The organism is Flavonifractor hominis (genome assembly GCF_040095835.1).
Taxonomy (GTDB): domain Bacteria; phylum Bacillota; class Clostridia; order Oscillospirales; family Oscillospiraceae; genus Flavonifractor; species Flavonifractor hominis.
In genome coordinates this window covers 1-112510 of sequence record NZ_JBBMFT010000005.1, presented here as the reverse complement: position 1 = coordinate 112510, position 112510 = coordinate 1, and the positions used below count along the sequence as shown (strand labels likewise).

Below are 112510 nucleotides of genomic sequence, written 5' to 3'. Positions count from 1 at the left end.
CCTTGTCCAGCAGGGCCATGCCCTGTACGCCGTACTTGCCGGTCTCCAGGGTCAGGGCCACCAGGTCGTCTGCCGTCAGGCTGTCATCCAGGGTGGCGGCCAGGGCCCGCTGCAGGAAGGCGTCCACCTCCCCGTCGCTGCACAGCAGGGCGTTGGCGTGCTTGCTGTAAGCGGACAGGCCCTTGAGCCCGTAGGTGATGAGCTCCCGCAGGGAGCGGATGTCCTCATCCCGGGTGGCCAGCACGCCCACCTGGGCGGCCTTGGCCGGCCAGTCCCCCGCGCCGTCCCAAAGGGCGGCCTCGGGCAGGGTCCCGGCCCCCTGCACCTGCTCCAGCAGGGCCCGCTTCACCTCCAGGGTCTCCCGGATGCGCTCCTCAATAGCCTGCTGGTCAAAGTTGGCGTTGGTGATGGTGGTAAAGAGGTTTTCGGTGACCAGGCGGTCCACCTGTGCCTCCACCGCCGCGCCCTGCTCCCGCAGGGCGGTGGTCACGGCGCACAGCCCCCGGGTCACATAGACCAGCAGATCCTGCATGGCGGCCACTTCCGGCCCCTTGCCGCACACCCCCATGCGGGTGCAGCCGGTGCACCCGGCGGTCTCCTGGCACTGATAGCAAAACATGTTGTGTTCCATTGTATCGGTCCTCCTGCGCAAATCTGCTTGACATTGTGGGCATAGTATAATAGATTTATTCCAACAAGTATGTTGTTTTAACAACGTTACCAGGAGGATTTCTATGGATATGACCGAACTGTGCGGCACCGCCTTATTCCGCGGGGTCACGCCGGAGGAGGCCCAGGCCATGCTCTCCTGCCTGGCCAGCCGGCGGCAGAGTTTTGCCAAAGGACAGGCCATCTACCGCACGGGGGACACGGTCACCGCCCTGGGGGTGGTGCTCTCGGGGCGGGTGCTCATTGAGAGCTGCGACCTCTGGGGCAACGTCACGGTGCTGGACAGCGTGGGTCCGGGACAGATCTTTGCCGAGACCTACGCCTGCACCCCGACCGAACCGCTGATGGTGGACGTGGTGGCGGCCGAGCCGTCCGAGGCGCTGTTTCTGGAGGTGGAGCGGGTGCTGCACGCCTGCCCCAACACCTGCGCCCACCACAGCCGTCTGGTGCGCAACCTGCTGACCCTGTCGGCCCAGAAAAATCTGAACCTGTCCCGGAAGATCTTCCACACCTCCCCCAAGACCATCCGGGGCCGGCTGCTCTCCTATCTGTCCGAGCAGGCCGTGCGCAGCGGTGGGCGCAGCTTCACCATTCCCTTTGACCGCCAGCAGCTGGCCGACTACCTGAACGTAGAGCGCAGCGCCCTGTCCGGGGAGCTGGGCCGGATGCAGCGGGAGGGGCTGCTGCGCACCCGGCGCAATCACTTTGAATTGCTGGCCGATCACCTAGAACTGTAGAGAGAAGGGATGGCACTATGATCACAATCTCGGAACGCACCATACAGGAATCCGCAAAAGACTATGCGCTGCGGGTACTGATGGACAATATCATTCACCTCCGGCTGATCCCGGGGGAAAAACTGCCCGAGCAGGAGCTATGCCAGCGCCTGGGCATCAGCCGCACCCCTTTCCGGGAAGCCGAGCTGGAGCTGGCACAGCGCAAACTCATCGACATCCGCCCCAAAATCGGCACCTATGTCTCTTACATCGACACCGAACTGGTGGAGGAGGTGCGCCACTTGCGCAGCGTGCTGGAGGGGGAGATCGCCGTCATGGCCTGCCGCATGCTGACAAAACGGGACGTGGACCGGCTGTGGACGACCCTGGCGCTCTGGAAAGTGTACATCAACCGCCAGCAGGAGGACGGGATCTTGCGGCTGGACAAGGCTTTTCACGGCATGCTCTACCAGCTGTGCGGCCGCCGGCACTGGCTGGAGCTGGTGGAGCACATCGCCCCCAGCTTTGACCGGGCTACCATTCTCAGTTTCCGCTGCTGTCCTCCCCAGAGCACTCTGCAGGACCATGAACAGCTGGTCCAGGCCATCCAGGATCGGGATGAGGACCGGGCCCGGCAGATCGCCCGGCGGCATCTGTACCGCTATACGGAGTACATCTCCTCCATCCAGGCGGCCTTTCCCGACTATTTTAAGGACCCGGCCCAGTTTTTTGAGCCGCCGCAACGGCGGCTGTGACCACAATTGCGAGGTGAACACAATGCAGGAGCATTACGACGTGATCGTCATCGGCGCCGGGGTGGTGGGCAGCGCCATCGCCCGGGAGCTGTCCCGCTACCGCCTGCGCACGGCGGTGCTGGAGCAAAATCTGGACGTGTGCAGCGAGACCAGCGGGCGCAATTCCGCCGTGGTCCACGGCGGCTTTGCCAATCCGCCGGGCAGTCTGAAGGCCCGCTTCTGCGTGGCAGGCAACAAGATGATGGACCAGCTGGCCCGGGAGCTGGACTTCCCCTTCCGCCGCTGCGGCAAGGTGCTGGTGGGCAACACGCCGGAGGATCTGGAGCAGCTGCGGCGCACCATGGAGCAGGGTGCGGTCAACGGCATGGACGGCCTGGAGCTGGTGGACGAGGCCAAGCTCCACCAGCTGGTGCCCGCCGTGGTGGGGAAATTCGCCCTGTGGTCCCGCAACAGTGGCATCCTGGACCCCTTTTTGTACACGGTGGCCCTGGCGGAGAACGCCCACGCCAACGGTGTGCGCTACTGCTTTGACCGGAAGGTCACCGGCATCCGCCGGGAGGGGGAGGACTACCTGCTCCAGACCCCCCACGGCAGCTACCGCACCCGCTGGGTGGTGAACGCCGCGGGGCTGGGCTGCCAGACCATCTCCGAGCTGCTGGGCATCCCCGGCTACCGGGTGGTGGGCTCCCGCAGCAACTACATCGTGCTCCACAAGCGCATGGGCAAGCTGCTGCCCATGCCGGTCTACCCCGTGCCCAGCAATGTGTACATGGGCATCCACGTGACCCCCACCGTGGACGGCAACGTCACCGTGGGTCCCGACGCGGAGAACACCGACGTGCTGGACGACTACTCGGTGCCCGCCGGGAAGATCGAGGCCCTGGCCGCCAGCGGCGCGCTGCTGTGGCCCCACATCCACAAGAAGGACCAGATCCGCACCTTCGCCGGCATCCAGCCCAAGTGGGTGGACGAGCACGGCGCCATCCAGGACTATAAGATCGAGATCCGGGACGAGCTGGCTCCCCGGGCGGTCAACCTCATCGGCATCGAGTCCCCCGGCATCACTGGCGCGGTGCCCATCGCCCAGTACGTGGTGGAGCTGATGCGCAAGCGGGAACCCTTTGCGGAAAACCCGGACTTCAACCCCTGCCGCAAGGGCATCGTGCGCTTTGCCGGCCGCACCCGGGAGGAGCAGGCCGCCCTCATCGCCCGGGACCCGGACTACGGCCGGCTGGTGTGCAGCTGCGAGGAGGTGACCCGGGCCGAGATCCGCTCCGCCATCCACAATCCCCTGGGAGTGCACACCCTGACAGGGATCAAATACCGCACCCGGGCCATGATGGGCGGCTGCCAGGGCGGCTTCTGCCAGACCAAGCTGGAGCAGATGATCGAGCAGGAGCTGGGCTGCGCCCCCCAGGACGTGCGCTATGACCGCCAGGGCGCGTGGCTGCTGGCCGGCGCGCTGCGGGAGGAGGAATGAGCGTGGAATACAAACAGGCCGTCATCATCGGCGGCGGCCCGGCGGGGCTGGCCGCGGCGGTGGAGCTGCACCGGCTGGGGATCGAGGATCTGGTGGTGCTGGAGCGGGAGGAATCTCTGGGCGGCATCCTGCGCCAGTGCATCCACGACGGTTTCGGGCTGGAGCGCTTCGGCGAGAGCCTGTCCGGCCCGGAGTACGCCCAGCGCTTTCTGGACCAGGTCCAGGCCCGGTCCATCCCCTGTGAGACCGGGGCCGCCGTGGTGGAGCTGACCCCTCAGCGGGTGGTCACCGCCGTCACCCCCACCGGCCTGCGGCAGTACCAGGCCGGCGTGGTGGTGCTGGCCATGGGCTGCAAGGAGCGCAGCCGGGGGGCTCTGGGCATCCCCGGCACCCGGCCCGCCGGCGTCTTTACCGCCGGCACCGCCCAGGCCTATCTGAACCTCTACAACCGCATGCCCGGCCGGGAGGCCGTCATTCTGGGCTCGGGGGACATCGGCATGATCATGGCCCGCCGCCTGACCCTGGAGGGGGCCCGGGTCAAGGCGGTGTTCGAGCTTATGCCCTACCCCAGCGGCCTGCCCCGCAACCGGGTGCAGTGCCTGGAGGACTACGGCATCCCCCTCTTCCTCAGCCACACCGTCACCGCCATCCACGGCCGGGAGCGGCTGAGCGGCGTCACCGTCTCCCAGGTGGACGCCTCCCTGCGCCCCATCCCGGGGACCGAGCGGGAGTACCCCTGCGACACCCTCATCCTCTCGGTGGGGCTGATCCCGGAAAACCAGCTGCTGGAGGGGGCGGGCATCGCCATGGACCCCCGCACCGGCGGCGCGGTGGTGGACGAGCGCCTGCAGACCAGTCTGCCCGGCGTCTTTTCCGCCGGCAACGTGCTGCATGTGCACGATCTGGTGGACTTTGTCTCTCAGGAGGCCGAGGCGCTGGCCCGCCACGCCGCGGATTTCCTGACCGGCCGGCCGGCTCCGGCCTGCCCGCTGGAGATCCGCCCCGGCCCCGGCGTGGGCCACACCGTGCCCCAGCGGTGCAGCGGCCGGGCGGACCTCTCCCTCTCCCTGCGGGTCAACGCCCCCTTCCGGGACTGCCGCATCGTGGTGCGGCAGAACGGCGCGGAGGTGGCCGTGCGGCGGATGCGCCAGGCCATCCCCGCGGAGATGATCCAGCTGAACGTTCCGGCCAGGCGGCTGGGGACAGACGGCGCACTGGAGGTGTCGGTGGAATGAAACGCTCCTATACCTGTATCCTCTGCCCCAACGGCTGCACCCTGGAGGCCCTGGTGGAGGAGGGCCGGGTGCAGTCGGTCACCGGGCAGCTGTGCCCCCGGGGGGAGGCCTATGTCCGCCAGGAGGTGACCGACCCCCGGCGGACCATCGCCAGCTCGGTGCTGGTGCGGGGCGGCACGCTCCCCCTGGCCAGCGTGCGCCTCACCGCCCCCATCCCCAAGGGGATGATCTTCCCGGTGATGCAGGCCATCCGCCAGGTGGAGCTGCAGGCCCCCGTCCAGGCGGGGACCGTGGTGCTCCGCCGGGTGTGCGGCCTGGACAGCGACGTGGTGGTCACCCGTACTGTCCCGGCCCGCTGAACCTCTGCAAACAGGGCGTGGAAGCCGGATGGCTCCCACGCCCCTTTTTTGCCTCCCGTTTTGGTACACAGCCGCCATCTTGGACTATACCAAAAAATAATTATGGTACTTTCGACCCGCCTCACATGCTGATATAATTTTCACAAATTCGAATTGCCTAACTTTTTCGTATCCGTATCTTTTTCACAAAAGCACACCTGTGCCCCGGAGAAAGAGAGCTGTATGAATATCAAGATCAACCGCGTCAGCCAGACCCCCCTCTACCTCCAGGTCAAATGCGCCATTCAGAATCTCATCCTCTCCGGCGAGATCAGCCACGGCTACAAAATGCCCTCGGAGCGCCGGCTGGCCGAAGAGCTGCAGATTCACCGCAACACGGTCATCAAGGCCTATGGCGAGCTGGTGGACGAGGGGTATCTCATCGTCTCCTCCAAAAGCCCTCGGGGCTATTTTGTCAAGGAGATCGCGGACGACGGCGTGCCGTTCAACCGCTTTTTCCCGCTGGAGAAGATGATCCGCTATCACTTCAACGAGAAGGAAAAGTTGTTTTTGGACCTGTTCTGCCGCTCGGAGAGCGAGCAGCACATCTCCATGGCCGGGATGATCATGGACGAGACGGCCTATCCCTCCCATGGGATGGAAGAGATCGTCCGGGACATGGTCCGGGCGCCCCGGCCCCAGGAGGAGCGGACCAAGCGGAACATCTGCGCGCTGCTCTTCCACGAGAACATGTATCTCAGCCCACGGAACATCCAGCTGGTATCCGAGACCAACCAGGCCCTGCACCACATCATGACCCTCTACCTGAAGGAGGGGGACTGCATCATCGCCGAGGAGCCGGTGGTGCCCGACAACGCCAGCATTTTCCGCAACAAGGGCATCCATCTGGTGACGGTCCCCATGCAGCCCGACGGCATGGATCTGGCCCAGCTGGAGGCCGCCATCAAAAAATACGCCCCCAAGTTCATCTACACCATGCCCAATTACCACAATCCCACCGGCATCGTCATGTCGCTGGAGAAGCGGAAGAAGCTGCTGGAGCTGGCGGGGCGCTACTGCATCCCCATCATTGAGGAGGACTCCCAGCGGGACTTCCGGTACGAGGGCAGCCGGATCCCCAGCCTGTACTCTCTGGACCGGTACCGGTCGGTGATCTATCTGGACTCCTTTACCCTGACCTTTCCCATGGGGATCAAGACCGGGTATATCGTAGGCCCCACCGACCTCATCGAGACTCTGGGCCGGCTGATCATGGTGGACGAGACCTTTGTGAGCAGCCTGGGCCAGTTCCTGCTCAACGAATACATCGAGCGCGGCTACTACCAGGCCCATCTGGAGCGGCTGGCCGCGCATTACGCCGGTAAACTGGACCGGCTGTGCCGGGGGCTGGACTCCATTGCCCATCTGGGCATCCGGTACACCCGCCCCAAGGGTGGACTGCTTCTGTGGTGCTCGCTGGACGAGCGCATCAATGAGCGCACCCTCTATCAGGAGGCGGAAAAGCGCGGGCTGCTGATCATGCCCGGCTTTCTCTTCTATCCCAACGGTTATAAGGGCGGCGGCCATGTCCGCCTTTGCTTTTCCAACATCAGGGACGAGGACATCGACACCGGCGTGCAGATTCTGGCGCAGGCGCTGGAATGCAGCACGGAATAAAGAGCGGAGGGATCAAATTGAATCAACTGACAGCGTACCGCAGGGAATTCCACCACTATCCCGAAAACGGCTGGCGGGAATTCCGCACCAGCGCCCGGGTAGCCGAGCTGCTGACCGAAATGGGCTACACCGTGGCTATGGGGCCGGACGTGATCGAGCCGTCCAGCGTGGGCGAGCCCGAACGGCTGACCCCGGAGCAGGTACAGGCCGAGATGGACCGGGCGGTCCGCCAGGGCGCCAACGAGCGTTTTGTGGCCATGACCCAGGGCTGGCCCGGCGTGATGGCGGTGCTGGACACCGGGCGGGAGGGCCCGGTCTCGGCCATGCGCTTTGAGATGGACTGCCTGCCCTATGACGAGCCCGAAAAGCCGGGCTACCGCCCCTACGACGAGGGATACCTCTCCTGCAACCCCAAGTCGGTGCACGCCTGCGGCCACGACGGCCACACAGCCATCGGCCTGGGCATCGCCCAGGCGCTGATGGAGCGCCGGGACCAGCTGCGCGGGAAGATCAAGCTCTTCTTCCAGCCGGCGGAGGAGACCTTCTACGGCGCCCAGTCCATCGTGGACAAGGGCCACCTGGACGACGTGATGAACTTCATCGCCGTCCACATCGCCCTGAGCGCGGAGAACAAGCCCCTGCCCTCCCACACCATCGCCTGCGGCTGCCGGGATTTTCTCAGCGACCGGCAGCTGGACGTCTATCTGGAAGGCCGGGCGGCCCACCCCTGCGGCGCCTCTCAGGAGGGGAAAAACGCCCTGCTGGCAGCCTGTTCGGCGGCGCTGAACATCCACAGCATCGCCCCCCACGAGGCGGGTCTGTGCCGGGTGAACGTGGGTGAGATCCACGCCGGGGTGTGCGCCAACACCATCGCCCCCAACGCCATGATGCGCATCGAATACCGGGGCCAGTTCCCCGAGATCTCGGCCTACGCGGGCAAGCGGATCTTTGACATTCTGGACGGCACGGCCAAGGCCTACGACCTCACCTACCACTATGTGGACTACGGCGAGGTGCCCGCCGGCGCCAGCGACTACGCCATGATGGAGATCATCCAGCGGGCCGCCAACAAGGTGCCCTGGTTCGAGAAGGTATACTTCGAGGGCAATGTGGGCGGCACCGACGACGCGGCCGTGATGATCACCAAGGTCCAGCAGAACGGCGGTATCGGCACCTACGTGGGCATCGGCGCCGACGCCACCAACACGGTGCATGACCCGGAGTTCGACTTTGACGAGGACTGCCTGCAGGCCGCCGTGGATATGTGTGTGTTCGCTCTGGAAGAGCTTCACGGGAACTGAGAGAAACAGGCATGTGTGTCAAGAACAGAGGAGGTAATTGAAATCATGGCAGAAAAAGTAGCGTCCAAACTGAAAGGGAACATGTGGAGGCTGGTGATCCTGGCCATCGCCGGATCGCTCATCTACGGCCTGCCCTACTTCCGCACCTATTACTACGACGCCTATCTGGAGGCCTACAACCTGACCAACACCCAGATGGGCACCCTGGGCGCCATGTTCGGCGTGTTCGGCATGGTATCCTACCTGTTCGGCGGCGTGGTGGCCGACTTCATCTCCCCCAAGAAGCTGATCTCGGTCTCCCTGATCCTGACGGGTATCGCCGGGTTCTGCCACCTGTTCGCCACCAGCTACTCCATGCTGCTGGTCATCTATCTGGTATGGGGCTTCACCGCGCTGTTCGCCTTCTGGCCCGCTCTGGTCAAGGGCATCCGCGGCCTGGCCGCCGCCAATGAGCAGGGCAAGGCCTACGGCTTCATGGAGGCCGGCCGCGGCGTCACCAACGCGGTGCACCTTGCCATCGCCCTGGCCATCATCAACGCGGTGAGCAGAAGCACCGGCGGCGGCTCCGACATCAACGCCGCCGGCCTCAAGGGCGGCATCGTCTTCTACTCCGTGGTGGTCATCGTCCTGGGCGTGCTGGTCTTGCTGTTCTTCAAGGACGACAAGGGCGGCGACAAGTCCGAGCGCTTCAACTTCAAGCAGATCCTCACCGTGGTCAAGCTGCCCCAGGTGTGGATTCTCTGCCTGATCCTGTGCTGCACCTACGTGATGAACATGTCCTACGCCTACTTCAACCCCTACGCCACCTCCGCCTTCGGCATGGCCATGATCGGCGGCACCATCGTGACCATCATGGCCGACTACATCCGTCCCTTCGCCTCCGTGGGCGGCGGCGTACTGGCTGACCGCATCGGCCGGCCCAGGATCATGGTCATCTGCTTCCTCATCATGGCCATCGGTACCTTCGCCATCGCCCTCTTCCCCACCATGAGCGTGCCCGTGTTCGTCATCGTGTGCGCCATCATCTATGTGGGCATGTACTGCAACTACGGCATCGTCTTCTCCCTGATGGAGGACGGCGGCATCCCCATGGAGGTCTCCGGCACCGCCATCGGCCTCATCAGCACCATCGGCTACCTGCCCGAGGTCATCTGCCCCCTGACCGCCGGCGCCATTCTGGATACTTACTCCGCCACCGGCTACAAGTACTACTTCATCGCCGTGGGCATCATGATGCTCATCGGCATCCTGGGTATGTTTATCTGGAACCGCAGCCTGAAGCGCAAGGCCAAGGTCTGATTCCAGCGGATCAAAAAGAGCCGCCCCGGCACCTGCCGGGGCGGCTCTTTTTCGGTTTTCTTACGGCTGCTCCGCCTGGGCCGCCAGCTCCGCCCGGCGGGCGTCCCGCAGGCGCAGGCACTCCTCCAGGCTCCGCTCCGGCCGGGCGGCGATCTTCTCCTGCCAGTCCAGCAGGAAGGCCCGCAGCGCCTGCAGCCCCTCCTCGCTCATAGGGAAGCGGGTCTGCTCCTCCACCCGGCTGTCCCGGCGGCACCAGGGTCCCTCCCACACCTCCACCGTGAGCTGGGGAGGCTCGGCCTCGGTGTCGGGCAGGACCTGGTAGCGCATCCGCCCGCCGCTGGCCGTCCAGAAATTCCCGTTCTCAAAGTGGGAGAGCACGGGTAAAAATAGCTCCTGTTCCATCTTGTCAGCTCCTTGCCTGCAAAAAAACGCGCGTGGTATTTATCATACCACGCGCGCGCCGTGTTTTCAATTCTCCGCGTAGCGGGAAAGAAACTGCCTGGTCCGCTCCTCCCGGGGGTGCTCGATGACCTGCCGGGCCGCGCCCTGCTCCACGATGACGCCGCCGTCCATGAAGATCACCTGGTCGGCCACGTCCCGGGCGAAGGCCATCTCGTGGGTGACGATGAGCATGGTGGTCTTCTGCTCAGCCAGAGAGCGGATGACCTTCAGCACCTCGCCGGTGAGCTCCGGGTCCAGGGCGGAGGTGGGCTCGTCAAAGCAGAGGATGTCCGGCTTGAGGGCCAGGGCCCGGGCGATGGCCACCCGCTGCTGCTGGCCGCCGGAGAGCTGGTGGGGATAGTGCCCCGCCCGGTCGGCCAGGCCCATGCGCTCCAGCAGCACCCGGCCCTGGGCGTCGATCTGGGCAAACAGCTCCTTCCGGCGGGCCTTGAAATCGGGCCGCTCCCCGGCCAGCAGCCGGGGGGCCAGGGTCACATTTTCCAAAGCGGTATACTGGGGGAACAGGTGGAAGGACTGGAACACCAGGCCGAAGTGGAGCCGCTTTTTCCGCACCTCGCTCTCCCGCTGGGTGGCGGGGTCGTCCGCGTCGAACAGGGTCTCCCCGTTCACCTGGATGCGCCCCCGGTCCGGGGTCTCCAGGAAGTTGAGGCAGCGCAGCAGGGTGGTCTTTCCGCTGCCGGAGGAGCCGATGATGGCTATGGCCTGTCCCTGCTCCAGGGAGAAATTGATGCCCCGGAGGACCTGGGTGCGGCCAAAGTCCTTGTAGATGTCACTGACCTGTAAGATCGCCATGTTGTCCTCCCTCACACGCGGAAATAGTCCAGCTTTTTCTCGATCCGGCTCAGGGCCAGGGTCACCACGCCGTTGAACACCAGGAAGAAGGCCCCGGCGTAGAACAGCGGCCAGATCATGCCCTTGTTGCCGAAGTCCTTGGCCAGCTTGATGATCTCGCCCACCATGATGAAGTTGGACAGGGAGGTATCCTTGACCAGGGTGATGACCTCGTTGCCCATGGGGGGCACGATGCGCTTGATCACCTGCAGCAGCGTGATGCGCAGGAAGATCTGCCGCCGGGTCATGCCCAGCACCTGTCCGGCCTCCCGCTGCCCGGCGGGCACGCCCTGGATACCGCCGCGGAAGATCTCGGAGAAATAAGCGGCGTAGTTGAGCACGAAGGCCAGACAGGCCGCCGTCATCCGGGGCAGGATGTGCCCCGGATTCAGGATGCCGGGCAGATAGTACACCACCGCCAGCTGGAGCATCAGGGGGGTGGAGCGCATGATGTACACATACAGGCGCATCAGCCAGCTCAGCGGCCGGAACCGGCTCATGGTCCCGAAGGACACCACCAGCCCCAGAGGCAGCGCCAGCACCAGCGTGACCACAAAGAGCTGGATGTTGAGCAAAAAGCCGTCCAGCATGGTCAGGGTTACCGTTTGAAATGACATACTCTCTCTCCTTGCCCGGAGCAGACAAGGGGCAGGGGCTGCCCCCTGCCTCCTGCCGCGTCTGTGTAAAGGCTTACTGCTGGTTGGCCAGCAGCAGCTCGCTCAGGCCGTACTCGTCGGCCAGGCTGGCCAGCGTCCCATCGTCGATGAGCTCCTGCATGGCCTGATCCACCTGGGCGGTGATGTCCGAACCCTTGCGGAAACCGATGCCGTACTCCTCCACCGACAGCTCCAGGTCGGGGATGACCATCAGGTCGGAGTAGTCGCCGGTGCCAGCCAGGGTGTTGGCCAGCACGAAGTCCATCACCGCCGCGTCGGCGGCGCCGGCCTTGACCTCCAGCAGCGCGTCGGTCTGCTTCACCACGGAGGTGTACTGGGCCTGGCTCAGGTACTCATCGGCCTGGACCGCCGCCTCGCCGGCGGAACCGGCCTCGGCGTCCACCTTGGCGCCCGCCAGGGACTCAGTGGAGGTGTATTTCTCCGCGTCGGCCGCCCGGATCACCACTACCTGATAATTCTTGATGTAGGGCTGGGAGATGCTCAGGGCCTCCTCCAGCTCGGGGGTGATGGTCATACCGTTCCAGATGCAGTCAATGTTCTTGCTCTCCAGCTCCAGCAGCTTGGAGTCCCAGTTGATCTCCACAAACTCCGGCTCCAGCCCCAGCTTCTCGCACACGGCGGTGGCAAAGTCGGTCTCAAAGCCGGTGAGCTCGCCGTTCTCATCCAGGTAATTCATGGGCTCAAACAGGGTGTAGCCGATCTTCAGCGTGCCGTTGTCCTGCACATAGGCCAGATCGCTCTCGACAGCCGGAGCATTGCTCTCCCCGGCAGGGGTCTGGGCCGCGCCGGACGAGTCTCCGGAGCCGCAGGCAGTCAGGGTCAGGGTCAGGCCCAGCGCCAGGGCCAGGGCGGTCAGTCTCTGTCTCATATACAGTCCCTCCACAAATGTACTCTCTGTTGCTTTTGTATATTACCACGCTAAAGCGAACTTGTAAAGGGCTTTTTTAAAAAAAGACGGGCCCGTTCCAGGTCCTCCGGCCGGTTGACGTTGAGCAGCTGCCGCTCCAGGTCGAAGCCGGGCAGTTCCGCCTCCTCCAGCACGCGCAGGTTCACCCGTTCCAGCAGGGCCGCCATGGCCCGCCGCCCCTCGTCCAGGCAGGCCGACGCCGCCGGCAGGCACCGGTGGCGGTAGGCGGCAAACAGGGGCTCCAGCCGGCCCGAGCGCCGCCGGATGCAGCAGGCGTCGGCCCCCTCCAGCCCATCCAGCAGGCGCAGGGCCAGCTCCGGCGTGCCGAAGGGCAGGTCCACCGCCGTGAGAAAGACCTGTCCCGCCCCGGCGGACACCAGCGCGGCCTCCAGACCGGCCAGAGGCCCCTGGGCCCCCGGGCGCAGGTCGGGCACCTCCTCCACGCCGGGCAGGACATACCGCCCCGGCCGGTCGGTGGACAGGTACACCCTGTCGAACCAGGGGGCGTACCGCGTCGCCAGCCGCTCCAGAAAGCGCTCCCCTTCCAGCGTCAGCCCGGCTTTGTCCCGGCCCATCCGGCGGGAGCCGCCCCCGCTGAGGATCACCGCCGCCCGCTTCATCCGTCCGCCCCCTCTGCGCGTTTTGACCCAGTGTACCAGAAAAATTTCCCCGCGTCAAAAAAACGGTTCCGCCGCATAGAATTCCCCCCGGTTCCATATCCTGTCCAACAGAACACACCAAAGAAACAGGAGGCGTGGAACGCTATGAAAAAACTGGCCGCGGCCCTGATGGCCGCCGCGCTGCTCCTCCTCCCTGCCCAGGCCGCCGCCCAGCCGGCGCCGGTGGAGGCCGCCGCGGCGGTGCTCATGGAGCAGGAGACGGGGACCATCCTCTATGAACAAAACGCCCACGACAAGCTGGAACCGGCCAGCGTGACCAAGGTGATGACCCTGCTGCTGGTGCTGGAGGCGGTGGACGAGGGACGGCTGAGCCTGGACGATATGGTCACGGTCTCGGCCCATGCCGCCTCCATGGGCGGCTCCCAGGTCTATTTAAAAGAAGGGGAGCAGATGTCGGTCAACGATCTGCTCAAGTCGGTGGCGGTGGTCTCGGGCAACGACGCCGCCGTGGCCCTGGCCGAGCACCTGGCGGGCAGTGAGGAGGCCTTTGTGGAGCTCATGAACCGCCGGGCGGCCGAGCTGGGCATGGCGGACACCTGTTTTTGCAACTGCACCGGTCTGCCCGCCGCCGGCCACCTGACCAGCGCCTATGACATCGCCGTCATGAGCCGGGCGCTGATGAGCCACCCCAAGATTCTGGATTACACCACCATCTGGATGGACTCCATCCGGGACGGGCAGTTCCAGCTGTCCAACACCAACAAGCTCATCCGGTTTTATGAGGGAGCCACCGGCCTCAAGACCGGCTCCACCGACTCGGCGGGCTACTGCCTGTCGGCCACCGCCCAGCGGGACGGCATGGGCCTGATCGCCGTGGTGCTCAAAGCCAGCACCTCCGAGCAGCGCTTTGAGGCGGCCAAAAGCCTGCTCAATTACGGCTTTGCCAACTACACCCTCACCGATGTCTGCCCCGGACAGGCCCTGCCGCCGGTGAATGTGCTGCTGGGAGAGCAGGAGACGGTGCAGCCCGTCCTCTCCGGCTCCAGACGCATTCTGGTGGACAAGGCCCAGCTCAACGCCCTGACCAGCGAAGTGCGCCTGTGCTCCGACGTGGAGGCCCCTGTGGAGGCCGGCCAGAAGCTGGGCGAGCTGGTGATCTCGGCGGAGGGCGAGACCCTCCAGACCATTCCCATCGTGGCCGACCAGGCCGTGGCACGGCTGTCGGTGCCCGGACTCTTCGCCCGTCTGCTGCGGACGCTGTTTATGGCCGGATGATCCGGTTCCAGGGGGAGCGGTGCAAACCGCTCCCCCTGCGTGTACGTTCTCCCCAAAGGGAGGGGGTTCAAAACACGGAATTTTTACGTCTCCTTTTCCATCCATATCTTGACTCTTGATACGACTCGTTGTATACTTTATACAAATAAGTTTCTCTGCTTTTGGAGCTTATTTATTACCAATGACAAGAAACGCCCTTCCCGCGATTCTCTTTTTTGGGTGTTTTTACCAATAAAGGAGTGGATACCTATGCCTCATACCAAGCTCTCTCCCGCCGTTGATGCCTTTGTCAACGGCCAGGCCGTCCGGGCGCAGGAGTTCCTGGGCTCCCATCCCGCCGTGCGGGACGGACAGGCCGGTTGGCTGTTCCGGGTCTGGGCGCCTCACGCCGCATCCGTGTCGGTGATGGGGGATTTCAACGGCTGGGACGCCGACTCCCACCCCATGACCGCTCTGGAGGGCGGCGTGTGGGAGGCGTTCATCCCCGGCCTGCAGGTCTATGACAGCTACAAATATGCCATCCACACCACCGAGGGCGAGGTACTGGCCAAGGCCGATCCCTATGCCTTCCACGCCGAGACCCGCCCGGGCACCGCCTCCAAGCTCTATGATCTCTCCGGCTACCAGTGGGGGGATCAGAGCTGGATGGACTACCGCAAGGCCAACCCCATTTACCAGAAGCCCCTGAACATCTATGAGGTCCACCTGGGCTCCTGGCGGCGCACCGGGGATGACGAGATGCTCTCCTACCGGGACATCGGCAAGTATCTGGTGCCCTACGTGAAGGAGATGGGCTTCACCCATGTGGAGCTGCTGCCCGTGACGGAGCACCCCCTGGACGCCTCCTGGGGCTATCAGTGCACCGGCTACTTCGCGGCCACCAGCCGCTTCGGCACGCCCCACGACTTCATGTGGCTGGTGGACCAGCTGCACCAGGCCGGCATCGGCGTCATCCTGGACTGGGTCCCCGCCCACTTCCCCAAGGACGCCTTCGGCCTGTACGAGTTTGACGGCCAGCCCTGCTATGAGTACGCCGACCCCCGCAAGGGGGAGCACGCCGACTGGGGCACCCGGGTGTTCGACTACGGCCGCAACGAGGTCCGCTCCTTCCTGTACTCCTCGGCGCTGTTCTGGCTGGAGCAGTACCACATCGACGGGCTGCGGGTAGACGCGGTGGCCTCCATGCTCTACCTGGATTACGGCCGTCAGGACGGGGAGTGGGTCCCCAACGTGTTCGGCGGACATGAGAATCTGGAGGCGGTGGAGTTCCTCCAGAAGCTCAACACCCATATCTTCACCGCCCATCCCGACGTGATGATGATCGCCGAGGAGTCCACCGCCTGGCCCCGGGTCTCCCACCCGGTAGGCAAGGGCGGCCTGGACGGCGGTCTGGGCTTCAATATGAAGTGGAACATGGGCTGGATGAACGACATCCTCCATTACATCAAGCTGGACCCCTACTTCCGCCAGTTCAACCACCACGACATCACCTTCTCGCTGATGTACGCCTTCTCGGAAAACTTTGTGCTCCCCCTGTCCCACGACGAGGTGGTGCACATGAAGGGCTCCCTGCTCAACAAGATGCCGGGCACCGACGAGGAAAAGTACGCCGGTGTGCGCGCCTTCTATACCTACATGCTGACCCACCCGGGCAAGAAGCTGCTGATGATGGGCAGCGAGTTCGGCCAGTGGAACGAGTGGCACTATGAACACTCTCTGGACTGGCACCTGCTGGAGATGGACAACGAGGACGGGGAGCGCCACCGCAAGCTGCACGCCTTCTTCAAGGCCATCAACGCCTTCTATCTGGCCCACAAGGAGCTGTGGGAGCTGGACTTCTCCTGGGAGGGCTTCGAGTGGATCGAGGCCGACGATCACCAGGCCAACACCATCGCCTTCCTGCGCAAGGACAGCAAGGGAGACACGCTGGTAACGGTGTGCAACTTCTCCCCGGTGGACCGGACGGGCTACACCATCGGCGTGCCCGTGGCCGGCGCCTACTCCTGCGTGTTCAGCACGGACGATCCCGCCTTTGGCGGCGAGGGCCGTGGCGACACCGAGCCGGTGAAGAGCCAGTACAACCCCTGCCACGGCCGGGAGCAGTCCATTACCCTGCGTCTGCCGCCCATGAGTGCCGCCATCTATAAATGCACCCGCAAGTTCCCGCCCCGGCGGAAGAAGGCAGCCGCTCCGGTCAAAGCGGCCAAGCCTGCCAAACCCGCCACCAAGCGCACCAAAAAAGCCTGAGCCTTTCCAGTTTGAACACTGAGGTGATAGAATGAAAAAGGAATGCGTCGCCATGCTGCTGGCCGGTGGACAGGGCAGCCGGCTGCACGCCCTGACTAGCCATGTGGCAAAGCCCGCGGTACCCTTCGGGGGCAAATACCGCATCATCGACTTCCCCCTGTCCAACTGCATCAACTCCGGTATCGATACGGTAGGTGTGCTGACCCAGTACCGCCCCATGGAGCTCAACGCCTACATCGGCAACGGCGAACCCTGGGATCTGGACCGCTCCTACGGCGGTGTGCACATCCTGCCCCCCTACATGCGCGAAGGGGAGAAGGGCACCTGGTACAAGGGCACGGCCAACGCCATTTATCAAAACATCAACTTCCTGGAAACCTATGATCCGGAGTACGTGCTCATCCTCTCGGGCGACCACGTGTACAAGATGGACTACGCCCAGATGCTCCGCCGCCACAAGGAGGCGGGCGCCGCCTGCACCATCGCCGTGCTGGAGGTCCCCATGGCCGAGGCGCCCCGTTTCGGCATCATGAATGTGGACGAGAACGACGACATCTATGAGTTCGAGGAGAAGCCCAAGAAGCCCAAGAGCAACCTGGCCTCCATGGGCATCTACATCTTCACCTGGAGCAAGCTGCGGGAGTACCTGATGGCGGACGAGGCCGATGAGAAGAGCGCCAACGACTTCGGCAAGAACATCATCCCCGCCATGCTGAACAACGGGGAGAAGATGACGGCCTACCGCTTCCAGGGCTACTGGAAGGACGTGGGCACCATCGACTCCCTGTGGGACGCCAACATGGACATGCTCTCTCCGGAAAACGGCATCGACCTGTACGATACCGAGTGGCCCATCTATGCCCGCACCCCCACCAAGCCCCCTCATTTTATGGGTAAGGACGCCAAGGTGGAGCACTCCATGGTCACCGGCGGCTGCGAGGTATACGGCACGGTGGAGAACTCGGTGCTCTTCCACTCGGTCATCGTGGAGGAGGGCGCGGTGGTGCGCTACTCCATCCTGATGCCCGGCACCGTGGTCAAGAAGGGCGCGGTGGTGGAGTATGCCATCGTGGCCGAGCAGGCCACCATCGGCGAGAACGCCCGGGTGGGCGCCTCTCCCGACGGCAGCGAAGACTGGGGCGTGGCCGTCATCGCCCAGCACCTGACGGTGGGCGACAACGCGGTGGTCTCCCCCAAGGCCATGATCACTCGTAACGTGAAAGGAGGTGGGGTAAAATGATGCACAAACTGCACGGCATCATCTTTTCCTACCTTTCCAACCCCGATCTTCGGGAACTGACCCAGCACCGCAACACCTGCTCCATCCCCTACGGCGGGCGCTACCGGGTCATCGACTTCATGCTCTCCAATATGGTCAATGCCGGCGTGTCCGACGTAGGCATCATCGTACACGCCAACTATCAGTCCCTGCTGGACCACATGGGCTCGGGCAAGGACTGGGACCTCTCCCGCAAGCACGGCGGCCTGCGCATCCTGCCTCCCTTCGGCTACGCCAGCCGGCAGGAGGGGGTCTACCGGGGCCGTATGGACGCTCTGGCGGGCGTACGCTCCTACCTGCAGAACATCCGGCAGGACTATGTGGTCCTGGCCGGCGGCGACCTGGCGGTGAACCTGCCTCTGGCCGACATCTATGAGGCCCACATCCGCAACGACGCCGACATCACCGCCGTCTGCACCAGCCATCCCAAGGGCGACCCCCGGGGCTGTGACTACTTCACGGTTGGGGCCGGCGGACGCATCACCGACGTATCCGTCCACCCGGCCATCGCTCAGGGCTGCGAGTCCCTGGAGGTCTACATCCTCTCCAAGGAGCTGCTGCTCTCCCTGGTGGACCACTGCGCGGCCCACAACATCCCCTCCTTCAGCACCGGCGTGCTCCAGGGCATGGTGGGCCAGCTGAAGATCTGCCCGTATATCTTTGACGGCTACGCCGCCCGGCTGCAGTCGGTGGCCGGCTATTTCGCCCGCAGCATGGAGCTGCTGGACCCGGACGTGCGCGCCCAGCTCTTTGTGCCTGAGCGTCCGGTGCGCACCAAGGACCGCTCCGACCCGTCCACCTATTACGGCCCTGACGCCCGCTCGGTCAACTCCCTGGTGGCCGACGGCTGCATCATCGAAGGCGAGGTGGAAAACTCCATCCTCTTCCGTGGCGTCCGGGTGGAGAAGGGAGCCAAGGTCTCCGGCTGCGTGCTGATGCAGGGCACCACCATTCAGGCCGGCGCCATGCTCAAGTATGCCATCACCGATAAAAACGTTCGGGTCAACCCCGGCCGGATGCTGATGGGGCACAACACCTATCCTCTGGCCATCGCCAAAAACGAGATCGTCTGAGCCCGTCCGGACCCGGAACCAATTTCCGATCTGTTTCATAGAAGGAGTAACATATGAACATTTTGTTCGTCACCTCGGAGTGCGCCCCCTTTATCAAGACCGGCGGTCTGGCCGACGTGGCCGGTTCCCTGCCCAAGGCGCTGGCGAAAAAAGGCCACGATGTGCGGGTCATCCTGCCCCTGTACGAGGGCATCGGTCAGGAGTGGCGCAGTCAGATGACCTTCCTGCAGTGCTTCCATATCACCCTGGCCTGGCGCACGCCCTACTGCGGCCTTTTTGAACTGAAGCGGGACGGGGTCACCTACTGGTTTGTGGACAATGAGTACTACTTCAAGCGCTCCAACATCTACGGCCACTATGACGACGGTGAGCGCTTCGCCTACTTCTCCCGGGCCGTGGTGGAGAGCGTGGGATACCTCAACTGGCATCCCGACGTACTCCACTGCAACGACTGGCAGACGGCGCTGGTGCCCATCTACCTGCTGGAAGAGCGCCACCGCATCCCCCAGCTGTACGACACCAAGAGCGTGTTCACCATCCACAACATCGAGTATCAGGGCCGCTACGGCCGCCAGACCCTCAAGGATCTGTTCGGCCTGAACGAGGGGTACTTCAACGAGCATATGCTGGCCTATCACGGTGACGTGAACCTGATGAAGGGCGCCATCTACGCCGCCGATTACGTCACCACCGTCTCCCCCACCTACGCTGAGGAGCTGCAGTACAGTTTCTACGCCCACGGGCTGGAGGGGGTCATCACCGACAACCGGCACAAGATGCGCGGCATCCTCAACGGCATCGATACCGAGCTCTACGATCCCTGGCGGGACAAGGGCCTGGCCAAATTCTTCTCCGCCCGGCAGCTCCAGGGCAAAAAGACCTGTAAGGCGGCCCTGCAGCAGGCCTCCGGCCTGCGGGAGAGTCCCGACACCCCCATCATCGCCTGCGTCTCCCGGCTGGTGCGGCACAAGGGCTTTGACCTGGTGACCGCCGCCATCCACGACATCATGGGCATGGACGTACAGATGGTGGTGCTGGGCACCGGCGACTGGAACTTTGAGGAGGCCTTCCGTCAGGCCCAGAACCAGTATCCCGGCCGGTTCGCCGCCCATATTATGTATTCAGCCAGCCTCTCCACCGCCATCTACGGCGGCGCGGACCTGTTCCTCATGCCCTCCATTTCCGAGCCCTGCGGCCTGAGCCAGATGATCGCCATGCGCTACGGCACCATTCCCGTGGTGCGGGAGACCGGCGGCCTGCGGGATTCGGTGATCCCCTACAACCAGTACACCGGCGAGGGCACCGGTTTCTCCTTCGCCAACATCAACGCCCACGAGATGGTGGGTGTGCTGGCCGGTGCCATCGACCTCTATCACAACGACAAGAAGGCCTGGAAATCCCTCCAGAAGCAGGCCATGACCGCCGATTTCTCCTGGGATCAGTCGGCCGGTGCCTATGAGGAGATCTACGGCTGGGTCACGGGAAAATAAGCTTGACAGACCGGATTTTTCCGTGATAGAATCCGCTCCGCGGGAGGATGCCGCCCGTCGGCCCCTTCTCCCGCGGAGTTTTCTTGTGTTCATGCCAACCGAAACAGGAGATGTTTGCATTGCATAACTATACCAAAAAAGAACTGATGACCCTCATCACCGGCAAGCTGCGCCGCAACTTCGGCCGCGATGTGGAGGAAGCCACCGCCAAGCACATGTTCAAGGCCTGTGCCCTGGTGCTGCGGGACATCATGTCCGAACGGCAGATGAAGACGGCCGATCAGGTGGTGGAAAAGCACCAGCGCCAGGTCCACTATCTGTCTCTGGAGTTCCTCATGGGCCGCTCCCTGATGAAGAACGCCTATAACCTGGGCGTGCTGGAGCCCCTGAAGCAGGCCATCGAGGCTCTGGGCTTCTCGGCTCCCGACCTCTTCGAGGCCGAGCCCGACGCCGGCCTGGGCAACGGCGGTCTGGGCCGCCTGGCCGCCTGCTATCTGGACTCCATGACCACGCTGGACATCCCGGCCACCGGCTATTCCATCTGCTATGAGCTGGGCATCTTCAAGCAGAAGATCGTGGACGGCCAGCAGGTGGAGCTGCCCGACAACTGGCTGGACCTGGGCGACGCCTGGCTCATTCCCAAGATGGATGAAGTGGAGGAGGTCCACTTCGGCGGCAAGGTGGAGGACGTGTGGGACGACCAGGGCCACCACCACATCAAGCACACCGGGTACGACACGGTGCTGGCTGTGCCCCGGGACATGGAAATTGCCGGCTACCAGACCGAGCACGGCAACGTGCTGCGCCTGTGGGACGCCAAGAGCCCCACGCCGGTGGACATGAACCTGTTCTCCTCCGGCCAGTATCTGAAGGCGGTAGAGCAGCGGGCCATGGCCGAGTCCATCTCCAAGGTGCTCTACCCGGAGGACAATCACTATGAGGGCAAGTCCCTGCGCCTCAAGCAGCAGTATTTCTTCGTGTCCGCCACCATCCAGTCCATCGTGCGCAAGCACCGGGCCGAGTACGGCACGCTGCGCAACTTCCACCTCAAGCATGTCATCCAGATCAACGACACCCACCCCACCCTGGCCATTCCGGAGCTGATGCGCATCCTGCTGGACGAGGAGGGGTACGGCTGGGACGAGGCCTGGTATATCGTCACCCACACCGTGGCCTACACCAACCACACCGTCCTGGCCGAGGCGCTGGAGCGCTGGCCCCAGCAGCTCATTGAGCGCTGGCTGCCCCGGATCTGGCAGATCCTCATCGAGATCAGCAAGCGCTACCAGGAGGCCCTGACCACCTATTTCCACGGCGATTTGTCCAAGGTGGCCCCCATGGCCATCATCTGGGGCGGCGAGGTACGTATGGCCAACCTGTGCGTGTGCGCCTGCTTCAAGATCAACGGCGTATCCGCCCTCCACTCGGACATCCTGAAGAAGGACGTCTTCCACGATGCCTACGTGCGCACCCCCGACAAGTTTACCAACGTGACCAACGGCATTGACCACCGCCGCTGGCTGAGTGAGTGCAACCCCAAGCTGGACGCCCTCATCCGGGACTGCTGCGGCAAGGACAAATACCTGCTCCACCCCGAGGCCCTCACCGGCCTGGAGAAATACCAGGACGACGCGGGCGTGCTCTCCCGCCTGGGCCAGATCAAGGCCGAGAACAAGAACGCCTTCGCCGCCTGGGTGACCCGGGAGACCGGCGTCATCCTCAACACCGACGCCATGTTCGACGTGCAGGTCAAGCGCCTGCACGAGTATAAGCGCCAGCTGCTGAACGTGCTGCACATCCTCTATCTCTACCAGCGGATGAAGGCCGATCCCCACTTCGACTTCACCCCCCGCACCTACCTCTTCGGCGCCAAGGCGGCTCCCGGCTACGCCGTGGCCAAGCGCATCATCCGGCTGATCAACTCGGTGGCCGACATGATCGCCCGCGACCCGGCCTGCAAGGACCGGCTGCAGGTGGTGTTCCTGGAGAACTACCGGGTGAGCCTGGCCGAGCGGCTGATGCCCGCCAGCGAACTCAGCGAGCAGATCTCCACCGCCGGCAAGGAGGCCAGCGGCACCGGCAACATGAAGTTCATGATGAACGGCGCGCTCACCATCGGCACGCTGGACGGCGCCAATGTGGAGATGCACCAGGTGCTGGGCGACGAGAACATCTTCCTCTTCGGCCTGAAGGCCAACGAGGTGGCCGAGATGAAGCACAAGGGCTACAACTCCTATGAATACTATGTCCACAATCCGGAGCTGCGCGCCGTCATCGACCAGCTCAACGTGGGCTTCGGCGACGGCATCGCCTACGGGGACATTGCCCGCCGTCTGCTCTTCGGTGACGGCGGCCCCGCCGACGAGTACCTGCTGCTGGCCGATTTTGAGAGCTATCGGGACGCCCATGCCCGCGCCGGGCAGGTCTACCGCGACCCCAAGGCCTGGAACAAGATGTCCCTGCTCAACATCGCCCGCTCCGGCATCTTTGCCGCCGACCGCTCCATCCGGGACTACGCTAAGGACATCTGGAACGTACCCGTACGGGAGATCAAGTAAACACCACACCCTGTTTTGCGGGCGGCGCACATGCCGCCCGCTTTTTTTACCGTCTTGTGCAATCATTCCCCCGGCTGGGGCGCTTTCCTGACAGAAGGGAGTGAACGGTATGCCCAGTCTCAACGGAGTCCCCCTCTCCTGCGAGGAGATCCTGGACCGCTATGGCCCGCTGATCTACCGCATGGCCATCCAGGGCACCGGCAGCGCATCCGACGGTGAGGACGTGGCCCAGGAGGTCTTTGTCAGCCTCATCCGGTGCGACCCCGCCTTTGCCGACGAGTCCCACCTGCGCGCCTGGCTCATCCGGGCCACCGCCAACCGCTGCAAAAGCTGGGGCCGCTCCGCCTGGCGGCGGCGCACCGTCTCTCTGGAGTCCGCCCCGGACCTGTCCGCTCCCGAACCGGACGGCGGCGGCGTGTTGGAGGCGGTAGCCGCCCTGCCCCCTAAATACCGCTGGCCGGTCTATCTCCACTATGTGGAGGGGTACACCGCCGGCGAGATCGGCCAGCTGCTGGGCTGTCCCCGGAACACAGTGCTCTCCCGGCTGAGCCGGGCCAGAGCCAAGCTGAAGGACGCGCTGAAGGAGGAATGGTCATGAACAGCGAGCAGCGCTATCGCAGTACCCTGATGGGGATGACCCCCTCCCCCGTCTGGCGGAGGGACACCCTGGCGGCCATGGAGGCGGCCCAGGAGAAACGGCCCCGCCTCCGCCGCCGTCCCATGGCCTTCGCCGCTACGGCGGCGGCCCTGGCCCTGGCGGTGACGGGCAGCATCTGGTGGTCCGGCCGGACGGAGGCCGACCCCGCTGACCCCGGCGTGGCCCTCACGCCCGAACCGGCCTTCACCGCCACCCCCGCCCCCGCGGAGGCCTGCAACGACAGCTTCGACGTGGTCACCAACCTGGGCCAGCTGGCGGCGATCAACCCCAGCGACGGGCATCTGGAGGAGCTGACCCAGCTGAACGTGTACTATAACCCCATCCCCACCGAGGACGAGCAGCGGGCCCTGCTGGGGCAGCTGGCCCAGGCGCTGGGGCTCACCGTCACCGAGAGCCAGTGGACCGCCAGCTTCGGGGAGAACACCATGGGCCGCTCCCCCACCCTGGAGGCCCGGTGCGCCGACGGCACCCAGCTGCGGCTGAACGGGCTCTACGCCCTGGATGTCTGGGACGCTCCCGATCTGGACGCCGTGCATGAGGCGGCCCAGCAGGCGCTGCTCCAGGACGCCTTTTCCGGGGCGGAGGGGGAGACCGCCGCCCCGGCGGTGTACGAGAGCACGCTGGACGCCTATGATTTCGACGGCCGCCTGCGCACCACCCGGATCACCGTGGTCCGGGACCCGGACGCCCCCCTGGAGGAACAGCTCCTGGCCACCGCGTTCCGGCGCATCGAGTCCACGGACAGCGCCCTGACTCTCTACCTCCCCCCCACTGGTGAGGTTCTTACCTGTCCGCTCCGCCCGGAGGCGGAGGCCCTGGCCGCCTTCCGCTCCGGGGACTACTGGGGCGCTCACTATACCGCCAACCCCCAGCAGGCACGGGTCCTCCAGGTGGTGCTGGAGTACGACACCGGCCCCGGCCAGCCCTATTTCCAGCCGGTGTACCGCATCCTCTACACCCAGGACTACTGGGATGCGGTCATCGCCGACCGGATGTTCGACGGGGTGGACCCTAGCCCCTACCTGGGTGCGGGCATCGCCTATGTCCCCGCTCTGGAGACCGACCTTCAGCCGCTCATTCCCTACCGGCGGTACTTCAACGACGGTCTGGCCCATCACTTCCCCGACTGACGGCAAAAAAACGGAGGCCGCGCACCTGAGTGCGCGGCCTCCGCCGCATGTTGGGAAGAACGAATCAATCCGCCTGCTTGAACATGCCCTTGTCCACGCCGCACAGGGGGCAGGACCAGCTGGCAGGCAGGTCGGCAAAGGCGGTGCCGGGGGCGATGCCGTGGGCGGGGTCGCCCTCCGCCGGGTCATAGATGTAGCCGCACAGGGCGCACACCCACTTGCCGCCGGCGGCCGGAGCCGCTGCCGGGGGCTCGTCCACCTTGGAGGTGCACAGGGCGGCCACGCTGCGGGCATAGTCAGCCATGGCGGCCAGATCGGCCTCGGTGGGCCGGAAGAGCACCCGGAAGGGAGCCTCGGGGGCGGCATAGCGCAGGCCCTTCAGGAAGGTGTGGAGCATGGGGGCAGCCTCGCCGCTCCAGCCGTAGGCGCCGAAAGCGCCGGCGGCGCAGCCCTTCAGGTGGATGGGGTCGATGGAGGTCAGCACATCCCACACCGGCTTGGGCGCGGCCCGGTTGATGGTGGGAGCGCCCACCAGCAGCACGTCGGCCCGGTTGGCCTGCTCGGCGCAGAAGGACAGGGGCTGCTCGGTCACGTCGGCGGTGACCACCTCATACCCCTCTTCCTCCAGGGCACGGGCGGCCGCGTCGGCCAGCATTCCGGTGTAGCCGTAGGCCGAGGCGTAGACCACGAAGGCCCGGCGGCGGGGCTTGGGCTCGGGGGTGCTCCACTGCCGGTACAGGTCCTTGGCCCACTGGATGGTGTCGCTCAGGCAGGGGCCGTGGCTGGTGCACACCAGCTCGGTCTCCGCCGGCATTTTGTCCAGCCCGGCCAGCACATTGGGCTTGAAGGGGCCCATGATGCACTCATAATAGTGGCGGAACTCCTCCTCATAGGCCTTGCGGGCGTGGATGTGCCGGTCCAGCATGGTGGGCTCGCAGTAGTGGGCGCCCAAAAAGTCACAGGTGAAAAGGGTCTTGCCCGTCTTGTCCCAGGTGAACATGGTGTCCGCCCAGTGGAGCAGCGGTGCGGGGATGAACTCCAGCACCCGGCCGCCGCCCAGGTCCAGGGTATCCCCGGCGCCCACGGCCCGGCAGGGCAGGTCCAGATTGGTGATGTCCTGCAGGTGCTTCTTGCCCGCCTTGGTGGCAATGACCTCCAGCTTGGGGCACAGCTCCACCAGTCTGGCCACGCTGCCCGAGTGGTCGGGCTCATTGTGATTCATAATAAGGTAATCCACCTGCTCCACCGGGAGGACCTGGCGGATGTTGTCCAGATACTCGTCAAAGTAATCCAGGTGCACCGTCTCGATGAGGACGTTCTTCTCACCGGTCAGCAGATAGGCGTTATAAGAGGTGCCGTATTTGGCCTCCATCACCACGTCGAATACCCGCAGGGCAGGGTTCAGCACGCCCACCGACCAGAGGTTTTCACGCAGCTTGATCGCGCTCATGTGGTTCCTTCCTTTCCATATCAAATCCATTTTATTTCCTACCGCACCACAGTATATTATCCCATCCCCACCTTGTCAAGCACAGGTGGAAAAAATGCGCACTTTTTCTCCCCCGGCGGGCCGGCTTGACTTTCCGCCGGCGGACGCTTAGAATGAACTGGAATGATTTGATCGAAAAAAGGAGTTTTCCACCATGTCCGCTTACCTTGACAACGCCGCCACCACCCGGGTCTGCCCCCAGGCCGCCCAGGCCGCGCTGGAGGTCATGACCGAGGGGTTCGGCAACCCCTCCTCCGGCTACGCCCCCGGCCGGGCGGCCGCCGCCCGGCTGGAGGAGGACCGGGCCGTGCTGGCCCGGCGCCTGGGGTGTGCGCCGGGAGAGGTCACCTTTCTCTCCTGCGGCACCGAAGGGGACAACTGGGCCATCCGGGCCGCCGTCCGCCGGGGCAAGCGGACGGGGCGGCACATCATCACCACCGCCATTGAGCACTCGGCCGTACTGGAGCCGGTGAAGGACCTGGCCGCCCAGGGGTATGAGGTCACCTATCTCAAACCCGACCGAACGGGGCACGTCTGCATCGACGATCTGCGGGCCGCCCTGCGGCCGGACACGGTTTTGGTGTCCATGATGCTGGTCAACAATGAACTGGGCACCCTCCAGCCCGTGGCGGAGGCCGCCCAGCTCCTGCGGGACACCGGATCCCAGGCCCTGCTCCACTGCGATGCGGTGCAGGCCTTTCTGAAGGTCCCCTTCACCCCAAGTGCGCTGGGGGTGGACGTGCTCACCATCAGCGGCCACAAGGTCCGCGCCCCCAAGGGCATCGGCGCGCAGTACATCCGCAGCGGGCTGGACCTGCCCCCCCTGCTGCTGGGCGGCGGACAGGAGCGGGGCCTGCGCCCGGGGACCGAGCCCACCGCCCAGGCCGCGGCTCTGGCCGCGGCGTGTGAGGCGTGGCCCGACGGCGCGCCGGAGCAGATCGCCGCGGTGAAGGAATATGCCCTGGAGACCCTGGCCTCGGTCCCCGGTCTGGAGATCGTCAGCCGGGGAGACGCCCCCCACATCTGCGCCGTCTCCCTGCCCGGCTACCCCAGCGAGATGCTGGTGCGGGACCTGTCCGACATGGGAGTGTATGTCTCCTCCGGCTCGGCCTGCCACAAGGGTAAGCCCAGCCATGTCTTTGCCGCGCTGGGCCTGCCCAAGCGCACCCTGATGGGGATTCTGCGCGTCTCCTTCTCCCCGGAGAGCACCCGGGAGGAAGTGGACGCGCTGCGGGATGGGCTGCTGCACATCACCCAGACCCGCATCGCCATGCGGTAAGGCCTTGCTGGGCTATATGAAGCGGGGGCCGGCCTTCTACCGGGAAGTGACCCGGCTGGCCGTGCCCATCCTGCTGCAAAACCTGTGCACCACCCTGCTGGGCCTGGTGGACACCTTTATGGTGGGCCGGCTGGGCGAGGTGCCTCTGGCCGCCGTACTGGTGGCCAATACGCCGGTGTTTGTCATCCAGCTGGTGATCTTCGGGCTGCAAAGCGGCTCGTCGGTGCTCATCAGCCAGTTCTGGGGCAAGGGCGACACCGATTCCATCAACCGGGTGATCGGGCTGGGGTGCTATGTGGCGGGGGCCATCTCCGCCCTCTTCGCCGGGGTCATGTTCCTGGCGCCCGGTCCCCTCATGAGCCTGCTCACCGACAACCAGTCTTTGGTCCCCCTGGCCGCTCAATATGCCCGGATCGTGGGCTTCTCCTATCTGTTCAACAGCATCACGGGGGTCTACGTGGGCGCCCACCGCTCCATGGAGAACCCCAAGCTGGGCATGCTCCTCTTCGGTGGGTCCATGCTGGCCAACACCTTTTTGAACTGGGTGCTCATCTTCGGCAACCTGGGCGCTCCGGCCCTGGGGGTGGAGGGCGCGGCCCTGGCCACCCTCACCGCCCGCATCCTGGAATTTCTGGCCATGCTCCTCTACGCCCTTACCAACCGCCGCTTCCGCCTGCGTCCGGCCTGCCTGCTCCGGCCCGGCGGGGCGCTGGTGCGCAAATTCGTGCGCTATTCCGGCCCCGTGGTGTTCAACGAGACCATGTGGGGCCTGGGCACCTCTCTTTATAAGGTCATCATGGGCCACATGGACGGCTCCACCGAGATTCTGGCCGCCCGCGCCCTGGCGGGCAACCTGGAGGATCTGTGCACCGTCTCCATCTTTGCCATCAGCGGCACCACCGCCATCCTCATCGGCCGGGAGATCGGGGCCGGGCGGCGGGAGGACCTCTATGAGATCGGCGCCGCTCTGGACACCCTGACCCTGCTGTGCGGGCTGATCATCGGCGGGGCGCTGGTGCTGGGGGCCTGGCTGGTGTTCCCGTGGCTGCTCTACCCCTTCTTCCGCCTGTCGGACACGGCGGGGGGCATCGCCACCATGATGCTCACCTTCATCGGCGGCTTTCTCCCCCTGCGGGCCTTCAACAGCGTCAACACCGTGGGGGTGCTGCGGGGCGGCGGAGACGTGCGGGCCGCCGCCGCCATCGACATCGGCCCCCTGTGGCTGGTGGCCCTCCCCCTGGCCGCCCTGTTCGGCCTGGTGCTGCGGTGGGGCATCTTCTGGGTCTATGTGGGTATCGTGATGGAGCAGGTGGCCAAATTCGGCGTGGGCCTGCGCCGGTTCCACTCCCGCCGCTGGATCAACGACGTGACCCAGTTCGCCCCCGGCGAGGACCCATCGGTGGAAAAATCCAGGATTGGCAAATGAAGCAAAAACGATTATAATACAAAAAAGGCGTCCTTCCGGCGCCCGGAAGTCTCAATGACATATGGGAGGCAGAACTATGAAAGACAATCAGTGCGGATACTGCATGGGCGGGGAGCTGCTGGGCAAATTCGGCATCCCCATCTGCCAGCTGGATGTCAGCCAGCTGATCCTGTTCAAGGAGCAGAGCAAGCCCGGCCGCTGCATCGTGGCCTATAAGGATCACGTCAGTGAGATCGTGGACATCAGCGATGAGGAGCGCAACCGCTTCTTTGCCGACGTGGCCCGGGCCGCCCGTGCGCTGCACGCGGCGTTCCACCCCGACAAGGTCAACTACGGCGCCTACGGTGACACCGGCTGTCACCTGCACATGCACCTGGTGCCCAAGTACAAGGGCCAGGACGAGTGGGGCGGCGTGTTCCAGATGAATCCGGACAAGGTCTACCTGTCCGAGCAGGAGTACGCGGAGATGATCGAGAAGATCAAGGCGTGCCTGTAAACAGAGGAAAACGCGGGACGCAGGTCGAACATCGGCCTGCGTCCCGCGCTTTTTGTCATAGATCCCGCTCCATACGGATGTCAGAGAGTTGAAACCACTTGTCAGAATACGTTACGTATTCAAATCCAAACCGCTCATACAGCCGCAGGGCGTCCTTCAGCTTGTGGCTGGAGGTGAGCACCACCCGCTGCTGCCCGGCCTGCCGGGCGGCCTCCAGGGCGGCCTTCATCAGGGCGCTGCCCACACCGCGGCGGCGGAAGGCCTCCTTCACGCCGAATTTCAGCAGCTCGCACTGCCCCTCTCCCTGGATTTCCAGCATCACCATGCCCGCGATCTGGTCGCCGCAGCGGGCCAGCAGCACCCGCCCGCCCCCGGCGATGAAGCGGTGGGGATCGGCCAGCATCTCCAGGTCCACCGGCTCCAGAAGATCATGTTCCAGCAGCCAGGGCAGAGAGATGTCCTCCAGCTCCTGCTTGTAGCGGTCCTCGTAGTCGATGATCTCCACCGGCCTCTGCTCTTCCACGGGCGTCCCCTCCTTTTTAAGGGTATCATACCATTGAATCCCCTCCGCGTCAACGCCGCCCGCCTTGCACTCTCCGGATCCAACTGCCACTTTTTACGCGTTCACATTTAATTTACAACCGGAACCCTTGACATTTTTCAGGGACGGTGCTACATTATCTTTAGCACTCAGGTGATATGAGTGCTAATCCAAAAGAAAGGGTGGCCGGAATGGATTTGACCGAACGAAAAAAGCGGATCCTCCGCGCCATCATCGAAAGCTACATTCAATCGGCCGAACCTGTGGGGTCCAAGACCATTGCCGCTTCCATCGGCATGGAGGTCTCCTCCGCCACCATCCGCAACGAGATGGCGGACCTGGAGAGCATGGGCCTGCTGGAAAAGCCCCACACCTCCGCCGGGCGCATCCCCTCCCCCAAGGGCTACCGGCTCTACGTCAACGAGCTGATGGAGGAACACAAGCTCTCTCTGCAGGAAACCGAGCGCATCAACCAGGCCCTGCACATGAAAATGCGGGAGCTGGACCGGATCCTGGATGAGGCGGGCCGGGTGGTATCTCAACTGACCAACTACCCCGCCTTTGCCCTCTCCTCCGGCATGCGCCGGGCGACCATCCGCCGGTTTGATCTTTTGATGGTGGAGCACAATGCCTTTATCATCGTGGTGATGACCGACACCAATGTGGTGCGCAACCGGCTGATCCGCCTGCCCTCCGATCTGACGGAGGCCCAGCTGCAGATGCTCAACACCCTGCTCAACACCACCTTTACGGGCCTGCCGCTGGAGGAGATCACCCCCGAGCTGATGCGGGTGGCCCAGCATGCGGCGGGAGACGCCTATGGGCTGATCAGCCTGGTGGTCTCCTTTGCCATGGAGGTGCTGGAGAGTCTGGAGCAGCGCAGGGTCCACACCTCGGGGCTGACCCATCTGCTGGAGCTGCCGGAATACCGCAGTCTGGACCGGGCCCAGACCCTGATGAGCTATCTGTCCGAGGACGCCGACCCGGCCCGGTTCCCCGTCCCCAAGGACGATTCCATGAAGATCCTGATCGGCCCGGAAAACGTGGCCGACGCACTGAAAGACACCAGCGTGGTGGTCGCCCGCTACGACATCGGCGACGGCATGCAGGGCGTGATCGGCGTGGTGGGTCCCACCCGCATGGATTACGCCAAGATCACCGCCCGGCTGTCCTATCTGGCCGAGGGTCTCTCCCGGCTGTTCGGACAGGGCGAACTGCCCACGGGCAGGGACGACGAGAAATAGGAGATGAGTGCATCCCATGAGCGAACAGAACGAGAAAAAAATCGATGCGGTCACCCCGGAAGAGCCGGTGGCGGAGACCGCCGCCCAGGCCGAGCCTGCGCCGGAAGATACGCCCGATCCTCTGCTGGAGGAGCTGGAGACCCTGAAGCAGAACCTGGCCGACCAGGAGGATAAGTTCCTGCGTCTGGCCGCCGAATACGACAACTACCGCCGGCGCAGTCAGCGGGAGAAGGAGTCGGCCTGGGCCGATTCCCGGGCGGAGACCGCCGCCGCTTTCCTGCCGGTATACGATAATCTGGAGCGGGCCCTCAAGCAGGCCACCGCTGACGAGGCCTACAAAAAGGGCGTGGAGATGACCATGACCCAGCTGCGGGAGGTCCTCTCCAAGCTGGGCATCGAAGAGATCCCCGCCCTGGGCGAGACCTTCGACCCCAACCTCCACAACGCCGTGATGCACGTGGAGGAGGAGGGCGCCGGCGAGAACACCATCGTGGATGTGTTCCAGGCCGGCTTCCGCTGCGGCGAGAAAGTCATCCGCTTTGCCATGGTAAAAGTGGCCAACTAAGAAGCGCTGAGCCGCCGAGCAGGGAAGGCAACCCGGCCGCACGGCGTGGGAAGCGTGACATCCGGGCGCATAGCGCCCACCCCTTACTCTGTTAAAAAACAATTTCGAATATTTTGGGAGGAACTGAACTATGTCTAAGATTATTGGTATCGACCTCGGTACGACCAACTCCTGCGTCGCCGTTATGGAGGGCGGCGAGGCCGTTGTCATCCCCAACGCGGAAGGCAACCGCACCACCCCGTCTGTGGTGGCATTCTCCAAGGACGGCGAGCGCATGGTGGGCCAGGTGGCAAAGCGCCAGGCCATCACCAACCCCGACCGCACCATCGCCTCCATCAAGCGTGAGATGGGCAGCAACTATAAAGTGAACATCGACGGCAAGGCCTATACCCCCCAGGAGATCAGCGCCATGATCCTGCAGAAGCTGAAGGCCGACGCCGAGGCCTATCTGGGCCAGAGTGTCTCCGAGGCGGTCATCACCGTCCCCGCGTACTTCACCGACGCGCAGCGTCAGGCCACCAAGGACGCCGGCCGCATCGCGGGCCTGGACGTCAAGCGTATCATCAACGAGCCCACCGCCGCCGCTGTGGCCTACGGTGTGGATAAGGAGCAGGCCCAGAAGGTCATGGTGTACGACCTGGGCGGCGGCACCTTCGACGTGTCCATCCTGGACATCGACGACGGCGTCATCGAGGTACTGGCCACCGCCGGCAACAACCGCCTGGGCGGCGACGACTTTGATAAGGCCGTCATGGACTGGATGGCCGCTGAGTTCAAGAAGGACACCGGCATCGACCTGACCGGCGACAAGGTGGCCATGCAGCGCCTGAAGGAGGCCGCCGAGAAGGCCAAGATCGAGCTCTCCGGCGTCACCTCCACCAACATCAACCTGCCCTATATCACCGCCGATGCCACCGGCCCCAAGCACCTGGATCTGACCCTTACCCGGGCCAAGTTCGACCAGCTGACCATGCACCTGGTGGAGGCCACCAGCGGCCCCGTCAAGCAGGCCATGAGCGACGCCGGCCTCTCTGCCAGCGACATCTCCAAGGTGCTGCTGGTGGGCGGCTCCAGCCGTATCCCCGCCGTGCAGGACATGGTCAAGAAGCTCACCGGCAAGGAAGGCTTCAAGGGCATCAACCCCGATGAGTGCGTGGCCATCGGCGCGGCCCTCCAGGGCGGCGTGTTCACCGGCGACGTCAAGGGCCTGCTGCTGCTGGACGTCACCCCCCTGTCCCTGGGCATCGAGACCATGGGCGGCGTGATGACCAAGCTCATCGAGCGCAACACCACCATCCCCGCCAAGAAGAGCCAGGTCTTCACCACCGCCGCCGACAACCAGACCTCCGTTGAGGTCCACGTGCTCCAGGGCGAGCGTGAGATGGCCCAGTACAACAAGACCCTGGGCCGCTTCAACCTGGACGGCATCGCCCCCGCCCGCCGCGGCGTGCCTCAGATCGAGGTCACCTTCGACATCGATGCCAACGGCATCGTGAACGTCTCCGCCAAGGATCTGGGCACCGGCAAGGAGCAGCACATCACCATCACCTCCTCCACCAACATGTCCAAGGAGGACATCGACAAGGCCGTCAAGGAGGCCGAGCAGTTTGCCGCCGAGGACGCCAAGCGCAAGGAAGAGGTGGACGTCCGCAACCAGGCCGACCAGGTGGTCTATCAGACCGAGAAGGCTCTGGAGGACGCCAAGGACAAGATCGACGCCGGCGACAAGGCCACGGTAGAGGCCGCGCTGAACAAGCTGAAGGAGGCCCTGAAGGGCACCGACGTGGCGGCCATCAAGGCGGCCACCGAGGAGGCCAGCAAGGCGTTCTACCCCATCGCCGAGAAGATGTACCAGCAGGCCAACCCCCAGGGCGGTCAGGCCGGCCCCGACATGGGCGGCGCTCAGGCCGGCTCCACCAACACCGATCCCAACGTGGTGGACGCCGACTATGAGGTCGTGGACGACGACAAGAAGTAATCGAATACAGCACCATGCGCACAACGACCGCAGGAAACACCGGGGCGGGGGCTAGTCCCCCGCCGTTTCCTGCGTAAAGAGGTGAACACCAATGCCGGAACAAAAACGAGATTATTATGAGGTCCTGGGCGTGTCCAAGGGCGCCAGCGACGAGGAGATCAAGAAGGCCTACCGCAAGAAGGCCAAGCAGTATCACCCCGACCTGAACCCGGGCGACAAGGAAGCCGAGGCCAAATTCAAGGAGGCCAACGAGGCCTACGAGGTCCTCTCCGACAAGGAAAAGCGGGCCCGGTACGATCAGTTCGGCCACGCGGGGGTTGATCCCAACTTCGGCGCCGGCGGGTTTGGCGGCGGAGCCGGATTCGGCGGGTTCGACATGGGTGACATCGACCTGGGCGATATTTTTGGCTCCTTCTTCGGCGGCGGGTTCGGGGGCGGCTCCACCCGCCAGCGCACCGGCCCCATGAAGGGGGATACGCTGCGGGCCTCCGTCACCATTACCTTTGAGGAGGCCGCCTTCGGCTGCGAAAAGGAGATCGTGCTCAACCGCACCGAAACCTGCGACGCCTGCCACGGCACCGGCTGCGAGCCGGGCACCACGGCGGAGATCTGCCCCGACTGTCACGGCAGCGGACAGGTCCGCATCCAGCGGGGCGGCGGGGCCTTTACCTTCGCCACCACCACCACCTGCCCCAAGTGCGGCGGCCGCGGCAAGATCATCCACCAGCCCTGCAAGAGCTGCGGCGGCACGGGCAGCGTGCGCAAGCAGCGCAAGATCACCGTCAACATCCCCGCCGGCATCGACAACGGCCAGGCCGTGTCCCTGCGGGGCCAGGGCGGCGCGGGCAAGAACGGCGGCCCGGCGGGCGATCTGCTCATCAGCGTCACCGTGCGGCCCCACGCCTTCTTCAAGCGGGACGGCACGTCGGTCTACCTGGAGCACCCGGTCACCTTCCTGCAGGCCACCCTGGGCGCGGAGCTGGAGATCCCCACCATCGACGGCAAGGTCAAGTGGAACCTGCCCGCCGGTACCCAGCCCGGAACCACCTTCCGCTTGCGGGGCAAAGGCATCCCCAGCGTCAACGGCCGGGGCCGGGGCGACCAGTACGTCACCGTGAACGTGCAGGTCCCCACCAATCTGAGCCACGAGCAGAAGGAGGCGCTGCGTGCCTATGGCGAAGCCATGGGCGAGATTCCACCCGGTCCGGTGGACAGCGTAAAATCTTTCTTTGACAAAAAGAAGAAGAAGAAATAAAATAAGAGGACGAGCGTAATACGCCCGTCCTCTTATTTTTGGAACCGGAGGTGGTTTTGGGTGAACCCCGCCCGTTATATCGTCTATCTCTTCCCCCTGGTCACGGTGGCCTTGCTGGTCTATTTCTTTCTCTGGTACTGGCAGACCCAGCGCACCCCCCTGGCCCAGCAGCTGGTCCCCGAACCGGCGCGGCCCCGCTTCCGCTTTGCCGGGACGTGCCATCCCATGGTTCGCCGGGACGCGCTGCCCGTGCTGCTCATCACCGCGGTATACGCCGTTACGGCCTTCGCCCATCTGGGTTCCTTCCAGGCCCCCCAGAACGCCTGGGACTTCGGCGACGGCAAGACCGAGACCTTTGTGCTGCCCGAGTCGGTGCTGGTCTCCAAGCTCTGGTACTACCCCCAGCTTGGCACCGGCAAATATCAGGTAGAGATCTCCACTGACGGCACCACCTGGCTCTCCCTCTGGTCCAAGACTGACCCGGAGGACGAGGACGAGAGCATCTACTACTGGGCCGACGGAGAGGGCTTTGAGGACAGCTACGCCCTGACCCAGAACTACAACCAGCTGTTCAAGTGGAACGAGATCGAGCTGGACAACCCCCAGTATATCCGCTACCTGCGCATCACGGGGCAGTCCAACAAAGGCCTGCTGGAACTGGGGGAGCTGGCCCTCTTTGACGAGGCGGGTAACCGGATCGACCCCGGCGCGCCGGACAATCCCCTCTTTGACGAGCAGGACACCGTGCCGGAGTCCATCTCCTACTACAACAGTGCCTACTTTGATGAGATCTACCACCCCCGCACCGCCTATGAGCACATCCAGGGGGTCTATCCCTATGAGATCTCCCACCCGCCCCTGGGCAAGCTCATCCTGGGCATGGGCATCCGCCTGTTCGGCATGACCCCCTTCGGCTGGCGGTTTATGGGCACCCTGTTCGGCGTGGGCATGCTGCCGCTGCTGTACGTGTTCCTCAAGAACCTGTTCGGCCGGACCAGCATCGCCACCTGCGGCACCATCCTGCTGGCCGCCGACTTCATGCACCTGACCCAGACCCGCCTGGCCACCATTGATACCTACGCCTTTTTCTTCATCCTGCTCATGTACTACTTCATGTACCGCTACCTGGTGCTCCCCGCCGGCGCCTCCTTTAAGCGCTGCGCCCTGCCCCTGTTCCTCTCGGGGCTGTTCTGGGGCATCGGCGCGGCCAGCAAGTGGACGGTGATCTACGGCTGTACCGGCCTGGTGGTGCTCTACTTCATCGGCCTGTACCAGAAGCTGCGGGACTGGCCTGAGGAGACCCGCCGGGAGCGGCTGGGGTGGACGGTAAAGATCCTGGCCTTCTCGGTGCTGGTGTTCGCTCTGATCCCGGCGGTGATCTACACCCTGTCCTACCTGCCCTATGCCGCGGCTTCGGGGGATCTGTCCCTTCAGAACCTGATCCATGAGATGTGGGAGAACCAGAAGTATATGCTCTCCTACCACAGCGGCGTCAATGACAGCCACCCCTATTCCTCCCGCTGGTACCAGTGGCTGCTGGACATCCGGCCCATCCTCTACTATATGGACAACTCGGTGAGCGGCTACACCACCCGCTTTGCCGCCTTCGTCAACCCGGTGGTGTGCTGGGGCGGCCTGCTGGCCATCCTCTCCACCGCCGTGCAGGCCGTGCGCCGGCGCTGCGGCATCGCCCTGTTCCTCTTCATCGGCTATCTGGCCCAGCTGGTGCCCTGGTTCTTCATCGGGCGCACCACCTTTGCCTACCACTACTTCCCCTCGGTCCTTTTCCTGGTGCTGGCCCTGGGCTATGTGTTCTACACCCTCTCCCAGCAGGAGGACCTGGTGAGCTGGAAGCCCGCCATGTACGCCGTCACCGGCGGGGCAGTGGGGCTGTACGCCCTGTTCTACCCGGTGCTGGTGGGCATCCAGATCCCCTCGTGGTACGGGACCTATATCCTGCGCTGGTTCCCGTCCTGGCCGTTCTGAGGAGGTGGCGGTATGTATCTGACCGACTTTCACACCCACAGCGTCCTGTCCTTCGACGGCCAGGCCCCCCTGTCCCAGATGGCGGCGGCGGCCCGGGCGGCGGGCGTGCGGGAGCTGTGCGTCACCGACCACTGCGACTTTCTGGACGAGGGGGGCGCACCGGTGCGCACCTACGACTGGGACCGGGCCGTAGAGCAGTTTGAGCAGACGGCGGGCGCGCTGCCCGACGGAGCGCTGACCCTCCGCCTGGGGCTGGAGCTGGGCATGCCCCACCTGGACCCGGCGGCAGCCCAGGCCATCTGCGGCCGGGACGGGGTGGATTTCATCCTGGGCTCGGTCCACAACCTCTCCCCGGAGCGGGGCGGCGGGGATTTCTACTATGAGGACCTCACCGATCCGGCGGTCTGCTACGGCGTGCTGGACGACTACTTTGCCTCCCTGCTGGCGCTGGCCCGGACGGACTACTACGACGTGCTGGCCCACATCATCTACCCCCTGCGCTATATGAACCCCGCCGTGACGCTGGAGCGGTACACCGACGTCATCTGCGCCATCCTGCGCGCGGCGGTGGAGCGGGGCCGGGGCATTGAGCTCAACACCTGCCGGGGCCAGACGCTGGAGCCGTGGCGGCCCATCCTGGCCCTCTACCGCGCCTGCGGAGGGGAGATCGTCACCCTGGGCTCGGACGCCCACACCCCCGGCGACGTGGGCCGGGGCATCCCGGAGGCTCTGGCGCTGCTGGAGCAGTGCTCCTTCCGCCGCTTTGCCGTCTACCAGCGGCATCAACCGGTATTCCATACACTCTAAGGAGGATAATATTATGATCGCACTGGGTTCCGACCACGGAGGGCTAGCCCTCAAGCAGCACGTCATGCAGTATCTGGAGGCCCACGGCCTGTCCTACAAGGACTACGGCTGCTACTCCAGCGAGAGCTGCGACTACCCCGACTTCGGCCGGGCCGCGGCGCAGGCGGTGGCCGACGGAGAATGTGACCGCGGCATTGTCATCTGCACCACCGGCATCGGCATCTCCATCGCCGCCAACAAGGTCAAGGGCATCCGCTGCGCTCTGTGCAGCGAGCCGCTGTCCGCCGAGATGACCCGGCGGCACAACGACGCCAACATGCTGGCTATGGGCGGCGGGCTCATCGGCAACAACATGGCCGACAAGATCCTGGACGCCTTCCTCAACACCCCCTTCGAGGGCGGCCGGCACCAGCGCCGGGTGGACAAGCTGGAGGGCTGAGCACCGACAAAAAAAGCGTGGACCATATGGTCCACGCTTTTTTTATCGCTCACAGCGCGGCGAACACCGCGTCGGCCGCCCGTGCGGTGGCCTCCAGCTCCGCCTGGGTGTGGGCGGCGGAGACAAACATGGCCTCGAACTGGGCGGGGGCCAGGGCCACCCCGTGGCGGAGCATGCCCTGGAAGTATTTGGCGTACCGGCCCACGTCGCTGCCCTTGGCGTCCACGAAGGCGGTCACCTCGGTGGGGGTGAAGAAGGGGGAGAGCAGCGAGCCGATCTGGTTCACCGCCACCGGCACTCCGGCCGCCTCCGCCGCCTTCCGCAGGCGGCCGGCCAGCCAGGCGGCCTTGGCGGCGATGTCGTCGTAGAGCTCCGGGTGGTCCTTCAGATAGGTGAGCTGGGCCAGTCCGGCGGCCATGGCCACCGGGTTGCCGCTGAGGGTGCCCGCCTGATACACCGGCCCGCAGGGGGCCACCTGCTCCATCAGGGCCCGGCTGCCGCAGTAGGCGCCCACCGGCATGCCGCCGCCGATGATCTTGCCGAAGGTGACCAGGTCGGCCTTCACGCCGAAGTATGCCTGGGCGCCGCCCAGGGCCAGGCGGAAGCCGGTAATGACCTCGTCAAAGATCAGCAGCGCGCCGCTCTTGTCGCACAGCTTCCGCAGCCCCTCCAAAAATCCGGGGGCGGGGCCCACCACGCCCATGTTGGCGGCCACCGGCTCCACGATGACGCAGGCCACCTGGCCGGGCCAGGCGTCCAGCAGGGCCTCCACGGAGGACAGGTCGTTGAACTGGGCGGTGAGGGTGTGCTTGACGATGTCCTCGGGCACACCAGCGGAGGAGGGATGTCCCCCCGCCAGGGCGGAGGAGCCGGCGTTCACCAGCAGGCAGTCGGAGTGGCCGTGGTAGCAGCCCTCGAACTTGATGATCTTGTCCCGGCCGGTGGCTCCCCGGGCCAGCCGGACGGCGCTCATCACCGCCTCAGTGCCGGAGTTCACCATCCGCACCATCTCGATATTGGGTACCAGCTCCACCATCAGCTGGGCGATCTCCACCTCCCGCCGGGTGGGGGCGCCGAAGGACAGACCGTCCTTCACGGCCTTCTCCACCGCCTCCCGGACCACCGGGTGGTTGTGGCCCAGGATCATGGGGCCCCAGGAGCAGACGTAGTCGATGTACTTCTCCCCGTCCTCGTCCCAGAGGAAGGGGCCCTCGGCCCGGGTGATGAACCGGGGGGCCATGCCCACCGCCCGGTAGGCCCGCACGGGGGAATTGACCCCCCCGGGGAGCACCTTGACGGCCTGCTCAAACAGTTGCTCCGAGCGTCCCATCAGCCGATGTCCCCCTTCCGGATGGCCGCGGCCAGCTCCTTGGCGTAGTAGGTGATGAGCATGTTGGCCCCCGCCCGGAACACGGACAGGGCGGACTCGCACATGATGCGGTACTCGTCGATGAGCCCCGCGGCGGCGGCGGCCTTGGTCATGGCGTACTCCCCGGACACCGAGTAGGCGCACAGGGGCAGGTCATAGGCGTCGGCGCACTCCCGGATGATGTCCAGATAGCTGAGGGCGGGCTTGACCATGAGGATGTCGGCCCCTTCCTCGATGTCCAGGGCGCACTCCTTCAGGGCCTCCTTGCGGTTGTGGGGGTCCATCTGGTAGCCCTTCCGGTCCCCAAAGGAGGGGGCGGAGCCCGCGGCAGAGCGGAAGGGGCCGTAGAAGGCGGAGGCATACTTGGCCGAGTAGGCCATGATGGGCGCGCTCTCATAGCCGTGGTCGTCCAGGATGGTCCGGATGGCGGCCACCCGACCGTCCATCATGTCGGAGGGGGCCACCATGTCCGCCCCGGCCTCCACGTGGCTCAGGGCGGTCTTGGCCAGCACCTCCAGGGTCTGGTCATTGTCCACCGTGTCGCCGCACAGGATGCCGCAGTGGCCGTGGTCGGTGTACTCGCACATGCACACGTCGGTGATGACGTAGAAGTCGGGATGCTTCTGCTTGATGGCCCGGATGGCCTGCTGCACCACGCCGTGCTTGGCCCAGGCGGAGGAGCCCACCGCGTCCTTCTCCCCGGGCAGGCCGAAGAGGATGCAGTGGTTCACCCCGGCCGCCAGGCACTCCTCCACCGCCTGGTTCACGCTGTCCAGGCCGTAGTGGTTCTGTCCCGGCAGGGACTGGATGGGCCGCACGCCCTGGAGAGTCTCGTCCACAAAGATGGGGTAAATGAGGCTGTCGGGGGACAGGCGGGTCTCCCGGCACAGGCGGCGCACCGCGTCGCTCCCCCGCAGCCGGCGGGGCCGTTGGATCAGTTCCATACTAAACACCTTCTATGATTCGATCTATCAGCGCGTCCATGGTGGCCGCTTTGGCAATTTTGACCGGGATGCCGTGCTTCCGGGCTTCGGCGGCGGTCTGCTCTCCGATGCACAGGCCCGTCATCCGGGAGAAGTCGGCGTCCTCCCCCACAGAGGAGACAAAGCCCTTCACCGTGGAGGCCGAGGTAAAGGTGACCAGCGTGACGCCCTCCCCCTCCACCAGCGCCCGCAGTTCCCCGGAGCGGGGGTTGTCGTACACCGTGCGGTAGGTGGCCACGTCGTCATACCCAATGTTACGCTCCGCCAGCGCCGCTGTCAAGGCGGGGGAGCCCTCCTGGGCCCGGAGGATGAGCACCGGCCCGCCGGCGGGCAGTCCCGCCCCCAGGTGGGCCGCGTCATACACCTGGGGCACATAGTCGGCCTTCAGGCCGTGTTTTTGCAGCTCCCGATCGGTGCCGGGGCCGATGGCGGCCAGCTTTACCGTCCCCAGATACCGGGCGTCCTTCCCGTGGTCCGCCAGCCAGCGCCACAGGGCGTCCACCCCGGCGGGGCTGGTGAGGACCAGCCATGTATACTCCCCCAGCCGCTCCATGGCCCCGTCCAGAGCCGGGCAGGGGTCCAGAGGGACGGTGGCGATGCAGGGGTACTCCCACACCTGGGCTCCCAGCGAGCGCAGCCGGTCGGACAGGGTGCCTGCCCGCTCTTTCGGCCGGGTGACCACCACGCTCTGCCCCTTCAGGGGCAGCCGGTCAAACCAGTCGAACTGCTCGGCCAGGGCGCACACGCCCCCCACCACAATGACGGCGGGGCTCTCCACCCCGGCCTGCGCCGCTGTCTCGGGCAGGGCCGCCAGGGCGGCAGAGATGCGCCGCTGGGCGGGCGTGGTGCCCCGCTCCACCACAGCGGCCGGGGTGGCCGGGTCCATGCCCGCCGCCAGCAGCCCGGCGCAGATCTGGGGCAGGGCGGACACCCCCATCAGAAACACCAGCGTGCCGCGGGTACGCACCAGGGCGTCGAAGTCGATGTCCAGCTCCTTCCCGGCCCGCTGATGGCCGGTGACGATGTGCAGGGAGGAACAGCAGTCCCGGTGGGTCACCGGGATGCCCCCGTAGGCGGGGGCGGCGATGGCCGAGGTGATGCCGGGCACCTCCTCAAAGGCCACGCCGTGCTGGGCCAGCAGCTCCAGCTCCTCCCCGCCCCGGCCGAACAGGAAGGGGTCGCCCCCTTTGAGGCGCACCACGTTCTTCCCCTCCAGCGCCTTGTCCAGCAAGATCTGGTTGATCTGCTCCTGGGGCACCGGGTGGCGGGCGGCCTGCTTGCCCACGTTGATGTGCTCGGCATGTTCCGGCATAAGGGCCAGAATGGCGGGACTCACCAGCCGGTCGTACACCACCACCTCCGCCCCCTGAAGGGCCTCCAGCCCCTTTCGGGTCAGCAGGCCGGGGTCCCCCGGTCCCGCCCCCACCAAGGTCACTTTTCCAGGCATGGACAAGCCTCCTTTATCTCGCCGGCCAAGCGCTCGGCCAAGTTCTCCCCCTGCTCCCGGGGGCCGGTGACGGTACGGCGGATGGCCGTCCCTTCTTCGTCTACATACAGACCAGTAATGCAGATCTCACCGCCGGAGAGGACGGCGTGGGCGGCAATGGGGGAGGAACAGCCCCCATCCAGCGCCCGGACAAAGGCCCGCTCGGCAACGGCGCACCATGTGCCCTCCTCATCCAGCACCCCGCTGAGCCAGCTCAGGTCCTCCCCCGCCCGGCTCTGGAGGGCCAGGATGCCCTGCCCGGCGGCGGGGAGCATCTCCTCCACCGTGAAATACCGGCTGATCCGCCCCTCCAGACCCAGCCGCTTGAGGCCCGCGGCGGCCAGCACCAGGGCGGAGAACTGCCCCTCGTCCAGCTTGCGCAGGCGGGTGAGCACGTTGCCCCGCACCGGGGCGATCTCCATGCCGGGAAACAGGGCTCTCAGCTGCACCGCCCGCCGGGCGGAGGCACAGCCGATGGGCTTGCTGTTGTCCAATTCGGCGACTCCCTCGGGCAGCACCAGCACGTCCCGGGGGTCCTCCCGCCGGGTAAAGCCCGCCAGGGGGATGCGGGGGTCGATGTCCATGGGCAGGTCCTTGCAGCTATGTACGCTCAGGTCCGCCCGGCCCTCCAGCAGGGCGGCGTCCAGCTCCTTGACGAACAGGCCCTTGCCGCCGATCTGGTCCAGGGTGCGGTCCAGGATTTTGTCCCCGGTGGTCTTCATGGTCACCAGCTCCAGGGCCACGTCCGGGTGATGGGCCCGGATGGCGTCCATTACCAGCTCCGACTGGATGACCGCCAGCCTGCTCTCCCGGCTGCCGATGCGTATGGTTTTCATTCCAATCCCTCCAATACGCCCCGGATGGCCCGGGCGGCCCGGGCGGTGCGGGCGTGGTCGTCACCCCGGCCGGTCACCCCGGCCACCAGGTTGTCCCCGGTGCAGACCGCGGGGAAAAAGAAGGTGCACTCCTCCGGCGCGTCGGCCACGCTGACGGGGATGCCCAGAGCCCGGGCCTCCTCCCCCGCCGCGCGGTTGACCGAGCGGTCGTCGGTGGCGGCCACGGCCACCTCCGCCCCGGCCAGGTCGCCGGAGGCGTAGCTCCGCCGGAGCCACTCCACCCCCTGGGGGGGCGCGTCACAGCGGGGGGCGACGAGGACCACCCGGGCGCCGAAGCGCGCCAGCACCTCCGCCCGGCGGCAGGCCACCCGGCCCCCGCCTACCACGACGGCTTTTTTCCCCACAAGGTCGATAAAAAGTGGAAAACGCAGCTCCCCCGTGCCGCCGGTGCTCCGGCGGGGACGGGCGGCGGTGTGGACCTCGATCTTGGCCGCGCACCGCTCCAGCTCCTCGGGGGTGATGCGCTCCTTGAGCCCGCCGGAGAGCAGGTCCACCGCCCGGCTCACCGCCCGGGCCACCAGCTCCTGCTCCTCGGCCCCCTCCGGATCGGTGGAGAGCACCCGGGCCACCACCGCCTGCTTCACCCGCTCCAGTCCGGGCAGACAGGCCCGGTAGTTCTCCCACTGGGCGATGCGCTCCAGGTGGTTTTCCACAATTTCTTCCGCCTCTGGCGGGATGCTCCGGCCGGTGTCCACCCCCAGGTCGTCCACGTTGTAGAGGGTGAAGCCGCTCAGGCCCCCCACCGCCGGCTCGATATCCCGGGGGATGGCCAGGTCGGCCAGCAGCCGGGGAGGCCGCTCCAGCTCCGCCAGGGCCTGGGCGGAGACGGTGTAGTGGGGGCTGGTGGTGGCCGAGAGGAGCAGGTCCATCCCCTCCATGGCGCGGTAGCGCTCCTCATAGGGGGTGACGGAGCACCCGGCGGGCACCACGGTCTGGCCGTGGTGGTAGCTGCGCAGGGTGACGGTGACGGAGCACCCGGCGGCGCGGAGCAGTCCGGCGGCCAGCCGGCCCATCTCCCCGTTGCCGATGACCAGCGCCCGCTTCCCGGCCAGCCCGCCGGCGTCCCGGGCCAGCCGTTCCACCGCGCTCTGGGCGGCGGAGCGGGGCACGCCGGTCAGGCGCACCCGGGTCTTGATCTCCTTGCCCGCGGCGGCGGCGGCCCGGAAGAGGGTCTCCAGCACCGCGTCGGCCGACCCGGCCTCCCGGGCGGCCTGGACGGCCGCCTTGACCTGGGTGACGATCTGGTCCTCCCCCCAGATCTGGGAGCGGAGCCCGCCGGCCACCTCCATCAGCCGCCGGGCGGCGTCCTCGTCCCGGCAGGATTCAAATGCGTCGGCAAAGGGGGCGTAGGGCACCCCCGCCGCGGCGCACAGCAGCGCCCCGGCGTCGGGCCGGGCCTGACCGGCGCAGGAGAGGTAGAGCTCGGTGCGGTTGCAGGTGGACAGCAGCACGCACCCCTCCACCCCCGCCGCGCTGCGGAGCTTCCGGTCCAGCTCCAATACCTGCCCCCGGGTGAAGGAGAGGGCCTCCCGCAGGTCGATGGGGGCCCTGTGCCAGTCCAGGCCGGACATGACGATATTCACGCCTCTTCCCCCTTTTTCACCAGCACCACAGAGAAGTAGCCGCTGCCTTCCTCCAGCTCGGCAAAGCGGGGGCACACCAGCTCCCCCTCCATGCCGCAGTTGGCCACCAGGCTGGCCCGCTCCAGCAGGCCGTGGGCGGCCAGGGTGTCCTTCAGCGCGCCGATCTCGCGCCCCGCCTTCATAAACACCAGGTTGGCGTCCACTCCCAGGCAGTCCTCCATGTCCCCATGGGAGGCGGGCACGATGAGCAGCCGCTGGGACTTCTCACACAGGGGCTGGCCCAGCCGGGCGGCGGCGGCACAGAAGGAGGGCACCCCCGGGATGATCTCCGCCCGGTAGCCCCGGGCGGTCACCCGCCGGTGAACGTAGAGGTAGGTGGAGTACACCGTGGGGTCCCCCAGGGTGATAAAGGCCACGTCCCGCCCCTGGTCCAGCTGGGCGCAGATGGCGTCGGCTGCGGCGTCATAGGCCGCGTCCAGCACGGCCTGATCCCGCACCATGGGGGTGGAGCAGTCCAGGCGGATCTTCCCCTCGGCCAGGGTTCCGATGATGTCCAGGGCGGTCTGCCGGCCCCGGCCCTTGTCCGGCACCGCCAGCACCGCCGCGGCGCGGATGACCCGCTCCGCCTTGCGGGTGATGAGCTCCGGGTCTCCCGGACCCACCCCCACGCCGTACAGCGTTGCTTGCTTCATACTGTTTCCTCCTGTTGTCTCAGCAGGCGCAGGATCTCTCTGCGCGCGGCGCCGATGGTAGCGGCGGAGCGGTCGGCGTCCAGTCCGTCGATGTCTCTCAAAATGCCCATCAGGTGGGCGATCCGGGGCAGGCGCAGGTGGTTTTCCCGCAGCCGCTCCGGCTGGGCGAACAGTTCCTCGGGGGTCCCCTCCAGCAGCACCTTGCCGCCCCCCAGCAGGTAGGCGTAGTCGCAGTAGAGGGGGACGATGTCCATGTCGTGGGTGGCGATGAGGATGGTCATGCCCAGGCTGTCCCGCAGGTCCAGCAGCAGCTTCATCACGTCGCTCACCCCCTGGGGGTCCAGCCCGGCGGTGGGCTCATCCAGGATGAGCACCTCCGGCTCCATCACCAGCACCCCGGCGATGGCCACCCGCTTTTTCTGGCCGTAGGACAGGGCGTGGGTGGGTTTGTCCCGCAGGTCGGACACCCCCGTGCGCTCCAGGGCGGCCTCCACCCGGCGGCGCACCTCCTCGGGGGGCAGCCCCAGGTTCACCGCGCCGAAGGACACGTCCCGGTACACGTCGGCGGAAAAGAGCTGGTCGTCCGGGTCCTGGAACACGATGCCCACCCGGCAGCGCAGCTCCAGCAGGCCCTTTTTGTCGTAACGCACCGGCTGACCAGCCAGCAGCACCTGGCCGCTCTTGGGGGTGAGCACCCCGTTGAGGCTGAGGAACAGGGTGGATTTCCCCGCCCCGTTGGCCCCCAGGATACCGGTGATCTTCCCCCGCTGGGCGGCAAAGCTGATGTGGTCCAGGGCCACGGTGCCGTCCTCATAGGTATAACAGAGCTCACTGGCCTGTATGGCATTCATGGAAAAAGCCTCCTCTCCACGGCGAACAGGGCCAGCTGCCCCGCCGCCAGGGCGGCCGTCAGGGGGCACAGGCCCCACCCCGGCCGGTATGCGCCCCCCAGGGTGACCAGGCTGCCGGCATAGCCTCGGGATTCCAGCGCGGCGTAGACCCGGTCGGCCTTGCGCCAGGCCCGCAGAAACACCATGCTGGCCAGGGTCCCCAGGGAGGACAGGCTGCGCCGCAGCCCCCGGTAGCCCAGCCGGGACTCCTGGGCCAGGCGGATGTGGGCGGCCGTCTCGCCCAGCACAAAAATAAAGCGGTAAATAAGCTCCATCAGCTCTACCATCAGCCGGGGCACGTGCAGCCGCTCCAGGGCCATGGTCAGGTCGGTGACGGGGGTGTTGAGGGAGAGAAAGTACATGCACCCCACCGCCCCCAGGGCCTTGCAGAACAGCCGGGCGCTCAGCGTCAGGTCGGCGGCGGTGAAGCCCAGCAGCCGCCCCCCCACCGGCAGCGCGGCCAGCACCGGGGTGCCCGCCGGGTAGAGGTGCACCAGAATGGTGACGCACCCCACCGCCAGAAAGACCAGCGGGATGCGCACGAACCGGAGGAACACCCCCGCCGGCAGCCCCCCCAGGGCGGTGATGAGCACCCCCATCACCGCCAGGGTGGCCAGACCCACCGCCACGCTGTTGCAGCACAGGCACACCGCCAGGGTCACCGCCGTCAGCAGCAGCTTGGGCAGGGGGGATACCCGCCGCAGGCGGGACTGATAGGCGTAGCGGTCGGTCCCCATGCTCAGCCCTCGGTCCGGGGCTTGTCGGACTTGGTGATGCGCCCCAGCACGAAGCCCACCACCCCCGCGCCGATGGCGGCCTGGAGGGCAAAGAGCAGGGACTCCACCTCGCCGCTGGCGGGCTCCAGGATGGGCTGGAACCAGGGCTCATAGTCGGGGTTGAGCTCCAGGATGGCCTCCTCCGCCTCGCCGTCGGCGCCGCCGAACTCGGCGTTGGGCAGCAGCCACAGGGGCGCGGCGGCGATGACCACCACCAGCAGGATCAAAATCAGGTTCTTCTGCCAAACTTTCATCGTCTTTCCCTCCTCACAGCACGGCCAGCTCTTGCAGCTCGGTCTTGCTGTACTTCTCCAGCACGTTGAAGATCACCACGGTGAGCAGCCCCTCGGCGATGGCCAGGGGGATCTGGGTGACAGCGAAGATGGTGAGGAATTTCACCATACCGCCGTTGATCACGCCCAGCTGGACGGAGGTGACCACATAGGTAAACAGATCGCCCAGAGCGGCGGCGGCAAAGACGGCCACGGCCGCAGGGGCCTTGGCCCGGCGCAGCAGCCGGTAGACCAGCCAGGACACGATGGGCCCGGCAATGGCCATGGAGAAGGTGTTGGCCCCCAGGGTGGTGAGGCCGCCGTGGGCCAGCAGTAGGGCCTGGAACAGCAGCACGATGAGCCCCAGCACGGTCATCACCAAAGGCCCGAACAGGATGGCCCCCAGGCCCACCCCGGTGGGGTGGGAGCAGGAGCCGGACACCGAGGGGATCTTCAGCGCCGAGAGTACGAAGGCAAAGGCCCCGCACATGGCCAGCAGGATCTTGGCTCTGGGGGCCTGCTCCACCTTCTTTTTGATGGCGAAGAAGCCGGCCACCACAAAGGGCACGCACACCGCGCCCCAGCCGATGGCCCAGCCCACAGGGAGCATGCCCTCGGCGATGTGCATGGCCGAGGCGTTCATCCCCAGCACACCCAGCAGGCCCACAAGCACGGCCATGGTCTGTACGGCTCTGGTTTTGGTCTGTCGTATCATGTTACTTCATCCTTTCCTATCACTCGTAGGTCGATGGCGGCGGACCGGGCAAGGTCTTCCGGCTTGAGCCTCTCTGCCGCCGTGCGTCTTCCCGGGCAAGCCCAGTGACATGGTGCGCGGCGGCTCTTCTCTTACGGCAGCGGGACTGCGCGGGACTTGCACCCGACTTCCCTTTTCCCGGCCCCTTACTATATAAACAGGCCCCTGGCCTGGGATCATACTCCGACCTGGGCTGCCCGGGCGTGGGCGACGAACCGGGCACGGATGCCGGGGTTGGCCCCCATGCCCCGCAGCACGCATCGCACCGCGTATCCCTCCGCCTCCAGTCGGGACTTCCAGGAGTCCGGCTCCGGTCCGGCCAGGTCGTTTTTGGCGTGGTCGCCCGCCACGATCATCAGCGGGCGCAGCTCCACCCGGTCCGCTCCCCGCTCCCGGACCCGGCGCAGGGTCTCCTCCAGGCCGGGGTAGCCCTCCACCGTGCCGATGATCACGTCCCGCCGGCCCAGATCGTGGAACACATACTCCAGCTGGGCATAGGCGGCGTTGGAGAAGTGGCCGGTGCCGTGGCCCATGTAGACCAGGGCGGTGTCCGCCCGCTCCGGCGGAAGTTCCTCCAGCAGGGCTTCAGCGGCGGCGTGGTAGTCCTCCGCGCTGGTGAGCAGCGGCCTGCCCAGGCGCAGCCGCGCAAAGCGCCCGGCGAAGGGGGCAGCCTGGGCGGCCAGTTTGTCGTACTCGTCCCCGTTGAGGATGTGGGTGGGCTGGATCACCACGTCGGTGCAGCCCTCCGCCGCCAGCGCCGTCAGGGCGGCGGGCACGTCATCGATGTGGGTGCCCTCCCGCTCCAGCTTGCGCAGGATCATGCCGCTGGTGAAGGCCCGGCGCAGGGTGCGCTCCGGGAAAGCGGCGGCCAGATCGGCCTCGATGGGGGTGATGTTCTCTTCCAGAGCATCCCTGTGGCTGGTGCCGAAGGACACCGCCAGAATGGCGCTTTGTCTCATCTTGCTGTCTCCTTTACTCCCGGGCGTTGTTGCTGGCCTGATAAATGAGGGCGTTGCAGATGGCGGCGGCGATGTTGCTGCCCCCCTTGCGGCCCCGGGCCACGATGTGGGGGGTGTCCATGGTGAGCAGCAGCTCCTTGCTCTCCACCACGTTGACAAAGCCCACCGGCACCCCGATCACCAGGGCAGGGGCCATCTTTCCCGCCTCGATCAGCTCGCAGGCCCGCACCAGGGCGGTAGGGGCGTTGCCAATGGCCAGGATGAGGGGGCCGGGCAGCGCCGCCGCCCGCTCCATGGACACGGTGGCGCGGGTCTCCCCCCGGGCCTTGGCCTCGGCGGCCACGTCCGGGTCGGACATGAAGCACACCGCTTTCCCGCCGAACTTCTCCAGCACCCGCTTGTTGACGCCGGAGAAGGCCATCTGGGTGTCGGTGACGATGGTGCAGCCGCCCCGGATGGCGGCGATGCCTTTTTCCACCGCGCCGGTGGAAAACACCAGGTTGTCGGCATAGTCAAAGTCGGCGCTGGTGTGGATGGCCCGCTTGATCACCGGCAGCTGGTCGGCGGGAAAGGTCCGCTCCCCCAGCTCCTGTGTGATGATCTCCATGCTCCGCTCTTCGATCTCTGCGGGAGCCACCCGCTGTAACTGGATCTTTTTCATATCATATCTCTCCGTTCAGGATGCGGTAAATCTGTTCCATATCCAGACTGGCCCGGAGACCCTCCGCCAGCTTGTCGTACTGCAGCTGGGCGTAGGCCTGCCAGTCCACGCTGGCCGCCTGCCGGTCCAGGCCCTTGGCGCGCAGCAGGCAATTCACCAGGGCGGCGGCGCACTCGGCCTTGTCGAAGATGCCGTGGACGTAGCAGCCCCACACGTTGCCGGCGGTGAGGCCGTCGGTGTGTGCCTCCCCGGTCTGGTCGGTAAAGCCCACCAGAGGCTGGGCGGTGCTGGCCGTGCGGCCCATGTGGATCTCGTACCCCTCAAAGGGCACGCCGCTCATAGCGGCAAAGATCCCCTCCGGGGCCTTAAAGGTTCCGCTCACCCGGGTGCGGGTCTTTTCCCCCTGGAAGACGGTCTCGGCGGGCAGCAGGCCCAGGCCCCTGAGGGTGCCGCCGCTCTCCACCCCGTCGGGATCGGAGACGGTCTGGCCCAGCATCTGATAGCCGCCGCAGATGCCCACCACCGCGCCGCCACGGGCGGCGTGCTTCAGGATGGCCCCCTCCAGGCCGCTCTGCCGTAGCCAGCGCAGGTCGTCCATGGTGTTCTTGGTGCCGGGGAGGAGGATAAGGTCGGGGTTCCCCAGCTCTTTCACGCTGCCCACATACCGGAGGGTAACCTCGTCCATCCGCTCCAGGGGATTGAAGTCGGTAAAATTACTGAGCCGGGGCAGGCGGATGACGGCGATGTCCACCAGACCTACTTTTCCGCTCTTGGACAGGCGGCTGGACAGGGAGTCCTCATCGTCCACATCCACGTCCAGCATGGGCACCACGCCCAGCACCGGCTTGCCGGTCAGCTGTTCCAGCTGGCCCAGACCGGGGCGGAGAATTTCCACATCGCCCCGGAATTTGTTGATAATTAAGCCGCGGATCAGCTCCTGCTCGTCCGGTTCCAGCAGCTTCACCGTGCCGTAGAGGGAGGCGAACACGCCGCCTCGGTCGATGTCCCCGCACAGCAGCACCGGGGCCTTTGCCCGCTTGGCCATGCCCATGTTGACGATGTCATCCTGCTTCAGGTTGATCTCCGCCGGGCTGCCCGCCCCCTCGATGACGATGATGTCGTACTCCGCCGAGAGGGACTCATAGGCGGCCATCACCTCGGGTATGAGGGTCTTGCGGTAGTGGAAGTACTCCCCCGCCGGCATGGTGCCCCGGGGCACCCCGTTGACAATGACCTGGGAACCCACATTGCTGGTGGGCTTGAGCAGGATGGGGTTCATCCGGGCGTCGGGGGCCACTCCGGCGGCCTCGGCCTGCACCACCTGGGCCCGGCCCATCTCCAGGCCGTCCGGGGTGATGGCGGAGTTGAGGGCCATATTCTGGGACTTGAAGGGGGCCACCTTGTAGCCGTCCTGTTTGAAGATGCGGCACAGGCCCGCCGAGAGCAGGGACTTGCCCGCGTTGGAGGCGGTACCCTGGAGCATGATCGCCTTTGCCATCACAGCACCTCTTTCAGGGCGGCCAGCAGCCGCCGGTTTTCTTCCCTGTCCCGTACGCACACCCGGTACCAGTCGGGCCCCAGGTTGTGGTAGTTGGCGCAGGAGCGGATCAGAATGCCCCGTTGGAGCAGTGTTTCCTTTAAATCCGGTACATTTTTCAATTGGAACAACAGATAGTTGGCCTGGGAGGGCACCACCTGACACCCCAGCTCCCCCAGCCCCGCCGCCAGGATGAGCCGCTCCCGGACCACCAGGGTCCGGGCCCCCTCCGGCCAGTGGGGGCAGCGGGTGAAGGCAGCGGTTCCCGCCGCCTGGGCGGGAGCCGACACGCTCCAGGGCTGGGCACACCCGCTCAGCCGCTCCAGCAAGGCGGCATCCGCCGACAGGCCGTAGCCCAGCCGCAGCCCAGCCATGGCATAGCTCTTGGTGAAGGCCCGCAGGAGGAACAGGTTGGGGAACTCCGTTAAGTAAGGGGCCAGGCCCTTCCCGCCCCCGTCGGAGAGGGGGAGGAAGCACTCATCCACCACCAGGACAGCCCCCACTGTCTCACACTTGCGGGCGATCTCCAACAGCAAATCGGTGGAAATGAGCCGCCCGGTGGGGTTGTTGGGGGTGCAGAGGAACACCAGCTCGGTCCCGGGGACGATGGTCTCCAGAAATCCCTCGTCCAGGTCGAAGCTTTTGGCCCGGTCCAGTGCGTACCGCTCCACCTGACAGCCTACGCAGGTGAGGGCCCCCTCATACTCGGAAAAGGTGGGGGCGGTGAGCAGCGCCTTTTGGGGCTGGAGGGCGAAGGCCAGCCGAAAGATGAGGTCGGCGGCTCCGTTGCCGCAGATGATCCGCTCCGCCTCCACCCCGTCGTGGGCGGCGATGGCCTGCCGCAAAACCCGGCACAGGGGGTCGGGGTAGGCCTCCCCATCGGCGGAGGCGGCGGCCTGCCGTACCTCCGCCGGCATCCCAAGGGGATTTAAATTGGTGGAAAAATCCAATACCGGCCCGCCGTAACGGCTCCGGGCGGTGAGCAGGTCCCCGCCGTGGGTGTATGCAGCCATGGTTTGTCTCTCCTTTACGGGAACAGCAGCACCAAAAGGGGCACGCCGCAGAAGATAAGCAGGGCGAAAAAGGCGGTGGCGTACAGGATGCGCCCCGCACGCAGGATGTCCAACGGCTCGATGGGCCGCTGGTCGTCTCCAATGTAGGGCTTTTCCACCCGCTTGCCAAAGTAGTAGTTGGGTCCCGCCAGACGGAGCTGGAGGGCGCCGGCACAGGCGGCCTCGGTGTGGGCGGAGTTGGGGGACTTGTGGTTTTTCCGGTCCCGCCGGAAGATCCGCCAGGCGTTTTTGCCGTCGTATCCCGTCGCCACCGCCCCCAGACACATGAGGGCTCCGGCGATGCGGGCGGGAATGAAGTTTAAGATATCGTCCCATTTGGCCGCGGCCCGGCCAAAGTAGAGATATTGGTCGTTCTTGTAGCCCACCATGGAGTCCATGGTGTTGGCCGCCTTGTAGAACATGCCCAGGGGAGCCCCGCCGATGGCCAGAAAGATGAGGGGGGCGATGACGCCGTCGGAGGCGTTCTCCGCCACCGTCTCCACCGCGGCACGGGCCACGCCCGCCTCGTCCAGGCTGGCGGTGTCCCGGCCCACGATCATGGACACGGCGTACCGGGCCTGGTCCAGGTCCCCGGTCTTGAGGGCATCGTATACTTTGCGGCTCTCATCCGCCAGGGATTTGGTGGCCAGCAGCTGATAGCTCAGCAGGCTCTCCGCCGCCAGGGCCAGCCAGGGGCTCACCTGCCGGCAGGCCCACAGCAGCGCCACGGTAAGACCGGTGGGGATGAACAGCGTCAAAAGCACCAGCACCACGCCCCCAACCAGCTCCCCTGCGTGGGACTTGGGAAAGAGCCTGCGCAACAGTCTTTCCAGAGCGGCGATGAGGGCCCCCATGGCCCGCACCGGGTGGGGGGCCCAGTGGGGGTCCCCCAGCAGCAGATCCAGGCAGAAGCCGATCAACAAGGCCAGCAGATGACCGACTCCCCAGCTCATCCCTTGTACTCCTCCAGCACCGTCAGCTCCAGGGTGTCGGGGTCGAGCGACACGCGGAAGCCGCCGCAGTTGGGGCACATCCAGCCGTAGTACTCCCGCACCGGGCGGCCGTACTTGCTCAAAAGGCCCATGAGGGCGCCGCCGTGGGACACCACGCCCACCCGCTCATAGCCGTGGGCGGCGGCGTCCGCCGTCAGCTTCTCAAGGCCGACGGATACCCGGTCCACCACCTGCTGGGCCGTCTCCCCCACCGGCATGGCGGCAAAGTTCAGGTGGTCGCCGGACTGGCCGATCCAGGCCTGATAGAGGGGGTCGTCCTTCAGCTCCTCGTGGTTTTTCCCCTCGAAGGGGCCGAAGTCGCTCTCCCGCAGCTCGTCGATCACCGTCATCTCCGTCCCCTGCCAGAGCAGCTGGGCCGTCTGGCGGCAGCGGGTCAGGGGGGAACGGTAGATGTGAGCCACCCGGGGCAGGGTGGGTCCCACCTTCCGTGCCAGTTCTTCCCCCTGGGGGGCCAGGGGCATGTCCAGGGTACCCACAAACCGCTTTTCCAGGTTGCCCTGGGTGGTACCGTGCCGAATGAGGATCAGTTCCATGTTGAAGGATCTCCTTTCAGGGTCATGGGCAGGCCGCAGAAAATGCGTTCCACCCGCTGCGCCCGTTTGGCCAGGCGGCAGCACAGCCGTCCCACCTGCTCCCGCCAGGTCCGCTGGGCCGGGTCCATGGGCACCACGCCGCAGCCCACCTCGTCGCAGATGAGGATAATGTCAGGATTGGCGGAGAGCAGCGCCTCCTCGTCCAGGTCGGGCCAGAGCTCCAGCCCGTCAAAGATGGGCAGGGTCTGGGCCTCCTCCGGGGTGTGGGCCACCTGGTCGGGGGAATATCCGGTCTGTTGCAGCACATAGTCCAGTTTGCCCTGGGCCGCGCCGCCGATGATGAGGATCATAGCACCGCCTCCAATTTCTGTACCAGCACCACCGCCAGCACCATGGCCAGCTCGCAGCTCTGGAGGAAAAAGCCCGCCAGGTCCCCGGTGACCCCGCCGAACTGCCGGGCGCTCATCACCCGGTAGTAGAGGCAGGCCAGCCCCGCCCCCAGCAGGGCGGCCCCGCCGGTGACGGGGGAGAGCCCCAGCAGGACGGCAGCGCACACAATTATCCAGAGCACCAGCACCAGGCGGGCTTTTACCGTGTCCATGGGTGCCGTAAAGGTGGCCAGCATCCCGGTGCCCCGGGCGTTGGGCAGGGTGACGGCAAACAGGCCCGACAGGCTGCGGGACAGCACCGGGCCCAGGGTCAGCACCAGGGCGGCCCGTCCCGCCGCCTCCACCTCGCACCAGAGGGCGAAGAACACCAGCAGGTAGAGCGCGCAGCAGATGATGGCAAAGGCCCCGGTGTGGGAGTCCTTCAAAATCTCCAGCTTCCGCTCCCGGCTCTGGTGGGAGGACAGGGCGTCGCAGGTGTCGCAGAAGCCGTCCAGGTGGATGCCGCCGCTGAGGGCGATGGGGATGAGCAGGGCGACGGCTCCGAACAGGGCGGGGCCGATGTGCAGAACCTGCGCCAGGGCCATCCAGCCCCACAGAACAAGGCCGATGGCCACCCCCACCAGAGGGAAAAAGCACAGGGCCCAGGACAGGGCCTTTTTCTCCCAGTCCACCCTGGGCATGGGGATTTTGGAGTACATGGCAAAGGCGATAATCAAACTTTTCAAGGTTTCGCTTCCTTCCAGGCCACGGGGATCCCGCACACCACTTCATAGACCTGATCCGACCGGGCGGCGATGGCCCGGTTCAGGTCGGCCAGCAATTCCAGATAGGCGGCGGTCTCCGGGTCGTAGCGCACCCCGTCGGAGAAGAGCTCATTGGTGACCACCACCAGCAGCCCCGCCCGGGCGGCGGTCTGTTCGATGCCCGCCAGCACCCGGTCAAAGGCCGCCTTCCCGCCCCCAACCGGGGCAAAATATTCGTTGGCGCTCAGGTTGGACAAATCCTCCAGCAGCACCGCGCTGCCGGCCGGCACCTCCAGCCGGTCCAGGCCGGTGGGACACTCCAGGGTGGCAAAGCCCTTCCCCGCGCGCATCTGCCGGTGGCGCTCCACCCGGCGGACGCTCTCGATGTCCCACACCTGCATGGTGGCCAGATACATGCGCTCGCTGAGGCCGGAGGAGACCACCAGCCCCTCGGCAAATTCCGACTTACCGCTGCCCGACCCGCCGGAGACCAGAATCAGCATGGCGTTTCCTCCTGTTTCCAAATAGGTGCACAACACACCTTAGAGGCCGATTTTGCATCCAGGGGGAAGCATTCCCCCCTGGAATTATGTCAATGGCTGATAGGCCTCAATATCCGTGGCCTCGAAGGTGGTCATCTCCCGGTACACTGCCAGGCCCATGTCCAGCAGAGGCATCACCGCCACCGCGCCGGTGCCCTCGCCCAGCCGCATGCCGGCGTAGAGGAAGGGCTCCAGGCCCAGCTCGGCGAGCACCAGCTTGCTGGCCGGCTCGTCGGAGGCGTGGGAGCCCAGCATGTAATCCGTGCAGGCGGGGCAGAGCCGGGCGGCGATGAGGGCGGCCACCGAGGAGATGAACCCGTCCACCAGCACCGGCACATGGCAGAGCGCCCCGCCCAGGAACACCCCGGCCAAACCCGCCAGATCCAGGCCGCCCACCTTGCTGACCACATCCAGAGGGTCGGCGGGGTCGGGCTGGTTGAGGGCGATGCCGGTCTCGATGGCGTGGATCTTGCGCACCAACCCCTCGCTGGACAGGCCCGCCCCCCGGCCGGTCATATCCACCGGCTCCCGGTTCAGGAATACGCAGGCCACGGCGGAGGAGGTAGTGGTGTTGCCGATGCCCATCTCCCCGGTGCCCAGGAGCTTGACGCCCTTGGCGCACAGGTCTTTGGCGATCTCCACGCCGGTGAGCACCGCCCGCTCCGCCTCCTCCCGGGTCATGGCGGGACCCTGGGTCAGGTCGGCGGTGCCCCGGCGGATGTTTTTCTGCAAAATCCGCTCACCCTTGAGGGGCGTGGCCGTGCCGATGTCCACCGGCACCACCTCCGCCCCGGCGTGGCGGGCCATGGCGCACACGCTGGTGTCGCCGGAGGACATGTTCTCCGCCACGATGGCGGTGACCTCCTGTCCGGTCTGGGTGACTCCCTGGGCTACCACGCCGTTATCGGCGCACATTACCACCACCGCCCGCTTGGAGATATCTACATTGGGGGTGCCCATCATGGCCGCCATGCGGATGACGGCGTCCTCCAAAGCACCCAGGCTGCCCAGGGGCTTGGCGATGGAGTCCCAGCGGGCCTTGGCCGCGGCGGCGGCCTTCTGGTCGGCGGGGGTAATGGAACGTACCACTTCTTCCAGTGTCATAGCGATTCCTCCTGATATAGTGAAATACCCAGAAAAATAGCAAAGCTATTTTTCTGGCGGGCACGGCCCGCCCGCGTGTACAACACGCGGTATTTAACTATGAAATGCAAACTAAGACCGCTGACAGCGGTCTGCTGCGGCATATTTGCTGCAGCACCTGAAAAGAATTGAAATTCTTTTCAGGTCGTTTGATTATGGCGGCGGGCCGCCGCTACAAAATGACGGGCCAGCTCGGGCCTGGCCCAGAAATGGAAGTGGGGAAATCCGGCGTACAGCGTCGGGGTATGAAAGGCGCAGTCCCAGCCCCGGTCGCTCTGGGGCTTCTGGGCGCGGAAGTCGGTCCCGGGGGCGGTACTATCCCAGTAGTGGAACTCGTGGGCGGGGAACGCTTCCCCCGCCCGGCACAGCAGGCCGTCGGTCTGAGCCGTCAGAGTGACGTACCCGAACCGGCCCAGCCTGCCGGTGTTGCGGGCCGCGGCGGGAAACACCCCCGCCATGGGCCAGGCTTTTCCTTCCCCGTCCGCCAGGGTGTCCTGAAGGTACAAAAATCCGCCGCACTCGGCCACCGTGGGCATACCACCTGTGACGGCGGCATGGACGGCCCGCCGCATGGGGGCGTTGTCCGCCAGGGCCCGGGCAAACAGCTCCGGGTAGCCGCCCCCCAGATAGAGGCCGCAGGCGCCCTGGGGCAAGTCCTCGTCCTCCAGGGGGGAGAACTCCACCAGTCTGGCCCCCATCTGCTCCAGCAGCTCCAGGCCGTCGGCGTAGTAGAAGCAGAAGGCCTTGTCGCGGGCCACCGCGATGACGGGCTGTCCCTCCACCGGCTCCGGCAGGTCCACCGGCTTGGGATTCAGGGCCGGGGCGGAGGCGGCCAGAGCCAGCAGGCCGTCCAGATCCAGACTCTGTTCCGCCTGGGCTGCCAGCTTGCGGAGCTTTTCCTTCAAACCGGCCACCTCGCTGGCGGTGACCAGCCCCAGGTGGCGGCTCTCCAGGGCGCAGTCGGGCAGATTGGGCAGGTAACCGTATACGGTAAGGCCGGTCTCGGCCTCGATGCACGCCTTTAACCGGGGGTAGAGCATGGGGGACACCCGGTTCAAGATCACGCCCCGGATGCCGCTGTCCGGCCGGAAGGTCTGCATACCGTGGACCGCCGCCGCCAGGGTGAGGGCGCTGCCCCGGCCGTCCAGCACCAGCACCGCCGGAGTTTCCGTGACCCGGGCCAGGTGATAGGCGCTGGCCTCATGGCTCATAGCGATGCCGTCGTAGTAGCCCATGACCCCCTCGATGAGGGCCAGGCCGGACCCGGCGCTGTTTTGCTCCAGCAGGTACCGGGTCTTATCCTCGCCCAGGAAGAAGAGGTCCAGGTTCCGGCTCTTGGCCCCGATGATCTCGCTGTGGAACATGGGGTCAATATAGTCCGGGCCGCACTTGAAGGCCACCGGGTTCCGCTCCCGGTTCACCAGGGCCTGGAGGACGGCGCAGGTCACGGTGGTCTTGCCCCCTCCGCTGGCGCTGGCGCACAGCAGCAACCGGGGGGCGCTCATACCCGCCCCTCCCCGGAGAAGATCCACACCGGGTTCTGGGCGTCCATCAGGTGATAGCGGCCCGCCTGCCGAGTGCGGGTGGCGGACACCTGCACCATGTCGGCCCCCTCCAGATTGGCGAAGAGGGCGGCCGCCTGGGCCACCGTCTCCAGGGTCACGGCGGTACACACCACCCGGGCGGCGGGATTTTTCTCAAAGATGACCTGCAAGACCGCCCCCAGCTCCCCGGAGGTGCCGCCGATGAAGACCCGGTCGGGTGCGGGCAGATCCTTCAGGGCCTCCGGGGCGGTCCCCCGCACCACGGTCAGATTGGCGGCGTTGAAGCGGGCCTTGTTCTCCTCCAGCAGGGCCGCGGCCTCCTCCTTCTTCTCCACGGCGAAGACCCGCCCGGCGGGACAGGAGAGGGCGCACTCCACCGACACCGAGCCGGTGCCCGCCCCCACGTCCCACACCACGCTGTCCGCGTTCAGCCGCAGCTTTGAAAGGGAGAGGGTGCGCACCTCCTCCTTGGTCATGGGCACGTCACCCCGCAAAAATGCGTCGTCGGGCAGGCCGGAGCCGTTCCAGGGACGCTCCACCGGGGCGGGGTTGACCGCCAGCAGCACGGCCAGGTCGGCAAATACCTCCCCCGCCAGCTCCGCGGCGGTGCCGGTGACGATCCGCTCGTCGGAGTAGCTGAGCCGCTCCCCCACCGATACCTCCACGTTCCCCAGGCCACGGTCGGTCAGCTCCCGGCAGATGTCCTGGGCTTTCGTATTCCCTCCGGTGAGGGCGAAGGTGCGGGCGTTGCGCTGGATTTCCCCCACCACGTTGTGGCTGCGGCCGTGGGCGCTGACGATCTTCACGTCCTGCCAGTCGGTGTGGAGCTTGGCGCAGAAGTAGCTCAGCGACGAGATGCCCGGCAGGGTAATGACCTCATGTTCCCCCAGCAGGGCCCACAGCTTTTTGGCCCCGCTGTAAAATCCGGTGTCCCCGGACAGGAGGACGCCGATAGGCCCCTCCCCCTTCTGCTTGTCGATATACTCCGCGATGTCGGCCCCGGCGATGAGGGGCACGCAGTCGTGGCTCTCGGACCAGCTCTCCAGCAGCCGGGGGGCTCCCACCAGCACGGGACAGGCGCGGATAGCCTCCAGGGCCCCCAGAGTCATGACCTCGGGATTGCCCATGCCCACCCCGATGAGATAGACTTTCATGTCGCTTCCTCCCCCAGCATTTGTTTGAGTTCCTCCAGGGTATAGCCGGTCTCCCGACTGGGCCGCTCCACCACCAGCAGGGCGCACCCCGCCTCACGGGCGGCCTCCGCCTTTTCCCGGAACCCGCCGTAGCCCCCGGTGTCCTTGGTCACCAGGGTCCTGATTTTATATTGCTTCAAAAGGGCCACATTCAGCTCTTTGGAGAAGGGCCCCTGCATGCAGATGATGTGTTTGGGCGGAAAGCCCAGCTCCAGGCAGCGCGCCAGGGAGTCCGCCATGGGCAGCACCCGGGGACAGCACCGCTCCACCAGGCCGGGCCGGGCGAAAGCGTCCAGCTCCTTGCTGCCGGTGGTGAGCAGTACATTGCCCTCCAGCCCCTCCAGCAGTTCCGCCGCCTCCGCCATGCTCCCGGCCCGGAGGCACCCGTCCTCCCCGTCGGACCGGCGCACCAGCCGGAGCCGGGGCAGGCCCGCCGCCTCCGCCGCCGCTTTGATGTTGGCCGTGACCTCCACGGCGTAGGGGTGGGTGGCGTCCACCACGTGGGTGAAGGGCCGGGATGCCATGAGCTGTTCCATCCCCTCCCGGTCCAGGCGGCCCACATGGGCCTCGCTTTCCGGGGGCAGGAGGGTCTCGCCGTACTCGGTGGCCACGCACACCAGGGTCGGGATGCCCCGCTCCAGCAGCCACCCGGCCAGTTCCCGGCCCTCGGCGGTGCCGCCAAAGAGCAGAATCTTCATCTCACTCCCCCCGCTGGAGGTAGCCCCGGGGGGTGACCATTTTTCCGCTCAGCACCTTGGTCTGGCTGTTGCCGATGAACACGGTGGTGAACATATCCACCTGGGTGTCCCGCAGCTGGGCCAGTGTGAGGAGCTGCCCCTCTTCCCCCTCCCGGCCGATGTTGCGGACGGTGCCGCACACGGTGTCGGGGGCCTTCTCTCGCAGCAGGATGTCGCAGGCCCGCCGGAGGTAGTCCGGCCGGCTTTTGCTGGAGGGGTTGTAGAGGCAGATCACAAAGTCCGCCTGGGCGGCGGCGCTCAAACGCTTCTCGATCTTCTCCCAGGGGGTGAGCAGGTCGGACAGGGAGATCACCGCAAAGTCGTGAGTCAGGGGGGCTCCCAGCACGGCGGCCCCGCCGCAGGCGGCGGTGATGCCGGGCACCACTTCGATCTCGATGGGGTCGTACTCCTGGGCCACCTCGTAAATGAGCCCCGCCATACCGTACACCCCGGAGTCCCCGGAGCACACCACCGCCACGTCCTTGCCGGTGAGGGCGGCCTCCACGGCGGCCCGGCAGCGGTCCACCTCCCGGCGCATGCCGGTGGAGAGCACCGCTTTCTCCGGGAAATCCGGCCGGACCAGCTCGATATAAGCGGTATAGCCCACGATGAGATCGCACCCCTCCAAAGCCGCTCTGGCCCGGCCGGTGAGGTCGGCCCCGCCGCCGGGACCCAGTCCGATGACCGTTACTTTCATAGTATCTTCCTTCCCGCCACCGCCACGGTGACGCCGTTTTTTGCCTGTTTGGGCACCAGGATGGCCCCGCCTGCCCGCACGGCCGCCCGCTCGCACACATTGTCCACTCCGGTGACCCCTTTTACGAAGGCCGAGGGGGTGAAGTCCCCCTCGGCGGCCGCCAGCTCCGCGGCCGAATAAACCGACAGGGGCAGGTGGTGGGCGGCGCAGAAGTCCAGCAGGCCGGGCTCGTTCTGTTTCAGATCAATGGTGGCCACCCGGACCACCGCCTGCGGCTCATACCCCGCCAGGGCGGCAGACACCGCCTCCTCAATGGCCGCCTGGGGCGTCCCCCTCTTGCAGCCGATGCCTAAAATCAATCCTTTGGGAGCCAGACGCAGGGTACGGTCAAAGGGGCCCTCCCCGGTTTTCCAGGTGACCCACACCCCGATTTCCGCCGTTCCCTCAGTGAGGCCCTCCGGACAACCGTGGCCGAAGTCGCTGGCAAAGCCCACGCCCTTTCCTTCCAGCAGGGCGGCGGACACCTCTTTGGCCAGCACCCGGTCGGTGAGGACCATGTCCCGCTCCCTGGCCCACACGTCCACGGCGAACAGGCCGTTGACGTCGGTGGCGGTGGAGATCGCCGCCTGGCCACCGGTGAGTGCCGCCACCCGGAGGGCCAGTGCATTGGCCCCTCCCACGTGGCCGGAGAGCAGTGCAACGGCAAACCGCCCCGCCTCGTCCACACTGACCACGGCGGGGTCGGTAAATTTATCCTTCACATGGGGGGCGATGGCCCGGACGGCGATGCCGCAGGCACCCACAAAGAGGAGGGCGTCCTTTTCCCCCCACATCCGGGTGGTCCAGTCCGCCAGGCTGTCGTAGGCCTCCGCCCCCACCTCACCGGCAAACCGGGCGGGGACGTGGAGGGATGCGTTCAGCCCCTCCGCCAGAGTTTTCCCCAGCGCCGCCCCCCGGCGGGTGAACGCGATGACCGCCGCTGTCACTGGCTTGCCTCCCGGAATTCATGGGTAAAGGTGGGGTCATACAGCTTGGACCGTTCGTATTTTTCCCCAAGGAAATTACCAATTGTAATCAACGCTGTCTTGGTGACCTTGTTCTCCCGGGCGGTTTGGGCCAGTGTGGACACGGTGCAGCGGTACACTTTTTCCTCCGGCCAGGTGGCCTTGTACACGATGGCCGCCGGAGTGTCGGGTGGATAGCCGCCCGCCGCCAGCTCTTTTTCCACATCCTCCAGCAGTCCGGTGGACAAAAAGAGCACCATGGTGCAGCCGTGGGAGGCCATCTTCCGCAGCTGCTCCCCCTCGGGCACCGGGGTGCGGCCCGCCATGCGGGTGATGATAACCGACTGTGATACGTCGGGCAGAGTATACTCTGCGCAAAGGGCGGCGGCGGCCCCGGAGAAGGAGGACACGCCGGGGGTCACGTCGTAGGAGATGCCCAGCTTATCCAGTTCGTCCATCTGCTCCCGGTGGGCGCCGTAGAGGGAGGGGTCGCCGGTGTGGAGCCGGACAGTGGTTCCGCCGTTTTCCTCGGTGGCCTTCATGACGGCGATCACTTCCTCCAGGGTCATCCTGGCGCTGTCATACACCTGACAGCCCTCTTTTTTATAGTCCAGCAGGGCGGGGTTGACCAGGGACCCGGCGTAGATGATCACGTCGGCCTCCCCCAGCAGCCTGGCCCCCCGGACGGTGATGAGGTCGGCCCCGCCGGGGCCCGCGCCGATGAAATGTACCATATCTTCCTCCTATCCCCGGTGGAGGGCCAGCAGCCGGTCCGCCCCCGATGTCTTTGCTAACAGTCCATATTGATTGGAGAAGAAAACCGCCTGGATCTCCAACTCCGGCCCCGCCCGATGGCGGAGCTGCTCCTCCAGGGCCGCCCCGATGGAGGCCATCACCGGCTCCAGCAGGCCGGCATCCTTTAACAGCTCCACCCCCGCGTCGGTGGTGGGGCTCCGGAACAAGGCCCGCAGCAGCTCCGGCGAACCGCCCGCCAGGGCGGCGTGGGCGGTGAGGGTCTCCCGCCGCCCGTCGGCCACGGCGGAGTGGGTGTTCATGCTCCCGGCGGCCACTTTGATGAGCTTGCCCAGGTGCCCCACCAGCAGCAGGGAGGAAAAGCCCAGAGCGGCGGCATGGTCGATGGCGTGGCCCACGTAGTTGCTGCAGGTGCAGCGGTGGGTCAGGTCCAGGCCCAGGGTCTGGCGGGCAAAGGCGTCCCCGTAGTTGCCGGGGGTCATCAGCAGGTCGGTCACCCCGGCGGCCTTTGCCATGTCCTGTTCCAGATACAGCGAGTCGATGAGGGCGGCCTCGCTCATGGGCCGGACGATGCCGCTGGTGCCCAAAATGGAGATGCCCCCCTCAATGCCCAGCCGGGGGTTGAAGGTGCGCTGGGCCAGCTTCTCCCCCTCCGGCACGGAGATGGTCACCGCCAGTCCTCCCCCATAGTCTGCCCCGGCCATGACCTGTTTCACCATGCGTTCGATCATCCGCCGGGGGGTGGAGTTGATGGCGGCCTGCCCCACCGGCTGATCCAGGCCGGGCCGGGTCACCCGGCCCACCCCTACGCCGCCGTCGATGGTGACGCCGGGGGTATCCCTCCGCTCCACCCGGGCGCAGATCAGGGCCCCGTCGGTGACGTCCGGGTCGTCCCCCCCGTCCTTCCGGACGGCGCAGGCGGCCCAATCCCGTCCGGCGGCGTGGTCCAGCAGCTCGGCCTCCACCGTGATGCCGGCGGGGGTTTCCACCCGGACGGCGGGCAGCGTCTCCCCGGTGAGGAGCAGCCGGGCGGCTCCGGCGGCGGCGGCCGCGGCGCAGGTGCCGGTGGTATAGCCGCAGCGCAGCTTTTCCTTCCCCACAGGGAGGTAGACCTCCAGTTTCGCCATGCCGCACCCTCCTTTCAAAAGGAAAAGCCCTCCCGTGAATGAGGGAGGGCCTTTGTCCAGGACCTGCCGCACCTCTCCACCTCAGAGCTACGCAAACGCCCCCTGCAGTGGGTCTCCTGGCTTGCGCTTCCTCCTCCGGCGCGCCTTCTCAGCCCTTATGGGCCAATGGCTTGTGCGCCTTCGTCCACGCTTACAGTAGAGGTAAGACTGCGCCGGATTTTCACCGGCTTCCCCGTGCGGCAATGCCGCGGCTGCAGGTGCTTTCAATTTTGCCTGATCATTATATCAGTTCGACGGAAAAAAGTAAAGGTAAAGCGGATGATTCTGCCGTTTTTCACAAGGCTCACTCGTGGAGCTTGCCAGCGATCAGCATGGGCACAAAGAGCCCCAGTGCCGCCCCCAGGGTGAGCCACAGCCTGCCATCAGCCCACACCTCAGGTGCAACCCACTGCAGAAACAGGTAGAGCAGGGGGAACACCACCGGCGTGAGGAGCAGCCACCAGCGGGCGGCCCCCATCAGGTGCGGCCAGTTCCGGTTGCTGATGCGCACCCCGGCCAGGTTCATCCGGAAGGGCCCGCTGCTGAAGGAGCTGATGTGGTTCTGGTCGTAATAGGCGGGCAGCACATCCGGGGCGAACAGGCAGACCCAGGCCCCGAAAAGCAGGCACAGCCCCTCCACGGTCCCCAGGTCATTCCACAGCACCGGCCAGGAAAAGCCCGCCTGCCGCAGCACCAGCAGCTCAAGCAGCGTCAGCGCCGCCGACAGCGCGAACAGGACGCCCCGCTGCCTCCGGTCCTGCCACTTCTGCTGCCGCTGGGTACCGGAGAGCTCCAGGGAGCTTGTCACCAGTTCCTCCACCTGGTCCACCGGCAGGCTTTCCGCCGCCAGCCGCTCTCCCCGGAGCAGCTCGGTCACCGTCACCCCCAGGTTCTCCGCCAGCGGGGTGAGCAGGGCGATGTCGGGCAGGCTCAGCCCCCGCTCCCACTTGCTCACCGCTTTATCCGACACATAGAGCCGCCCGGCCAGTTCCTTCTGGGTCAGCCCCTTTTCTTTCCGCAGTTGCACCAGGAAGGCCCCAAAGGCCTCCCGGTCGATCTCAAACATAGACACGTCCTCCTTCCTCCCGCTATTTTAGGCCCGTCGGGGCAGATCTGGCAACCGACCAGCGGTAGAGTAGAGCAAAAACGTGCCGCGGAAGGGCCTTCCGCGGCACGTTTTTCAGCGTTCCATTACAAAATTGGTCAGCAGCACACCGTGGCGCTCCACCTGCTGCTCCTTTACCACCCGCCAGCCCCGCTTCTCAAAAAAGGGCTTGGCGGTGCGGGAGGCGTGGGTGAGCCTGGCACCAGCCAGGGCGTCGCACAGGGCCGTGGCCACGCCCCGGCCCTGGTAATCCTTGTGGACGTACAGCCGGTCCAGATAGCCCCCCTCGGCCAGATCGGCAAAACCTATAAGGACCCCATCCTCCTCCGCCACCAGGGTGGTGTGGGCCAGGAAGGAGGCGTCCCAGGCCGCCAGATCCACCTGTCCGTCGGCCCAGGCGTCCAGCTGTTGCCGGGTATAGTCCCGGGCGTTGACGGTGTGGACTGTGTCATAAAACAGCTGGGCCAAGACCGGGCAGTCGGCGCTGCGGTAAGTTCTCAGGTGCATGGCTCACCTCCGCCGGCGCAGGCGGCGGCCCCGCTCCAGCAGTGCCTCCCCCTGGGCGAACAGCCCCAGCATCAGGCGCATCACCGTATAGGACACGCCCAAAAAAGTCAGCAGAATCAGGGTGCTCTGGACGGTGAGGGGACTCAGGCCAAAGCTGTTGCCGAAGCAGAAGATGGCCACGGCCGACGCGGCGGCCATGGCGCCCCAGACCACCCGCCGCTTCCAGTCGAAGGGCTGGCACACGTCATAGAGCACCAGCAGGCCGATGAACACCAGCAGGATGGCCGAGATGGTGGACAGTTCGTTTTCCGTAAAGCCGAAGGCCAGATAGAAGGCCTCCACTCCCAGCACCACGAACAGGTCGGTGAGCCCGCCCGGCAGGGCCGAGCGGAACACATTGGCCAAAAACTTGCCCCGCACCAGGCCGTGGTTGGGCTCCAGAGCCAGGAAGAAGGAGGGCACACCGATGGTGACCGCGCTGAGGAAGGACAGCTGCAGGGGGGTCACCGGGTAGGGGAAGGTGGCAAACAGGGAGATGATGGCCAGCAGGAAGGAGAAGATGTTCTTCACCAGGTAGAGGGCCGCGGCCCGCTGGATGTTGTTGATGACCCGCCGGCCCTCGGCCACCACCCGGGGCATGGCGGAAAAGTCGGAGTTGAGCAGCACCAGCTGGGCGGCATGGCAGGCGGCCTCCGACCCGGAGGCCATGGCGATGCCGCAGTCGGCATCCTTCAGGGCCAGCACGTCGTTGACGCCGTCTCCCGTCATGGCCACGGTGTGGCCCTGGCGCTGGAGGGCGCGGACCAGCTTGCGCTTCTGGTTGGGGGTGACCCGGCCGAACACCGTGTACTCCCGGACGGCCCGCTCGATGGCGCTGTCGCTCTGGAGGGTGGCGGCGTCCACGTACTTCTCCGAGCCCTCGATGCCCGCCTGGCGGGCCACTTCGGAGACGGTGACCGGGTTGTCGCCCGAGATGACCTTCACCGCCACCCCCTGCTCGGCAAAGTAGCGGAAGGTCTTGGGGGCCGCCGGACGCACCCGGTTGGACAGGGCCACCAGGGCCATGGGGCACACCCGCCGCGGGTCCAGTCCCGCCGGGTCGGGCGTGCCGTTGTACTCGGCCACCAGCAGCACCCGGTAGCCCTTGGCCGACCAGGGGTCCACCGCCTCCTTCAGGTCGGCGTACCGCCCGCCCATGATGAACTCGGGCGCGCCCACCAGAAAGGCGCCGTGGCCGGGAAAGACCGCCGCGCTCCACTTGGTGGCGGAGGTGAAGGGGATGGTCTGCTGGGCATGCCATACCGACCGGCCGTGGAACTTGCGCTGCATGGCCCGGGCGGTGTCGTTGTCGGCCTCCATCACGTGATAGAAGGCGTCCAGCGTCTCGGTCACCACCGTCTGGGCGTATTTCTCCTCGTCCAGGTACACCACCTCGCCCACCTCCATCTGGGGCTCGGTGATGGTACCCGTCTTGTCCACGCACAGCACGTCCACCCGGGCCAGGGTCTCGATGCAGTTCATGTCCTGGGCCAGCACCTTGCCCTGGGCCAGGCGGATCATGCTCACCGCCAGGGCCACGCTGGTCAGCAGGTAGAGCCCCTCGGGGATCATGCCGATGAGGGCGGCCACCATGGAGACCACCGCCTCCTGAGCGGTGCGCTCCAGAAAGACGAATTCCTTGACGAACAGGGCCACCCCGATGGGGATGAGCAGGATGCCGATGATGCGGATGAGCTTGTCCAGGGAGGACATCATCTCGCTCTTGCCTACGGTGACGTCCTTTTTGGCCTCCAGGGTGAGGCGGGCGGCGTAGGACTCCGCCCCCACCCGGTCCAGCCGGGCCCGGCACCGCCCGGCCACCACGAAGGAGCCGGAGAGCAGCTCATCCCCCGGCTGCTTCACAATGGCGTCGGCCTCACCGGTGATGAGGGCCTCGTTGACCTGCACCTGGCCGGAGAGAACGGTAGCGTCGGCGGGGATCTGGTCGCCCGAAGCGAACTCCGCCACGTCGTCCCGCACCAGCTGGGCCGATGGGACCGACATAAGGCTCCCCTCCCGCACCACGTTGGCCCGGGGCGCGGCCAGCAGATTGAGCTTGTCGATGGTCTGCTTGGAGCGCAGCTGCTGGAGAATGCCGATGCCCGTGTTGGCCGCCGCGATGAGCAGGAAGAGCATGTCGTCAAAGGACCCCACCGCGATGAGCAGGGCCGCCAGCACCACAAAGATGAAGTTGAAGAAGGTGCACACGTTCTCCCGCACGATCTCCCGGACGCTCTTGGTGGGGGACTCCACCGGGTCGTTGGCCCAGCCGTTCTGCTGCCGTTCCCGGACCTGGTGCTGGTTGAGCCCCTGCTGCGGGTCGGCGCTCACCCGGGGGACCTCCCGCCGGGGGCGGGGAGCCGGGGCCGGAGCCGGTGCTTTGCGTGCCTGTTTGCCTTTCATGCTTCCGCCTCTGTCTTCTTTCGAATGATATGATTTGATGGATATTATAGTAGATTCCGCTGTATGGGACAAGGGAGTGACAGAAAAATTTACCGTTTTTTCATACCTGTCGGTTTTCCCGGTCTACCGCCCGGCCTTTCCCGCTATACTGGAGAGAAAGGAGGCCGCGCCCATGCCATCCAAACCGGACAAATCCCAGACCGCCGTCCGCCTGGCCCTGTGCGGGGCGGCGGCGGCCGGACTCTACGCCGCGGCGTGCCGGCTGCCCCCGCTGGAGCCCTACCGCCCCTGGCTGGAGGAGCACAAGATGGAGGCCATCGCCCTGGCTGCCGCCGCCTTGTTTCTCCTGTCCCTGGCGGTGCTCCCGCCGGAGGAGGGGGAGCATCCGCCCGAGCCGGACGGCGGAGCCTGCGACGGCTATGAACGAACGGAGGACCTGCTGTAAAGCGGGTCCTCCGTTTTGCTTACTGAAAGCGGGGCAGCAGCGCCGCGCCGATGAGGCCGGCGTCATTGCCCAGCACCGCCCGCACCAGCCGGGTGCGGCGGACGTCGTTGCGGGCGTAGTCCTCCCGGTCGAGGATGGCGCGCACCGGAGCCAGCAGGGTCTCCCCCTGGGCGGAGGGACCGCCGCCGATGCACAGCACCTCCGGCTGGAAGATGTTTACCAGGCTGGCCACCCCGCAGCCCAGATAGTCCACGTACTCGCCGATGACCGCGCCCGCGGCGGCATCCCCCCGGGCGGCAGCGTCAAAGGGGGTGCGCCCGTTCACCCCGTCCAGGCCGCCGGAGAGCTGCCACAGCAGGGAGTCCGGGTGCTCCTGCATCGCCTGCCGGGTGCGCTTGATGAGGGCGGTAGCGGAGCAGTAGGCCTCAAAGCAGCCCTTCCGCCCGCAGGTGCAGGGCCGGCCATTGTGCTCAATGACAAAGTGGCCCACCTCCAGCCCAGCGTGGTTAAAGCCGGTGTAGAGCCGGCCGTCCAGCACGGCGCCGCCTCCCACCCCGGTGCCCAGGGTGATGGCCACCATGGACTGACTGCCCTTGCCCGCCCCGGCGGCATACTCCCCCAGGGCGGCGGCGTTGGCGTCGTTTTCCAGCCAGACCGGTTTGTTCAGCCGCCGGGCCATCAGTTCCGACAGGGGCACGTTGCGGAAGTCCAGGTTGGACCAGTAGCGCACCAGCCCCGCCGCCGGGTCCACCGTCCCGGGGGAGCCGATGCCCACGCTCTCCACCTCGGCCAGCTCCACCCCGGCGGCCTGGGCGGCGGCCCGGGAGGCCGCGGCCATCTGGTCGGCCACCTGCTCGGCCGGCACGCCTCTGGGGGTGGGCAGACTGGCCTTGCCCAGGATGGTCCCCGCTTCCTCCACGATGGCGGCCGCCACGTTGGTGCCGCCCAGATCGATGCCCAAATACCTCATCGTTCCGGCCTCCCTGTGCCAAATTTCTTTCTCATTATACCGCACGGGAGTCCGTCAGGCAAGCGCTCCGCCGCCTCAGGCGGCGGGTACGCTGCGGGCCCGCTTAGGGAGGGGTCCGGTCCGCTCCCGCCGCCCCAGCCGGAGGTGGACCGCCAGCGTCATTCCTCCGCTGATCAGCAGGAAGCTGTAAAAGCTGATCCCCCGGGAGACCAGCACCGCCGGGGTGACCAGTCCCGCGCCGAAGAAGAGCTTCATGGCGGTGACGAATCCCCCTTCGGAGGCGCCCACCGCCCCGGGCAGGGGCAGGCTGGCCACCGCCAGGGTGATCAGCGCCTGGGTGCCGATGATGTCCAGCGCTCCGCTGCCGGCGAGGCCGAACGCGTGGTACACCGCCAGGGGCACGGCAAACAGGGCGGTGAGCTGGAGCACCGTCAGCCCCAGCAGCACGGGCACCAGCCCCCGGTTGGCCCGCACACACTCCGCCCCGCGGCGGTACTCCTCCATCTGCTGTTCCAGCTTGGCCCGGGCGGCGGCCTCGTCCCGGACCAGGCGCAGCCGGACCAACAGTCCCAGCACGCCGCCGGTGAGCTTACGGGCCGCATTGGGCAGGAACATCAGGCAGAGCATTCCCGCCGTCAGCACGCCGTTGACCAGTCCGCCGAAGAGCAGCAGCAGGCCCAGTCCGCCCCCCAGGTTGCGCACCAGGTCAAAGCGCAGCACCGCTACCGCCAGGGCGTAGCCCACTACCACCACCTGGTAGCACACGGCGATGAGCATCATGTTCAGCGCGCCGTGGGCGGCGGGGATCTGGTCCCGGGACATGCAGTACACCTGGGCCGGCTGTCCGCCGGTGGCGGATGGAGTGATGGAGCTGACATAAAAGCCCACAAAGGAATAACTCAGGCAGCGCCGGTAGGAGGTCTTGTGCCCCAGCCGCCCCAGGATGAGGCGGGAACACATGGCCTCGCACCCCACAAAGGCCAGCATCAGCCCCAGCCCCAGCAGCAGCCAGGCCGGGTTGAGCCGGCGCAGGATGCCGGCCAGCTTGGCAAAAGGCTGGTCCCGCAGCAGCAGAAAGCCGGTCAGCGCCATCAGGCCTACGATGAGGGCCATGCCGGCCAGGTTCTTTTTCCGGTCCATCAGGCGCACACTCCTTTCTCTGCCTCCAGCCCCGCCAGAATGCGGTTGAGGCTCTCCTCCTCCAGCTGGGCCTTCATGGCCCGCATATGCCCCGCCATCTCTTCCAGGGCCGCGTCGTCGTAGATGAGCGAACGGATGGCCTGCAGGCACTCCTCCGGCTCCTTGGGAGCCACCCGGCCCAGGCCCCGGCGCACCAGGAAGCGGGCGTTGTTCTTCTCCTGCTCCAGGAAGGGCTCCCAGGCCAGCATGGGCAGCTCGGAGAAGATGGTCTCAAACAGGGTGATGCCGCCGGGCTTGGTGAGCACCAGGTCGGAGGCGGCCATATAGTCGTAGACCCGGTCGGTAAAACCCAGCACCTCGATGTTCTGGTACCGGCCTGCCAGGCGGTCATAGAGCTTCTGGTTGCGGCCGGTGATGATGGTGGTACGCACCCCCGGCAGGGCGTCCAGCGCCTCGTAGAAGGCGTCCTTCCGGGGCAGCAGGCCCAGCCCGCCCCCCATGATGAGCAGCCGCCGCTCCCGCCCGGGGCGGCGCTGGATGGGCCGCTTGAATTCCGAGCGGACGGGGATGCCGGTGACGCAGATGATATCCCGGTCCACCCCCTTGGCCGCCAGACGGCTGCGGATGTCCCCCGAGCCCACCAGATAGCAGTCGGTGTACTTGTGGATCCACTCGGAGTGGCTGGACAGGTCGGTCACGCAGGTGATGAGGGGCAGGGCGCTGCCCGTCTCCCCCTTCCAGCGGGACACCATCCGGGCACAGAGCGGATGGGTGGCGATAACCGCGTCGGGCCGCTTTTCGGCCACCAGGGCCTCCAGTTTGTCCAGAAACAGGTCCTCAAACAGGGGCCGGTCGTCGGCGGGCAGGTCCTGGGTCAGCTTGTAGTAGAGATTGAACAGCCCGCTGCCCCGGGTGACCAGCAGGTTGAAGCATTTGTACATGGCCTCGGAGGCGTTGGGCATGGCCTCAGCCACCAGATCCAGCACCTCCACCTCGGCGCCAGGGAACGCCCGCAGCAGCTGCTGGCGCAGAGACTGCGACGCGGACCAGTGGCCCATGCCGAATTTTCCCGTCAGAATCAGAATACGCACGGTTGTTCCCTCCTTTACACGCTCAGTATAAAAGAGGATTCTTTAGAAAACCTCGCCGTATTTCTTAAAAAGTAATTAAGATATTTTAACAATATCTTCCGGCAGCGGACCGGGCGCCCGGGTGCACAGGGCGGCCCGCCAACCGTCCCCCGCATAGGCCCGGAAGGCAAGCCCTTCCCACACGCCCTCCTCCCCCGGCCGGAGCAGGGGGACCGAGATGGTCCGGGGGGCCTGCCGCAGACCGGTGCCCAGGCACTTCACTTTGGCCTCTTTCAGAGTCCAGAGCGTATAAAAGCCACCCCAATCTCCTCCCAGTTGTTGAAACCAGGCCCGTTCCGCCGGAGAAAATACAAAGTTTTCCAGTCCTGCCCGTCGGGGACGCACCCGCTCCAGGTCCACCCCCAGGGGGGCCGCCCCCACGCCGCACAGGGCCAGTCCCCCGCTGTGGCTGAGGTTGAAGCAGAGATCCGGCCGATCCGGAAAAAAGGGTTTTCCGTTTTCGTCCCGCGCCAGGCTGGGCCGCTCCGCCAGGCCGTACTCCCGCTCCAGGAGCGTCCCCAAGAGGGCGTGGGCGTCCCCTTCGGCCATCCAAAGCACCATCCGGGCCACCTCCTTTTCCTCCATTATATCCAAAAGGGGACGGACGGTCAAAGACCGTCCGTCCCCTTTGCCGTTCACGGCGCTTCAAAGGTACCCAGGAAGAGGGGGATGCCCCGCTCCAAATCCACGATGCCGTAAAGGAAGGGCCGCTGGAAGCTCACCACCTGCACGGAGGAGGCCCCGGCCCCCGGGGCCGCTATGGTAAAGGCATAGGCCTTGGTGCCCTGCTCATCTACCTGGATGCCCGCGCCGTGCTCCACGGCGCTGAGGTAGAGGGGCGCGCCGTCCGGGCCGGTCCCCATGGCGGACAGATCGGCCAGGCCGGGATCAAAGGCGTCGGTCAGGCCCATGGCCTTCAGCGGCTCCACCAGGGAGCGCTTCCACATGGCCTCGAATTTGGGCAGCCGGAGGACCAGATACCGCTCCTCCGCCCCGTCCATCAGCTCCGACAGGGCGGCGCTGTCCAGCTCCTCCAGCCAGTCCCCCAGTCCGGTCCCCTCCGGGGGCAGGAGCGCCAGGAAGGCCAGCCGGCTGTCCTTGTAGGGCAGGAGGACCCCCTCGGCCCCGCCCCCGCTCAGGTAGCGCTCCGTCCTGCCGCCGCTGTTCATCATAGCTACCGCAGCCTCGGAGCCGTCAGCCGGATGGAAGGGGTAGTCCTGCTCGGTCTGCTCGGGCCGGAATGTCTCGGCCCACTCTCCCTCGAAATAGAGGGCGTTGACGATGGCCAGCATGGTCTCGGGCTTAAGCGCGGCGACGGCGTCTTTGATGTGCCCGCCGGTGTGCTTCTCGATCCAGGCGTTGATGTCCCGCCGGGTGGCGTCACCGGTGAAGTCGGCGGCAAAGACCTCCGCGCCGTAGGTATCGGCGCACCGGCCCACGAAGGGATCTTCCACCTGCGCCCGCCCGTCCAGCCAGAGGCTGCCGGCCATGTCCAGCTCGTCCTCATAGTCGGCCAGCAGGGAGGCGGCGTTGGCGTTGAGGGCGTCCAGCTCCCCGCCCAGCAGGTCCTCGAACTGGCTCAGGGTCTCCCCCGCCGCCCCGTTGGCGGTCATGGACAGGCACAGCAGAACGGACAGGGGTGAGAGGAAGGTGTTTTCTCCCTCCTGCCGGGTCTGGCGGAGCAGCTCCAGGCCGAAATCCCCCAGGGCGGCGTCCAGGGCGGCGTCCGCTCGGGCCTCCACCGGCGGGACGGACTGGGCCGGCTCCAGGGCGGCGGGACCGGCGGCGCAGCCCGTCAGCAGCAGCAGGGTCAGGATCAGCGGCAAAATACGTCCTTTCATTTCCATCCCCTCCCGGATTCTGATTTGCTTTTTGGACGGCTTTGGAGGTAAAATGTTCCCGTGTACTTTCTTAAACGCTTCTTAAGACTTTTCCCCGACTGCTCTTAATGCTTTTCTGATATTTTACTATCATTCCATGAGGTGATTTCTATGAATACCATTCTCATCTGTGACGACGACAAGGATATCGTCTCGGCCCTGGACATCTATCTCACCAGCGAGGGCTATGCCACTATCAAGGCCTACAACGGCCTGGAGTGCCTGGAGCTGGCCGCCAGCCAGCCGGTGGACCTCATCCTGCTGGATGTGATGATGCCCGGGCTGGACGGCATCCGCACCACCGCCAAGCTGCGGGAGAGCTGCAATGTACCCATCATCCTGCTCACCGCCAAAAGCGAGGACAGCGACAAGATCCTGGGTCTGAACATCGGTGCGGACGACTACATCACCAAGCCCTTCAACCCCATCGAGGTGGTGGCCCGGGTCAAAAGCCAGCTGCGGCGCTATACCAGCCTCGGCGGCAAGAACGGCGGCGGGACGGACACGCATTCTCTGCTTACCAACGGCGGGGTGGCGCTGGATGACGGGGCAAAATCGGTGACGGTGGACGGGGAGCCGGTGAGCCTGACTCCGCTGGAATACAACATCCTGCTGCTGCTCATGAAGCATCCGGGCCGGGTCTTTTCCACCAGTCAGATCTATGAGTTGGTGTGGAACGACCCCTCTCTCGGCTCAGAGAACACGGTGGCCGTCCACATCCGGCACCTGCGGGAAAAACTGGAGATCGACCCGGCCAATCCCCGCTACATCAAGGTGGTCTGGGGGCTGGGGTACAAGATGGAAAAGCTCTGAGCACCAAGGAGATGTGATCTGATGAAACAACTGCGCACCTGCCTGGCCGCCAAACTGGTCGCCGTGCTGCTGGTGCTGGCGGCGGGGGTCGGCGGGTTCTGGTCCACAGTGTTCATCCTCTATCAGTGGGACACTCTGTGGCTGGGCACCAACTACTATACCAGCAACGACTACTACCAGGATGTATCCAACCGCGCCGTCCAGGTAAGGGAGTTGGCCCGGCTGCTCCAATACCGGGAGTGGCAGGACACCCTGCCCTACCTGGACCAGCGCCGGCTGGACATGCTGGTGGAGGCGCTGGACGCGGAGCAGACCAACTTCCGCTTTGCTATCCGGCGCAACGACACCGGCACGCTCATCTACACCAACGTGGAGGGGACCGCCCCTCTGGAGGAGTGCGTCCACGCGGTGGAACAGGACACCGTCATTCCCGCCCTGAATGCCGACGCCTCCGGCCGGGACTATTTCGTCTGGAACGGCGAGAAGGATTATTACCTGCTCTACGTGGTGCTGGAGGACGAGACCGAGCAGCTCATCACCCCTGACGACGCCGCTCTGGCCGCTCAATACGGCTACACCTTCAACGGTTATAACTGGAACTATGATCAGACCAGGGACAGTCGGATCACCCAATCCGAGCTGGTGCTGGAATACGGCGTCACCGATCCGCTCACCGTCCACGATGAATTCTGGGACAGCTATCTGGACTACCAGCAGTACGCCCGGTATCTGCCCACTCTGGCGATCATGGCGCTGGTGCTGGACATACTGACCGTTGGGGGACTGGTCTTTCTTCTGCGGGCTGTGGGCTGGCAGAAGGGGCAGCCGCGCCCGGTGCGGGGCTGGCTGGAACACATCCCCCTGGATGTGCTGCTGTTTGGGGCCTTTTGGGCCATCATCCTGCTGCTCAACGCCGGCGACTCCATTGCCTACGGTATGAATGTCACATCGCTGACCAGTGACCTGCTGGGCGGCATGTGCTGCATCAGCCTGGCCATCGGCGGCTGTGTCCTCATTCTCTCCGTCACCCTGGCCACCCGGATCAAAACGGGTACGGTTTGGACCAACAATCTCTCCTATCTGATCCTGCGCACCCTGTTCCGGGGCTTCCGGGCCGCTGCGCTGAGCCTTCCCATCACCGGTCGGGTGATCGTGCTGTTTCTGCTCTACCTGGTGGGCTGCCTTCTGTCCACCTACAGCATCCTGCTCACCCTGCTCTACCAGGGCTTTGTGCTGTGGTGCCTGTGCCGGTGGACCCTCCAGTGGGACCGCCTGCGCCGGGGCACTGCCCGGATCGTGGGGGGCAACCCCGACTTCAAGATCGACACCCACCATATGTACCACGATCTGGCCCGGCATGCCGGACAGCTCAACGACCTGGGCACCGCGATCAGCACCGCCGTGGAACAGCGCATCCAGAGCGAGCGGTTCAAGGCCGAGCTCATCACCAATGTCTCCCACGACCTCAAGACCCCCCTCACCTCCATCATCAACTATGTGGACCTGCTGAAAAAACAGGAGATCCAGAACCCCAAAGCGCTGGAATACCTGGACGTGCTGGAGCGGAAGAGCCAGCGGCTGAAGAAGCTGACGGAAGACCTGGTGGAGGCCTCCAAGGCCTCCACCGGCACCCTGCCCGTCCACCTGGAACGGCTGGGCATGGTGCAGCTGCTCCAGCAGGCCCTGGGCGAGTTTGAGGAAAAGTTTATCGCCAGCGGCCTGACCCTGGTCCCCTCCTTTCCGGAGGAGGAGGCCTACATCATGGCCGACGGGCGGCACCTGTGGCGGGTGCTGGACAACCTGCTGTCCAACTGCAACAAGTACGCCCTGGAGGGTACCCGGATCTACCTTGACATATACCGGGAGGCGGGCCAGGTCTTTCTGTCGGTCAAAAACATCTCCCGCCAGCCTCTGAACATCCCGGCTCAGCGGCTGATGGAGCGCTTTGTCCGTGGGGAGGAGTCCCGCAGCACCGAGGGTTCCGGTCTGGGGCTGTCCATTGCCCGCAGCCTGACCGAGCTGCAGGGGGGCGAGTTCCGCCTGGACATCGACGGAGACCTGTTCAAGGCCACCCTTTCCTTCTCCGAGGTTTTGGAGGGCCAGCCCCGTTTCCAGCTGTCCGATCAGAAGGCATAAAAAACGCCCCCGGCGGTACCAACGTACCGCCGGGGGCGTTTGATCGTATTCAGTCCAAAAACTGGATCCCGGCGCCGATGACGCCGTCACCGATATAGACGCTGAGGGTGGCGTCCATGGTTCCTTCCCAGCAGTGTTCATAGTCAGGGAAGCGTTCCTTGACCCGGCGGGCGAACTGCTCCATTTCCTCCGGCGCGCCGCCGTTGGCCACACCCAGATTATAGCGCCGCCCCGGCTGGAACCTGGCCTGCATCAGCTCCAGGATCTTGTCCTGTACCTGCCGGCGGCCCCGGACCTTGGCCACGCTCTGCAGCTGTCCGTCGGAGGCAAAGGAGATCACAGGCTTGATGGACAGCAGCGTGCCCGCCATGGCGGTCACCTTGCCGATCCGCCCGCCCTTGTAGAGGTATTCCAGCGTATCCACCGAGAAGAACGGATAGGTGTTGGCCATGAGGTGCGGGGCCCGCTCGTCCACCAACTGCCGCCAGGTCAGGCCGGCCTGGATCTCCTCCCACAGCTGCAGCACCGTGATACCCATTCCCAGCGAACCGCTGCGGGAGTCAAACACGGCGATCTCCAGGTCCTCCCTCTGCTCGGCCTGGAGACGGACCATGTTGTACGTCCCGGACAGGCCGGAGGAGAGCATCACAGCCGCAACTTTTTCATACCCGTCGGCCCGGATCTGGTCCAGGGTATCGCTGACCACGCCGCCCTCGGGCAGCGAGGTGCGGGGCAGCTCGCCGCCGCGCAGACGGCGATACACATCCTCGGCAAAAATATCCACCCCGTCGGAATACTCCCCGTCGGCACAGCTGATCTTCAGCGGCACCACATAAATGGGCTTTCCCTGCCGCATTTCCGCAGGCAGGTCGGCGGTGGAATCGGTGAGCAGCGCGATCTTTTCAGGGTTTGACAAGGCTATCATCCTACTCTATAATTAGTCACATAACATTGTTATGCCATCATTATAGCGGCTGTACGCCGCAGATGTCAAGGGGAAGAAGGAATCCAGATGGATTATCGTCAGCGCCGGAAGCAGCAGGCCCAACAAACCGAACAGGCCATCCTCCAGGCCGCCCTGGACCTGTCCCGGGAGCACAGCTTTGACCGGGTCTCCGTCCGGGATATCTGTCAGCGGGCCGGCATCACCACCGGGGCCTTTTACCACCATTTTCATTCCAAGGAGGACCTGCTCTCCCGGGGCTTCTCCCCGCTGGACCACTACATGGAACAGGCGCTGGCCGGTCATGAGGAGGACACGCCTCCCCAGCGGCTGTGGCGCATCCTGTCCACCTACGCCGCTTTTCTGGAGGAACAGGGCTGGGAGCTGGTGGCCCGCTACTACCAGCGGCGGCTCAACGCCCCGGACGACTCCTCCAGCATGGACCCCACCCGCTATACCCTGCGCTCCATGCTGGAGTGTCTGCGCCAGGCCGAGGAGCAGGGGCTGCTGCTGCCGGGCTGGTCCACCGAGTGGACGGCGGATTTCTTCTTCCGCCACTTCCGGGGCGTGGTCATCGACTGGGTCCTCCATCGGGGCAGCTATCCGCTGCTGCCCCGTCTGGAGCAGGACTATACGCTCTTCCGCCAGATCTTCCAGAGCCGGTGATCCCGCCGGGACAGGCAAGTTTTCCCTCCTGAACGCATACCCATTTCAGGACGGAGGTGAAGTCCATGTCCCGGCTGTTATCCAAAGAGCGGGTACGCGATCTGTTTCTCTGCCTGGCCCTGCTGTGCGCCACCCTGGCCCTGCTGCTCTATCCCCAGCCCGCCATGGAGGCGGCCAAGAGCGGCCTGAAACTGTGCTACAATGTCATCATTCCCGCCCTGTTCCCCTTTTTTGTGCTCTCTTCACTGGTGGTGGAACTGGGGCTGGCCGGATACCTGGGCCGGCTGCTGGAAGGGGTGATGCGCCCCCTGTTCGGGGTAAACGGCGCCTGTGCCTCGGCCTTTGCCCTGGGGTTCATCGGCGGGTATCCCGTGGGGGCCAAGACGGCCATCAGCCTGTATGAAAACGGCATGTGTACCCGTACCGAGGCCGAGCGGCTGCTGGCCTTCTGCAACAACTCCGGCCCGGCCTTTATCCTGGGCGTGGTGGGGGCGGGCGTCTTTGCCAGCAGCCGGGTGGGGGTGCTGCTCTATCTGGCTCACGCCGCCGCGTCGGTGTGCATCGGCCTGTTGTTTCGCTTTTATGGTTCCGGCTCCGGCTCCGGCAGGCAGGAGCACGCCCCTCGTCCCCACTTTCAGGCCCAGCGCTTTACCGTCGCCTTTACCGGCTCTATCAAGCAGTCCTTTCTCTCCACGCTCAACATCTGTGCCTTTGTGGTGTTTTTTACCGTAGTCATCCAGCTGCTCATCCGCTCGGGCTGTCTGCCCGCCCTGGCCGGCGCGCTGGGAACCCTGCTGGCCCCCTTCGGCCTGACCCCGGAATGGGCCCAGCGCCTGCTCACCGGCATACTGGAGATCTCCTCCGGCGTATGGACCCTGTCGGGAGACGGCTCCCTCCCCGGCCGGCTGACCATGGCGGCTTTCCTGCTGGGCTGGGCGGGCCTTTCGGTCCACTGTCAGGTGCTCTCCTTCATCGGCGGCAGCGGTCTGTCCGTGGGGACCTATCTGGTGGGCAAGCTGCTCCATGGCGGCCTGTCCGCCCTGTTCATCGCCGTGTTGGTACGTCTTATCCCCCTGGAGGCCCCGGTATCTGACTACCTGGCCGATCAGGTGGCCGGTATCGCCGGGGTGGACTTCAGCCGGGCCCTTACCCTCTCGCTGGTGTCGGCCTGGGTGGTCTTTCTCTTCTACCTGTTGGTGGCCGTAGTGGCGGCCGGAAAAAAGCTTGGCAAGCACCGCAACTATATGCTATAATAAAATGTCTGAAAAGAGGGAGGGAAGCGGCATGCTTTTTCAAAAGGATATCGAGCCCCGCTGCGCCTATTGTGAGCGCGGCACGCAGTTGGATGAGGATAAGATCCTCTGCTCCAAAAAAGGGGTCGTTTCCCCCGGCAGCAGCTGCCGGTCCTTCCGCTACGACCCTCTCAAGCGGGTCCCCCCTCCCCCGGTGGTGCCGGACTTCAGCCGCCTCAAGGATGAGGATTTCACTCTGTAAATGCGGCAAGGGCGGGCGCAGATGCGCCCGCCCTTCTTCTGTGCGTTTCCCCTCAGCCAAACAGCACCCGCACCGCCCAGGCCGCCGCCACAAAGCCTGCCAGGTCGGCACACAGGGCGGCGGGGACGGCGTACCGGGTGCGGACGATGCCCGCAGCTCCGAAGTAGACGGCAATGGTATAAAACGTCGTCTCGGTGGACCCCAGCATAACGGCAGCCGTACGGCCAATGAGGGAGTCCGGACCGTAGGTGGCAATGAGCTCGGCCCCCACTCCCAGCGCGGCGGAGCCGCTGACCGGCCGTACCAGCATGAGTCCCACTGTCTCCGGCGGGATGCCCAGGGCGGTCAATACCGGGCGGAGGACATCGGCGGCCAGCTCCAGCGCGCCGGAGGCGCGCAGCATGTACACCGCCGTGAGCAGCCCCACCAGGGCGGGGGCGATGCGCGCCAGCACCCCCAGTCCCTCCCCCGCTCCCTGGACCAGCGCGTCGTATACATCCACCCGGCGGGCCAATCCGTACAGGGCCACCCCGGCGATGATCATTGGGACCAGCATGGTAAAAAACAAATCCATCCTCAATCCCTCCAGAGCCGGGCAAAGCACTTGGCCGCCACGATTCCGGCCGTCACCGATAGCGCGGAGGCCAGCCATACTGCGGGCAGGATGTCAAAGGGGGCGGTACTGCCTGCGGCCATACGCACACTGGCCACAGTGGTGGGGATGAGCTGAATGGAGGCGGTGTTGCACACCACCAGCAGGCACAGCGCGTCGGAGGCGGTGCCCGGAGTCCGCCGGCTCATCTGCCGTGCGGCCTGGATGCCCAGCGGGGTCGCCGCGTTGCCCAGCCCCAGCAGATTGGCCGACACATTGGCCGCGATGCTGTCCATCACCGCCCGGTCCCGGGCAAACTCCGGGTACAGCCGCTTGAGTACCGGCCGCAGCAGGCGGGTGAGGGCCTGAGACAGGCCGGAGCGCTTCATGACCTCCATGACCCCCATCCACAGGCAGAGCACCCCCGCCATGGACAGACACAGTTCCACTGCCGCCGCCGCTCCCTCCATGGCCGCCGCCGCCACCGCCGGCCCATTTCCCGTGGCCAAGCCGCACAGCAGCGCAGCCACCACCATTCCCGTCCAGATCAGCGCCATCGCCATCCGGCTCACCTCCTCTGTTTTCCTCTCACCTTATGCCACCGGGGCGGAAAACATGTCTCAGCCCGCCAAACGCGCTTTTTACGGGATGTGAAAGACTCTTTTAACCTTTTCTTAAATTTCCAGATTTCGATTGACATTGCAATACATCATGTTATAATAATGTCAGTTTATAGTTGATAGTGGAAAAAAATAGAAAAGCGTAGAGAAAGGAAGTACTTGATATGAAGTCAACCGGAATCGTTCGGAAAGTCGATGAGCTTGGACGAATCGTGCTCCCGATCGAACTACGTCGTACACTGGACATCGCGGAGAAAGACTCCCTGGAAATCTATGTGGACGGCCCCTCTATTGTACTGAAAAAGTACCAGCCCGCCTGCATTTTCTGCGATGACGCCAGAGATGTGATCAATTTCCGCGGCAAGAATGTATGTCCCAACTGCATCCGGGAGTTGCAGGGAAAATAAATTCATTTTTATCGCAGGCTAAACCCCCCATTGCCCTTCCAAGAAGGGCAATGGGGGGTTTTTTTCATGTAACGGTGATTTCATAAATATACAATTTGTAATATTTGGTTTTCAATTTTTTCCCAAAATAGGATATTGATTTTTCACAGTCTGGACTTCATTTTAAGCTGTGGATCGTCTCAGCAGCCTTCTTTGCCCACTGCCAGGGCGTAAAGCTCATTTTTGGGCAGCCCGGTCTCCTTCACGGTCTGCTTCACCGCGTCCCGGAGGGAGTGGCCAGTCTCCCGCAGCTCCTCCACCCGGGCCAAGCCCTGCTCCAGGGTGATCTCCTGTTCCTCCGGCTCAGGGGCGCCCTCCACCACCAGTACGAACTCGCCCCGGGGTGGATTCTCGGCGTACCACTCCACCGCCTGGCCCAGGGTGGTGCGGCGCACCTCCTCGTGGAGCTTGGTCAGCTCCCGGCACAGGGCGATCCGCCGGTCGGGGCCAAAGGCGGCGGCCAGATCCTCCAGGGTGGCGCAGAGCTTGTGGGGGGCCTCATAGAAGAGCATGGTCCGCCGCTCCCCCGCCAGGGACTCCAGGTGGGCGCGGCGGTTTTTCTTGTTCATGGCCAGAAAGCCCTCAAAGGTAAACCGTCCCGTGGGCAGGCCGGACACCGCCAGGGCGGTAATGAGGGCGCAGGGACCGGGGATGGCCACCACATCCACCCCATTCCGGGCGCACAGGGCCACCAGATCCTCCCCCGGGTCGGAGATAGCGGGGGTGCCCGCGTCGGTGACCAGGGCACAGCTCTCCCCCGCCAGCAGGCGGCCCAGCACCGCCTGCCCCCCCGCCTCGGTGTTGTGGCGGTAGTAGGAGATCAGGGGCTTTTTCAGCTCCAGGTGGTTGAGCAGCTTCAGGGTCACCCGGGTGTCCTCGGCGGCGATGAAGTCCACCTCCGCCAGGGTATCCGCCATCCGCTGGGAAATGTCCCCCAAATTGCCGATGGGGGTGGGTACCAGATATAAGGTTCCGGCCATGTCAATTCCTCCGGTCAATAAAGTGTACGGGCAGCACCTGTAACCCCGGCCTGCCCTGCCGCACCCCCTCCGCCAGCACGGCAGAGGGCGGCGTGTCCAAACTGTGCTGCACCAGCTGGAGCCGCTTGGGCTCGATCCCGGCGGCCCGCATCCCGGCAAAGACCTCCGCCAGCCGCTCCGGCCGGTGGACCAGGGCGAACCGTCCTCCGTTTTTCAGCAGCCGCCCGGCAGCGGCGCACCAGTCGTGCAATCGGGCCTCCTCCGTCCGGGCGGGCCCGCCGGGGGCGCCGCTGCCCGCCTTGAAGTAGGGCGGGTTGCACACCACCAGGGAAGCCGTCCCGGCGGGGAGCATCAGCTCCCGGATATCCCCGGTGAAAATGGTTCCGTCCAGGCCGTTTTCCGCCAAATTCGCCCGGGCCAAGGCGCTGTCCGCGGAAGAGCGCTCCACCCCGGCAAGCGTCAGTTCCGCTTCCCGCCCGGCCAGCAGCAGCAGCAACGCTCCCGCCCCGCAGCCCAGGTCCCACACCCGGTCCCCTCTGCGCACCGTGGCAAAGGCCCCCAGCAGCAGGCTGTCCTGCCCCAGGGGAAAGCAGCTGTCCGATTGGCGGTAGACGTAGGGCCCCAGCTGTTCCGGGGCCCTCATCCCATGTCCTCCAGCAGGCGGCGGGTGATGCGCCCGGTGAGGCCCCAGATGGGGTGCCCCGGCCAGTCATACACCGGCACCGTGACCTTGCCCCCCCGCCAGCGATAGCCCTGGGGAAAGCCGATGCGCTCATAGGGAAAGTCCTCCCCCACCTGGGGGAGCAGGTCGTAGGTGTACACCGCCGGCGGGTGCTCCAGCAGCCAGTCCACCGGCACGGTGAAGGTCTCCTTCACCTCCGCCGGGCTGGGGACGATGGGGGCCCCGGGGTCCACAACGCCCAGAATGGGGTGCAGCACGAAGCCGCCCTGGTGGGTCACCAGGTCCAGTTCGGCCACCACCTCCACCGCCTGGGGTGGAATGGCCAGCTCTTCCCAGGTCTCCCGCAGGGCGCAGTCCACGGGGGTCTCTCCCGCCTCCATCTTTCCGCCGGGGAAGCACACCTCCCCCGGCTGGCGGCCCAGCTGCTCCGAGCGCACCTCATAGAGCAGGCTCAGCCCCTCCGTCCGCTCCACCAGGGGCACCAGCACCGCATATCTGGCCCTGATATCCTGTATCTCAGGCACATGGCCCGTCCACCGGCTGCGGAAATCCGCAAGCTCCGCCTGTTTCCCCATGGGACGCCTCCTTCTGCCGTGCTCTACGACTCCGGCCGCACAAAATGGGCCAGCGGGTCCGGCCGGGTCCAGAGGACCACCGTTCCCGCCGCCCGGCTCTTCTTCACATCGATGAGCCGCTGGTTGGCGCTGCCCCGGAACAGGGCCTCGTAGGACTTCTCCGCCAGCCGGAAGGGCCCGTCCACCAGCACGTCGGTCTGCTCCAGCAGCTCCAGCGCCCCGGGCAGGTCCCCCTCCAGCAGTCTTTCATAAGTATACCCCGTATAGGTCCACACGTTCAAGCCCTTTTCATGGGCCAGACGGGCCAGCGCGGCGCACTCCTCCGCCTGGCAGAAGGGCTCTCCGCCGGAGAGGGTGAGGCCGTCGGTGAGTGGATTGCTCCCCATCGTCTCCGCCAGCTCCTCCACACCCACCGCCCGGCCCCCGGCGGGATCGTGGGTGTCCGGGTTGTGGCAGCCGGGGCAGTGGTGGGGACAGCCCTGGGTAAACACGGTGAAACGCAGACCGGGGCCGTCCACAATGGAGTCGGACACCGTATTGGCGATACGCATCATAACACTTATCCTCCTTCTTCTCCAAAGCGCACAGATAGGGGCCGCTGTCCACAGCGGCCCCTATCTGCGTTCCCGTCGGTCAGTCTACCGTTCCAACATAGACCACCGTTTGATTTGCCATGTGCAGCAGCCCGTTCTCCGCATACCGGTCGAACAGCCCGGACAGCGCCCGCAGGTATTCCGGATACCGGGCATCGCCCGGCCGCAGGGAGTAGGAGCCGGACAGGCTGCGGCGGAGAAAGCCGTCCTTTTCATAGCAAAGGGGATGTTCAAATTCCCGGTAGGCATACCCATGCCCAAACAACTGCCGGATCCGGGCGTCGTCCTTCTGAATGCCGCCCCCAAAGCCCCGGAAGGCTGGGCAGTACTCCGAGAAGATCCGGAAGCTGTCCCGGTTCACCGGGTCGGATGGGTCCCGGATGTTCCAGATCAGGAAAACCGGCCCGTTTCCCCGCAGGATCCGCCTGCACTCCCGCCGGAACCGGAGCGGGTCGAACCAGTGGAAGGCCTGAGCTGCCGTTACGCAGTCTACCGACTCCGCCTCCAGCGTGGTCGCCTCCGCCGTCCCGTTTATCACCCGGCACCTGGGGCAGGCGCTCAGTGCCCGGGCGGCGGCACCGCGCATGTCGGCGTTGGGCTCCACACAGTATACAAAGCTGCCCCGGTCCAGCAGCTGTCCGGTCAGCTTACCGGTCCCGGCGCCCACATCGGCGATCACCGACGCCGCCGAAAGACCGTACTCCCCATACAGCGCGTCCAGCAGGCCCCGGGCATAGGTCGGACGACCGGCGGCATACACCCCGGCCAGGCCCTCAAAGCGCTGTGTGTGATCCATAAAGCACCGCCCTTTTTCTCCGGTGTTACCGGTCGTCCACCACCTGGAAGATGTAGAACTTCAGGTAGAGGGACTGGTCGGCCCCCCACAGCACCGGGTGGTCGGGGGACTGGGTGCGGTACTCCACCTGCCGCAGGCGGCGGTGGGCGTCCCGGGCGGCCTCCCCGATGGTTTTCGTAAACAGCTCCGGGGTCATGAAGTGGGAGCAGGAACAGGTGGCCAGATAGCCGCCGTTTTTCACCAGCTTGAGGCCCCGCAGGTTGATCTCCCGGTAGCCGGTGACCGCCTTCTTCACCGAGGCGCGGGACTTGGTGAAGGCCGGCGGGTCCAGGATCACCAGGTCGAACTGCTCGCCTTTCTTCTCCAGCTCGGGCAGCAGCTCGAACACGTCATGGCATTCGAACCGCACCCGGTCGCTCATGCCGTTCAATTCGGCATTGCGGGTGGCCTGATCCACCCCCAGCTGGGAGGCGTCCACCCCCAGCACCTCCCGGGCGCCGCCCTTGGCGGCGTTGAGGGCGAAGGCCCCGGTGTGGGTGAAGCAGTCCAGCACCCGGCCGCCTTTGGCCAGGGGCTGGATGGCCAGGCGGTTGTACTTCTGGTCCAGGAAGAAGCCGGTCTTCTGTCCCTCGGCCACGTCCACCTGGTAGCGGACCCCGTTCTCCACGATCTCCACCACCGGGTCGAAGGGCTCGGACAAAAAGCCCTTCACCCGCTCCATACCCTCTTTGAGGCGCACCTTGGCGTCGCTGCGCTCGTAGATGCCCCGGATGGAAATGCCGTCCTCGGCCAGAACATCCACCAGCAGCTTCAAAATGGTGGATTTCAGCTTGTCGATGCCCAGGGCCAGGGACTCCACCACCAGCACGTCGGAAAATTTGTCCACCACCAGGCCGGGGAGAAAGTCGGCCTCCCCGAAGATCACCCGGCAGGAGGAGGTGTCCACCGTGTCCTTCCGGTACTGCCAGGCGGCCCGGACCCGGGCTTCCAGAAAGGCCTCGTCAATGACCGCGTCCGCCTTCCGGGACAGCACCCGCACCGCGATGGTGGAGGCCCGGTTCAGAAAGCCCACCCCCAGGGGGTAGCCGTTGTAGTCCTGGATGGCCACCACGTCCCCGTCGGCGGGGTCGCCCAAAATCTCCCCGATTTCATTGTCATAGATCCAGGGGCCGCCGGCCTTGAAGGCCCGGCCCTCCCCCCGCTTGAGGCGGATGCTCGGCTGTGTCATATCTCTCTTCCTCTCAGACCGAGTGCTTGACCCGGTCGTGCTCTTCGGCCCGCTTGGCGTTGTTGAAGCGGTCCAGGGTGCCCACCAGATAGCCGGTGATGCGGCGGATGCGCTCAAAGGGCACGCCGTCGGCCTCGGTGCGGCCGCAGCCGGGGCACTGGTCCCCGATGATGCCAGAGAAACCGCACACCGGGTCCCGGTCCACCGGGTGGTTCACGCTGCCGTAGCCGATGCCGCTCTCCTTCATGCAGCGGATGACCTTTTCAAAGGCCTCCAGATTGTCGGTGGGGTCGCCGTCCATCTCGATGTAGCTGATGTGCCCGGCGTTGGTGAGGGCGTGATAGGGTGCCTCGATCTTGATCTTGTCGTAGGCGGAGATGGGGAAGTACACCGGCACATGGAAGGAGTTGGTGTAGTACTCCCGGTCGGTGACCCCCTCGATAATGCCGTAGCGGACCTTGTCCAGCTTGACGAACCGGCCGGACAGTCCCTCCGCCGGTGTGGCCAGCAGGGAGAAGTTGAGGCCCCGCTTCTCGCTCTCCTCGTCCATGCGGGAGCGCATGTGGGAGATGATCTCCAGGCCCAGCACCCGGGCCTTCTCGCTCTCGCCGTGGTGGGCGCCGATGAGGGCCTTCAGGGTCTCGGCCAGGCCGATGAAGCCCACGGACAGGGTGCCGTGCTTGAGCACCTCCCGCACCTCGTCGTCCCAGCTGAGCTTGTCGCTGTCCAGCCACACCCCCTGGCCCATCAGGAAGGGGTAGTTGTACACGTGCTTGCGGCACTGGATCTCAAAGCGCTCCAGCAGCTGGTCCACGCACAGGTCCATCATCCGGTCCAGCCCCTCGAAGAAGGCGTCCAGATCTCCCCGGGCCTTGATGGCCAGCCGGGGCAGGTTGATGGTGGTAAAGCTCAGGTTGCCCCGGCCGTTGCAGATCTCCCGGCTGGGGTCGTATACGTTGCCGATGACCCGGGTGCGGCAGCCCATGTAGGCGATCTCGGTCTCGGGATGGCCGGGCTTATAGTATTGCAGGTTGAAGGGGGCGTCGATGAAGCTGAAGTTGGGGAACAGCCGCTTGGCCGAGCACCGGATGGCCAGCTGGAACAGGTCGTAGTTGGGCTCGCCGGGGTTGTAGTTGACCCCCTCCTTGACGCGGAAGATCTGGATGGGGAAAATGGGGGTCTCCCCGCCGCCCAGGCCGGCCTCGGTGGCCAGCATCACGTTTTTCATCACCAGCCGTCCCTCGGGGGAGGTATCCATGCCGTAGTTGATGGAGGAGAAGGGGGTCTGGGCCCCGGCCCGGGAGTGCATGGTGTTCAGGTTGTGGATGAGGGCCTCCATGGCCTGATAGGTGGCCCGGTCGGTCTCCTTCACCGCCCGCTGGTGGGCAAAGCGCTGGGCCTTGGCGATCTCCTCCTGCGTACCGAAAGCGGGCGCCATGGCCTCCCGTTCGGCGGCGGCGTAGTCGTCCCAGTCCTCCAGGGTGGGGACCAGTCCGGTCCGCTCCTTGATGCCGGCCATGATCCCCTTCAGCTCGCTCTCCGGGTCCTCCCGGTCCTCCAGCAGCATGAGGGCCCGGGCCAGGTTCTGCCGGTAGAGGCGCACAAAGGTCTTGCGCACGCCGTCGGCCATGCCGTAGTCGAAGTTGACCACGCTCTGGCCGCCGTGCTGGTCGTTCTGGTTGGACTGGATGGCGATGCAGCACAGCGCGGCATAGGAGGAGATGTCGTTGGGCTCCCGCAGAGTGCCGTGGCCGGTGGAGAAGCCCCCCTCAAAGAGCTTTTTGATGTCGATCTGGCAGCAGGTGGTGGTGAGGGTCAGAAAGTCCAGGTCGTGGATATGGATATCCCCCTCCCGGTGGGCCCGGGCGTGGTCGGGGTTGAGGACAAACATATCGTAAAACTGCTTGGCGCCCTCGGAGCCGAATTTCAGCATGGAGCCCATGGCGGTATCCCCGTCGATGTTGGCGTTCTCCCGCTTCAGATCGGACTCCTTGGCGGCGGAAAAGGTAATGTCCTCATAGGTCTTCATCAGCCGGGTGTTCATCTCCCGGGCACGGCTGCGCTCCTCCCGGTAGAGGATGTAGGCCTTGGCGGTCTGCACATAACCGTTGTCCATCAGCACCCGCTCCACCAGGTCCTGGATGTGTTCCACATCGGGCTGCCGCTCCCCCTCCACTTCCAGAATGGAGAGCACCTCATCGGCCAGGCGCCGGGCCACATCGGCCTGTCCCGGCTTATAGGTGGCGTCAAACGCCTTGGTAATGGCCCGTACGATCTTATCCTCATTAAAATCGGACAGACGGCCGTCCCGTTTCTTGATTTTGGTCAGTGTCATGGCAGCATCCGTTCCTTTCCTGCTCATAAAAAAAGCCCTGCACCGGGCCACATATCGCCGCGCAAAGCAGCACTATATCTTGTGTCTAATCTCGTTCGACGTTTTCTATAATACCGTATCTTGATACACTCGTCAAGGCGCAAACCAAAAAGCGCGCCCCAAAAACGGGGCGTGCTTTTTGGCGGTTTCGCTGATTTTGAAAAAACTGCCCCCCGGGACTTGACGCTCCTCAGAGCAGCACCAGTCCATAGGTGCGGGCCATCCGCTCCAGAAATTCCTGGTCCAGATCCTCCGTTCCATCCCAGAAAGCCCGGCCCTGATAGATGCGCAGGGCGCCCTCCAGCAGTTCGGGCACATCGGACCAGAGGCACAGCGCGTCCTTGACCACATACTGATTCTCGGCAAAGATATCCAGGTCATCCTGCTCCAGGATGGCGATCTTCAGCGCGCCCTGGGGCGCCTCCTCCTCGGCGGCCAGGATATCCTCCATCAGATCGGGAGAGCACTCAATGGTCTCCCCCACATCCACGTCGGGGGTAATAAAGCGGGCCTCCTTTTCGCTGGCACAGGGAATCACGTCTGGATCCCGCTCCGGCGGCTGGAAAGCGGTAAAATCCACCTGCCCCACCGCCCGGTTCAGGGCGGACACATGTGCCGCTCCCGTACCGCAGCAGCCGCCGAAGATCCGCGCCCCGGCCCTGGCATAGGCGGGCACCAGCGCGGCCAGCTCCTCCGGCGTACAGCACGCCCCGGGCAGCCCCGCCGAGGGCTTGGCGATCAGCGGCAGGCCGGCATAGGGCGTGAGCCGCTCCAGCTGCTGGGCCGTCACCACAGGATCGGTGCAGTTGAGTCCAAAGGCGGCCGCACCCATGCCCTGCATGACGATCATGGCCGCCAGCACATCGGTACCGGTAGGGGTGCGCCCCTCGTCGTCACAGGTAAAGCTCACCCACACCGGCTTGTCCGACACGCTTTTGCAGGCCAGCACCGCCGCCCGGGCCTCCGCCATGCTCACCATGGTCTCCACCACGAACAGGTCCACCCCGGCCTGTTCCAGCGCCGCGGCCTGCTCGGTGTAGATGTCCACCAGGTCCTCAAACCGGCTCTCCCCAAAGGGAACGATGGCCCGCCCCAATGGGGCCAGATCCCCCGCCACCAGCGCCCGGCCGCCGGACGCCTGGCGGCTGAGTTCCACCAGACGGCGGTTATACTCCTCCACCCGACTGCTCAGACCATACCGCTCCAGCCCGGCCCGATTGGCACCAAAGGTCGGCGCCAGCAGCACCCGGCTGCCCGCCTCCACATAGGCCTGCTGGAGCTCCAGCAGCATCTGAGGGTGCTCCAACACCCACTGTTCGGTGCAGACGCCCTGGGGCATGCCCAGCCGGAACAGCTCGGTCCCGGTGGCGCCGTCCATCAGCAGCGGCTTTGATAAAGGGGGGATGGTGTCCATAATGTGCTGTGCTCCTCCTTGTTGCTCAACATGATTGTGGGATAGTATATCACAAACTCCCTGACAAATGCAAGAGGGAGCCGGCTGCCTGCCCGGCTCCCTCCCATTTTAGGGTGCGATCTCTTTGAACTTTTTTGCGGCGCTATGGTAGATGGGTTTCCACTCCACCTTCTGCACCAGTGCGGCGATGGAGATAGGGATGTAGGTAAACATAAATACGGGGAAGGTAACGACATACCCCAGTTTTTTCCACGGCGTAGCCCGGATGTGCTTCCACTCCGACAGTACGGTCAACACTCCGTAGGCCAGCAGCCCCAGGTAGAAGCTCACAATGCTGGAAAGCATAAAGCCTGTGGTTTCACGGATGATCCGCACCGCCCAGAACGCCGGCTCGGTCAGGCAGGCTGCCAGCAGGATCCCGTTAAACAGGATCATCAGCAGGGTCAGCAGCATACCGGGGGCTACGGTAACGAACATATCGTAGCAGGAGGTCCCCAGCCGTCCGGGGCGGAAACACCCGCGCAGAAGGGGCGCGGTATACTCCCGGTCCACCTGGTAAAAGCCCTTGGACCACCGCAGCCGCTGATCCCAGGATTGCTGGAACGTGGTGGGCTGCTCATCATAGACCACCGCCTTGTCACAGTAGCCGATGCGTTTGCCCCGGATGGCGCAGTCCACCGAAAACTGGATGTCCTCCGTGAGCAGATGGAAGGGCCAGCCGCCGTTCTCCTCGATCAGCTGGGCCGATACCAAAAAGCCGGTACCCGACACATGGCAGTTGGTGCCCAGGAGAGCGCGGGGGAAATTGAGGAACCGGGCCTCCCGCAAAAACCAGATGGAGTAGCCCGCTGAAATCCAGTTGTCCCCAAAATTCTTGGAGTTGCGGTAGCAGGTCACCGCGTCGTAGCCCTTGTCAAAGGTGCGGTTCATCTCGGCGACGAAGTTGGGATCCACCAGATTGTCCGCGTCGAAGATGAGATAGGCGTCGTACTGATCCCGCCCTTCCGCCTTCAACTGGCGGAAGAGATAGTCCAGGGCGTAGCCCTTGCCCTTCCGGCTCTGATTAAACCGCTCATATACAAAGGCGCCCGCCCGGCGGGCCGCTCCGGCGGTGTCGTCGGTGCAGTTGTCGGCCACTACGTACAGATCCAAAAGCTCCGCCGGATAGTTCTGTTGTTTCAGACTCTCCAGCAGTTCGCCGATGACCCCCTCCTCATTTCGGGCGGAAACCACGGCGGCAAAACGGTGCATGCGTTCGGGTGTATGATGGTCCTTCCAGCGGCGGAAAATCAGTCCCACCACCGCATATATTCCTTGATATAAATACAGCAGTGTGAAAAACAGCACCACAACCCGGTTCAGTTCTCTCACAAAATGCAGCAAACTCATTCCTGTAATCCTCCATTGACAGACCCAAAGGAGCCGCGCAGCAGGGGTGATACCTTCCTCTGCTCACACGTATGGGATATGATACCACGTTTTAAAAAGATTACAAGAGTGTTACATACCAATTAACACACTATTAAGAAAAAGTTTTTATTTCTTTTATACAAATGTAAGAAACCCGCGCCCGAATGGGCGCGGGTTTGTATCCTTACATCTTTTCCGGAGCGGTAACACCGATGAGGTCCAGACAATTGGCGATGACCGAGCGCACCGTGTCGGACAGCTTGAGCCGGGCATCCAGCACCGCATCCTCCTCGCCCTTGATGTGGCAGGAGTTGTAGAAGCGGTGGAACTCTCCGGCCAGAGTGATCAGATAGCGGTTCACGCCGGAGGGGTCGTAGTCCCGGGCCGCCAGGCGGATGGTCTCGGGCAGCTGGGAGAGGGTCTTGATCAGGCTCTTCTCCTCCACGGTGGTGAAGCGGGCCGGATCCACCGCAGCCGCGGCGGGGACGGCATGTCCCTCCTCCCCCAGCCGGGCCACCAGGGAGCAGATGCGGGCATGGGCGTACTGCACGTAGTACACCGGGTTCTCGGAATCCTCCCGCACAGCCAGGTCCAGGTCGAAGTCCAGCGCGCTGGTGGAGGCGCGGGAGTTGAAGAAGAACCGGGCGGCGTCCACGCTCACCTCGTCCAGCAGGTCCCGCAGGGCGATGGCCTTGCCGGAGCGCTTGGACATACGCACGGGCTGGCCGTCCTGGAGCAGGTTGACCAGCTGCATGAGCACCACGATGAGCCGGTGGGAGCCGTCCAGACCCAGGCCGTCCAGTGCGGCCTGGAGCCGGGCCACGTGGCCGTGGTGGTCGGCGCCCCAGATATTGATGGCCTTGGAGAAGCCCCGCTCGGCCAGCTTGTTGCGGTGGTAGGCGATGTCGGCGGCGAAGTAGGTGTAGAATCCGTTGGCCCGGCGCAACACGTCGTCCTTCAGGTCCAGCTTGTCCACCTGCTCCTGGCTCTTGCCCTCGGCCAGGTACTTCTGCTTGAGCAGGGCCGTGGTGTTGAGCCACAGAGCGCCGTCCTTCTCATAGGTCCAGCCCTTTTCGGCCAGCAGGCCCACCGTCTCGGCCACATAGCCGCTGTTGTGGAGGGTGGATTCCAGGAACCACTCGTTGTACTCGATCTGGTAGCGGCGCAAATCTTCCTTCATCTTGGGGATGTTCACCGACAGGCCGTACTGAGCCATGGCCGCCTGGCGCTCCTCCTCCGGCTTATCCTTCCAGGCGGGGCCGTGCTGGTCGTAGAAGGCCTGGGCCAGCTCCTTGATGTCGTCCCCGTGGTAGCCGTCCTCGGGGAAGGTGTAATTCTCCTCCCCCAGCACGATCTGCATATAGCGGGCGTCGATGCTCATGGCGAACTTGTGGATCTGGTTGCCCGCGTCGTTGACGTAGAACTCCCGCCACACGTCGTAGCCCGCCCGCTCCAGCACGGCGGCCAGCGCGTCGCCCAGAACGCCGCCCCGGGCGTTGCCGATGTGCATGGGGCCGGTGGGATTGGCGGAGACGAACTCCACCATGACCTTCTCGCCCTTGCCCTCGTCCACAGCGCCGTACCGGGCGCCCTCGGCCTCGATGTCGGCGAGGACCTGGCCGTACCACTTGCTGCCCAGGGTGAAGTTCAGAAAGCCCGGTCCGGCGATCTCCACCTTGTCAAAGAAGGTGCCGGTCAGGTCCAGGTGCGCCACGATGATCTCGGCGATCTGCCGGGGGGCCTTGTGCAGGGCCTTGGCCCCCGCCATGGCAAAGGAGGACGCGTAGTCTCCGTGGGTGGGATCCTTGGGGATCTCAATGGTGGCCTTCACCTCCGCCCCGGCGGGCAGGAGGCCCTCGGCCGCGGCCTTCTCATAGGCCGTCTGGGTCAGCGCGGCGACCTGCTTCCGGGCCGCCTGAATCAGATTGGACATGTAAAAAACCACCTTTTCTTTGTTTCTCTCATTCCATACGGCCTTACTGCCGCAGCACAGGCCGTTTTTCCCGTACATCGATGCGGAACAGGTTCTGTCCCGCCACTGCGTGGTCGATCTCAATGGCGTAGTCAATCTCAATGTTGCCTCCCGCCGGACTGAGCTCAGAGCGCATCTTCTTGGTATTGACCCCAACCGACAGCGCCCCATAGGGGGTGTTGTACATGGACAGGTGGCGGCGCCCTTCCTCAAATACCATCTCGGAGTTGACGCTGCCCATCCGCAGCAGCGTGATGCGTCCCCGCTCGATCTGGAAGGTGGTGAGGGTCCCCTCCAGTCCGGTGAGTTCGCTCTCCTGGTAGCTCAGGGTGAAGGCTCCGTCGCCCTCCGACTCCAGCCGCCCCTCGGTGACCAGCTCAATGGTCTCGTCTTCGGTATCCTCAAAGGACTGCCGGCCCTGAATGGATATGATCACATTGTTCTCCATGCTTTTGTACCTCAAACAGCAAATTGCAAACTATTATACCCAATGGCGGCGCGGATGTAAAGGGGTTTTCCCTCAATAGCGGCTGATATCGATCTGTCCCACCGCTCCGCTCACATCCCAGCCCAGGAAGGTGGAGGCGATGCGGGCAAAATCCTCCTGCCGGTCGCTGACAAAGCAGCGGCAGGAGCCCCCCTCCTTCCGGCTGGCCAGCGCATCGGTCTCCCGCAGGCGGTCGGCCACCGCCCGGGCGCCCGCCGCACCGGCGTTGATCAGGGTCACCTCCGGCCCCATGTAGTCGGAGATGACCTCCTCCAGCAGCGGATAGTGGGTACACCCCAGCACCAGGGTATCCACCCCCGCCTGCTTCAGAGGCTGGAGGTATTCCGCGGCCACCGTCTCGATGACCACGTCTCCCCGGTGGAAGCGTCCGTTCTCCACCAACGGCACAAAGAGGGGGCACGGCTGGGCCAGCACCACGGTTCCCGGTCTCTGGGTCTGGATGCAGCGCTCATAGGCCCCGCTGCGGATGGAGGCCTGGGTGCCGATGAGGCCGATGGTGCCGTTGTGGGTGGCCTCGGCCGCCGCCTTGGCCGCGGGCACCACCACCCCCAGCACCGGGATGGGATTTTCGGCGGCCAGGGTATCCAGCGCAGTGGTGGAAACCGTGCCGCAGGCGATGACAATGGCCTTCAGATCAAAGGTACGCAGGAATGCCACATCCTGCCGGGCGTATTTTACGATGGTCTCCCGGGACCGGCTGCCGTACGGCACCCGGCCGGTATCGCCAAAATAGACGATGTCCTCCTCCGGCAGCAGGCGGCACAGCTCCCGCACCGCGGTCAATCCCCCCAGTCCGGAGTCAAACACACCGATGGGTCGGTTATCCAAAGCAATTCCTCCTCGGACGGTTATCCGTTCTTACTGATCTTATTTATGATATGCGAAACCCCCTGGAAAGACAAGGGTTTTTTTCACAGGTTCCGACGCGCTCCCTGTTTGACATTTCCGCTTGGCTGACTATAATAATGGTTAAGGGACCGATTTGTCCCCAACGTCATGACAGCGAGGAGGGTTCGCGCGATGAAGCTGGAGCTGACGACCAAACAATTCCGCCGCCTGCTGGATATGGCCTATATCGGCAACTGGATCCTGAATTCCACCCGGGGGGACGACCGCTTCCGGGACTATGACGAGGTAGAGAGCCTGCTGTTCGCCAAGGCCCGGGAAGAGGGCATGGGGGTGCTGGCCGAGGACTGGCAGGGAGAGGTAGTCCCCTCCCGCGCTTTTACCGAGGGCGGCATCCATGAGGCGATCATGGAATATGAAAATAACGTCTTTTTCGACATTCTGGCCGAGGACCTGGCCCGCCGGGACATGGACGACGCGCCCATCGACGAGAGCAATTATGAGGAGCTGGCCAGCCGGATCGACGCCTATATCGCCGAGTTTGAGGAACACGGCACCGACAATATTCTGGTGGACAGCGACCAATTGTAAACAGACAGGCAAAACGCGCCGGACCGCATCTGCGGTCCGGCGCATTTGTTTTGTCCCATTACCACCAGTAGCTCGGGGCGGAGGGCAGGATCAAGGTAGAGTGGAGCAGCTCCAGCTCATACCGGTCAAGGCCGACGGTGCCGTCCTCCCACTGCTGCAATTGAACGCTCGTCTGCTCCTCCGGTCCGTACTCCGCCTGCTCCAGCTGCTCCCGGCACAGCTCCAGCACGCTCCGGCTCCAGTCTTCGCCGCCGCTCTGGTCCATCCCGTCCATCTGCTGCCAGTAGACCTCCCAAACGCGGTCGAATACATCCAGCGGCCGGGCGGTCACCTCCACCGTGCCGTCGCCGGCGTCCTTCACCGTGTAGTCGGTGCGGGCGTAGATTTCCCGGAGCAGGGCCCAGATCTCCTCCTCCAGCTCCGGCCCGGGCGTCTCCAGCAGGAAGCTGTCGCAAAATGCGGCCACATCCCGTTCCCGCTGCTTCTGCTCCAGAGCCGCCTGGTCCATACCTACCGCGGCCAGATAGTCCGCATCCCACGCCTTGCCGTAGCGGGCATCCAGTGCCGCCTGGACATAGTGGGCCCCGCCGAAATCGGCGGGCACGCCGGGCAGGCGCAGCCCGGTCAGCACATCATAGCTCTCCACTGCCTCTCCCTCAGGCGGGGTGGTACGCGGGGCCTCGGCGGTCTCCCGGCGCTCCGAGCGGGCCTCCAGCTCTACCTTGCCCATATACTCGCCTGTGAGGGCACCGTTCAGCGTCAGCCGGTCAGGCGTGGCCTCCAGCGCAAAGGTGAACGCGGCGGGCAGGCCCAGGCTGTCCAGTTCCAGTTCCCCCGATGCGCTCAGCTGCTCCAGCCGGCCGCCGCGCAGGACCACTTGGCCCTTCAATTCCATCTTGGATGGAACCTGTGCGTCCGAGCTGGTCCAGCCCATCAGCGTCCCCAGCGGATCGTCGCTCAGCTGCTCCATCACCAGCGAGGCCAGATCGGCCGTCCAGTCATAGCGCACCTGTTCTCCCGAGACCGTGCGGGTAAAACGGCTGTCTCCCAGCAGCTGCAGCACCGGTTCGGCCTGCTGCATAACGACCTGCCACGGAGTCTCGTCCAGATAGAAGCCACTTGTTCCGTACATCTGCCACATCAGCTGGCCCAGGGTATCCGGCCAGGTCACGCTGCTCAGGTCCAGCGGCTCCAGCGTCTGGCTCACCCAAGTGTCGCCGGGCAGTTCGCTCCCATCCAGCGCCGCGATCAGATCGCCCTTGTAATAGACGCTCCCCTGCTCCAGGTCAAACAGCAGGCGCAGGCTCCGCCCGTCCAGAGCGGCAAGCTGGTCCACGTCCCAGACCGTCCCGTTGCGGATGAGGGGCTCCAGAGCGCCGGGCTCCGCCTGGACGCTCAGCGTGTACTCCCCCTTCTGCCCGTTGCCCAGTCCCTCCAGGCTCAGCCCGAAGGTGCCGGTGGCGTGCTCCTTCTCCCCGTAGAGGGTGGCGGAGAAACGGAACTCCCCCTCTGCCTGGCAGGTCCGTTCCAGCTGGGCCTGCCACTCGTTTTGCAGGGCGGCGTAGATCTCATTGGCGCAGCTCAGCTGCCCGTCCAGTTCTTCCACCAGGGCTGCGACGTCGGTCAGATGGACCGTCTCATAGTAGGCGTCCCAGCTGACCTCCAGTCCAAGGGCCTCGGCCGCAAAACGGACGGGGATGTAGGTCTGTCCGTTCCGGATGCAGGGCGCGGCATCCATCTCCAGGGTCTGGATGCGCTCTCCCTCGGTGTACTCCATCCGGGTCTGTCCCACCCACAGGGTCATACTCGTCCCCTCAGGCAGCACCGCTTCGATGCGTCCGCTGGCCTCGTCATAGCTCACCTGGGCGCCCAACCCCTCCAGGAAGGGCCGGAAGGGCACCAGGGTGCGCCCGGCTTCGGCCACCGGCTCCACACCGCCAAAGTCCAGGTACTCCCCGTTGAGGCTGACGTTGATGCCGGGATAGGGCATGCCCAGCTCCGCCTTGGTCTGGCTCAGCTCCTCCTGCCACGAATCCTGCATCCCCTCATAAGTGCCATATTCCATGCTCCACTGTTCATAATCGGCATAATAGGCATCCAAAGGCTGCCAGGCATCCGCCTCGTAGGACTGCCAGTAGTCGTCCCACTGCGCCTGATCCCAGTCGGCCCCAGCCGCGTCCTTTTGTTCCTGGGTCCAGCTGTTCCAGGGGCCATACTGCTGATACAGCGTCTCTTCCTCTGCGCCGGCCGGCGCGGAGGCCAGCGCGCTTGTCATACAGCTCAGGGTCAGCAGGGCGGCCAGGAATACGCAAAGATATCGTTTCATGGGGGATCCTCCTGTCTGTTCTGTCTTTGGTTTCGGTTTTATGGTATCACATATCCAAAAACGCGTCCACTCTTTTCCAAATTTTTGTTCAAAAGATCAACAGCCGGCCAGCAACTTCTCCCGCTCCTGGGTCAGGTCCCGGAGCTGCTGGGCCAGCTCCCCCTCCACGGTCTCCAGGCGGCGCAGGGCGGCCAGCACCCGCATATGGGCATCGGACACGCCGTTCTGGGCGTCATGGATCCCCGACTGGACGCACCAGTCGGCGAACAGTCCGTCAAAAAAGTAGTCGGCAAAGGTGGCAAATTCCCCGATCTGGATCTGGGGGATCTCCAGTTCGCGTACGTCGGCCAACTCGGTGCGGAAGCGGGAGAGGGCCTGCTGAGCCCGGTCGATGCCCAGCCGGGCGTCGTCCAGGTGCTCGTGCTTGAACATGGTGGTGACCAGTCCGCCCCCCATCATATCCACAAATCCCCAGTCCTCGGCGCTGTCCAGGCTGTTGAGCACGGCAGACAGGGCCACCTCAGCCTGCCGGCCGGCCCGGAGGGCCTCCTCCACCTCCCGGTGCTGATTCCCAGTCTGCTCCAGGGCCCGGTCCAGTTCGGCCAGGCGGGCCCCTGCGGCGCCCCCCTCCTGCTTGAGCAGCTCCGCCTTTTCCCGCCGCAGCGCCTCCAGCTTGACCCCGTCGGTCCGCAGCTGCTCCCGCCGGTGGAGCAGCTCGTGGATGGACCGGTCCAGCTCATCTAGGTCGGCCATCGCCTGATCATACTGGCACTTGGCCGCCAGGGCCTCCCGCCGCTCCTGGGACAGCCGCTCCTCCTTGTCCCCGGTGAGGTTCATCAGGAAGGCCCGCAGGCCGCCCCGCTCCAATCGGTCCACGTCCTCCTGCTCCTCCCGGAAGCGGCGGGCGGTCTCCTCCACCCGGGCCTGCCGTTCCTCATACTGGGCACGCAGGTCATTGAGCCGGACCTCCAGCCTGCGGGCCTCGGCCTGCTGTCCGGCCAGTTCCCGCAGCTGCTCGTTGATCTGATGGATCCGTTCGTTCATGCTATCCCCCTCCTTTCTTTTCATTGTACGGGAGGGCGCTCTCACATGCAAGGAAATTCGCTGGACTTGGCCGTCAAAATCGCGTAAAATAAGGGTACTTTATCGGATCAAGGAGTATTTTTATGGAGCGTATCATCCAGATTCTGGCTCAGGAGCTGGGCCAGAAGGAGACCTATATTCAAAACGTCGTCACCCTCATTGACGAGGGCAACACCATTCCCTTCATCGCCCGCTACCGCAAGGAGCTCCACGGCGCCATGGACGACACCACCCTGCGCACCCTGGCCGACCGGCTGCAATACCTGCGCAACCTGGACAAGCGGCGTGAGGAGGTCAAGGCCTCCATTGAGAGCCAGGGCAAACTGACCCAGGAGCTCGCCGCCGCCATCGACGCCGCCGCCACCCTGGCGGAGGTGGAGGACCTGTACCTGCCCTACAAACCCAAGCGGCGCACCCGGGCCACCATGGCAAAGGAGAAGGGGCTGGAGCCTCTGGCCCAGGCCCTGTTCGCCCTGGGTCCCCAGGTGGATCCCCAGGCCCTGGCGGAGCCGTATGTGGACCCGGACAAGGGGGTGGAGAGCGCGGAGGCCGCCCTTCAGGGGGCCAGCGACATCATCGCCGAGGCCATCTCCGACGACGCTGCCGTCCGCAAAAGCCTGCGGGAGCTGTACCTGCGCCGTGGGGTGCTGGTGTCTCGCTCGGCGGAAAAGGAGCCGGAGGACACCGTCTACCGGCTGTACTACGACTTCCGCACCCCGGTGGGGAAGGCCATGGGCCACCAGGTGCTGGCCATCAACCGGGGCGAGCGGGAGGGCATTCTCAAGGCCGGGGTGGAGCTGGACGACGAGACCGCCCGCATCGCGGTGCGCCGGGCGGTGGTGCCCGGCCGGGCGGCCATGGAGTTTGTCCGCTCCGCCGCCGACGACGCCTGGGACCGGCTCCTGAAGCCCTCCCTGGAGCGGGAGATCCGCAACACCCTCACCGAGCAGGCCAACGAGGGGGCCATTCACAACTTTGGTCTGAACCTGAAGCCCCTGCTGATGCAGCCGCCGGTAAAGGGCTTTGTCACCATGGGCCTGGACCCGGGCTACCGCAACGGCTGCAAGGTGGCGGTGGTGGACGCCACCGGCAAGGTACTGGATACGGCGGTGGTGTATCCCACCTTCAATGAGCGGAAAAAGCAGGAGGCCATCGACGTGCTCTCCAAGCTGATCCGTAAACACGCCGTGGCCCACATCGCCATCGGCAACGGCACCGCCAGCCGGGAGACCGAGCAGATGACGGTGGAACTGATCAAAAAGGTAGGCGGCGGGGTCAGCTATATGATCGTCAACGAGGCGGGGGCCTCGGTGTATTCCGCCTCCAAGCTGGCCGCCGAGGAGTTCCCCGACTACGACGTGAACCTGAGAAGCGCGGTGTCCATTGCCCGGCGCCTCCAGGACCCCCTGGCCGAGCTGGTGAAGATCGACCCCAAGAGCATCGGCGTGGGCCAGTACCAGCACGACATGCCCCAGGCCCGGCTGGACGAGACCCTGGAGGGCGTGGTGGAGGACTGCGTCAACGCCGTGGGCGTGGACCTGAACACCGCCTCCGCCCCCCTGCTGTCCTATGTGGCGGGGCTGAACAACACCACGGCCAAGAATATTGTGAAATACCGGGAGGAAAACGGGGCCTTTACCACCCGCAAACAGGTACTGAAGGTGCCCAAGCTGGGGCCCAAGGCCTTCGAGCAGTGCGCCGGCTTCCTGCGGGTGCCGGAGAGTAAGAACGTGCTGGACCACACCGGGGTCCACCCGGAGAGCTATGCGGCGGCGGAACAGCTGCTGGCGCTGTGCGGCTACACGGTGAAAGACGTGGCGGCGGGGGTCATTTCCGGACTGCGGGAGAACGTGAAGGCCTACGGTCCGGAAAAGGCGGCGGAGGCCTGCGGCGTGGGTCTGCCCACGTTGAAAGACATTGTGGACGAGCTGATGAAGCCCGGCCGTGACCCCCGGGATGAGCTGCCCAAGCCGATCCTCCGCACCGACGTGCTGGAGATGAAGGATCTAAAGCCCGGCATGGAGCTCACCGGCACGGTGCGCAACGTCATCGACTTCGGCGTGTTTGTGGACATCGGTGTCCATCAGGACGGGCTGGTGCATATCTCCCAGCTGTCTAACCGCCGGGTGCGCCACCCCAGCGAGGTGTGCGCCGTGGGGGACATCGTCACCGTCTGGGTACTGGAAGTGGACGAGAAGAAAAAGCGCATCTCCCTGACCATGAAGAAGCCCCGGGAGGCGACGGTATGATCCTGAGCTTTGAGGAAGCGGGGGACCTGCTGGACGAGATGGCGGAGGAGTTCCCCGAGGAATTTTACGCCGAGCTCAACGGCGGCATCTCCCTGCTGCCCGACACCCGGGAGGACCCGGAGGCGGCGCCTGGGGAGCTCTATATCATGGGGGAGTACTGCAACGACATGATGGGGCGGTACATCAACCTCTATTACGGCTCCTTCGCCGCCCTGGCCCTGCAGGAGGACTGGACGCAGGAGGACTGGGAGGACGAGCTGTACACCACCCTGTCCCACGAGTTCACCCACCACATCGAGGGCCTGGCGGGAGAGCGGGGCCTGGAGATCCGGGACGAATGGGAAATGGAGCAGTTTCGCTCCGGGCAGGAATAAAACAGGCGGCGGGCGCATGTGCGCCCGCCGCCTGTTTCCTTTTTACAGAGACACGCCGAACTGTTCGGCCAGATCCTGCAGCCCCTCCTGGATCTCGTCCCGGCCAAAGCCGGCCTGGCGGAGCTGCTCGTCGCTGAGGTCGTTGAGCCGGGCGTAGAAGTCCACCGCCAGCTCCAGATACCGCAGATCGTTCACATCGCTCTCTTCAAAGAGCAGGTCCTCTGCTCCGCCGATGTCCCCGGCGTTGACCTTCTCCAGCAGGCGGCGGTAGAGCTCGTCCACCTCGCTGTCCTCCTCCGCCCCGGTGGGGACGTAGTCGGTGCTCTCCTTCTTAAACACCAGATAGGCAATGGAGCGGGTCAGCGCGTCCACCTGGCGCATCATCCAGTCTTCGGTCAGCATATGCTCGTTCTCCTTTGTTTTACAATAGATTTCGCACCAGCCGGACGGCCACGCCCACTATGCGGGCCTGTCCGGTGGCAAAGTCCTCCAGCGGTACGATCCTGGGCTCATAGGCCGGGTTCTCCGGCTGGAGGATCACCATCCCCTTCTGGCAGCGGAAGCGCTTGAGGGTGGCGTCCTCTCCATCCACCAGGCAGGCCACGATCTGGCCGTTCTCCGCGCTCTCCTGCCGCCGCAGCAGGACCAGATCCCCTTCCCGGATGCCGGCGTTCACCATGCTGTCCCCGGTGACCCGCAGGTAGAAATACTCCTCCGGGTCGGGCACATCGGCAGCGGCATAGCCCTCCGGCTGCTCCCAGGCCGCCATGGGCGCCCCCGCCCGGATCTCACCCAGAACGGGCACTGCCGCCCGCCTCTGGCTCTGCCGGGGAACGGCGTACCCCTGCAGCCACAGAGGGTCCACCTCCAGCGCCCGGGCAATGGCCACCGCCGTCCCCATCCGGGGCTCCCGCTGGCCCAGGGCATAGCGGTTGAGGGTCTGGGGGTTCATGTTCACCCGCCGGCCCAGCTGCTCATAGCTGTAGCCCCGCTCCTCCATCACGGCCCGCAGACGGGCCCCAAAGGTGCTCTCCTGCTCCATCGGGCGGTCCTCCCTGTCCCATTTTGCGGACTATATTATCACAGTTTATCACCATTTGCAACATATTACTGGAAAAACAGCCTTGACTTTCATCTCCGTTTGGTGCTATTATAGCTTTGCAATCGAACATTTGTTCTGTTCCGGGCGCAAAAAAATGCCCCGCCTTCTGGCGAGACATTTTTTGGTGGAGGAGGGTGGATTCGAACCACCGAAGCGAATCGCAACAGATTTACAGTCTGCCCCCTTTGGCCACTCGGGAACTCCTCCATATGAACTTGATGGAGCTGGTGGACGGACTCGAACCCCCGACCGGTTGATTACAAATCAACTGCTCTACCAACTGAGCTACACCAGCAAACCAGCTCGTCCACAGCGAATGTTATTTTAACAGCATGGGAGGGATTTGTCAAGCACAAGATGCAAATTTTTTAATTTTTTTGAAGAGGGGGAAAAAGGGACGGATCCCGTACCAGATTTGGACCCGCTGCGGGACATGCAGCGGGTATGGCCGTCGGGCTGGTGTTCCCGGTGCCGCTCGGAGCTGTACGGCCAGGAGCGGGAGCTCTGCCCCCGCTGCCGGGAAACGGAAACACTTGCGGATTCAGAGGAGGCAAACAGCAAGCATCATGACCTTATTGGAATTGTCGGCGGATTACCGCGCCAGCGCCGCCGCCCTGCAGACCCGGGCGCTGGAACTGGAACAGCAGCGCCGGAGTACGGACAGCCGGGAGCTGCGTCTGCGGCTGGATGGACGCATCCGCCTGCTGCGGACCATGTGGCGGGAGGCACGGGAACTGGCCGTGCTGTGTGAGCACTATTATGAAAGGGGGTACCGGCGCAATGTCCGATACACGTTATAGAAGAGGGGGCGCCTATGCCGCGGACATGGCGGTCTACTCCCGGGCCATGGCCGCGGACAACTCCGAACAGCTGGGACGGCTCCGGCGCAACCTGCTGCGGGCGCTGCGGGAGGATGTGACGGAAAAGCAGCGTCAGGTGCTGCTGCTCTACTACAGTGACGGGCTGAACATGCGTCAGATCAGCGAGCGGCTGGGGGTCAACAAATCCACCGTCTCCCGCACCATCAAGCGCGGCGAGACCCGTCTGCGCCGCTGCCTGCGGTATGGCGCCGACATCCTTCTGGTCCCCCCAAAAGAGTAAGGGCAGGAAAGCGGCGGTTGAAATGGATCTGCCATCCATGTTATACTACCCCTTAAAGCAAAGTGTGTTGTTTTGCGGAAAAGGGAGGCGCAGTCAGTGGAGCTCAATCTATCGCAAAAGCAGGTCCAGACCCTGTCCCCACAGATGATGCAGTCCATGGAGATCCTGCAGATGGGTTCGCAGGAGCTTTTGGAGTATATCGAAGAGGCGGTTCAGGAAAACCCGGTCCTGGAGCCGGAGGAGCGGTACGACCATCAGGATGAGTCGGCCATTCTCCGGCGCAAGCTGGAGTGGCTGGAGTCCTCCGACCCTCAGAACCGCTACTACCACCAGCAGGACACCGAGGAGGAGGAAGACTCCCTGCGCCAGTACGGCACGGTGGACGCCGACGAGGAGAATCTCTACTATTATGTGCTCTCCCAGCTGCAGGTGCTGGAACTGCCGCCCGAGGTAATGCAGGGGGCCGTTTTTCTGGTGGAAAGCCTGAACCAGAACGGCTGGCTGGATGAACGCCTGGAGGAGCTGTCCGCCGACTGCGGACTGTCTCTGCCGGTGATGGCCCGGTCCCTGGAGGTGGTTCAGTCTCTGGAGCCGGCAGGGGTGGGGGCCCGGGACCTGTCGGAATGTCTTACGCTGCAGCTTCAGCGGCGCACGCCGGTGGACGAGCTGGCGGTGGGCATCGTCCGTACTCAGCTGGACGCGCTGTCCAAAAACCGGTACGGCCTCATCGCCCGGGAGCTGAAGGCCACCCCGGAACAGGTCCATGCCGCCTGTGAGCTCATCCGGAGCCTCAATCCACGGCCGGGCACCGGCTTTGCCGCCCGGGAGCACCTGACGTACATCAATCCGGACATCATTGTGGTCTCCTTTCCCGACCACTTCGAGCTGTTGTCCAACGACTATTATTTCCCCACCCTGCACATCAGCGGCTACTACACCCGCCTGCTCAGCGAGAGCGACGACGCCCAGGTGGTGGAGTACCTGACAGGCAAGGTGCGGCAGGCCAAGTGGATGGTCAAGGCCATCGAGCAGCGCCGCTCCACCCTGATGGCCTGCGCCGAGTGCATCCTGGATTTTCAGGAGGCCTTTTTCCGCCACGGCCCCGGCCACCTCTCTCCCCTGTCGCTGGCCGATGTGGCCCGGCAGATCGGCGTGCACGAGTCCACGGTGAGCCGGGCCATCCGGGACAAGTATATCCAGTGCTCCATGGGAGTCTATCCTTTGAGCTATTTCTTCTCCCGGAGCCTGGGCGCCCCCAGCGGAGGAGAGGGCGCCGCCTCTCCCGACGCGGCCAAGGCATTGCTGCGCCAGCTGATCGCCGGGGAGGACAAGAAAAAGCCCCTGTCCGACCAGAAGCTCTGTCAGCTCATGGCCCTCCAGGGCTGTGTGCTCTCCCGCCGTACGGTAGCCAAATACCGGGACGAACTGCACATCCCCTGCACCGCCGGGCGCAAGCAATATGAGTAAGGAGGGTCATGGCATCACCATGCAATATCAGGCTGTCTTTTTTGACTTTGACTACACCCTGGCCGACGCCAGCGAGGCCATTGTGATTGGGTTTGAATACGCTTTTGCCCGCATGGGCCTGCCCAAGCCGGAAGCGGAGGCCGTCCGCCGCACCATCGGCATGGTGCTCCAGGACGGATATACCGCCCTCACCGGAGATGACCGGCCGGAGCAGCGGGAGGAGTTCCGCCGTCTGTATGTGGAAAAGGCCAACCCCATGCAGGTGGCATGCACCCGCCTGTTCCCCGGCGCGGTGGAGCTGCTCACCGCTTTGCATGAGGCCGGCGTCCCCGCCGGCATTGTGAGCACCAAGCGCAGCGACACCCTTCGGGCCGTGCTGGAGCCCCGGGGCGTGCTGCCCCTGCTGGTCTCCATCACCGGCGGCGAGCAGGTCTCCTCCCCCAAGCCCGATCCGGAAGGGCTGCTGCGGGCCGTGGCCGGTCTGGGACTTGCCCCGGAGCAGGTGCTCTTCTGCGGGGACACCGTCATCGACGCCGAGACCGCCCGGCGGGCGGGCTGTCCCTTCTGCGCCGTACTCAACGGCACCACTACTGAGGCGGATTTTCAGGCGCGGGCACTCCCCTGCGTCCACACGGCCCCCGACCTGTGGGACCTCAAACACTGGCTGGGCCTGTGAGCCCGACCCACGGAAAGGAAGCATGCATCATGAATCAGAAGCGCCTGGAACGGGTGGTACAGAACATGCGCCGGGAGGGGCTGGAGCAGATCCTGGTCAGCTCCACCGCCTCGGTCTACTATCTCACCGGCATCTGGGTAGAGCCCATGGAGCGTATGCTGGCCCTCTACCTGCGGGCAGACGGCACCTGCCGGCTGTATGGCAACGCCCTGTTCGGCCTGGAGCCCCAGCCCGGGCTGGAGCTGGCCATCCACACCGACAGCGACGTGCCCACCGCCCAGCTGGCGGCCGACCTGCTGCCCGGCACGCTGGGGGTGGACAAGGCCTGGCCCAGCAAGTTCCTCATCGGCGTGCTGGAGGCCCGCCGGGACGTGACGCCGGTGCTGGGCTCCGCCCCGGTGGACGACGCCCGGCAGTTTAAGGACGCCCAGGAGATCGCCGCCATGCAGCAGGCCTCCCGCATCAACGACCAGGTGGTGGAGGCCGCCATCGCCGCGCTGCATGAGGGCGTGCAGGAGCAGGAGATGGCCGCCCTGGTGGAAAACCTCTACCGCTCCCACGGGGCCGACCGCTCAGCGGAGGGGCAGCTGGTCTGCTTCGGTCCAAACGCCGCCGACCCCCACCACGCCCCCAACGCCACCCCCCTGCGGGAGGGAGACTGCGCGGTGCTGGACCTGTTCATCCCCATCCACCGCTACTGGTGCGACATGACCCGGACGGTCTTTTTCCGCCGGGTGAGCGACGAGGGCCGGCGGGTATATGAGACCGTGCTGGCCGCCAACCAGGCCGCCGAGGAGATGATCCGCCCCGGCGTTCCCCTGGCCCAGGTAGACCGGGCGGCCCGGGCCGTGATCGAGCAGGCGGGCTACGGTCCTTACTTCACCCACCGGCTGGGCCATGGCTGCGGTCTGGACTGCCATGAGCCGCCCGACAACAGCAGCGCCAGCCCCGCCGTGGCCCAGCCCGGCATGGTATTCTCGGTAGAGCCGGGCATCTACCTGCCCGGTCGGCTGGGCGTGCGCATTGAGGATCTGGTGCTGGTGACCGAGGATGGCTGCCAGGTGCTCAACCAGGCCTCCAAGCAGCTGCGCGTGGTGGACTGAGCCATAAAAAAAGAAGCGTCCGCACCCCAAACGGGTGCGGACGCTTTTTGCTTTAAGGTACCAGTTCCACCGTGTAGCCCAGCTCACGCAGGCCGGACACGATGCCGCCGGGGTCCACCATGTGGCCCGCCCCGACGGCCAGCAGGACGGTGTTCTCCCCCTCCTGCTCCAGATAGGCCGCCGCGGCCTGGATCATACCCGGATCCCGCTCGGTAAAGAGCTTGGAATTAAGCTCATCGCCGCTGTGGATGATGGCGTCTTTGTCGTACACTTCGGAAAAGGCCTCCGGGTCCCGGTTCTTCCAGGCCTCGAACATCCCGCTCAGTATCTCTTCCTGCTCTCCGGCCGCCGCCTGGATCTCCTCGGCGGCAGCGCCGCCCTGGGCCATCTCAAACAGGGCCAGGCAGGCGTCCAGATAGCTCTCCTGATACTCCTCCGACAGTCCGTCGAAGATGCCGCCCTGGAAGGCGTAGGTCTCCACAGCGTCGATTTGCTTGCCGCTGTTCACCGCCCGGGCATTCACATAGCTGTCGATGGCCATGGCGTTGGCGCTGGTGGTGTCGTCCATCATGCTCAGGGTGCTGAAGGTGGAGGCCAGCGCCCAGGGCTTATAGGCATCCAGCCCGTTGGGCCCCATTCCCAGGGCGTCGGACGCAGCCTGTACCCGCTCATAGAGCTCCGGGCTGATGTGGTCGGCCAGGGTGCTGCCGTCGGCATAGGTCTGCATGCTCTGGAGCAGGGCGATCCCCTCCAGATCGTTCAGGTCCAGCTCAAAGGCTACGGTCTGGGAGGCATCGATGGCGTCCCGGAGGGACTTGTGCAGGGGATAGACATTGCTGCGGTCCAGATGGATGGTGCCCAGCAGATAGAGGGTGTTGCTCCCGTTGGTGGCCTTCCACAGCAGGCCAAGAGAGCCGGCGTCATTCTGGTCGTACAGGGCCAGGATGAGCCGGTTGGCCATGACCATGGCCTCCTCATAGGTACAGGGCCGCTCGGTGTGCAGCTGCCCGCTCTGGTCGCCCTGGACCACGCCCAGCGTACAAAGGAACGCCTGGGCTCCCGTTTCCACGCCGTCAATGTCATAGGCCGCGGCCTCCTGGTACAATGCGTTCATCACGCCGCCCCGGGTGGTGTCCACCACCAGGGCCTCTCCATCGGCCGGGCGCTGGGGCAGCTCCAGCAGGGCCAGCTTGTCGGCCACTATGTCCGTCATGACCTCCAGCTGCTGCAGGGTCACCGTGCTCTGGATATATGTGGTATAGTTGTCGTCCACCAGGCCCATGGCGTAGCTGTCGGCCAGCTGATCCACCGACCAGGCCGAGGGCAGCTGGGGTTCCGCCGCCAGGGCTGGTACGCTCAGCAGAAGCGCCGCGCCCGCGCCGGCCAGCAGCCGACGCATCCAGTTTCGTTTCATTGGCTGTCTCCTTTCCTTATCCCCTCTGCGGGCACCGTATTGCCCGCTCACTCTACCATAAACCACAGCCTGCGTCAACCGCCCAGCGCCGCGCTCTGCTCCAGGCAGAGGCTGGCGATAAACTGCTTGGCCGTGCGGGGGGTGCGGCCCGGGTGGCGCATCTCCCAGCGGCCGGCCTCGCTGCGCAGCTGTTCGCGCTCCATCTGTACCCCGCAGCGGGCCGCCATGGTCTCCACCAGGTCCAGAAACTCATTTTTGTTCAGGGCCAGGTAGGGGATGCGCAGGCCGAAGCGCTCGGCCAGGGAGGTCTTTTCCGCGATGGTCTCAAAGGCGTCCACCTCGTCCCCCGCCCGGTCGGAGAAGGTCTGCCGCACCAGGTGACGGCGGTTGGAGGTGGCGTAGATGGCCACGTTGGCCGGCCGCCGCTCCAGTCCGCCCTCCAGGATGGTCTTCATGACGGAATAGGTCCGGTCGTCCTGGTCGAAGGCCAGATCGTCGATGAACAGGATGAACTTGGGCCGCCGGCCGCCCAGGGTGCGGATGAGCCGGGGCATGTCCGCCAGCCCCTCCTTCTGCATCTCAATGAGGCGCAGATCCTCAAAGCCCGGCAGGGACAGCAGGCTCTTTACCGTAGCCGACTTGCCCGTACCGCTGTCCCCGTAGAGCAGCACGTTGTTCACCGGGTTGCCCGCCAGCAGGGCCCGGGTGTTGGCGATGACCTGGTCCCGCTGCAGCTCATAGCCCAGCATCTCGTCGGGGGCGGGGCAGTCGGGCTCCTCCACCGGGAAGAGGGTGCCGTTTTCCCACAAAAAGGCCCGGTGCCGGGCAAAGATCCCCGCCCCGTTGGCCCGGTAAAAGTCCGTGAGCTCCTCAAAGCAGAAGGGGCAGCCGGTCTGCCACCGGGGCAGGCGCTCCAGCACGGGGCACAGCTCCAGCGGGGCCGCGGCCTCCATGGCGCTCAGCACCTGGGCGCAGTCCAGCTCGGCCAGCTGACGGAACACCTCCACATCCTGCCGGGCGGCCTGCTCCAGGGCGGGATCCGCCTCATCGTGCTCCACCATGGCGGCATAGGGCGACTCCCGGTCCAGCAGCTGCCCCTGCAGCCACTGGCCCAGGCTGGCGCAGCCCTCGGCCCGCAGCTGGTAAAACAGCCGTGCGTACTCCTCCGCCGCGGCCGCGGCGTCCCCCTCGGCCAGCCGGTCCAGCAGGGCCAGGGCCCGAATCATCAGCGGCTGTTCCACCACGGCACGGTAGGCAGCCACGCCCCGCAGGGCATAGCGCAGTGTTTGGATGCTCATGTTCTCATTCCCCCTTGGTATTTGACTGTTATTGTATGCCAGCGGAAAAAGCCTGTCAATGCCTTGACTTCCCCGGGGCTTTTCCTTATTCTTGTGGAAGATGAAGAAAAAAAGGAGTCTTTTGTTATGCTGCTGCAATCTCAGCGGGAACAGGTGGTGGAGTACGGCAAAAAGCTGCTCTCCTGCGGCCTGACCGAGGGTACCTTCGGCAATGTGAGCGTGTTCGACCGGCAGAGCGGGTGGATGGCCATCAGCCCCTCCGGCATGGACTACGACCAGACCCGGCCGGAGGACGTGGTGGTCACCGATCTGGACGGGAATGTGGTGGAGGGCTGCCGCAAGCCCTCCAGCGAACTGGACCTGCACCGGCTGTTCTACCAGCGCCGGGACGACGTGAATGCCGTGGTCCACACCCACTCCACCTTTGCCACGGTGCTCTCCTGCCTGCGCTGGCCCATCGAGCCCATCCACTACCTGGTTGCCTATTCGGGCCGGCAGGTGCCCTGCATTCCCTATTACCCCTTCGGCTCCCGGGAGCTGGCCGAGGCCGCCTGGCAGGCCATGCAGCGGGCGTACAACGCCTGCCTGCTGGGCAACCACGGTCTGCTGGCCGTAGGGCCCACCCTCTCCTACGCCTTTGACACCGCCCAGCAGCTGGAGTTTCTGGCCAAGGTCTATTACTACACCCGCACTGCCGGCGGCGGCGTGCCCCTCACCAGCGCGGAGGTGGAGGCCGTGCTGGGCAAGTTCCGGGACTACCGCTCCAAATAAAACGGCAGGCATAAACCAAACCGGCGGCGACTAGGATGCTCCGTGGCCCTCTTTGGGGCGGGAAAGGAGCGTCTTATATGCAGCAAATCCGTGTTGGAATCGTAGGATACGGCAATCTGGGCCGGGGTGTGGAGTGTGCGCTCCGCCGGGCCCCTGACTTGAAATTGACGGGGGTCTTCACCCGCCGGCCGCCTGACCGGGTACACATCCGTACCCCCGGCGTGCCCGTGCGCTCCGCCGACGCGCTGGAGGCGGAGGCAGACACGGTGGACGTGCTCATCCTCTGCACCGGCAGCGCCGAAGACCTGCCGGTGCAGAGCCCCGCCTGCGCCCTGCGCCGGCCCATTGTGGACAGCTTCGACACCCACGCCCGCATCCCCGAGCACTTTGCCGCCGTGGATGCCGCCGCCCGCTCGGGCGGGACCCTGGCCCTCCTCTCGGCCGGATGGGACCCGGGGCTGTTCTCCCTGGCCCGGGTATGGGCCGGTGCGGTACTGCCCGGCAGCCGGTGCGAGACCTTCTGGGGTCCCGGCGTCAGCCAGGGCCACTCGGACGCCGTCCGGCGCCTGCCCGGCGTGGCGGACGCCCGGGCCTACACCATTCCAGTCCCTGCGGCGCTGGAGGCGCTGGAGGGGGAGGACGCCCCGCCGCTCTCCCCACGGGAGAAGCACACCCGGGTGTGCTACGTGGCGGCGGAGGAAGGGGCCGACCGGGAGGCCATCCGTGCAGCCATCACCGGCATGCCCCACTATTTCCGGGATTATGACACCCAGGTACACTTTCTCTCCCGTCAGGACCTGGAGCGGGAGCACCCCGGTCTGCCCCACGGTGGGCGGGTGCTCTGCCGGGGCCGCACCGGCTGGGAGGCAGAACACACGGCCCGGATGGAGGTCCGCCTCGCCCTGGACTCCAACCCGGAATTCACCGGTTGCGTACTGGTCGCCTGCGCCCGGGCCGCCTGGCGGCTGTACACCGCCGGCGAACGGGGCGCCCGCACGCTGCTGGACGTCCCGCCCGCCCTGCTCTCTCCCCTGCCGCCGGAGGAACTGCGGCGCACGCTGCTGTAACAAACGTTTCCAAATGAAACCAGCCCGTCCTCCTGCATAGGCAAAAGAAACCTGCGGATACTAAGCTCTGTAACTACAACCGCAGGAGGAATCAATCGATGAAAGCCACTGGCATCGTGCGCCGCATCGATGACCTCGGGCGCGTCGTCATTCCCAAGGAGATCCGCCGTACCATGCGGATTCGGGAAGGCGACCCGTCACAGACAACATGGACATGGTGGGAGCGCTATTGCTTTGGAATGATGAATCTGGCAAAACGGACCGGCTGGAATTGTATATAATACCGATAAATAGTACCATCACCGTGCATATTTGAGAGAGTAGAATCAGTCCTCATGAAAATGGAAGCTCTGCCCTGCCTGATATAGCCCCCATAGTGTAGACTCGAAATTTTGTTCTTTCGAGTGTCTACTCTAAGGGGGCTATATCAAACCGTGCTGGGCGTAGATCTCGTTACGAATCAAGATAACTTTTTCAGAAGTAAATTGGCTCAGTTCATCGTCTCCAATGTACTGAGAATCAGATGGATGAAGCTAGCCTAGATCATAATCTGATAGATCAGAAGAACCAACGGAATTAGTATCCGAATCTACGTCTGATGAAGTATAGGCATCAATGTCATTAAAATAAATCCCACCTTGTGTCAGCGTAATTATATCCGCTTCTGGGAGTAGGGTATTCGATTCTATATTCAATGTTCCGTATATATTTACGTACTCTGCTCCTTCACGAATTTTTTGAATTGCATATTGATCATTGATTTCCAAATCAATCATAGTGCCAATACCAGTGGACACCCAAACAGCCATATCACAGTCCATTGAACCATCTGTATTCTCAAGGTATGTTACAACTAAAAGATTTTCCATACGTATAGGTTTCCCGTTGTATTCCGGATTAACGGCCCCCTGAGCATCCAAATATAGTTCATTAAATGTCAAAATAATAAGAGTAGCTCTGGACATCGTAATAGGGCTTTAAGTCAAAGTCTAATGAAAAAAAGTGCAAATAGCTATCTGGCAAAGAAAGTGAATACTGATCCTGGAGTGTCTCTGTTATATCATCAGCAACGTCAATACAATCAATGGCCTCAATCATTTGTTCCGCATCTTCTTTATAGGACCCATCAACAGTTCTAAATATAGATATCGCTTCATTATAGTTCAAATCGTTAAGAGCTGCAGTACCTCTTAAATACCTGCAATAATTTATCATAATATATGTAGCCTGGCAAATTCAAAAATAGCTTTATTACCGAAAACATTAATATCAACTATCGCTATTAGGCAGGTGGTACATATGGTATAAGGTGTTGCAGAATTCATCTCAGAAATAACAAATAAATAGCAAAGAAATGGCCTGTGGAAAAATGATCCACAGGCCATTTCAAAAGAAAAGGAAAGGAAGGATGCAAAATTAGTTGTTTTCGCTCTGAGTAAAGCGCATGAGCATAGTGGCTACCTCAGCGCGGCTGGCGGTGCCCTGGGGATCCAAAGCCGAGCCGTTCTTGCCGGTGAGGATGCCCTCGGCTACCGCCCACTCCATGGCGTCCTGCGCCCAGGCGGACACGGAGGCGGCGTCGGCAAAGCCGGTCAGGCTGCCCTCCGTAGCGGGGGAGCCGGCGTAGCGGTA

109 protein-coding genes, 2 tRNA genes, 1 pseudogene and 2 riboswitches (1 of these 114 cut by a window edge) are annotated in these 112510 nt (G+C 65.0%); of the genes and pseudogenes, 44 read left to right on the top strand and 68 right to left on the bottom strand.

Annotation, left to right across the window (positions count from 1 at the left end; genetic code table 11):
• On the bottom strand, positions 1 to 631 hold the beginning of the coding sequence (hcp, locus tag WMO45_RS09745) for a hydroxylamine reductase (protein WP_349140508.1). The gene continues 1010 nt to the left of window position 1, outside the view; the window shows 631 of its 1641 coding nt (coding positions 1–631); the start codon lies at positions 629 to 631; its stop codon lies off the left edge, out of view.
• Positions 632 to 734: 103 nt separating this feature from the next.
• Between hcp and WMO45_RS09740 the strand changes: the two genes are divergently transcribed.
• The 8 genes from WMO45_RS09740 (at position 735) to WMO45_RS09705 (ending at position 9470) form a co-directional block, all read left to right on the top strand.
• Positions 735 to 1406 carry a Crp/Fnr family transcriptional regulator gene (locus WMO45_RS09740; protein ID WP_349140507.1) on the top strand — a complete coding sequence of 224 codons (672 nt, stop codon included), beginning with the start codon at positions 735 to 737 and terminating at the stop codon, positions 1404 to 1406.
• A 17-nt stretch (positions 1407 to 1423) separates the two neighbouring features.
• Positions 1424 to 2140, top strand: a complete 717-nt coding sequence (locus tag WMO45_RS09735) for a GntR family transcriptional regulator (protein WP_349140506.1) — start codon at positions 1424 to 1426, stop codon at positions 2138 to 2140.
• Positions 2141 to 2162: 22 nt separating this feature from the next.
• Entirely contained in the window at positions 2163 to 3620 is a 1458-nt protein-coding gene (locus WMO45_RS09730) for an NAD(P)/FAD-dependent oxidoreductase (protein ID WP_349140505.1), read from the top strand.
• Complete coding sequence (locus WMO45_RS09725; protein ID WP_349140504.1) at positions 3617 to 4855, top strand: NAD(P)/FAD-dependent oxidoreductase; 1239 nt, start codon at positions 3617 to 3619, stop codon at positions 4853 to 4855. Before WMO45_RS09730 ends, WMO45_RS09725 begins: the two co-directional genes overlap by 4 nt.
• Positions 4852 to 5214, top strand: a complete 363-nt coding sequence (locus WMO45_RS09720; protein ID WP_349140503.1) for a DUF1667 domain-containing protein — start codon at positions 4852 to 4854, stop codon at positions 5212 to 5214. Before WMO45_RS09725 ends, WMO45_RS09720 begins: the two co-directional genes overlap by 4 nt.
• Positions 5215 to 5436: 222 nt before the next feature.
• Positions 5437 to 6870, top strand: a complete 1434-nt coding sequence (locus tag WMO45_RS09715; protein WP_349140502.1) for an aminotransferase-like domain-containing protein — start codon at positions 5437 to 5439, stop codon at positions 6868 to 6870.
• Positions 6871 to 6887: 17 nt separating this feature from the next.
• A complete protein-coding gene (locus WMO45_RS09710) occupies positions 6888 to 8171 on the top strand; it encodes an amidohydrolase (protein ID WP_349140501.1) in 1284 nt (427 codons plus the stop codon).
• 45 nt (positions 8172 to 8216) lie between these two features.
• On the top strand, positions 8217 to 9470 hold the full coding sequence (locus WMO45_RS09705) for an MFS transporter (RefSeq protein ID WP_349140500.1): 1254 nt from the start codon (positions 8217 to 8219) through the stop codon (positions 9468 to 9470).
• Between the two features lie 60 nt (positions 9471 to 9530).
• Here the strand turns inward: WMO45_RS09705 and WMO45_RS09700 are convergent, their stop codons facing one another.
• From WMO45_RS09700 to mobA, 5 genes are all read right to left on the bottom strand, one after another.
• On the bottom strand, positions 9531 to 9872 hold the full coding sequence (locus WMO45_RS09700) for a hypothetical protein (RefSeq protein ID WP_349140499.1): 342 nt from the start codon (positions 9870 to 9872) through the stop codon (positions 9531 to 9533).
• A 66-nt stretch (positions 9873 to 9938) separates the two neighbouring features.
• Positions 9939 to 10724 (bottom strand): amino acid ABC transporter ATP-binding protein, encoded by a 786-nt coding sequence (locus WMO45_RS09695; RefSeq protein ID WP_349140498.1) that lies wholly within the window; start codon positions 10722 to 10724, stop codon positions 9939 to 9941.
• An 11-nt stretch (positions 10725 to 10735) separates the two neighbouring features.
• Complete coding sequence (locus tag WMO45_RS09690; RefSeq protein ID WP_349140497.1) at positions 10736 to 11380, bottom strand: amino acid ABC transporter permease; 645 nt, start codon at positions 11378 to 11380, stop codon at positions 10736 to 10738.
• A gap of 73 nt (positions 11381 to 11453) precedes the next feature.
• Positions 11454 to 12308, bottom strand: coding sequence for a transporter substrate-binding domain-containing protein (locus tag WMO45_RS09685; RefSeq protein WP_349140496.1), 855 nt, complete (start codon positions 12306 to 12308; stop codon positions 11454 to 11456).
• A gap of 50 nt (positions 12309 to 12358) precedes the next feature.
• Positions 12359 to 12967 carry a molybdenum cofactor guanylyltransferase gene (gene mobA / locus WMO45_RS09680; RefSeq protein ID WP_349140495.1) on the bottom strand — a complete coding sequence of 203 codons (609 nt, stop codon included), beginning with the start codon at positions 12965 to 12967 and terminating at the stop codon, positions 12359 to 12361.
• Positions 12968 to 13111: 144 nt separating this feature from the next.
• Here mobA and WMO45_RS09675 point away from each other — a divergent pair, with 144 nt between their 5' ends.
• The 8 genes from WMO45_RS09675 (at position 13112) to WMO45_RS09640 (ending at position 24677) form a co-directional block, all read left to right on the top strand.
• Complete coding sequence (locus tag WMO45_RS09675; RefSeq protein WP_349140494.1) at positions 13112 to 14242, top strand: D-alanyl-D-alanine carboxypeptidase family protein; 1131 nt, start codon at positions 13112 to 13114, stop codon at positions 14240 to 14242.
• Between the two features lie 249 nt (positions 14243 to 14491).
• Positions 14492 to 16489: a 1,4-alpha-glucan branching protein GlgB gene (gene glgB, locus WMO45_RS09670; protein WP_349140493.1), complete on the top strand. Its 1998-nt coding sequence runs from the start codon at positions 14492 to 14494 to the stop codon at positions 16487 to 16489.
• A gap of 31 nt (positions 16490 to 16520) precedes the next feature.
• Positions 16521 to 17729 (top strand): glucose-1-phosphate adenylyltransferase, encoded by a 1209-nt coding sequence (locus tag WMO45_RS09665; protein ID WP_349140492.1) that lies wholly within the window; start codon positions 16521 to 16523, stop codon positions 17727 to 17729.
• Positions 17726 to 18841, top strand: coding sequence for a glucose-1-phosphate adenylyltransferase subunit GlgD (gene glgD / locus WMO45_RS09660; RefSeq protein WP_349140491.1), 1116 nt, complete (start codon positions 17726 to 17728; stop codon positions 18839 to 18841). Before WMO45_RS09665 ends, glgD begins: the two co-directional genes overlap by 4 nt.
• Before the next feature lie 53 nt (positions 18842 to 18894).
• Complete coding sequence (glgA, locus tag WMO45_RS09655; protein WP_349140490.1) at positions 18895 to 20331, top strand: glycogen synthase GlgA; 1437 nt, start codon at positions 18895 to 18897, stop codon at positions 20329 to 20331.
• Between the two features lie 110 nt (positions 20332 to 20441).
• Complete coding sequence (locus WMO45_RS09650; RefSeq protein ID WP_349140489.1) at positions 20442 to 22889, top strand: glycogen/starch/alpha-glucan phosphorylase; 2448 nt, start codon at positions 20442 to 20444, stop codon at positions 22887 to 22889.
• A 109-nt stretch (positions 22890 to 22998) separates the two neighbouring features.
• Entirely contained in the window at positions 22999 to 23487 is a 489-nt protein-coding gene (locus WMO45_RS09645) for an RNA polymerase sigma factor (RefSeq protein ID WP_349140488.1), read from the top strand.
• A complete protein-coding gene (locus tag WMO45_RS09640) occupies positions 23484 to 24677 on the top strand; it encodes a hypothetical protein (protein WP_349140487.1) in 1194 nt (397 codons plus the stop codon). The genes WMO45_RS09645 and WMO45_RS09640 overlap by 4 nt, the downstream gene beginning before the upstream one ends.
• A 64-nt stretch (positions 24678 to 24741) precedes the next feature.
• On the opposite strand, the gene WMO45_RS09635 is transcribed toward WMO45_RS09640, so the two are convergent.
• A complete protein-coding gene (locus tag WMO45_RS09635; RefSeq protein WP_349140486.1) occupies positions 24742 to 26127 on the bottom strand; it encodes a rubredoxin in 1386 nt (461 codons plus the stop codon).
• 193 nt (positions 26128 to 26320) lie between these two features.
• Between WMO45_RS09635 and WMO45_RS09630 the strand changes: the two genes are divergently transcribed.
• From WMO45_RS09630 to WMO45_RS09620, 3 genes are all read left to right on the top strand, one after another.
• Positions 26321 to 27445, top strand: coding sequence for a cysteine desulfurase family protein (locus WMO45_RS09630; protein WP_349140485.1), 1125 nt, complete (start codon positions 26321 to 26323; stop codon positions 27443 to 27445).
• 4 nt (positions 27446 to 27449) lie between these two features.
• Positions 27450 to 28871: an MATE family efflux transporter gene (locus tag WMO45_RS09625; RefSeq protein ID WP_349140484.1), complete on the top strand. Its 1422-nt coding sequence runs from the start codon at positions 27450 to 27452 to the stop codon at positions 28869 to 28871.
• A 76-nt stretch (positions 28872 to 28947) separates the two neighbouring features.
• Complete coding sequence (locus WMO45_RS09620) at positions 28948 to 29367, top strand: HIT family protein (RefSeq protein ID WP_349140483.1); 420 nt, start codon at positions 28948 to 28950, stop codon at positions 29365 to 29367.
• Positions 29368 to 29422: 55 nt separating this feature from the next.
• Here the strand turns inward: WMO45_RS09620 and WMO45_RS09615 are convergent, their stop codons facing one another.
• Positions 29423 to 29890, bottom strand: coding sequence for a GNAT family N-acetyltransferase (locus tag WMO45_RS09615; RefSeq protein WP_349140482.1), 468 nt, complete (start codon positions 29888 to 29890; stop codon positions 29423 to 29425).
• Positions 29891 to 30099: 209 nt separating this feature from the next.
• Between WMO45_RS09615 and hrcA the strand changes: the two genes are divergently transcribed.
• From hrcA to rpiB, 7 genes are all read left to right on the top strand, one after another.
• The gene (hrcA, locus tag WMO45_RS09610) at positions 30100 to 31152 is read left to right on the top strand and encodes a heat-inducible transcriptional repressor HrcA (RefSeq protein WP_349140481.1); all 1053 of its coding nucleotides are present in this window, start codon (positions 30100 to 30102) and stop codon (positions 31150 to 31152) included.
• A 16-nt stretch (positions 31153 to 31168) separates the two neighbouring features.
• On the top strand, positions 31169 to 31717 hold the full coding sequence (gene grpE, locus WMO45_RS09605) for a nucleotide exchange factor GrpE (RefSeq protein ID WP_349140479.1): 549 nt from the start codon (positions 31169 to 31171) through the stop codon (positions 31715 to 31717).
• A 130-nt stretch (positions 31718 to 31847) separates the two neighbouring features.
• Positions 31848 to 33695, top strand: a complete 1848-nt coding sequence (dnaK, locus tag WMO45_RS09600) for a molecular chaperone DnaK (RefSeq protein WP_349140478.1) — start codon at positions 31848 to 31850, stop codon at positions 33693 to 33695.
• Between the two features lie 91 nt (positions 33696 to 33786).
• A complete protein-coding gene (gene dnaJ, locus WMO45_RS09595; RefSeq protein WP_349140477.1) occupies positions 33787 to 34950 on the top strand; it encodes a molecular chaperone DnaJ in 1164 nt (387 codons plus the stop codon).
• Positions 34951 to 35010: 60 nt separating this feature from the next.
• Positions 35011 to 36936 (top strand): phospholipid carrier-dependent glycosyltransferase, encoded by a 1926-nt coding sequence (locus WMO45_RS09590; RefSeq protein WP_349140476.1) that lies wholly within the window; start codon positions 35011 to 35013, stop codon positions 36934 to 36936.
• Positions 36937 to 36948: 12 nt separating this feature from the next.
• Entirely contained in the window at positions 36949 to 37743 is a 795-nt protein-coding gene (locus WMO45_RS09585; RefSeq protein WP_349140475.1) for a PHP domain-containing protein, read from the top strand.
• Between the two features lie 13 nt (positions 37744 to 37756).
• Positions 37757 to 38182: a ribose 5-phosphate isomerase B gene (rpiB, locus tag WMO45_RS09580; RefSeq protein ID WP_349140474.1), complete on the top strand. Its 426-nt coding sequence runs from the start codon at positions 37757 to 37759 to the stop codon at positions 38180 to 38182.
• A gap of 49 nt (positions 38183 to 38231) precedes the next feature.
• Here the strand turns inward: rpiB and hemL are convergent, their stop codons facing one another.
• The 30 genes from hemL to WMO45_RS09430 form a co-directional block, all read right to left on the bottom strand.
• On the bottom strand, positions 38232 to 39512 hold the full coding sequence (gene hemL / locus WMO45_RS09575; protein ID WP_349140473.1) for a glutamate-1-semialdehyde 2,1-aminomutase: 1281 nt from the start codon (positions 39510 to 39512) through the stop codon (positions 38232 to 38234).
• On the bottom strand, positions 39512 to 40495 hold the full coding sequence (gene hemB / locus WMO45_RS09570; protein ID WP_349140472.1) for a porphobilinogen synthase: 984 nt from the start codon (positions 40493 to 40495) through the stop codon (positions 39512 to 39514). The genes hemL and hemB overlap by 1 nt, the downstream gene beginning before the upstream one ends.
• 1 nt (position 40496) lies before the next feature.
• Complete coding sequence (cobA, locus tag WMO45_RS09565) at positions 40497 to 41981, bottom strand: uroporphyrinogen-III C-methyltransferase (protein WP_349140471.1); 1485 nt, start codon at positions 41979 to 41981, stop codon at positions 40497 to 40499.
• Entirely contained in the window at positions 41966 to 42856 is an 891-nt protein-coding gene (hemC, locus tag WMO45_RS09560) for a hydroxymethylbilane synthase (RefSeq protein WP_349140470.1), read from the bottom strand. The genes cobA and hemC overlap by 16 nt, the downstream gene beginning before the upstream one ends.
• Positions 42853 to 44499 carry an NAD(P)-dependent oxidoreductase gene (locus WMO45_RS09555; protein WP_349140468.1) on the bottom strand — a complete coding sequence of 549 codons (1647 nt, stop codon included), beginning with the start codon at positions 44497 to 44499 and terminating at the stop codon, positions 42853 to 42855. Before WMO45_RS09555 ends, hemC begins: the two co-directional genes overlap by 4 nt.
• Positions 44496 to 45191 carry a precorrin-2 C(20)-methyltransferase gene (gene cobI, locus WMO45_RS09550; protein WP_349140466.1) on the bottom strand — a complete coding sequence of 232 codons (696 nt, stop codon included), beginning with the start codon at positions 45189 to 45191 and terminating at the stop codon, positions 44496 to 44498. Before cobI ends, WMO45_RS09555 begins: the two co-directional genes overlap by 4 nt.
• Complete coding sequence (locus tag WMO45_RS09545) at positions 45188 to 46042, bottom strand: ATP-binding cassette domain-containing protein (RefSeq protein WP_349140464.1); 855 nt, start codon at positions 46040 to 46042, stop codon at positions 45188 to 45190. The genes cobI and WMO45_RS09545 overlap by 4 nt, the downstream gene beginning before the upstream one ends.
• Positions 46039 to 46818, bottom strand: coding sequence for a cobalt ECF transporter T component CbiQ (cbiQ, locus tag WMO45_RS09540; protein WP_349140463.1), 780 nt, complete (start codon positions 46816 to 46818; stop codon positions 46039 to 46041). The genes WMO45_RS09545 and cbiQ overlap by 4 nt, the downstream gene beginning before the upstream one ends.
• Positions 46819 to 46820: 2 nt before the next feature.
• On the bottom strand, positions 46821 to 47111 hold the full coding sequence (locus WMO45_RS09535) for an energy-coupling factor ABC transporter substrate-binding protein (protein ID WP_349140462.1): 291 nt from the start codon (positions 47109 to 47111) through the stop codon (positions 46821 to 46823).
• 13 nt (positions 47112 to 47124) lie between these two features.
• The gene (locus WMO45_RS09530; RefSeq protein ID WP_435387685.1) at positions 47125 to 47844 is read right to left on the bottom strand and encodes an energy-coupling factor ABC transporter permease; all 720 of its coding nucleotides are present in this window, start codon (positions 47842 to 47844) and stop codon (positions 47125 to 47127) included.
• Between the two features lie 30 nt (positions 47845 to 47874).
• Positions 47875 to 48067, bottom strand: a riboswitch (cobalamin riboswitch).
• On the bottom strand, positions 48060 to 48842 hold the full coding sequence (locus WMO45_RS09525) for a sirohydrochlorin cobaltochelatase (protein WP_349140460.1): 783 nt from the start codon (positions 48840 to 48842) through the stop codon (positions 48060 to 48062). (Overlaps the previous riboswitch by 8 nt.)
• Before the next feature lie 13 nt (positions 48843 to 48855).
• Positions 48856 to 49503, bottom strand: a complete 648-nt coding sequence (locus tag WMO45_RS09520) for a precorrin-8X methylmutase (protein WP_349140458.1) — start codon at positions 49501 to 49503, stop codon at positions 48856 to 48858.
• A gap of 1 nt (position 49504) precedes the next feature.
• Positions 49505 to 51001, bottom strand: coding sequence for a cobyric acid synthase (locus WMO45_RS09515; RefSeq protein WP_349140457.1), 1497 nt, complete (start codon positions 50999 to 51001; stop codon positions 49505 to 49507).
• Positions 51001 to 52053, bottom strand: coding sequence for a threonine-phosphate decarboxylase CobD (cobD, locus tag WMO45_RS09510; protein ID WP_349140456.1), 1053 nt, complete (start codon positions 52051 to 52053; stop codon positions 51001 to 51003). The genes WMO45_RS09515 and cobD overlap by 1 nt, the downstream gene beginning before the upstream one ends.
• Before the next feature lie 14 nt (positions 52054 to 52067).
• Positions 52068 to 53045 carry an adenosylcobinamide-phosphate synthase CbiB gene (gene cbiB / locus WMO45_RS09505; protein WP_349140455.1) on the bottom strand — a complete coding sequence of 326 codons (978 nt, stop codon included), beginning with the start codon at positions 53043 to 53045 and terminating at the stop codon, positions 52068 to 52070.
• Positions 53042 to 53638 carry a histidine phosphatase family protein gene (locus tag WMO45_RS09500; protein WP_349140453.1) on the bottom strand — a complete coding sequence of 199 codons (597 nt, stop codon included), beginning with the start codon at positions 53636 to 53638 and terminating at the stop codon, positions 53042 to 53044. The genes cbiB and WMO45_RS09500 overlap by 4 nt, the downstream gene beginning before the upstream one ends.
• A complete protein-coding gene (locus tag WMO45_RS09495; RefSeq protein ID WP_349140451.1) occupies positions 53629 to 53988 on the bottom strand; it encodes a bifunctional adenosylcobinamide kinase/adenosylcobinamide-phosphate guanylyltransferase in 360 nt (119 codons plus the stop codon). Before WMO45_RS09495 ends, WMO45_RS09500 begins: the two co-directional genes overlap by 10 nt.
• Positions 53985 to 54752 (bottom strand): adenosylcobinamide-GDP ribazoletransferase, encoded by a 768-nt coding sequence (locus WMO45_RS09490; protein ID WP_349140449.1) that lies wholly within the window; start codon positions 54750 to 54752, stop codon positions 53985 to 53987. Before WMO45_RS09490 ends, WMO45_RS09495 begins: the two co-directional genes overlap by 4 nt.
• On the bottom strand, positions 54749 to 55273 hold the full coding sequence (locus WMO45_RS09485) for a bifunctional adenosylcobinamide kinase/adenosylcobinamide-phosphate guanylyltransferase (protein ID WP_349140447.1): 525 nt from the start codon (positions 55271 to 55273) through the stop codon (positions 54749 to 54751). The genes WMO45_RS09490 and WMO45_RS09485 overlap by 4 nt, the downstream gene beginning before the upstream one ends.
• A gap of 84 nt (positions 55274 to 55357) precedes the next feature.
• Positions 55358 to 56416, bottom strand: a complete 1059-nt coding sequence (gene cobT / locus WMO45_RS09480) for a nicotinate-nucleotide--dimethylbenzimidazole phosphoribosyltransferase (RefSeq protein WP_349140445.1) — start codon at positions 56414 to 56416, stop codon at positions 55358 to 55360.
• 179 nt (positions 56417 to 56595) lie between these two features.
• Positions 56596 to 57960 (bottom strand): cobyrinic acid a,c-diamide synthase CobB, encoded by a 1365-nt coding sequence (locus WMO45_RS09475; protein WP_349140443.1) that lies wholly within the window; start codon positions 57958 to 57960, stop codon positions 56596 to 56598.
• Entirely contained in the window at positions 57957 to 59153 is a 1197-nt protein-coding gene (gene cbiE, locus WMO45_RS09470) for a precorrin-6y C5,15-methyltransferase (decarboxylating) subunit CbiE (protein ID WP_349140442.1), read from the bottom strand. The genes WMO45_RS09475 and cbiE overlap by 4 nt, the downstream gene beginning before the upstream one ends.
• Complete coding sequence (gene cobK, locus WMO45_RS09465; protein WP_349140441.1) at positions 59150 to 59890, bottom strand: precorrin-6A reductase; 741 nt, start codon at positions 59888 to 59890, stop codon at positions 59150 to 59152. The genes cbiE and cobK overlap by 4 nt, the downstream gene beginning before the upstream one ends.
• 1 nt (position 59891) lies before the next feature.
• A complete protein-coding gene (gene cobJ / locus WMO45_RS09460) occupies positions 59892 to 60626 on the bottom strand; it encodes a precorrin-3B C(17)-methyltransferase (protein ID WP_349140440.1) in 735 nt (244 codons plus the stop codon).
• Positions 60623 to 61612, bottom strand: a complete 990-nt coding sequence (locus tag WMO45_RS09455) for a cobalt-precorrin 5A hydrolase (RefSeq protein WP_349140438.1) — start codon at positions 61610 to 61612, stop codon at positions 60623 to 60625. Before WMO45_RS09455 ends, cobJ begins: the two co-directional genes overlap by 4 nt.
• Positions 61609 to 62364, bottom strand: a complete 756-nt coding sequence (cobM, locus tag WMO45_RS09450) for a precorrin-4 C(11)-methyltransferase (protein ID WP_349140437.1) — start codon at positions 62362 to 62364, stop codon at positions 61609 to 61611. The genes WMO45_RS09455 and cobM overlap by 4 nt, the downstream gene beginning before the upstream one ends.
• Before the next feature lie 9 nt (positions 62365 to 62373).
• On the bottom strand, positions 62374 to 63510 hold the full coding sequence (gene cbiD / locus WMO45_RS09445; protein ID WP_349140436.1) for a cobalt-precorrin-5B (C(1))-methyltransferase CbiD: 1137 nt from the start codon (positions 63508 to 63510) through the stop codon (positions 62374 to 62376).
• Positions 63511 to 63599: 89 nt separating this feature from the next.
• Positions 63600 to 63781: riboswitch (cobalamin riboswitch) on the bottom strand.
• Between the two features lie 72 nt (positions 63782 to 63853).
• The gene (locus tag WMO45_RS09440) at positions 63854 to 64615 is read right to left on the bottom strand and encodes a helix-turn-helix domain-containing protein (protein WP_349140435.1); all 762 of its coding nucleotides are present in this window, start codon (positions 64613 to 64615) and stop codon (positions 63854 to 63856) included.
• Positions 64616 to 64729: 114 nt separating this feature from the next.
• Positions 64730 to 65161, bottom strand: coding sequence for a GNAT family N-acetyltransferase (locus WMO45_RS09435; protein WP_349140434.1), 432 nt, complete (start codon positions 65159 to 65161; stop codon positions 64730 to 64732).
• A 3-nt stretch (positions 65162 to 65164) separates the two neighbouring features.
• Positions 65165 to 67603 (bottom strand): cation-translocating P-type ATPase, encoded by a 2439-nt coding sequence (locus WMO45_RS09430; protein WP_349140433.1) that lies wholly within the window; start codon positions 67601 to 67603, stop codon positions 65165 to 65167.
• Positions 67604 to 67775: 172 nt separating this feature from the next.
• Between WMO45_RS09430 and WMO45_RS09425 the strand changes: the two genes are divergently transcribed.
• On the top strand, positions 67776 to 68048 hold the full coding sequence (locus WMO45_RS09425) for a hypothetical protein (RefSeq protein ID WP_349140432.1): 273 nt from the start codon (positions 67776 to 67778) through the stop codon (positions 68046 to 68048).
• Positions 68049 to 68067: 19 nt separating this feature from the next.
• Here the strand turns inward: WMO45_RS09425 and WMO45_RS09420 are convergent, their stop codons facing one another.
• From WMO45_RS09420 to WMO45_RS09400, 5 genes are all read right to left on the bottom strand, one after another.
• Entirely contained in the window at positions 68068 to 69018 is a 951-nt protein-coding gene (locus WMO45_RS09420; RefSeq protein WP_349140431.1) for an ROK family protein, read from the bottom strand.
• Between the two features lie 75 nt (positions 69019 to 69093).
• Entirely contained in the window at positions 69094 to 70158 is a 1065-nt protein-coding gene (locus WMO45_RS09415) for a lysylphosphatidylglycerol synthase transmembrane domain-containing protein (protein WP_349140429.1), read from the bottom strand.
• On the bottom strand, positions 70158 to 71249 hold the full coding sequence (locus WMO45_RS09410) for an MGDG synthase family glycosyltransferase (protein ID WP_349140428.1): 1092 nt from the start codon (positions 71247 to 71249) through the stop codon (positions 70158 to 70160). Before WMO45_RS09410 ends, WMO45_RS09415 begins: the two co-directional genes overlap by 1 nt.
• 75 nt (positions 71250 to 71324) lie before the next feature.
• Positions 71325 to 71849 (bottom strand): 4'-phosphopantetheinyl transferase family protein, encoded by a 525-nt coding sequence (locus tag WMO45_RS09405; RefSeq protein WP_349140427.1) that lies wholly within the window; start codon positions 71847 to 71849, stop codon positions 71325 to 71327.
• Between the two features lie 74 nt (positions 71850 to 71923).
• Positions 71924 to 73129 (bottom strand): serpin family protein, encoded by a 1206-nt coding sequence (locus WMO45_RS09400; protein WP_349140426.1) that lies wholly within the window; start codon positions 73127 to 73129, stop codon positions 71924 to 71926.
• Between the two features lie 150 nt (positions 73130 to 73279).
• Between WMO45_RS09400 and WMO45_RS09395 the strand changes: the two genes are divergently transcribed.
• A complete protein-coding gene (locus WMO45_RS09395; RefSeq protein ID WP_349140425.1) occupies positions 73280 to 73981 on the top strand; it encodes a response regulator transcription factor in 702 nt (233 codons plus the stop codon).
• A gap of 21 nt (positions 73982 to 74002) precedes the next feature.
• Positions 74003 to 76117 carry a sensor histidine kinase gene (locus WMO45_RS09390; protein WP_349140424.1) on the top strand — a complete coding sequence of 705 codons (2115 nt, stop codon included), beginning with the start codon at positions 74003 to 74005 and terminating at the stop codon, positions 76115 to 76117.
• Between the two features lie 49 nt (positions 76118 to 76166).
• On the opposite strand, the gene WMO45_RS09385 is transcribed toward WMO45_RS09390, so the two are convergent.
• Positions 76167 to 77042, bottom strand: a complete 876-nt coding sequence (locus tag WMO45_RS09385) for a DegV family protein (protein WP_349140423.1) — start codon at positions 77040 to 77042, stop codon at positions 76167 to 76169.
• Between the two features lie 87 nt (positions 77043 to 77129).
• Here WMO45_RS09385 and WMO45_RS09380 point away from each other — a divergent pair, with 87 nt between their 5' ends.
• From WMO45_RS09380 to WMO45_RS09370, 3 genes are all read left to right on the top strand, one after another.
• The gene (locus tag WMO45_RS09380; RefSeq protein ID WP_349140422.1) at positions 77130 to 77726 is read left to right on the top strand and encodes a TetR/AcrR family transcriptional regulator; all 597 of its coding nucleotides are present in this window, start codon (positions 77130 to 77132) and stop codon (positions 77724 to 77726) included.
• 65 nt (positions 77727 to 77791) lie between these two features.
• On the top strand, positions 77792 to 78979 hold the full coding sequence (locus WMO45_RS09375; protein WP_349140420.1) for a nucleoside recognition domain-containing protein: 1188 nt from the start codon (positions 77792 to 77794) through the stop codon (positions 78977 to 78979).
• Positions 78980 to 79010: 31 nt separating this feature from the next.
• Positions 79011 to 79220, top strand: a complete 210-nt coding sequence (locus WMO45_RS09370) for a hypothetical protein (protein ID WP_349140419.1) — start codon at positions 79011 to 79013, stop codon at positions 79218 to 79220.
• A gap of 52 nt (positions 79221 to 79272) precedes the next feature.
• Here the strand turns inward: WMO45_RS09370 and WMO45_RS09365 are convergent, their stop codons facing one another.
• Together WMO45_RS09365 and WMO45_RS09360 are read right to left on the bottom strand one after the other, a co-directional pair.
• The gene (locus WMO45_RS09365) at positions 79273 to 79794 is read right to left on the bottom strand and encodes a spore maturation protein (RefSeq protein ID WP_349140417.1); all 522 of its coding nucleotides are present in this window, start codon (positions 79792 to 79794) and stop codon (positions 79273 to 79275) included.
• A gap of 2 nt (positions 79795 to 79796) precedes the next feature.
• A complete protein-coding gene (locus WMO45_RS09360) occupies positions 79797 to 80375 on the bottom strand; it encodes a nucleoside recognition domain-containing protein (protein WP_349140416.1) in 579 nt (192 codons plus the stop codon).
• A 221-nt stretch (positions 80376 to 80596) separates the two neighbouring features.
• Here WMO45_RS09360 and WMO45_RS09355 point away from each other — a divergent pair, with 221 nt between their 5' ends.
• Complete coding sequence (locus WMO45_RS09355; protein ID WP_349140413.1) at positions 80597 to 80839, top strand: AbrB/MazE/SpoVT family DNA-binding domain-containing protein; 243 nt, start codon at positions 80597 to 80599, stop codon at positions 80837 to 80839.
• A 179-nt stretch (positions 80840 to 81018) separates the two neighbouring features.
• On the opposite strand, the gene rsmI is transcribed toward WMO45_RS09355, so the two are convergent.
• From rsmI to murI, 12 genes are all read right to left on the bottom strand, one after another.
• A complete protein-coding gene (gene rsmI / locus WMO45_RS09350) occupies positions 81019 to 81858 on the bottom strand; it encodes a 16S rRNA (cytidine(1402)-2'-O)-methyltransferase (RefSeq protein ID WP_349140411.1) in 840 nt (279 codons plus the stop codon).
• 1 nt (position 81859) lies between these two features.
• Positions 81860 to 82501 carry a tRNA1(Val) (adenine(37)-N6)-methyltransferase gene (locus WMO45_RS09345; protein ID WP_349140410.1) on the bottom strand — a complete coding sequence of 214 codons (642 nt, stop codon included), beginning with the start codon at positions 82499 to 82501 and terminating at the stop codon, positions 81860 to 81862.
• Complete coding sequence (locus tag WMO45_RS09340; RefSeq protein WP_349140409.1) at positions 82498 to 83115, bottom strand: NUDIX hydrolase; 618 nt, start codon at positions 83113 to 83115, stop codon at positions 82498 to 82500. The genes WMO45_RS09345 and WMO45_RS09340 overlap by 4 nt, the downstream gene beginning before the upstream one ends.
• A 23-nt stretch (positions 83116 to 83138) precedes the next feature.
• Complete coding sequence (gene nrdG, locus WMO45_RS09335; protein WP_349140589.1) at positions 83139 to 83666, bottom strand: anaerobic ribonucleoside-triphosphate reductase activating protein; 528 nt, start codon at positions 83664 to 83666, stop codon at positions 83139 to 83141.
• Between the two features lie 82 nt (positions 83667 to 83748).
• A complete protein-coding gene (locus tag WMO45_RS09330; RefSeq protein ID WP_349140408.1) occupies positions 83749 to 84504 on the bottom strand; it encodes a class I SAM-dependent methyltransferase in 756 nt (251 codons plus the stop codon).
• 25 nt (positions 84505 to 84529) lie between these two features.
• Positions 84530 to 85732 (bottom strand): class I SAM-dependent rRNA methyltransferase, encoded by a 1203-nt coding sequence (locus WMO45_RS09325; protein ID WP_349140407.1) that lies wholly within the window; start codon positions 85730 to 85732, stop codon positions 84530 to 84532.
• A 13-nt stretch (positions 85733 to 85745) separates the two neighbouring features.
• A complete protein-coding gene (locus tag WMO45_RS09320) occupies positions 85746 to 88067 on the bottom strand; it encodes an anaerobic ribonucleoside triphosphate reductase (protein ID WP_349140406.1) in 2322 nt (773 codons plus the stop codon).
• Positions 88068 to 88296: 229 nt separating this feature from the next.
• Positions 88297 to 89520 carry a homocysteine S-methyltransferase family protein gene (locus tag WMO45_RS09315; RefSeq protein ID WP_349140405.1) on the bottom strand — a complete coding sequence of 408 codons (1224 nt, stop codon included), beginning with the start codon at positions 89518 to 89520 and terminating at the stop codon, positions 88297 to 88299.
• A 108-nt stretch (positions 89521 to 89628) separates the two neighbouring features.
• Positions 89629 to 90909, bottom strand: a complete 1281-nt coding sequence (locus WMO45_RS09310; protein ID WP_349140404.1) for a glycosyltransferase family 2 protein — start codon at positions 90907 to 90909, stop codon at positions 89629 to 89631.
• A gap of 205 nt (positions 90910 to 91114) precedes the next feature.
• Positions 91115 to 92863, bottom strand: a complete 1749-nt coding sequence (argS, locus tag WMO45_RS09305) for an arginine--tRNA ligase (RefSeq protein ID WP_349140402.1) — start codon at positions 92861 to 92863, stop codon at positions 91115 to 91117.
• A gap of 43 nt (positions 92864 to 92906) precedes the next feature.
• On the bottom strand, positions 92907 to 93350 hold the full coding sequence (locus WMO45_RS09300; RefSeq protein ID WP_349140401.1) for a YwiB family protein: 444 nt from the start codon (positions 93348 to 93350) through the stop codon (positions 92907 to 92909).
• Positions 93351 to 93422: 72 nt separating this feature from the next.
• Positions 93423 to 94238, bottom strand: coding sequence for a glutamate racemase (murI, locus tag WMO45_RS09295; protein WP_349140400.1), 816 nt, complete (start codon positions 94236 to 94238; stop codon positions 93423 to 93425).
• 192 nt (positions 94239 to 94430) lie between these two features.
• On the opposite strand from murI, the gene WMO45_RS09290 reads away from it, so the two are divergent.
• Positions 94431 to 94847, top strand: coding sequence for a hypothetical protein (locus WMO45_RS09290; RefSeq protein WP_349140399.1), 417 nt, complete (start codon positions 94431 to 94433; stop codon positions 94845 to 94847).
• Between the two features lie 58 nt (positions 94848 to 94905).
• Here WMO45_RS09290 and WMO45_RS09285 read toward each other — a convergent pair whose 3' ends face one another.
• Both WMO45_RS09285 and WMO45_RS09280 read right to left on the bottom strand, forming a co-directional pair.
• Entirely contained in the window at positions 94906 to 97173 is a 2268-nt protein-coding gene (locus WMO45_RS09285; RefSeq protein ID WP_349140397.1) for a copper amine oxidase N-terminal domain-containing protein, read from the bottom strand.
• A 96-nt stretch (positions 97174 to 97269) separates the two neighbouring features.
• Positions 97270 to 98217 carry a hypothetical protein gene (locus tag WMO45_RS09280; protein ID WP_349140396.1) on the bottom strand — a complete coding sequence of 316 codons (948 nt, stop codon included), beginning with the start codon at positions 98215 to 98217 and terminating at the stop codon, positions 97270 to 97272.
• A gap of 122 nt (positions 98218 to 98339) precedes the next feature.
• Between WMO45_RS09280 and WMO45_RS09275 the strand changes: the two genes are divergently transcribed.
• Both WMO45_RS09275 and WMO45_RS09270 read left to right on the top strand, forming a co-directional pair.
• The gene (locus WMO45_RS09275; protein WP_349140395.1) at positions 98340 to 100505 is read left to right on the top strand and encodes a Tex family protein; all 2166 of its coding nucleotides are present in this window, start codon (positions 98340 to 98342) and stop codon (positions 100503 to 100505) included.
• Entirely contained in the window at positions 100502 to 100879 is a 378-nt protein-coding gene (locus WMO45_RS09270; RefSeq protein WP_349140394.1) for a metallopeptidase family protein, read from the top strand. Before WMO45_RS09275 ends, WMO45_RS09270 begins: the two co-directional genes overlap by 4 nt.
• Positions 100880 to 100921: 42 nt before the next feature.
• Here the strand turns inward: WMO45_RS09270 and WMO45_RS09265 are convergent, their stop codons facing one another.
• The 4 genes from WMO45_RS09265 to WMO45_RS09250 all read right to left on the bottom strand — a co-directional run bounded on the left by WMO45_RS09265 (position 100922) and on the right by WMO45_RS09250 (position 102276).
• Positions 100922 to 101281 carry a DUF6483 family protein gene (locus WMO45_RS09265; protein WP_349140393.1) on the bottom strand — a complete coding sequence of 120 codons (360 nt, stop codon included), beginning with the start codon at positions 101279 to 101281 and terminating at the stop codon, positions 100922 to 100924.
• Between the two features lie 19 nt (positions 101282 to 101300).
• Entirely contained in the window at positions 101301 to 101921 is a 621-nt protein-coding gene (locus tag WMO45_RS09260; protein WP_349140392.1) for a LexA family protein, read from the bottom strand.
• Positions 101922 to 102103: 182 nt separating this feature from the next.
• A tRNA-Tyr gene (locus WMO45_RS09255) sits at positions 102104 to 102188 on the bottom strand.
• A 12-nt stretch (positions 102189 to 102200) separates the two neighbouring features.
• Positions 102201 to 102276: transfer RNA gene (locus WMO45_RS09250), tRNA-Thr, on the bottom strand.
• A gap of 271 nt (positions 102277 to 102547) precedes the next feature.
• Between WMO45_RS09250 and WMO45_RS09245 the strand changes: the two genes are divergently transcribed.
• From WMO45_RS09245 to WMO45_RS09225, 5 genes are all read left to right on the top strand, one after another.
• The gene (locus WMO45_RS09245) at positions 102548 to 102781 is read left to right on the top strand and encodes a hypothetical protein (RefSeq protein WP_349140391.1); all 234 of its coding nucleotides are present in this window, start codon (positions 102548 to 102550) and stop codon (positions 102779 to 102781) included.
• Positions 102762 to 103082 (top strand): sigma-70 family RNA polymerase sigma factor, encoded by a 321-nt coding sequence (locus WMO45_RS09240; RefSeq protein ID WP_349140390.1) that lies wholly within the window; start codon positions 102762 to 102764, stop codon positions 103080 to 103082. Before WMO45_RS09245 ends, WMO45_RS09240 begins: the two co-directional genes overlap by 20 nt.
• A 96-nt stretch (positions 103083 to 103178) precedes the next feature.
• Positions 103179 to 104549, top strand: a complete 1371-nt coding sequence (gene rpoN / locus WMO45_RS09235) for an RNA polymerase factor sigma-54 (protein WP_349140389.1) — start codon at positions 103179 to 103181, stop codon at positions 104547 to 104549.
• Entirely contained in the window at positions 104542 to 105225 is a 684-nt protein-coding gene (locus WMO45_RS09230; protein ID WP_349140388.1) for an HAD family hydrolase, read from the top strand. The genes rpoN and WMO45_RS09230 overlap by 8 nt, the downstream gene beginning before the upstream one ends.
• Positions 105226 to 105254: 29 nt before the next feature.
• A complete protein-coding gene (locus tag WMO45_RS09225; protein WP_349140387.1) occupies positions 105255 to 106328 on the top strand; it encodes a M24 family metallopeptidase in 1074 nt (357 codons plus the stop codon).
• A 52-nt stretch (positions 106329 to 106380) separates the two neighbouring features.
• Here WMO45_RS09225 and WMO45_RS09220 read toward each other — a convergent pair whose 3' ends face one another.
• Positions 106381 to 107742 carry a TraB/GumN family protein gene (locus WMO45_RS09220; protein WP_349140386.1) on the bottom strand — a complete coding sequence of 454 codons (1362 nt, stop codon included), beginning with the start codon at positions 107740 to 107742 and terminating at the stop codon, positions 106381 to 106383.
• A 74-nt stretch (positions 107743 to 107816) separates the two neighbouring features.
• Positions 107817 to 109040, bottom strand: a complete 1224-nt coding sequence (locus tag WMO45_RS09215) for an ATP-binding protein (RefSeq protein ID WP_349140385.1) — start codon at positions 109038 to 109040, stop codon at positions 107817 to 107819.
• A 126-nt stretch (positions 109041 to 109166) separates the two neighbouring features.
• Here WMO45_RS09215 and WMO45_RS09210 point away from each other — a divergent pair, with 126 nt between their 5' ends.
• The 3 genes and pseudogenes from WMO45_RS09210 to WMO45_RS09200 all read left to right on the top strand — a co-directional run.
• A complete protein-coding gene (locus WMO45_RS09210) occupies positions 109167 to 109811 on the top strand; it encodes an L-fuculose-phosphate aldolase (RefSeq protein ID WP_349140384.1) in 645 nt (214 codons plus the stop codon).
• A gap of 77 nt (positions 109812 to 109888) precedes the next feature.
• Positions 109889 to 110878, top strand: a complete 990-nt coding sequence (locus WMO45_RS09205) for a diaminopimelate dehydrogenase (RefSeq protein WP_349140382.1) — start codon at positions 109889 to 109891, stop codon at positions 110876 to 110878.
• Between the two features lie 98 nt (positions 110879 to 110976).
• Positions 110977 to 111075: pseudogene (locus WMO45_RS09200) on the top strand (AbrB/MazE/SpoVT family DNA-binding domain-containing protein); the annotation flags it as partial.
• A 336-nt stretch (positions 111076 to 111411) separates the two neighbouring features.
• On the opposite strand, the gene WMO45_RS09195 reads toward WMO45_RS09200, so the two are convergent.
• Complete coding sequence (locus tag WMO45_RS09195) at positions 111412 to 111747, bottom strand: hypothetical protein (RefSeq protein ID WP_349140381.1); 336 nt, start codon at positions 111745 to 111747, stop codon at positions 111412 to 111414.
• Positions 111748 to 112294: 547 nt separating this feature from the next.
• The coding region (locus tag WMO45_RS09190) for an S-layer homology domain-containing protein (RefSeq protein WP_349140379.1) at positions 112295 to 112510 on the bottom strand (216 nt) is incomplete at its 5' end.

Bases quoted from the DNA above. Each gene is read 5' to 3' on its own strand.
- WMO45_RS09740 (WP_349140507.1), top strand. From the start codon at position 735: ATGGATATGACCGAACTGTGCGGCACCGCCTTATTCCGCGGGGTCACG.
- WMO45_RS09735 (WP_349140506.1), top strand. From the start codon at position 1,424: ATGATCACAATCTCGGAACGCACCATACAGGAATCCGCAAAAGACTAT.
- WMO45_RS09730 (WP_349140505.1), top strand. From the start codon at position 2,163: ATGCAGGAGCATTACGACGTGATCGTCATCGGCGCCGGGGTGGTGGGC.
- WMO45_RS09725 (WP_349140504.1), top strand. From the start codon at position 3,617: ATGAGCGTGGAATACAAACAGGCCGTCATCATCGGCGGCGGCCCGGCG.
- WMO45_RS09720 (WP_349140503.1), top strand. From the start codon at position 4,852: ATGAAACGCTCCTATACCTGTATCCTCTGCCCCAACGGCTGCACCCTG.
- WMO45_RS09715 (WP_349140502.1), top strand. From the start codon at position 5,437: ATGAATATCAAGATCAACCGCGTCAGCCAGACCCCCCTCTACCTCCAG.
- WMO45_RS09705 (WP_349140500.1), top strand. From the start codon at position 8,217: ATGGCAGAAAAAGTAGCGTCCAAACTGAAAGGGAACATGTGGAGGCTG.
- WMO45_RS09700 (WP_349140499.1), bottom strand. From the start codon at position 9,872: ATGGAACAGGAGCTATTTTTACCCGTGCTCTCCCACTTTGAGAACGGG.
- WMO45_RS09695 (WP_349140498.1), bottom strand. From the start codon at position 10,724: ATGGCGATCTTACAGGTCAGTGACATCTACAAGGACTTTGGCCGCACC.
- WMO45_RS09690 (WP_349140497.1), bottom strand. From the start codon at position 11,380: ATGTCATTTCAAACGGTAACCCTGACCATGCTGGACGGCTTTTTGCTC.
- WMO45_RS09685 (WP_349140496.1), bottom strand. From the start codon at position 12,308: ATGAGACAGAGACTGACCGCCCTGGCCCTGGCGCTGGGCCTGACCCTG.
- mobA (WP_349140495.1), bottom strand. From the start codon at position 12,967: ATGAAGCGGGCGGCGGTGATCCTCAGCGGGGGCGGCTCCCGCCGGATG.
- WMO45_RS09675 (WP_349140494.1), top strand. From the start codon at position 13,112: ATGAAAAAACTGGCCGCGGCCCTGATGGCCGCCGCGCTGCTCCTCCTC.
- glgB (WP_349140493.1), top strand. From the start codon at position 14,492: ATGCCTCATACCAAGCTCTCTCCCGCCGTTGATGCCTTTGTCAACGGC.
- WMO45_RS09665 (WP_349140492.1), top strand. From the start codon at position 16,521: ATGAAAAAGGAATGCGTCGCCATGCTGCTGGCCGGTGGACAGGGCAGC.
- glgD (WP_349140491.1), top strand. From the start codon at position 17,726: ATGATGCACAAACTGCACGGCATCATCTTTTCCTACCTTTCCAACCCC.
- glgA (WP_349140490.1), top strand. From the start codon at position 18,895: ATGAACATTTTGTTCGTCACCTCGGAGTGCGCCCCCTTTATCAAGACC.
- WMO45_RS09650 (WP_349140489.1), top strand. From the start codon at position 20,442: ATGTTTGCATTGCATAACTATACCAAAAAAGAACTGATGACCCTCATC.
- WMO45_RS09645 (WP_349140488.1), top strand. From the start codon at position 22,999: ATGCCCAGTCTCAACGGAGTCCCCCTCTCCTGCGAGGAGATCCTGGAC.
- WMO45_RS09640 (WP_349140487.1), top strand. From the start codon at position 23,484: ATGAACAGCGAGCAGCGCTATCGCAGTACCCTGATGGGGATGACCCCC.
- WMO45_RS09635 (WP_349140486.1), bottom strand. From the start codon at position 26,127: ATGAGCGCGATCAAGCTGCGTGAAAACCTCTGGTCGGTGGGCGTGCTG.
- WMO45_RS09630 (WP_349140485.1), top strand. From the start codon at position 26,321: ATGTCCGCTTACCTTGACAACGCCGCCACCACCCGGGTCTGCCCCCAG.
- WMO45_RS09620 (WP_349140483.1), top strand. From the start codon at position 28,948: ATGAAAGACAATCAGTGCGGATACTGCATGGGCGGGGAGCTGCTGGGC.
- hrcA (WP_349140481.1), top strand. From the start codon at position 30,100: ATGGATTTGACCGAACGAAAAAAGCGGATCCTCCGCGCCATCATCGAA.
- grpE (WP_349140479.1), top strand. From the start codon at position 31,169: ATGAGCGAACAGAACGAGAAAAAAATCGATGCGGTCACCCCGGAAGAG.
- dnaK (WP_349140478.1), top strand. From the start codon at position 31,848: ATGTCTAAGATTATTGGTATCGACCTCGGTACGACCAACTCCTGCGTC.
- dnaJ (WP_349140477.1), top strand. From the start codon at position 33,787: ATGCCGGAACAAAAACGAGATTATTATGAGGTCCTGGGCGTGTCCAAG.
- WMO45_RS09585 (WP_349140475.1), top strand. From the start codon at position 36,949: ATGTATCTGACCGACTTTCACACCCACAGCGTCCTGTCCTTCGACGGC.
- rpiB (WP_349140474.1), top strand. From the start codon at position 37,757: ATGATCGCACTGGGTTCCGACCACGGAGGGCTAGCCCTCAAGCAGCAC.
- hemL (WP_349140473.1), bottom strand. From the start codon at position 39,512: ATGGGACGCTCGGAGCAACTGTTTGAGCAGGCCGTCAAGGTGCTCCCC.
- hemB (WP_349140472.1), bottom strand. From the start codon at position 40,495: ATGGAACTGATCCAACGGCCCCGCCGGCTGCGGGGGAGCGACGCGGTG.
- cobA (WP_349140471.1), bottom strand. From the start codon at position 41,981: ATGCCTGGAAAAGTGACCTTGGTGGGGGCGGGACCGGGGGACCCCGGC.
- hemC (WP_349140470.1), bottom strand. From the start codon at position 42,856: ATGAAAACCATACGCATCGGCAGCCGGGAGAGCAGGCTGGCGGTCATC.
- cobI (WP_349140466.1), bottom strand. From the start codon at position 45,191: ATGAAGCAAGCAACGCTGTACGGCGTGGGGGTGGGTCCGGGAGACCCG.
- WMO45_RS09545 (WP_349140464.1), bottom strand. From the start codon at position 46,042: ATGAATGCCATACAGGCCAGTGAGCTCTGTTATACCTATGAGGACGGC.
- cbiQ (WP_349140463.1), bottom strand. From the start codon at position 46,818: ATGGGGACCGACCGCTACGCCTATCAGTCCCGCCTGCGGCGGGTATCC.
- WMO45_RS09535 (WP_349140462.1), bottom strand. From the start codon at position 47,111: ATGAAAGTTTGGCAGAAGAACCTGATTTTGATCCTGCTGGTGGTGGTC.
- WMO45_RS09530 (WP_435387685.1), bottom strand. From the start codon at position 47,844: ATGATACGACAGACCAAAACCAGAGCCGTACAGACCATGGCCGTGCTT.
- WMO45_RS09525 (WP_349140460.1), bottom strand. From the start codon at position 48,842: ATGAGACAAAGCGCCATTCTGGCGGTGTCCTTCGGCACCAGCCACAGG.
- WMO45_RS09520 (WP_349140458.1), bottom strand. From the start codon at position 49,503: ATGAAAAAGATCCAGTTACAGCGGGTGGCTCCCGCAGAGATCGAAGAG.
- WMO45_RS09515 (WP_349140457.1), bottom strand. From the start codon at position 51,001: ATGGCAAAGGCGATCATGCTCCAGGGTACCGCCTCCAACGCGGGCAAG.
- cobD (WP_349140456.1), bottom strand. From the start codon at position 52,053: ATGGCTGCATACACCCACGGCGGGGACCTGCTCACCGCCCGGAGCCGT.
- cbiB (WP_349140455.1), bottom strand. From the start codon at position 53,045: ATGAGCTGGGGAGTCGGTCATCTGCTGGCCTTGTTGATCGGCTTCTGC.
- WMO45_RS09500 (WP_349140453.1), bottom strand. From the start codon at position 53,638: ATGGAACTGATCCTCATTCGGCACGGTACCACCCAGGGCAACCTGGAA.
- WMO45_RS09495 (WP_349140451.1), bottom strand. From the start codon at position 53,988: ATGATCCTCATCATCGGCGGCGCGGCCCAGGGCAAACTGGACTATGTG.
- WMO45_RS09485 (WP_349140447.1), bottom strand. From the start codon at position 55,273: ATGCTGATTCTGGTCTCCGGCGGGTCGGGCAGCGGTAAGTCGGAATTT.
- cobT (WP_349140445.1), bottom strand. From the start codon at position 56,416: ATGACACTGGAAGAAGTGGTACGTTCCATTACCCCCGCCGACCAGAAG.
- WMO45_RS09475 (WP_349140443.1), bottom strand. From the start codon at position 57,960: ATGAGCGCCCCCCGGTTGCTGCTGTGCGCCAGCGCCAGCGGAGGGGGC.
- cbiE (WP_349140442.1), bottom strand. From the start codon at position 59,153: ATGAAAGTCTATCTCATCGGGGTGGGCATGGGCAATCCCGAGGTCATG.
- cobK (WP_349140441.1), bottom strand. From the start codon at position 59,890: ATGAAGATTCTGCTCTTTGGCGGCACCGCCGAGGGCCGGGAACTGGCC.
- cobJ (WP_349140440.1), bottom strand. From the start codon at position 60,626: ATGAAAGTAACGGTCATCGGACTGGGTCCCGGCGGCGGGGCCGACCTC.
- cobM (WP_349140437.1), bottom strand. From the start codon at position 62,364: ATGGTACATTTCATCGGCGCGGGCCCCGGCGGGGCCGACCTCATCACC.
- cbiD (WP_349140436.1), bottom strand. From the start codon at position 63,510: ATGGCGAAACTGGAGGTCTACCTCCCTGTGGGGAAGGAAAAGCTGCGC.
- WMO45_RS09440 (WP_349140435.1), bottom strand. From the start codon at position 64,615: ATGTTTGAGATCGACCGGGAGGCCTTTGGGGCCTTCCTGGTGCAACTG.
- WMO45_RS09435 (WP_349140434.1), bottom strand. From the start codon at position 65,161: ATGCACCTGAGAACTTACCGCAGCGCCGACTGCCCGGTCTTGGCCCAG.
- WMO45_RS09430 (WP_349140433.1), bottom strand. From the start codon at position 67,603: ATGAAAGGCAAACAGGCACGCAAAGCACCGGCTCCGGCCCCGGCTCCC.
- WMO45_RS09425 (WP_349140432.1), top strand. From the start codon at position 67,776: ATGCCATCCAAACCGGACAAATCCCAGACCGCCGTCCGCCTGGCCCTG.
- WMO45_RS09420 (WP_349140431.1), bottom strand. From the start codon at position 69,018: ATGAGGTATTTGGGCATCGATCTGGGCGGCACCAACGTGGCGGCCGCC.
- WMO45_RS09415 (WP_349140429.1), bottom strand. From the start codon at position 70,158: ATGGACCGGAAAAAGAACCTGGCCGGCATGGCCCTCATCGTAGGCCTG.
- WMO45_RS09405 (WP_349140427.1), bottom strand. From the start codon at position 71,849: ATGGTGCTTTGGATGGCCGAAGGGGACGCCCACGCCCTCTTGGGGACG.
- WMO45_RS09400 (WP_349140426.1), bottom strand. From the start codon at position 73,129: ATGAAAGGACGTATTTTGCCGCTGATCCTGACCCTGCTGCTGCTGACG.
- WMO45_RS09395 (WP_349140425.1), top strand. From the start codon at position 73,280: ATGAATACCATTCTCATCTGTGACGACGACAAGGATATCGTCTCGGCC.
- WMO45_RS09390 (WP_349140424.1), top strand. From the start codon at position 74,003: ATGAAACAACTGCGCACCTGCCTGGCCGCCAAACTGGTCGCCGTGCTG.
- WMO45_RS09385 (WP_349140423.1), bottom strand. From the start codon at position 77,042: ATGATAGCCTTGTCAAACCCTGAAAAGATCGCGCTGCTCACCGATTCC.
- WMO45_RS09380 (WP_349140422.1), top strand. From the start codon at position 77,130: ATGGATTATCGTCAGCGCCGGAAGCAGCAGGCCCAACAAACCGAACAG.
- WMO45_RS09375 (WP_349140420.1), top strand. From the start codon at position 77,792: ATGTCCCGGCTGTTATCCAAAGAGCGGGTACGCGATCTGTTTCTCTGC.
- WMO45_RS09370 (WP_349140419.1), top strand. From the start codon at position 79,011: ATGCTTTTTCAAAAGGATATCGAGCCCCGCTGCGCCTATTGTGAGCGC.
- WMO45_RS09365 (WP_349140417.1), bottom strand. From the start codon at position 79,794: ATGGATTTGTTTTTTACCATGCTGGTCCCAATGATCATCGCCGGGGTG.
- WMO45_RS09360 (WP_349140416.1), bottom strand. From the start codon at position 80,375: ATGGCGATGGCGCTGATCTGGACGGGAATGGTGGTGGCTGCGCTGCTG.
- WMO45_RS09355 (WP_349140413.1), top strand. From the start codon at position 80,597: ATGAAGTCAACCGGAATCGTTCGGAAAGTCGATGAGCTTGGACGAATC.
- rsmI (WP_349140411.1), bottom strand. From the start codon at position 81,858: ATGGCCGGAACCTTATATCTGGTACCCACCCCCATCGGCAATTTGGGG.
- WMO45_RS09345 (WP_349140410.1), bottom strand. From the start codon at position 82,501: ATGAGGGCCCCGGAACAGCTGGGGCCCTACGTCTACCGCCAATCGGAC.
- WMO45_RS09340 (WP_349140409.1), bottom strand. From the start codon at position 83,115: ATGGGGAAACAGGCGGAGCTTGCGGATTTCCGCAGCCGGTGGACGGGC.
- nrdG (WP_349140589.1), bottom strand. From the start codon at position 83,666: ATGCGTATCGCCAATACGGTGTCCGACTCCATTGTGGACGGCCCCGGT.
- WMO45_RS09330 (WP_349140408.1), bottom strand. From the start codon at position 84,504: ATGGATCACACACAGCGCTTTGAGGGCCTGGCCGGGGTGTATGCCGCC.
- WMO45_RS09325 (WP_349140407.1), bottom strand. From the start codon at position 85,732: ATGACACAGCCGAGCATCCGCCTCAAGCGGGGGGAGGGCCGGGCCTTC.
- WMO45_RS09320 (WP_349140406.1), bottom strand. From the start codon at position 88,067: ATGACACTGACCAAAATCAAGAAACGGGACGGCCGTCTGTCCGATTTT.
- WMO45_RS09315 (WP_349140405.1), bottom strand. From the start codon at position 89,520: ATGGACACCATCCCCCCTTTATCAAAGCCGCTGCTGATGGACGGCGCC.
- WMO45_RS09310 (WP_349140404.1), bottom strand. From the start codon at position 90,909: ATGAGTTTGCTGCATTTTGTGAGAGAACTGAACCGGGTTGTGGTGCTG.
- argS (WP_349140402.1), bottom strand. From the start codon at position 92,863: ATGTCCAATCTGATTCAGGCGGCCCGGAAGCAGGTCGCCGCGCTGACC.
- WMO45_RS09300 (WP_349140401.1), bottom strand. From the start codon at position 93,350: ATGGAGAACAATGTGATCATATCCATTCAGGGCCGGCAGTCCTTTGAG.
- WMO45_RS09290 (WP_349140399.1), top strand. From the start codon at position 94,431: ATGAAGCTGGAGCTGACGACCAAACAATTCCGCCGCCTGCTGGATATG.
- WMO45_RS09285 (WP_349140397.1), bottom strand. From the start codon at position 97,173: ATGAAACGATATCTTTGCGTATTCCTGGCCGCCCTGCTGACCCTGAGC.
- WMO45_RS09280 (WP_349140396.1), bottom strand. From the start codon at position 98,217: ATGAACGAACGGATCCATCAGATCAACGAGCAGCTGCGGGAACTGGCC.
- WMO45_RS09275 (WP_349140395.1), top strand. From the start codon at position 98,340: ATGGAGCGTATCATCCAGATTCTGGCTCAGGAGCTGGGCCAGAAGGAG.
- WMO45_RS09270 (WP_349140394.1), top strand. From the start codon at position 100,502: ATGATCCTGAGCTTTGAGGAAGCGGGGGACCTGCTGGACGAGATGGCG.
- WMO45_RS09265 (WP_349140393.1), bottom strand. From the start codon at position 101,281: ATGCTGACCGAAGACTGGATGATGCGCCAGGTGGACGCGCTGACCCGC.
- WMO45_RS09260 (WP_349140392.1), bottom strand. From the start codon at position 101,921: ATGGAGCAGGAGAGCACCTTTGGGGCCCGTCTGCGGGCCGTGATGGAG.
- WMO45_RS09245 (WP_349140391.1), top strand. From the start codon at position 102,548: ATGACCTTATTGGAATTGTCGGCGGATTACCGCGCCAGCGCCGCCGCC.
- WMO45_RS09240 (WP_349140390.1), top strand. From the start codon at position 102,762: ATGTCCGATACACGTTATAGAAGAGGGGGCGCCTATGCCGCGGACATG.
- WMO45_RS09230 (WP_349140388.1), top strand. From the start codon at position 104,542: ATGAGTAAGGAGGGTCATGGCATCACCATGCAATATCAGGCTGTCTTT.
- WMO45_RS09225 (WP_349140387.1), top strand. From the start codon at position 105,255: ATGAATCAGAAGCGCCTGGAACGGGTGGTACAGAACATGCGCCGGGAG.
- WMO45_RS09220 (WP_349140386.1), bottom strand. From the start codon at position 107,742: ATGAAACGAAACTGGATGCGTCGGCTGCTGGCCGGCGCGGGCGCGGCG.
- WMO45_RS09215 (WP_349140385.1), bottom strand. From the start codon at position 109,040: ATGAGCATCCAAACACTGCGCTATGCCCTGCGGGGCGTGGCTGCCTAC.
- WMO45_RS09210 (WP_349140384.1), top strand. From the start codon at position 109,167: ATGCTGCTGCAATCTCAGCGGGAACAGGTGGTGGAGTACGGCAAAAAG.
- WMO45_RS09205 (WP_349140382.1), top strand. From the start codon at position 109,889: ATGCAGCAAATCCGTGTTGGAATCGTAGGATACGGCAATCTGGGCCGG.
- WMO45_RS09195 (WP_349140381.1), bottom strand. From the start codon at position 111,747: ATGGAAAATCTTTTAGTTGTAACATACCTTGAGAATACAGATGGTTCA.